Raw genomic sequence first — 115,343 nt, forward strand, 5'->3', positions numbered from 1 at the left:
CGGCCGTGCATGTCCAGCACGCGCATGCCGATCAGCACGGAGTTTTCCATCGCGCGGCGGAAAAACGCTTCCGCGTAGAGCGCCTGCTGCGCCTCGAAGCGCTGGCGCGTGTGCTTCCACAGACTCCACAGGCTCCACAGTACGAAGCAGGAGAGGCCGGCCACCAGCCACACCAGCGTGTTGTTCGTGAAGTTGGTGATCTGCGGGAACGCGTACACGCGCACCGAAATGCCCTGGCCCGGCGGGTCGAGCGGCAGGTCGTAGAACATGTCGCGCGGCAGGCGCGGGCGGGTCGACGTGGTGGTCAACTCGCGGTTGTTCGCGTCGATGATCGAGATCTTGTATTTGGCCGACAGCTCGGGCGGGATGTCGCGCTTCAGAATGCCTTCCACCGAGAACACCGCGGCGATGGTGCCGAGGAAATCGCGGTCGCGGAAGATCGGCGTTTGCAGCGTGATGAAGCCGTTGCCGAGGTCGTCGTAGATGAGCGGCGAGTACACCTGGCGGCGCGTGTTGCGCGCCTCGGCGAAGCCGGCCTTGACAGCTTCGTCCATCTGCGCGTCGTTCGGACGCGCGAGCCGCTGGCCGAGCACCGGCGGCGCGGCGTTGGGCCAGCGCGGCTGCTGCTGGCCCGTGTACCAGTTCATGTAGAGGATCTCAGGATGCCCCTGCATGATGTCCGTGGTGCTCACCTGGAACGAATGCTCGTCGGCATGGCCGGCGGCGAGGTCGCGCGCGAGTGCCTGGATCTGCTCTTGCGCGCCCGTCATCGACAGGCGGATCTGCTGCTGCGCCCACGCGACGTTGCGGTACAGCGTGTCTTCCTGCTGTTGCTGCTCGCGCCGGTTCAGACTCCACAGAATCAGGCTCATGACGACCAGGAACACCAGGATCGACAGGAGCGGCGTCAGCAAATAGGAATTGGACCACCAGGGTCCGTGGTGCCAGCGCGAGGACGGCGACGAATCCGCCGGCGAACCCGCGGTGCGCGCCGAGCGAGAGAAGAGCCGTTCGGTCAACATGCGTGGCATTGTAGCTCAGCACGTCCCCGACAAATGGCGCAAAAAAGCACGGAAAGTGCAGTTAATCGGCGCAAACTAGCCGGCGGATCAGTCGATCGGCAGTCAAACCAGGTTGCGTCGCAGCAATTTTCCGCATTATGAGAATTGATCTCGTAATTTGAAAATTTGGTTGCGCTGACGTCGGGACCCTTATTACAATCGGCCGGAGCTGCCGCGGCCATTCCTGCGTCCGCGTCGTCTGTTCAAAGTGCGTTCCCCATACCCAGGAGACGAGCATGTCCGCTGTACCCGACGAAGTCATGAAATATGTCGCCGCCGATAAAGACGACGATCCCCAGGAAACCGGCGAATGGCTGGAAGCGCTGGATGGCGTGATTTCTGCAGTAGGCCCTGACCGTGCCCACTACCTGATCGAAAAACAGATCGAATTCGCACGCGTGCACGGCGAACATCTGCCGTTCTCCGCTAACACCCCTTACATCAACACGATTCCGGTCGCGCGCCAGGCCAAGAACCCCGGCGACCAGGACATCGAACACCGTATCCGCTCGTACACCCGCTGGAACGCGATGGCGATGGTGCTGCGCGCCGGCAAGGAAACCAACGTCGGCGGCCACATCGCGTCGTTCGCATCGGCCGCCACGCTGTACGACGTGGGCTATAACCACTTCTGGCACGCACCGTCGGCCGAGCACGGCGGTGACCTCGTGTTCGTGCAGGGCCACTCGTCGCCGGGTGTCTACTCGCGCGCGTTCCTGCTCGGTCGCCTGACCGACAAGCAGCTCGACAACTTCCGCCAGGAAGTCGGCGGCGAGGGCATCTCGTCGTATCCGCATCCTTGGCTGATGCCGGACTTCTGGCAATTCCCGACCGTGTCGATGGGCCTGGGCCCGATCATGGCGATCTACCAGGCGCGCTTCATGAAGTACCTGCAGGCGCGCGGCATCGCGAAGACCGACGGCCGCAAGGTCTGGGCCTTCCTCGGCGACGGCGAAACGGACGAGCCGGAATCGCTCGGCGCGATCGGCATGGCCGGCCGCGAGCGTCTGGACAACCTCGTGTTCGTGATCAACTGCAACCTGCAGCGTCTCGACGGTCCGGTGCGTGGCAACGGCAAGATCATCCAGGAACTCGAAAGCGAATTCCGCGGCGCCGGCTGGAACGTCATCAAGGTCATCTGGGGCAGCCGCTGGGATGCGCTGTTCGCGCGCGACAAGTCGGGCGCGCTGATGCGCCGCATGATGGAAGTCGTCGACGGCGAGTACCAGACGTACAAGTCGGAGTCGGGCGCGTTCGTGCGCGAACACTTCTTCAACACGCCGGAGCTGAAGGCGCTGGTCGCCGACTGGTCCGACGACGACATCTGGAATCTGAACCGCGGCGGCCATGATCCGCACAAGATCTACGCGGCGTTCACGGAAGCGACGAATTCGAAGGGCCAGCCGACCGTCATCCTCGCGAAGACGATCAAGGGCTACGGCATGGGCGAAGCCGGCCAGGCGATGAACATCACCCACCAGCAGAAGAAGATGCAGGTGGAGCAGCTGAAGAAGTTCCGCGACCAGTTCCGTCTGCCGATCACGGACGAGCAGATCGTCGACGTGCCGTACCTGACGTTCGAGGAAGGCTCGAAGGAACTCGAATACATGCGCCAGAAGCGCATGGACCTCGGCGGCTATCTGCCGGCGCGTCGTCAGAAGGCCGAGTCGCTGCCGGTGCCGGAACTGTCGGCATTCGAGCCGCTGTTGAAGGGCACGGGCGAAGGCCGCGAGATCTCCACGACGATGGCGTTCGTGCGGATCCTGAACATCCTGCTGAAGGACAAGACGCTCGGCAAGCGCGTCGTGCCGATCGTGCCGGATGAATCGCGTACGTTCGGCATGGAAGGTCTGTTCCGTCAGATCGGTATCTGGAATCAGGACGGCCAGAAGTACGTGCCGGAAGATTCCGACCAGCTGATGTTCTACCGTGAGTCGGAGACCGGTCAGATCCTGCAGGAGGGCATCAACGAAGCCGGCGGCATGGCCGACTGGATCGCGGCCGCGACGTCGTACTCGACGCACGGCGAGATCATGATCCCGTTCTACATCTTCTACTCGATGTTCGGCTTCCAGCGCATCGGCGACCTCGCATGGGCCGCTGGCGACATGCGCTCGCGCGGCTTCCTGCTGGGCGGCACGGCGGGCCGCACGACGCTGAACGGCGAAGGCCTGCAACACGAAGACGGCCACTCGCTGATGTGGGCGGCTTCGGTGCCGAACTGCATCAGCTACGACCCGACGTTCGGCTACGAACTCGCGGTCATCGTGCAGGACGGTCTGCGCCGCATGGTCGCCGACCAGGAAGACGTCTACTACTACGTCACCGTGATGAACGAGAACTACGAGCACCCGGCGATCCCGCAGGGCGAGACCGTGGCGGCCGACATCATCAAGGGCATGTACTCGTTCAGCAAGACCGCAGCCGATAAAAAGGCGCCGCACGTGCAACTGATGGGCGCGGGCACGATCTTCAACGAAGTGATCGCCGCGGCCGACCTGCTGAAAAACGACTGGGGCGTCAACGCCGACCTGTGGAGCGTGCCGAGCTTCACCGAGCTCGCGCGCGAAGGTCACGAAGTGCAGCGCTGGAACCTGTTGCACCCGACCGAAGAGAAGAAGCTGTCGCACGTCGAGAAGCTGTTGAAGGATGCGCCGGGTCCGGTCATCGCATCGACCGACTACGTGCGCGCGCTGAGCGAGCAGATCCGCGCGTTCGTGCCGCAGAAGTTCGTCGTGCTGGGCACTGACGGCTACGGCCGTTCGGACACGCGCGAGAAGCTGCGTCACTTCTTCGAAGTCGATCGCTACTGGGTCACGGTCGCCGCGCTGAACGCGCTGGCGGACGAAGGCACGATCGAACGCAAGGTGGTCGCCGAGGCGCTCAAGAAGTACAACCTTGATCCCGCCAAACCCAACCCGATGACCGTCTAAGGCATCACCCGTGTGCCACGATGCACGCGCTTGCTCCTCATCGCGAGGGGCCGGCGGCGTGCGCGGCCCAGGAGACACTAACAATGAGTCAAGCGATCGAAGTCAAGGTGCCGGACATCGGCGATTACAAGGACGTCCCTGTGATCGAGGTGCTGGTGAAGGCGGGTGACACCGTCGAAAAAGAGCAATCGCTCGTTACGCTGGAATCCGACAAGGCGACGATGGACGTGCCGAGCTCGGCCGACGGCGTCGTCAAGGAAGTGAAGGTCAAGGTCGGCGATGCGGTGTCCGAAGGCACGCTGATCATCGTGCTCGAAGGCGCCAACCCCGCTGCCGCGGCGCCCGCGCCGGCTGCCGCACCGGCTCCTGCTCCTGCGCCGGCGGCCGCTCCCGCTGCGGCGCCCGCACCCGCGGCGGCAGGCGGTGGCGTGCAGGAAATCAAGGTGCCGGATATCGGCGACTACAAAGACGTTCCCGTGATCGAGATCGCGGTGAAGGTAGGCGATCGTGTCGAGAAGGAACAGTCGCTCGTCACGCTCGAATCCGACAAGGCGACGATGGATGTGCCCAGCTCGGCCGCCGGCGTCGTCAAGGAAGTGAAGGTGAAGGTTGGCGATACCGTGTCGGAAGGCTCGGTCATCGTCGTGATCGAAGCGGAAGGCGGCGCTGCCCCGGCACCCGCGCCGGCACCGGCCGCGAAGGCGCCGACTGAAAAGCCGTTCGACGCGCCGGCCACGCCGACCCCGGCACCGGCCGCGCCGTCCGCGCTCGCGCAGGCGCCGCTGATCCCGGCTGGAGAAGGCGGCTCGCGTCATCCGAGCCATGCGTCGCCGTCGGTGCGCAAGTTCGCGCGCGAACTCGGGGTGGACGTCGGCCAGGTGAAGGGCACCGGTCCGAAGGGCCGCATTACGCAGGCCGACGTGACCGCGTTCGTGAAGGGCGTGATGACGGGCCAGCGCGCGGCGCCGGCTGGTGCGGCCGCGCCGGCCGCCGGCGGTGGCGAGCTGAATCTGCTGCCGTGGCCGAAGGTCGACTTCACGAAGTTCGGTCCGATCGATCCGAAGCCGTTGTCGCGTATCAAGAAGATCTCGGGCGCGAACCTGCATCGCAACTGGGTCATGATTCCGCACGTCACGAACAACGACGAAGCGGACATCACCGAGCTCGAAGCGCTGCGCGTCAAGCTGAACAAGGAACACGAGAAGGCGGGCGTCAAGTTCACGATGCTCGCGTTCGTGATCAAGGCCTGCGTGGCGGCCCTGAAGAAATTCCCGACCTTCAACGCGAGCCTCGACGGCGACAACCTGGTGTTCAAGCAGTACTACCACATCGGTTTTGCCGCTGACACGCCGAACGGCCTCATGGTGCCGGTGATTCGCGACGCGGACAAGAAGGGCCTCGTCGACATCGCGAAGGAAATGGCCGACCTGTCGAAGGCCGCGCGCGAGGGCAAGCTGAAGCCGGACCAGATGCAGGGCGGCTGCTTCTCGATCTCGTCGCTGGGCGGTATCGGCGGCACGCACTTCACGCCGATCATCAATGCGCCTGAAGTCGCGATTCTCGGCCTGTCGCGCAGCGCGATGAAGCCGGTGTGGGACGGCAAGCAGTTCGAGCCGCGCCTGACCATGCCGCTGTCGCTGTCGTACGACCATCGCGTGATCGACGGAGCGGAAGCCGCGCGCTTCAACGCATACCTCGGTTCGATTCTTGCCGATTTCCGGCGTGTGATTCTTTGACCGGCTGGTGAGGTCCGCCGGCGCGGGCGCGGATGGTTTCGACCGATCTGCGTCGCGCCGTCCGCGCGTTCGCGTGCGCTGTGCGCGTCGAAGGCGCCGCTCATCATCGATCAATAAGAGAAGGGGACACCATGAGTCTCGTCGAAGTAAAAGTGCCGGACATCGGTGACTTCAAGGACGTCGACGTCATCGAAGTCAACATCAAGCCGGGCGACACCATCGAAAAAGAGCAGTCGCTGCTGACGCTCGAATCCGACAAGGCGTCGATGGAAGTGCCGAGCGATACCGCCGGCACCGTCAAGGAAGTGCGTATCAAGCCGGGCGACAAGGTCTCGCAGGGCACGGTCATCGCGCTCGTCGAGGCAACGGCGGGCGGCGCGGCTGCGGCCGCGCCGGCGCCGAAAGCGCCCGAGAAGGCGGCTCCCGTGCCGGCGCCTGCCGCTGCGGCGCCGAAGGCCGCCGCACCGGCTGCGCAAGCCGGCAGCTATTCGGGCAGCGCCGACATCGAGTGCGACATGCTCGTGCTCGGTTCGGGCCCCGGCGGTTATTCGGCCGCGTTCCGCTCCGCCGACCTCGGCATGAAGACCGTGCTGGTCGAGCGTTATCCGACGCTCGGCGGCGTGTGTCTGAACGTCGGCTGCATCCCGTCGAAGGCGCTGCTGCACACCGCGCTCGTCATCGACGAAGCGGCTGATCTTGCCGCCCACGGCATCACGTTCGGCAAGCCGCAGATCGATCTCGACAAGCTGCGCGATTTCAAGTCCGGCGTGGTCAAGAAGCTGACCGGCGGTCTCGCCGGCATGGCGAAGGCGCGCAAGGTCGAAGTGGTGGTCGGTACGGGTGCGTTCGTCGATCCGAACCACATGGAAGTGCAGACCGAGGGCGGCAAGAAGGTCGTCAGGTTCGACCAGGCGATCATCGCAGCGGGCTCGGAAGCGGTGAAGCTGCCGTTCATTCCGGAAGATCCGCGGGTGGTCGATTCGACCGGCGCGCTCGAACTGCGCCAGATTCCGCAGCGCATGCTCGTGATCGGCGGCGGCATCATCGGTCTCGAAATGGCAACCGTGTACTCGACGCTCGGCGCGAACATCGACGTGGTCGAAATGCTCGACGTCCTGATGGCCGGCGCGGACCGCGATCTGGTCAAGGTCTGGGAGAAGTACAACAGCAAGCGTTTCGCGAACGTGATGCTGAAGACCAAGACGATCGCCGCCGAAGCGAAGGACGACGGCATCTACGTGTCGTTCGAGGGCGAGCAGGCGCCGGCCGAGCCGCAACGCTACGACCTCGTGCTGGTGGCCGTCGGCCGCTCGCCGAACGGCAAGCGGATCGGCGCGGAAAAGGCCGGCGTCGCGGCGACGGATCGCGGCTTCATCGAAGTCGACAGGCAACAGCGCACGAATGTGCCGCACATCTTCGCGATCGGCGACATCGTCGGTCAGCCGATGCTTGCGCACAAGGCCGTGCACGAAGGCCACGTGGCGGCGGAAGCCGCGCATGGCGAGAAGGCGTACTTCGACGCGCTGCAGATTCCGTCGGTGGCCTACACCGATCCGGAAGTGGCTTGGGCCGGCAAGACGGAAGACCAGCTGAAAGCCGAAGGCGTCAAGTTCGGCAAGGCGGTGTTTCCGTGGGCCGCATCGGGTCGCGCGATCGCCAACGGTCGCGACGAGGGCTTCACGAAGCTGCTGTTCGATGAGGAAACGCATCGCGTGATCGGCGGCGGTATCGTCGGTCTGAACGCGGGCGACCTGATCAGCGAAGTCTGTCTCGCGATCGAGATGGGCGCGGACGCAACGGATATCGGCAAGACGATCCATCCGCATCCGACGCTCGGCGAATCGATCGGCATGGCGGCGGAGTTGTATGAAGGCGTCTGTACCGATCTGCCGCCCGTCAAGAAGAAGTAACGCGGTGCGCCGCGCCTGCGTGACGACATGCGGGCGCGGCAAAGCCGGTCGAGCCGTACGGCAAAGAAAAACGGCGCGCTCCATGGCGGAGCGCGCCATTTCTGTTTTCGTGGCGGCCAGTGGCGGGCAAAAAAATCCCGGCTTGGCGGCCGGGCAAACGATACGCCATTGCAACGTATCGGAGCGTTCGGCTCATCAAACCGTATAAGCGGCAACGGCACGACGCTGTTGCTTGCGATAACGCCGGCGCAGCGCATAGGCTGGGCCGGCGTGAAAGACGACGCGAGGCATAAAGCCTGGCGTGTTGACGCGTGAAGCTTAGACGGCCTTCTTGGCGGCGGCGCGCGATGCTTGCGCAGCGGCTTGCGAAGCTGCCTTCGAAGCGGCCGTTGCAGCTGCGTTGAAGTTGCTTTCGGCGATTTCGACAGCCTGGCGGGTTGCCTTGTGGACCGTTTCGTACGTGGTGTTGGCGGCGGTGATAGCCGACTTCATCACGGCGACAGCGGTTTCCGAACCGGCCGGTGCGTTCTTGGCGACGTTTTCGACGAGCGCCTGAACCTTGCGGTTTTGCTCTTCGAATTGCGCTTCCGCGACGCGCGTGAATTCACCCTGCGTTGCCGAAACGATTTCGTACACATGGCGGCCATACGACAGCGCCTTTTCAGCTACCGGCTGGGCGAGGCTTGCTTGCAGTGCCAGCAGTTCCTGCGCATCCTTCACGGACAGCGCGCGTTGGGCATTTTCCTGGCTTTCGGCGAGCGTCGACTTCACAACTTGCAGATTCAGCTCGACCAGCTTTTCGACACCTTCAAATGCTTTGGTCGTCAGGCCGAACAGGGTTTCGAAGTTGGCTTTCTGGGCTGCGGCGAATTGCTCAGGGGTCAGCAGAGTCATGGTTTACGCTCCTGGATTGCGGCCGGTCTGTGCGGACCGCATTGGGTGGGTGGCGAGACGCAGATTCATCGTCTCCCCGGACCGCGATGTTTTGTGCATCGCAGCAATGGTTCCCATTTTAGGATGCCCACAAGGAATGTCAAGCGCTTTTTGTGCATCGCACAATGTCAAGAAAATGGCGACAAAACAATAGGTTATACAGTAGGCATGTCATTAACATGACGCGGAACGATTGCTCGTTGCACCGTGCTGGTGCGACATAAACCAACCGTTTAGCAGGCCGTCGGGAGATTATTTTTTCGTGTGGCAGCAATTCGCCCCTGAAAAACCGATCATCATCAATTCGATGTAAACCATAAGATGACAAGGAACGTTAAAGAACGATGGCAGTCGAACGCGCGTTAGCGACTTTCGTCGGACACTTAAAAAAGTCCGTCGCACGCTCGCAACGCCTTCATGGCGCGGCGCAGTAGTTTCCGCCTGTGCTCTGACAGTATTTCCCCGAATCAAGGTTGTCTCAAAATTGCCGTTATCCTGCAATGATCTGCTCGATTGGGCCGGGCGGCGATGGCGAGGCTTGCTGGCGCGACGATCGTTTTTTTTCGATCGAGGCGCGGCACTTATTCGTGTTTTCGCGATCGGAGCTGACAAGCCGGTTTAAGGAGCGCGTATAAGTGCTTCAAATTGCTAATTTTTCGTTGCTTTACTACACTTGCGGAAACCTCTCGCCGCTCCCTATCGAACACCCATGAAAACCGACATGTTTTCGTCGCTAAAAGTGCTCCACGGCGCGGCGCGCAGCACCGCTCTATCGGTGGCCGTCTCGCTGGCCGTCGCAGCGGCGTTCGCTACGCCTGTCAGCACTTTTGCAGCTACGTCTGCTGCATCCGCAAACACTTCCAAACACGCTAAAACTGCCAGGAAGCCTGCGCAGGCGGCCGCCACCGGAAAGGTGCCGAGCCATGCGGCGAAAGCCGGCAAGGGTGAGGCCGTCAAAGCCGCTGCGGCGGATGAAGATGCCCCGCACGCCGGCGTCAAACGCAAGCGCGTCACGTTCACGGCGAACGGCCGACACCGTTCGGTGATGCGACGCGTCGCGTACGAGCCGCGCCAGCCGAGCGTCGGCCAGGCGTTTGGTCTGCACGAGACGCCGGACGCGCTGATGCTGCGCTCGAGCGTCGCCTATGTGATCGACCAGAACAGCGGCGAGACGCTGTTCGACAAGAACTCGCGCGCGGTGGTACCGATCGCATCGATCAGCAAGCTGATGACCGCGATGGTGGTGCTCGATTCGAAAGAGCCGATGACCGATCAGATCGAAGTCACCGACGAAGACCGCGACTACGAGAAGAACACCGGTTCGCGTCTGTCGGTGGGCTCGGTGCTGTCGCGCGAGGACATGCTGCACATCGCGCTGATGGCGTCGGAAAACCGCGCGGCGGCGGCGCTGTCGCGCTACTACCCGGGCGGCCGTCCGGCGTTCCTCGCGGCGATGAACGCGAAGGCCAGGCAGCTCGGCATGAACGACACGCACTTCGAGAACCCGACCGGTCTGACGAGCATGAACGTGTCGAGCGCGCGCGATCTCGTGAAGATGGTCAACGCGGCGTATCAGTACCCGTTGATCCGCAAGTTCTCGACCGATCACAGCTATGAGGTGTACACCGGCAAGCGCACGCTCGCGTACAACAGCACGAACGCGCTGGTGCGCAACCCGACGTGGGACATCGGTCTGCAGAAGACCGGCTTCATCAACGAAGCGGGCGAGTGTCTCGTGATGCAGGCGACCATCCACGGCCGGCCGATGATCCTGGTGCTGCTCGATTCGTCGGGCAAGTACTCGCGTTTCGCGGACGCGACGCGTCTGCGTACGTGGCTCGACAACGGCGGCGACCAGCCGCGTATCACGAGCGCCGATGCCGGCGGTCCGGGTACCTGAAGCCGCAACGCATACTCAGCCGGTGGTAGTCAGTCCGGCTGCAGCTGACGGGCAAAGAAAAAGCCTCGCGGATGCGAGGCTTTTTTCATGGCGCCGGCGGGAGGGCAAAGGGTGCACGGCGGTTGGGCGGCCGCCCCCTTTACTAATGCTGGCCGTGCGAGCCATGTGAGCCGTGCCCGCCGTGCGCATGGTCCTGCTGCGGCTGCGGGCGGTAGCCGAGCGATTCCGAAATCATCAACGCGGTCTGGCTCAACTGCCCGAGCCATGAATCCTGCAAACGATCGGCCGGCGCCGACAGCGACAGCCCCGCGACCAGCTTGCCGGTATCGTCGTAGATGCCGGCGGCGATGCAGCGCACGCCCAACTCCAGTTCCTCGTTGTCGCGCGCGCAGGCCTGCTGGCGCACATGCGACAGCTCGCGCTCGAGTTTCGCGAGATCGGTGATGCTGTTCTGCGTGTGGCCCGACAGACCGGTGCGTGTTGCGTAGGCACGCACGCGGGTGGCTTCGTCGGCCGCGAGGAACAGCTTGCCGACCGAGGTCAGATGAAGCGGAGCGCGCCCGCCGATCGCCCGCACCACCTGCATGCCCGAGCGCTCCGAATACGCGCGTTCGATATAGACGATTTCGTCGCCCTGACGCACCGACAGGTTCACGGTCTGCCCGGTTTCGCGGTGCAGCTCGCGCATCGGCGTGAGCGCCGCGTCGCGCACCGACAGGCGCGCCTTGACGAGATTGCCCAGTTCGAGCAGGCGCATGCCAAGACGGTAGGTGCCGGGGTCCGAACGGTCGACCAGCCGGCACATCACCATATCGTTCAGGATGCGGTGCGCGGTGGATGGATGCAGCTCCGTGCGGATGGCCAGTTCTTTCAGGCTGACCGGGTCGCTATGCGCCGCCAGTGCGTCGAGCAGGCGCATCATGCGTTCGATCACCTGGATCGAAGTTTTGGGATCCGGGTTCGTATCGCTCATATGAGAATCGGTGGATGCGTCAAACAGCGAAAACTGATTGTATCTCGTATTGTGAAAAAAGCGAACGCTTCGAGGCGCGCTTCCAACCCGGCGCGGCGTGCTTCCTATGCCTTCCGGCCGTTGGTATTGCACCGGCAAACGGCGGATAATCAGGGACGTTTCCCCGCAAGGAGGGCTCATGCGAGTCGGATTGTTCGTCACTTGCCTCATTGACCTGATGCGTCCCGAGATCGGTTTCTCCGTCATCAAGCTGATCGAAGGCGCCGGTTTCGAGGTCGTGGTGCCGCCCGCGCAAACCTGTTGCGGGCAACCTGCGTATAACTCGGGAGACCGCCGCCTCGCGCGCGACCTTGCCGAGAAAACGCTGCGCGAGTTCGAACAGTTCGACTATGTGGTGGTGCCGTCGGGCTCGTGCGGCGGCATGATCCGCGCGCACTACGGCGACCTGTTCCGCGACGATCCCGAACTGATGAACCGTTTCGGCCGCCTGCGCGGCAAGGTGTTCGAGCTGACGGATTTCCTCGTCAACGTCGCGAAGGTGCAGTTGCAACCGGGCGAGTTCACGGGACAGGTGACTTATCACGACTCGTGTTCGGGCTTGCGCGAACTGGGCGTCAAGGAACAGCCGCGCGAACTGCTCGCGCAGGTCGGCGTCGCGGTCACCGAGATGAAAGGCTGCGAGCATTGCTGCGGCTTCGGCGGCACTTTCGCGGTCAAATACGGCGATATCTCGACCGCGATCGTCGACGAAAAGTGCGCGAACATCGCCGCGAGCGGCGCCGGTGCGGTGGTGCTCGGCGACCTCGGCTGCATGTTGAATATCGAAGGGCGGCTGCGCCGCAACGGCGACTCGACGACGCGCGTGCTGCATATCGCACAGGTGCTGGCCGGCGACGTGTAATCCCCGCGCGGCGAACACCGCCATTGTTCGCGTCACGTTTATCTTGTCTGTCACGCATTGCGTCGGGCGCGAATGCGCCGCGCGTTTCAATCCGATCTCATCAGGGCCGCCATGCAAGTCCAATCGATGCAGTTCAAGGCTCGCGCCGGCCAGAAACTCGCCGACCAGCGCCTGCAGCAGAACCTGACCAAGCTGTCCACGAAGTTCGTGTCGGCGCGCGCGAGCGCGATGACCGCGATCGATTTCCCCGCGACGCGGGCCGCGCTCAAGGAGCGCCGTGATCGCGCGCTCGAGAATCTCGACGTGTGGCTCGAAACCTTCGAGCGCGAGGCGACCCGGCGCGGCGTGACTGTGCTGTTCGCGGAGACCACGCAGGAGGCCGCGCGGCTCGTCGGCGACATTGCGCGCAAGCACGACGTGAAGAAGGTGATCAAGACCAAGTCGATGGTCACCGAGGAAATGCGTCTGAACGAAGTGCTCGGGCAGATAGGCGTGCAGTCGATCGAAACCGACCTTGGCGAATACATCCTGCAGATCAACGACAACGAGCCGCCAAGCCACATCATCGCGCCGGTCGTTCACAAGGATAAGGACGAGATCGCCGATCTGTTCGCGAAGACGCACGGCCGGCCGCGGCTCACCGAGATTCCCGACATGACGCGTGAGGCGCGCGAGATGCTGCGGCCGCATTTTCTGAGCGCGGACATGGGCGTGACGGGCGGCAATTTCATCATCGCGGAAACGGGCTCGGTCGCGGTCGTGACCAACGAGGGCAACGAAGGTATGTGCACGGTGTTGCCGCGCGTGCATGTCGCTGTCACCGGCATCGAGAAGGTGCTGCCGACGCTCGAGGATCTCGCGACGGCTATGCGCCTGCTGCCGCGTTCGGCAACCGGCCAGGCCACCTCGAACTATTTTTCGATGCTGACCGGGCCGCGTGGCGCGGGCGATCAGGATGGGCCCGAGCATATGTACGTGGTGCTCGTCGACGGTGGCCGCACAGGGCTGATCGGCGGCGACTTCCAGGAGATGCTTCGCTGCATCCGCTGCGGCGCGTGCATGAACCATTGCCCGGTGTATCAGAAGGTCGGCGGGCACGCATATGGCTGGGTCTATCCGGGGCCGATGGGGTCGGTGCTGACGCCGAGCTATGTCGGCATCGACAAGGCGCTCGACCTGCCGCAAGCGGCGACGTTATGCGGCGAATGCAATAGCGTGTGCCCGGTCGGTATCCCGCTGTCCGATCTGTTGCGCAAGCTGCGCGAAAAGCAGATGGAGCGACACCTGCGGCCGTGGAAGGAGCGCGCCGGGTTGGCGCTGTGGGGCTGGCTCGCGCTGCATCCCGATGCCTATGCGCTGTTTACCAAACTCGCCGTGCGCGTGCTGGAGCGCATGGGTGGGCGCAATCGGTCGATCGCCAAACTGCCGCTCGGCGGCGCGGGCTGGACCGATACGCGCGACATGCCGGCGCCGGTGGGTCGTACGTTCCGCGAGTTGTATGCCGCGCAGCGCAGCCATATTGGCTGAGCGGGCGGCATTGGGATTGGTTTGACGGCTGCGCGCTCGCGCAGCCGTCGAAACGGGCGAAGAAGCCGCCGGGATACTTCAGCGCCGCTCCGTCTTCAATGTTCGGTCATCTGCCCCGGCTGACGCGCGGGCGCATTTCTCCCCAAATCGTTGCCTCGTCCGCCGCCGTTGCCGGCTTGCGGCTGGCGCGGCGGCGGGCCGCCCGCGCCGGGGTGCGGGCCGCCATTGGCGCCACCAGGGCCGTGCGGACCGCCCGCTGCGCCCTGCGGCGGCGGGCCGCCGTGCGGTTGTCCAGGACCGCCGCCATTGTTGCCATGACCGTTGCCGTGATCGCCGTGGTGCCAGTCGTTGTCGTTCGGATGACCGCGATCCGGATAGCCACGATAGCCGGAGCCCGACGCCGGGCCGTAGTAGCGTCCCGGACCGTAATCGCCATAGCCGAGGTACACATTGGTTTGCGGCACGACCGCGGCACCCGGCGCGTATGCGGAATCGTCATAACCGTTGTAGCCGCTATAGGCGCCGTAGCCGTTGCCGTATATCGGCGTGCCGTTCGGATAGACCGCGCAGCCGCCGAGCAGCGCGGCGGCCATCAGGCCGACGGAAGGTGCAATGCGTTTCATTTTGTGGGACCGTTGCCAGTGCAAAGAAATGTAAGGGTAAGAATAAGACCGTCATTGTCGCCGTCCGTCGCGGCGGCTTTGTATGCGTTTGTAAGCTTTACTTTTGTGTGCCAGCGATGCGCCACTCGTTCCCGAAAGAGGTCTCACTTGACTGTTTCGTATCAAGCAACGATCTATCCCGCGCGGGCGGGTTTTTCCCGATTGTGAATTCCTATAGCATTTCGTTAGGGCATAGTGCGTCATAAGCTCATGCGCCCCTAATTGAAAAACACATCATGAAAAAGACAATATCGGTGTACTGGCCCCTAGCCATCGTTGTACCTCTCGCGGTGCTCGCCTTTCTGCACGTCAACGGCCAAACCGCTTCGCGCGCTTCGCAGATGCCGCTCGACGCCAATCATCTGACCGCCGAACTCGCACGCGCGGTGTCGTACGGCATGATCGACACGGCGTCGGCATTGCCGGCCAAGCCGATGCGTGCAGCCACGGCGACGCCGGCCGCCGAGGCATCGTAAGCCGGCGCGGCGGACCGCGACGCTCCGAAGCCGCGGATCTTGCTGGCTGCGCCCCGCTCGGCGCGAATCTGTCGAGATTTGTATAATCGCGGCGCAGTCCGCTGACTGTCTGACGACCTCACGCGCGGCGCCTCGGGCGTCGAAAATCCCTGATGAAAACTGTGTCCATCTGTTTCGTTTGCCTCGGGAATATCTGCCGTTCACCGACGGCGGAGGGCGTGATGCGTCATCTGGTCGACGAGGCGAAGCTTGCGGACTGCATCCTGATCGATTCGGCCGGCACCGGCAATTGGCACATCGGCGCGGCGCCCGACGAACGCGCGCAACACGCGGCCCGCCAGCGCGGCTATGCGCTCGACGCGCTGCGCGGCCGCCAGATCACGGTCGCGGACTTCGAGCGGTTCGATCTGCTGATTGCCATGGACGACCGAAACGTCGCCGCGTTGCGTCAACTGTGCCCGCGCGCACAGCGCGACAAGATCCGTCTGCTGATGGAGTTCGTGCCTGAGTCGGATGGCCGCTGGAGCGGCGCGCGAGAGGTTGTCGATCCGTATTTCGGCGGCGCGGAAGGCTTCGAGTTGGTGCTCGATCAGTGCGAAGCAGCCTGCCGCGGGCTGATCGCCGCGCTGCGCCCGCAGTTGCTCGCGTAGGCATCGGGCGAAGAACGCAGACGCACTACACGGTTGGGGGCGCGGCGTCGACGTATGGCGATCAATTAAGCGAATGACACAAAATTTACCGCCCATACTTGACTAAAACGCTCATGTATTTATACTTGACCAAACTTGTCGAGAATTGCGGTTCCCACATCATATGAGACTCACCACGAAAGGCCGTTTCGCCGTCACGGCGATGATCGACCTGGCGCTGCGCCAGGAGCAGGGCCCGGTGACGCTTGCGGGTATCAGCCAGCGCCAACACATCTCCCTGTCGTATCTCGAGCAGCTGTTTGGCAAGCTGCGCCGTCATGAAATCGTCGAATCCGTGCGCGGACCGGGCGGTGGCTACAATCTCGCGCGCCGTGCCGAAGAGGTGACGGTAGCCGACATCATCATCGCGGTCGACGAACCGCTCGACGCCACCCAGTGCGGCGGTAAGGGCACATGCGAAGGCACCAAGCAGCACGACGGCCACTGCATGACGCATGAGCTGTGGTCGACGCTGAACCAGAAAATGGTCGAATATCTCGATTCGGTTTCGCTGAAGGATCTGGTGGATCAGCAGCGTTCGCGCGAAGGCACGCCGGCCGTGCTGCGCGACAGGCGCAACGACGCGCCGGCGGTCGAACCCGTGCGCGTGGCGCCCAAGGGTCCAAATTCTGTTTTCAACATGGCCGGTTCGTGAAGCGCGGCACGCAATAGAAAAACCCTCGCCGCAGCCCCATATCGAACCCAGAAGCCAGAGCACATGACGTCCCCGGAGCAATTGATGAATAACGACTCTCTCCATCTGCCCATCTACATGGACTACAGCGCCACGACGCCGATCGATCCGCGTGTGGTGGACAAGATGATCCCGTATCTGCGCGAGCAGTTCGGCAATCCCGCGTCGCGTAGTCACGCTTATGGCTGGACCGCCGAGCGCGCAGTCGAGGAAGCGCGCGAGCAGGTGGCCGCGCTCGTGAACGCCGATCCACGCGAAATCATCTGGACCTCGGGTGCGACGGAGTCGGACAACCTCGCTCTGAAAGGTGCCGCGCACTTCTACAAGAGCAAGGGCAAGCACATCATCACGGTGAAGACCGAGCACAAGGCGGTGCTGGACACCACCCGCGAGCTCGAGCGCGAAGGCTTCGAAGTCACCTATCTGGATGTCAAGGACGACGGTCTGATCGACCTCGACGCGTTCAAGGCGGCGCTGCGCCCGGACACGATTCTGGTGTCGGTGATGTCGGTCAACAACGAGATCGGCGTCATCCAGGACATCGAGGCGATTGGCGAGATCACGCGCGAGAAGGGCATCATTTTCCACGTCGACGCGGCGCAGGCCACCGGCAAGATCCAGATTGATCTGCAGAAGCTGAAGGTCGACCTGATGTCGTTCTCGGCGCACAAGACCTACGGCCCGAAGGGCATCGGCGCGCTTTACGTGCGTCGCAAGCCGCGTATCCGTATCGAGGCGCAGATGCACGGCGGCGGTCACGAGCGCGGCATGCGTTCGGGCACGCTCGCCACGCACCAGATCGTCGGCATGGGTGAAGCGTTCCGTATCGCGCGTGAAGAGATGGCGACCGAAAACGAGCGCATCCGCATGCTGCGTGACCGGCTGCTGAAAGGCCTGTCGCAAATCGAGGAAGTGTATGTGAACGGCGACATGGAAAAGCGTGTGCCGCACAACCTGAACATCAGCTTCAATTTCGTCGAAGGCGAATCGCTGATCATGGCGGTGAAGGATGTCGCGGTGTCGTCGGGCTCGGCGTGCACATCGGCGTCGCTGGAGCCGTCGTACGTGCTGCGCGCGCTTGGCCGCAACGACGAACTCGCGCACAGCTCGATCCGCTTCACGGTGGGACGCTTCACGACCGAGCAGGAAATCGACTACGTGATCAACCTGCTGAAGTCGAAGATTTCCAAGCTGCGCGATCTGTCGCCGCTGTGGGAAATGCACAAGGACGGGATCGATCTGTCGACCATCCAGTGGGCCGCGCACTGACGCGCCGGCTGGACGAAGCGGACGTCGAACGTTCATCGCATTGCAGGTTGAAACGAATCAAGGAGTGTAATCATGGCTTATAGCGACAAGGTCCTCGACCACTACGAAAACCCGCGCAACGTCGGTTCCTTCGCGAAGGACGACGACACGGTCGGTACCGGCATGGTCGGCGCGCCGGCCTGCGGCGACGTGATGAAGCTGCAGATCCGCGTCGGCGCGGACGGCATCATCGAAGACGCGAAGTTCAAGACCTACGGCTGCGGCTCGGCCATCGCATCGAGCTCGCTCGTCACCGAATGGGTGAAGGGCAAGACGCTCGACCAGGCGATGTCGATCAAGAACACGCAGATCGCCGAAGAACTGGCACTGCCGCCGGTGAAGATCCATTGCTCGATCCTCGCGGAAGACGCGATCAAGGCAGCGGTCGCCGACTACAAGCAGCGCCACGGCGAAGCAGCGCTTGCCGAAGACGGCAAGGCCGCCTGAGCAACTGGGTAAGAACGGAGTAACCGGTGAGCGCAGCGCGGACACGCGCGCCGCGCGCTCTGGCAACTGAGAAACGTTATGGCAATTACGTTGACCGAAAAGGCAGCACAGCACGTCCAGAAGTATCTGACCCGCCGCGGTAAGGGCATCGGGTTGCGCGTCGGCGTGCGCACCACCGGTTGCTCGGGCCTCGCCTACAAGCTCGAGTACGTGGACGAAGTCGCGCCTGAAGATCAGGTGTTCGAGACGGGCGGCGTGAAGGTCGTCGTCGACCCGAAGAGTCTCGCGTATATCGACGGCACCGAGCTCGACTTCGCGCGCGAAGGGCTGAACGAAGGCTTCAGGTTCAACAACCCGAACGTGAAAGACGAATGCGGCTGCGGCGAGTCGTTCCGCGTCTAGATTCGTTACCTTCCGCGTGCGGCGGATAAAAGGCGGCGCGGGCCGCCTTTTTAGTTTGATCCGCGCTCCACTGAACCGGTCACGCCTGACAAGGCCCGACTTCTCCATACCAGTTTTCATCAACGGACTTTAATCCGATGGCCTCGCTGAACGACAGCCACTTCGATCTGTTTGGTCTGCCGGCGCAATTCGCGCTCGACGCGAGCACGCTCGATCACGCGTACCGCACCGTGCAGGCGCAGGTGCATCCGGATCGCTTCGCGGCGGCCGGCGATGCGCAAAAGCGTATCGCGATGCAGTGGGCGACGCGCGCGAACGAGGCCTATCAGACGCTGCGCGATCCGCTCAAGCGCGCGACCTATCTGCTGTCGTTGCGCGGCATCAACGTCGGCGCGGAGAACAACACGGCGATGGAGCCCGCGTTCCTGATGCAGCAGATGGAGTGGCGCGAGAACATCGAGGACGCGGCCGCGGCGAAGAACGTCGACGCGCTCGACGCGCTGCTCATCGAGTTGCGCGACGAGGAGCGTCGGCGCTTCGACAAGCTCGGCACATCGCTCGATCACGGCGCGAATCAGGCGGCGGGCGAGGCGGTGCGGCAGCTGATGTTCATCGAGCGCGTCGCGTCGGAAATCGATGCCCAGATCGAGCGGCTCGAAGGCTAGCGCGCTTTCGCGCGACGCGCGCAAAAGCGCGGCGCGGGCAAGCAACAGTAGGCAGCGACGTACTAAGCGACAAACAAAAAACCAGAGCGGCCGCGAGCCGCGGCATCACCCCAGCAACGCGAACATTCAGGACGGGGCACAACGTCCCCGAGAAGATCCAGATGGCCTTACTGCAAATCTCCGAACCCGGCATGGCGCCGGCGCCTCACCAGCGGCGTCTGGCGGTCGGTATCGATCTCGGCACCACCAACTCCCTCGTCGCCGCTGTGCGCAGCGGCGTGCCCGATGTGCTGCCCGACGAAGACGGGCACGTGCTGCTGCCGTCGGTGGTGCGTTACCTGGAGCAGGGCGGCCGTCGCATCGGCCGCCGGGCGAAGGCCGAAGCCGCGACCGACCCGCGCAATACGATCGTGTCGGTCAAGCGCTTCATGGGCCGCGGCAAGGCCGAGGTGGAGGGCGCCGAAAACGCGCCGTACGACTTCGTCGATGCGCCCGGCATGGTGCAGATCCGCACTGTCGACGGCGTGAAGAGCCCGGTCGAGGTGTCGGCTGAAATTCTCGCGACGCTGCGCCAGCGCGCCGAAGACACGCTCGGCGACGAGCTCGTCGGCGCGGTAATCACGGTGCCCGCTTACTTCGACGAAGCGCAGCGCCAGGCGACCAAGGACGCCGCGCGCCTCGCGGGGCTGAACGTGCTGCGTTTGCTCAACGAACCGACCGCTGCGGCGATCGCCTACGGTCTCGACAACGGAGCCGAAGGTTTGTACGCGGTCTACGACCTCGGCGGCGGCACCTTCGACCTGTCGATCCTGAAACTCACCAAGGGCGTTTTCGAAGTGCTCGCGGCGGGCGGCGATTCCGCGCTCGGCGGCGACGACTTCGACCATGCGCTATATCGCTATGTGCTCGAACAGGCCGGCATCGAGTCAAAGACGCTCGCGCCGCACGACGTGCGCCTGCTGCTCGATAGCGTGCGCGAGGCCAAGGAGGCGCTGTCGAGCGCGTCGCAAACCACCCTCGAGCTCACGCTTGCCAACGGCACCGCGCTCGATCTGACGATCGACGAAGCCACTTTCGAGACCATCACGGCCGCGCTGGTGCAACGCACGCTGGGCCCGACGAAAAAGGCGCTGCGCGACGCGAAGGTCACCACGAAGGAAATCAAAGGCGTCGTGCTGGTCGGCGGCGCGACGCGCATGCCGGTGATCCGCCGCGCGGTCGAGGCGTTCTTCGGCCAGCCGCCGCTCGTCAATCTCGATCCGGATCAGGTCGTCGCACTCGGCGCCGCGATCCAGGCCGATCTGCTCGCCGGCAACCGCGGGGCGGAAGGCGACGAATGGCTACTGCTCGACGTGATTCCGCTGTCGCTCGGCGTCGAGACGATGGGTGGCCTCACCGAAAAGATCATTCCGCGCAACTCGACGATTCCAGTCGCGCGTGCGCAGGATTTCACGACCTTCAAGGACGGCCAGACCGCGATGGCGATTCACGTCGTCCAAGGCGAGCGCGAGCTCGTCAGCGATTGCCGTTCGCTCGCGCGCTTCGAGCTGCGCGGCATTCCGCCGATGGCCGCCGGCGCCGCGCGCATTCGCGTGACCTATCAGGTCGACGCCGACGGCCTGCTGTCGGTGTTTGCGCGCGAGCTGGCGTCGGGCGTGGAGGCATCGGTCGTCGTGAAGCCTTCGTATGGCCTCGCCGACGACGACATCGCGCGCATGCTCGAAGACAGCTTTTCGACCGCTGAAATCGACATGCGGGCGCGCGCTCTGCGTGAGGCGCAGGTCGAAGCGCAGCGTCTCGTCGAAGCGACCGACGCGGCGCTCGCCGCCGACGCCGAGTTGCTCGACGACAGCGAACGCGCAGAACTCGACGCGTTGCTCGCCGCGCTGCGCAACGTCGCGCCAGGCGAAGACGTCGGCGCGATCGAAGCCGCGACGAAGGCGCTCGCCGAAGGCACCGACGAATTCGCCGCGCGCCGCATGAACAAGGGAATTCGCCGCGCGCTGTCGGGCCGCAAGCTCGACGAGATCTGAACGGGTGAGCGTAGCGGCAGCAACGTGCACGCGACGCGCGCTCAGGCCACGCACGAACTGCGCCCCCCACGAACCACCGATCGCGCCCGCGCGGACTTAAAAAGTCCGCGCGGCGCCAGTAAAATGGCACGGAGCCTGCACGCGGCATTGCTGGCAGCCGCCGTGCCTCAGACCCAAACGGAAACTGTATGCCTCAAATCGTTGTGCTGCCTCACGTCGAACTGTGCCCGGAAGGCGCGGTGATCGACGCCGTTCCCGGCAAGAGCATCTGCGACAACCTGCTCGATAACGGTATCGAAATCGAGCATGCGTGCGAGAAGTCGTGCGCGTGCACGACCTGCCACGTAATCGTGCGTGAGGGTTTCGCCGCCTTGACGCCATCCGAGGAAGACGAGGACGATCTGTTGGACAAGGCATGGGGGTTGGAACCGGCTTCGCGCCTGTCGTGTCAGGCGGTCATGCCGGACGAGCAGGATCTGGTCGTCGAAATTCCGCGTTACTCGATCAATCACGCGAAGGAAAATCACTAACAGGAGGGTGCCGCCATGAAGTGGACCGATACGCAAGACATCGCGATGGCTCTGACGGACAAGCATCAGGACGTCGATCCACAGCAGGTGCGTTTCACCGACCTGCACCGCTGGGTGACCGAGCTCGAAGGCTTCGACGACGATCCGAACCGTTCGAGCGAAAAGATTCTCGAAGCGATTCAGGCGGCATGGATCGAAGACGCGGATTATTGAACGCGTGTTCGAACGGGTGCATTGAACTCCAAAGAAAAGGCGATTCCGATGGAATCGCCTTTTTTCATGGCGCGTCGACGAACGTTGGGCGCCGAGCTCAGCTCAGTCGGCGACGAGGCCGCCGTTCTGAACGCGCACGCGCTCGCCGTCGCGCAACGGCGGCGCCTCGCTATAGGTGAAGTAGCGCGTCTTGCCGTCTTCCATGTGCACGCGCACCGAATAAGACGTCGTGCTGCGCAGATGTTTTTCGACCGAGTTGCCGGCGAACCCGCCGCCTAGCGCGCCGAGCAGCGTCATCGCGGTACGCCCGCCGCCGGCGCCGAATTGATTACCGACGACCCCCCCGGCCACCGCACCGCCGACCGCGCCAATGCCGGTGCCATGTCCTTCATGCCGAACCGCCGAGATCGCGACGACGGTGCCGCAAGTCCAGCAATAAGCGGCATGCGGCGCCGGCTGCTGCGCATACTGCGGCGCGGCCTGTGCCTGCTGTTGCTGCGCGTATTGCTGCTGGGTCGGAGCGGCGGCAGGGGCGGCCGGCACCGCTTGCTGAGCCTGATCCTGCCGCTGTTGCGCAGATGGCTTGACCGGCGCGGCCGAATCGACGACGCCCGGCGCTTGCGTGCTGACCTGCGCGGCCTGCGTCCGATCGTTCTGTGCGCCGTTGCCCGACGCCTTCGGGAACACGCCGGTGATCGCCGCGGTAGCGACGAGACTCGCGACGAGCACCGCGCCGGCGGCCACCGCGATCAATGGATGAAGACGACGTGGCTGCGTGGGTTGATGAGTAGGGGTGTCCATGTAGGGCCTCCGTTTCTGACAGAGCCGACTTCTTGTGAGACTGAGTGTCGGGCAATTCGATCCGGGCGGCGTTTCTATTTGTAACCGCTCAGGTGGCGCCCTCGGGCGTGGGTAGGCGCCCTTCACGCGGTGCGCTTTGGTGTCAACAAACTTCTAAGACCATCGAGGCCGCGGCGACTTGCGCGCGAACGAGCAGCTTTTACCGCTGGTTACAAACGTTGAGAAGCAGAAAACGGTCCCGCAAAGCGAAAACGCGCGCATAAGAAAACGTCCGGCATCAACCGGGCGCTCGTCAAACCATCGCATTGCGCGCGAAGCACAACGAGCGCTCGCGCCCAGCGTCGCTCAGTCTTCGCGACGCAGATGCGGGAACAGAATCACGTCGCGGATGCTCGGGCTATCGGTCAGCATCATGACCAGACGATCGATGCCGATACCGCAGCCGCCCGCCGGCGGCATGCCGTACTCGAGCGCGCGGATGTAGTCGGCGTCGTAGAACATCGCTTCCTCGTCGCCGGCGTCTTTCTGGTCGACCTGCTTCCTGAAGCGCGCGGCCTGATCTTCCGGATCGTTCAGCTCCGAGAAGCCGTTGGCGATTTCGCGGCCGGTGATGAACAGCTCGAAACGCTCGGTGATGCCTGCCACCTTGTCCGACGCACGCGCGAGCGGCGACACCTCGATCGGGTAGTCGATGATGTAAGTCGGCTCCCACAGTTGCGACTCGGCGGTCTCTTCGAACAGCGCCAGTTGCAGCGAGCCGACGCCCGCATTGAGGAACTGCGGCTGCGACGCATCGACGCCGAACTTCTTCAGCTCGGCGCGCAGGAACGTGCCGTCGGCGAGCTGCTCGTTCGTGTATTGCGGCGCGTATTTCTGGATCGCCTGCGTGATCGTGAGCCGATGGAACGGCTTCGACAGATCGAGCTCGCGGCCCTGATAAGTGATGGTGGCCGTGCCGAGCGCATCGATCGCCGCCTGGCGAATCAGCTGCTCGGTGAAGTCCATCAGCCACTTGTAATCGGTGTAGGCCGCGTAGAACTCGATCATCGTGAATTCCGGGTTGTGGCGCACGGATACGCCCTCGTTGCGGAAATTACGATTGATCTCGAACACGCGCTCGAAGCCGCCCACCACCAGCCGCTTCAGGTACAGCTCCGGCGCGATGCGCAGGAACATCTGCATGTCGAGCGCATTGTGGTGCGTCGAGAACGGCTTGGCCGCCGCGCCGCCCGGAATCGGGTGCAGCATCGGTGTTTCGACTTCCATGAAGTTCGCGTCGGCCATGTACTTGCGGATCGACGAAATCGCCTTCGTGCGCGCGACGAACGTGCGGCGCGTTTCCGGCGTGACGATCAGATCGACATAGCGCTGGCGGTACTTCATTTCCTGGTCGGCGAGACCGTGGAACTTGTCCGGCAGCGGACGCAGCGACTTCGACAGCAGACGCAGCTCGGTGCAGCGCACCGACAACTCGCCCTTGTTGGTGCGGAACAGCACGCCGCGCGCGGCGACGATGTCGCCCATGTCCCACTTCTTGAACCCGTCGTAGGTCTCCTGACCGACGTCGGCCGGTGTGATGAAGAACTGGATCTGACCCGAGCCGTCGCGCACGGTCGCGAAACTTGCCTTGCCCATCACGCGTTTCAGCATCATGCGGCCAGCGATCGCGACTTCGAGCGGATTCGCTTCGAGTGCTTCCTTGTCGGTGTGCTCGTACTGCGCCTGCAGATCTTCAGCGTGGTGCGTGGGACGGAAATCGTTCGGATAGGCGACGCCTCGCTCACGCAGTTCGCGCAGCTTTTCGCGGCGCTCGGCGATGATCTTGTTGTCGTCCGCTTCGGGCACGACAGTCGGCTGGATCGGTTCAGTCATGATGATTTGGTATTCGGTGGCCCGCCGCGGAGTGCTCCGCTGGCGGGAAGCCAGTCAGTGTAAAAACCTCAGGCGGTACTGGAAAAACGGCGAACAAATAGCGTGGAAGCAACGCAAAAGCAACGCAAAAGCAGCAACGAAGAAGGCGCGGTCCCGATCGGTGAACGGGGCCGCGCCGTGCGCGCCTAGACGCCCTGTTTCAGGCTCGCGCTGATGAACGGATCGAGGTCACCGTCGAGCACGCTCTTCGTATTGCTGATTTCGACGTTGGTGCGCAGATCCTTGATGCGGCTGTTGTCGAGCACGTACGAACGGATCTGATGGCCCCAACCCACATCGGTCTTGCCGGCTTCCAGCTTGTCCTGCTCGACCTGACGCTTGCGGATTTCCGCTTCGTACAGGCGCGATTTCAGCATCGCCATGGCTTCGGCGCGGTTGCGGTGCTGCGAGCGGTCGTTCTGGCACTGCACGACGATGCCCGACGGCATGTGCGTGATACGCACCGCGGAGTCGGTCTTGTTGATGTGCTGACCGCCCGCGCCCGAAGCACGGTACGTGTCGATGCGCAGGTCGGCCGGGTTGATGTCGACTTCGATCGAGTCGTCGATTTCCGGGTACACGAACACCGACGAGAACGACGTGTGACGACCGCCCGACGAGTCGAACGGCGACTTGCGCACGAGCCGGTGCACGCCGGTTTCGGTACGCAGGAAGCCGTACGCGTATTCGCCTTCGATCTTGATCGTCGCGTTCTTGATGCCGGCGACGTCGCCTTCGGTCTGCTCGAGCACTTCGGTCTTGAAGCCCTTGCGCTCGCAATAACGCAGATACTGGCGCAGCAGCATCGACGCCCAGTCGCACGCCTCGGTGCCGCCGGCGCCGGCCTGGATGTCGAGAAAGGCGTTGTTGGGATCGGCCGGGTTCGCGAACATCCGGCGGAATTCCATGTCGGCGACGCGTGCCTCGATGGCCTGGGCGTCACCCTCGCAGGCGAGCAGCGTGTCGTCGTCGGCTTCTTCGCGTGCCATCTCGAACAGGTCCTGCGCGTCGCGCACGTCGTTCGTGATCGACGTGAGCTTGCCGACCGTGTCGTCGAGCAGCTTCTTTTCCTTACCGAGTGCCCGGGCGTGCTTCGAGTCGTTCCAGACGTCCGGGTCTTCGAGTTCCCGGTTGACTTCGATTAGACGCAGTGCTTTGTCGTCGTAGTCAAAGATACCCCCGTAGGTCGTCCGCGCGCTTGCGCAGGTCGGCCAGAGAGGCTTCGATCGCGTTGAGACGTTCCGCTTCCATGTCGATCTTCTATTCTGCGTAAAAAGCAGAAATTATAGCCGATCGCCACGCCGCGCCGGAGCCTCGCGGGCGATCCAGCGCGTGTTCGCGATTGATTTTGCGGAAGATTTCAGCTCACCGCGTGCTCGACGATCAGTTGCACGCGCGACACGCCGTTCCATGTATCGCTCGCGAGCCGGTAGGCGACGGTGGTGCGCGCGGGCAGCGTGTCGGTGTGATTGAACCAGATCGCGTTGAAGCGCTGGCGGCCGCGCAGCAGTTGCAGCTTCAGGTGCTTGTCCTTCACCAACGCCTGCGAGGCGACCGCGAATTCGCCGGAGAACACCGGCGCCGGAAAACCCTGGCCCCAGACGGCCGCGTCGAGCATTTCGACGAATTGCGGCGTGAAGTACGCGTCTTCGAGCTCGCCGTCGGTTTCGATCGTGCGCGCGAGCGCCTGCGCGGACAGCCATTCGCGGCCGACCGCCTCGAACGCGGCGGTGAAGCGCGGCACGTCGGCGGCGGCGATCGTCAGGCCCGCGGCCATCGCGTGGCCGCCGAATTTGACGATCAGGTCCGGCTCGCGCTTCGAGATCAGATCGAGCGCGTCGCGCAGGTGGAAGCCCGCGATCGAGCGGCCCGAGCCCTTGACGAGCATGCCGGTATCGTCGGCCGGCGCGAACGTGAACGACGGGCGGTGGAACTTCTCTTTCAGCCGTCCCGCGACGATGCCGATCACGCCCTGATGCCAGCCCGGATTGAACAACGTGATCGTGGTCGCGCCGTCGGGATCGACCGTCGACAGGTCGTCCAGCGCCTGCTGCTGCATGCCCGCCTCGATTTCACGGCGCTCGCGGTTCATCGTGTCGAGCTGCTGCGCGAGTTCCCATGCGCGGCCGACGTCGTCGGTGGTCAGGCATTCGATGCCGAGCGACATGTCCGACAGCCGTCCCGCCGCGTTCAGGCGCGGTCCCAGCGCGAAGCCGAGGTCGAAGCCGGACGCGTTGCGCGCATCGCGCGCGGCGGCCCGAAACAGCGCGGCGATGCCCGGCTGCATGCGGCCGCGGCGGATGCGCTGCAGACCTTGCGCGACCAGCACGCGGTTGTTGCCGTCGAGTTTGACGACATCGGCGACGGTGCCGAGTGCGACCAGATCGAGCAGGCCGTCGAGGCGCGGCTCGGGCAGCGCGTCGCCGAATGCCCCACGGCGGCGCAGCTCGGCGCGTAGCGCGAGCAGCACGTAGAACATCACGCCGACGCCGGCGAGGCACTTGCTCGGGAACGTGCAGCCCGGCTGGTTCGGATTGACGATTGCGCGCGCGGCGGGCAGTTCGTCGCCGGGCAGGTGGTGGTCGGTGACGAGCACGTCGATGCCAAGGGCGTTGGCCGCCGCGACGCCGTCGACGCTCGCGATGCCGTTGTCGACGGTGATCAGCAGATCGGGCTTGCCGGCCGCGCCACGCGCCGCCAGCTCGACGATGTCCGGCGTGAGCCCGTAGCCGTGCTCCATGCGGTTCGGCACCAGGTAGTCGATGCGCGCGCCGAACATGCGCAGCCCGCGCACCGCGACCGCGCAGGCGGTCGCGCCGTCGCAGTCGTAGTCGGCGACGACCAGCATGCGGCGCTGCTGCTGGAGCGCGTCGGCGAGCAGCGCGGCGGCCGCGTCGCAGCCCTTCAGTTCGGCTGGCGGCACGAGCCGCGCGAGGCCGGTTTCGACGTCCTCGGGCAGGCATACGCCGCGCGATGCGTACAGGCGCGCGAGCACCGGATGCAGGCCGCAGCGGGTCAGCACTTCGGCGTCGACGGGGGAGCAGGGGCGCGTAACGATTCGGGTCATGCGGAAGGGCCGTGGATCATTCGATGAAAAGCGAGGCCAGCACGCGCCGCCGCCAGAATTTGCGCAGATCGCCGCGCGTGACCGTCAGCGTCACCGAGCCGGTGTCGCCGCACAGCGTGAGGCCGAGCTCGGCGAGTTCGCCCGACTGGAGAGCCGCGAGCGCGGGCGCGAACCAGTCGGTCTGCAGCGCGGCGAATGCCTGGTTCCAGCGCGCCCAGTCCTGTTCGATGTAGGGCGCGGAGAAGGGGTCGAGTTCGACGAGCGTTGCGCCGCTGCCGTTGGTGGTGCCGCGCAGCGCCGCGGCCAGTTCGCGATACGACGCCGGCGGCGCGCCTGTCGCGACCCCCGCGCTGAGCGCGAGACCGCGCGTTGCGGCGGTATCGGACAGCACCTGCGCGAACGGACTGCGCACGCTCCGCGCGGCGCCTTGCGCGTGAAACCAGATCGAGTTGACGGCCGGCAGCCCGCGCGCCTCCCGCGCTTCGTTGACCGGATGCTCGAACCACGCCATCTGCACTTCGTTCTGCAGCTTCATCCACGCGCGAGAGCGTTCGCCGGAATGCGCTTCGTGCGGCAACCAGATCTCGATGTTGCGGCCGCTCGCGCGCAACGGCGACGCGCCCGCGAGCGAGCCGAAAGCGTCGCTCGACAGATACCAGCGGATTGGCTTGGGCGCCTCGATGCGCACGCCGAGTTCCTCGATCAGCGGACGCGCAAGCGCGAGCAGCGTGCTCGCTTCGTCGTCCGACAGATTGAGCGACGCCGGGTCGATCAGCACCAGGTGGTCGTGCGCGATGTGCACGTGTACCGGCTGCACGCAGGCCCACGTCGCGTTGCCGGGTTCGCCGCCGTCGGCGCGCAGCATGTAGGGCGCGAGCGGGGCTTCGTCGGCGGCGGCCGAGGCGCCGTCGGGCAGCGCGCCGAATTGTCGCGCGACCCAGCGCTCGTGCGGCAGCGTGCGCTGAAAATCCTCGCCGATCACGCGTTCGATCAGCGTCGCGCGCGCGATCAGCCTGTCGAGAGCGGGGCACTGGATGTCGTGAAGCGCGGTGGAGGCGTCGGCCGCGGCAGGCAGCGCGAAGGGCAGCAGAAGATGGAGGCGGTCGGCAGGCATGATGTTGCGCATTGTAGGGCAAACGGTGCGAGTATTTCGACGAAGCGCGGCCGGTTCGTCGATGGCGCGGCCGAGGCACGTCCTTTGCGCGAGCCGCCGGCATTGTGTGGCAAACTTCGCGCTTGATCGCTGGACCCGGCAGGGTGGCGCACCGCGGCGCCGCGCCTCTATGCGCCGGCAGAGCCGCACAGCGGCCGGGCGCGCGAGGAACGATCCGCGCCGCCGCGAGCCCAACGATCACGACGTTCGGGCCGCACGGCGGACGTCGAGGTCCGCCGATCCCGACATACAGTCGAAGAACGCACAAAAGGATTCGCTTGAAATTTCCCTACGAATGGCAGATTGGCTGGCGCTATACACGCGCCGGCAAACGCACGACCGGTAACGGCTTCATTTCGTTCATCGCGCTGGTGTCGATGTCGGGCATCGCGCTTGGCGTCGCGGCGCTGATCGTCGTGTTGTCGGTGATGAACGGCTTTCAGAAAGAGGTACGCGACCGCATGCTGTCGGTGCTCGCGCACGTCGAGATCTTTTCGCCGACCGGTTCGATGCCCGACTGGCAACTGACCGCGAAGGAGGCGCGCCAGAACAAGGAGGTGATCGGCGCGGCGCCCTACGTCGAGGCCCAGGCGCTGCTGACGCGCCAGGACGCGGTGAGCGGCGTCGCGTTGCGTGGCATCGAGCCGACGCTCGAGCCTGAAGTGTCCGACATCGGCAAGGAAATGAAAGGCGGCAAGCTGGCCGACCTCGTGCCCGGCGGCTTCGGCATCGTGCTCGGCGCCGATCTGGCGGCCAATCTCGGCGTGCAGCTGAACGACAAGATCACGCTCGTCGCGCCCGAAGGCACGATCACGCCGGCCGGCATGCTGCCGCGCCTGAAGCAGTTCACGGTGGTCGGCATTTTCGAGTCGGGCCATTACGAATACGACAGCACGCTCGCGCTGATCAACATCAAGGACGCACAGGCGCTGTTCCGGCTGCCCGCACCAACCGGCGTGCGGCTGCGCCTCACCGACATGCAGCGCGCGCCGGAAGTCGCGCATCAGCTCGCGCGCACGCTGTCGGGCGATCTGTACATTCGCGACTGGACCCAGCAGAACAAGACCTGGTTCTCGGCGGTGCAGATCGAGAAGCGCATGATGTTCATCATCCTGACGCTGATCATTGCGGTGGCCGCGTTCAATCTGGTGTCGTCGCTGGTGATGACGGTGACCAACAAGCAGGCCGACATCGCGATCCTGCGCACGCTCGGCGCGCAGCCCGGCTCGATCATGAAGATCTTCGTCGTGCAGGGCGTGACGATCGGCTTCATCGGCACGGCGACCGGCGTCGTGCTCGGCTGTCTGATCGCGTGGAGCATTCCGTGGCTCGTGCCGATGATCGAGCATCTGCTCGGCGTGCAATTCCTGCCGCCGTCGGTGTACTTCATCAGCGAGCTGCCGTCCGAGCTGGTTCCGGCGGACGTCGCGCGCATCGGCATCATCGCGTTCGTGCTGTCGGCGCTCGCGACGCTCTATCCGAGCTGGCGCGGCGCGAAGGTCCGTCCGGCGGAGGCGCTGCGCTATGAATGACCGCCTCGTCCATCCCTCAACCGATTCATCCATGACCGCTCAGGACTCCGCGTCGCATCCGTTCGTGCTCGAAGCCACCGGCATTTCCAAAGCGTTCGTGCAGGGCGGGCTGAACGTGCAGGTGCTCAACAATGCGCAACTCGCCGTGCGGCGCGGCGAGAAGCTCGCGATCGTCGGCGCGTCGGGCTCCGGCAAGAGCACGCTGCTGCACGTGCTCGGCGGTCTCGACGATCCGAGCGCGGGCCACGTGTCGGTGCTCGGCAAGCCGTTCACGAAACTCTCCGAGCGCGAGCGCAACGTCCTGCGCAATCGCGCGCTCGGTTTCGTGTATCAGTTTCACCATCTGCTGCCGGAGTTTTCCGCCCTCGATAACGTCGCGATGCCGCTGCGGATTCGTCGCGAGACGACCGAAGTCGCGCGCCGCGAGGCCATGGCGGTGCTGGAGCGCGTCGGCATGGGGCATCGCGCGAAGCATCGGCCGGGCGAGCTGTCGGGCGGCGAGCGTCAGCGTGTCGCGATCGCGCGTGCGCTCGTCACGAAGCCCGCCTGCGTGCTCGCCGACGAGCCGACCGGTAACCTTGACGGCGGCACCGCCGACACGGTCTTCAATCTGATGCTCGAACTGTCGCGCACGCTCGAGACGAGCTTCGTGATCGTCACGCACGACCCGGAGCTGGCGGGCCGCTGTGATCGCATCATGCGGTTGCGCGACGGCGTGCTGCACGAAGAGCCGCCGGTGCCGGTCTGAGTGCGGGCCGGCACGGTCCGTCCTCTTGCCAGCGAGATAACCCATGTGGATCGATACGCACTGCCATCTCGACGCTTCGGAGTTCGACGCCGACCGTGATGCGGTTGCGGCGTCCGCGCGCCATGCGGGGGTGTCGCGCATCGTGATTCCGGCGATCGGGCGGCAGAACTTCGCGGCGGTGCGCGAGCTCGCGCATCGCGTCGACGGCGGCGCGTACGCGCTCGGCATTCATCCGCTCCTCACGCCGCACGCCGTCGATGCCGACCTCGACCTGTTGCGCATGGAGATCGAGGCGAGTCTCGACGATCCGCGCTTCGTCGGCATCGGCGAGATCGGGCTCGACTATTTCGTCGACGGCCTCGACGATGCGCGCCAGCAGTTTTTCTACAACGGCCAGTTGCAGCTCGCGCGCGAATTCGATTTGCCGGTCATCTGCCATGTGCGCAAATCGCAGGATCAGGTGATCAAAGGGCTGCGCCGGCATCAGATTCATCGTGGCATCGCGCACGCGTTCAATGGCAGTTTCCAGCAGGCGCAGGCGTACATCGATCAGGGCATGCATCTTGGGTTCGGCGGCAACCTCACGTTCGAGCGCGCCCGGCAGATCCGGCGACTCGCGGAACAACTGCCGTTCGATGCGCTGGTCGTCGAGACCGACGCGCCCGATATCGCGCCGTCGTGGATGTACAGGCAGCGCAATTCACCCGAGCAGATTCCGGCGATCGGCGCGAGCCTCGCGCGACTGCGCGGTGTCACTTCCGACGCAGCCGCCCTTGGCACAACGGCTAACGCGCTCGCCGCGCTGCCGCGACTCGCGCTTTCCTCTGCATAATCGATTCCGTTGATCGAAAGGGTTCGCGTCGGGCGATCCCCACGCCCGGCGGGCTCGCTGCTGCCCGTTCGCTGGCGCAGTGACGAGGCCCGGCGCCAGCGGGTACGGAGGGCGGATGAGGGCGGTCTGGTGTGGATTTGCGTTGGGGGTGGTCTGGCTGCAGCGACAGGCGGTGTTGCCGGATACAGGCGCATGGTGCGCGTTGATACTGCTCGGCTGCACGGCGGCCGGCGTTGCGGTGTGGGGTTTGCGTGGCGGCGGAGCGGCTGCGGCGGCGGGTGTTACAGGTGCGGCAGGTGCGGCAGGTGCGGCAGGTGCGGCAGGTGCGGCAGATGCGGCCGGTGCGGCGCTCCAGCGCGAATACGAGCGGGGCTTCTCGCACCAGCTCGCTAGCCGCGTATGGCGCGACGCTCGCATGCGGCGGGTGGCCGGTTGGAGCGCGGTGTGGTGCGCGGCGATCTGCGTCGGCTTCGGCTACGCGGCCGTGCGCGCGCAAACGCGGCTCGCGGTGAGCCTGCCGCACGAGTGGGAAGGGCGCGATATCGAGGTGGTCGGCACGATCAAGGGATTGCCGACGCGTGACGACAAAGGCGCGCGCTTCCTGTTCGACGTCGATACGAACGGTGCGCGGCTCGCCGCTTTCCCGCGCGTGATCCAGCTAGCCTGGATCGCGCGCAACGCCGCGGCGCCGCGGCTCGAACCGGGCGAACGCTGGCGTCTGACCGTGCGCCTGAAGCGCCCGCACGGCAACGCGAATTTCGGCGTGCGCGATGCAGAGGCGAGTCTGCTCGCGCGCAACGTCCGCGCGACCGGCTACGTGAGCGTGCCGGACCATGCGCGGCGCCTGACCGGTCACGCGCGCGGGCTCGCCGTGCTGGTCGACCGCTGGCGCGCCGGATTGCGTGCGCGTATCGACACGGTGCTTGCCGATGCGCCGCATCGCGGCATCGTCGTCGCGCTCGCGATCGGCGCGCAGGACGAAGTGAGCCCCGCCGACTGGCAATTGATGCGCGGCACCGGCACGAGTCATCTGGTGGCGATTTCGGGCTTGCATCTCGGCTTGGTCGCGGGGCTGACCGGCTGGCTCGCGGTGGCAATCTGGCGACGTTCGGGGTGGCTCGGCCGCAACTGGCCGCTGCGCTTGCCCGCGCAGCTCGTCGGCGTGACGGCGGGTGCGATGTTCGCCGCACTGCATGCCGCGCTCGCGGGCTTCAACGTGCCAGCGCAACGCGCGCTGTGGATGGCCGCGCTCGTCGCGCTGGCGTTCGTCGGCGGCCGGCAGCTAGCGCGCTCCACGGTGCTCGCGTGGGCGCTCGGGCTCGTGCTGCTGGTCGATCCTTGGGCGGTCGTGTCGGCCGGATTCTGGCTGTCGTTTTGCGCAGTCGGCGCGATCCTGTTGGCGATGTCGGGGCGGCCGCGCGTGCGGGTTCCACTGGCGTCCCGTCATCATGAAGACGAGGAGGGCAGCGCGGCGCGTCCCGTATCGATCCGGCGTCTGCGCGCGCTCGCCGAACGGTTGCGCAGCGCCGCTCACGCGCAGGTCGCGGTGACGGTCGCGCTGGCGCCGCTGACCGCCTACTGGTTCGCGCAAATTCCGCTCGCCGGTCCGCTCGCGAACGCGTTCGCGATTCCCTGGGTGAGCCTGCTCGTCACGCCGACGGTGCTCGCGGGCGTCGCATTGCCCGCGCCGCTCGACGCGTTCGCGTGGCGCGCCGCGCACACGCTGCTCGATGGTCTCGCGGCCGGCCTGCAACTGGCGTCGGGACCGCGCTGGACGCTGTGGTGGCTGCCGCAGCCGAATGCGTGGGCGCTGGCCGCGGCGGCGCTCGGTGTGCTGTGGTGTCTCGCGCCGCGCGGCTGGCCCCTGCGCTGGGCGGCGCCGCTGTCGTGGCTGCCGCTGCTGATGCCCAGCGCAAGCGGCGCACTCGCCGAGCCATCAGGCGCGTTCCGTCTGACTGCGCTCGATGTCGGGCAGGGCTCGTCGGTGCTCGTGCAGACCGCGCATCACGCCTTGCTGTTCGATGCGGGTCCCGGTCCGGAATCGAGCCACGCTGGCGAGCGCGTGGTGGTGCCGTTCCTGCGGGCGCAAGGCGTGACGACGCTCGATACGCTGATGATCAGTCACGCCGATTCGGATCATGCGGGCGGCGCCTCTGCCGTTTTCGAGGCGATCGAGGTGCGTCAGCTGGTGGCTGCTCTGGCGCCGGACAATCCGCTGTGGCCGAAGGCAAACCAGCGTGGCACGCAGACGCTGCCGTGCGTGGCGGGGCAGCGCTGGCAGTGGGATGGTGTTGAGTTCGCCGTCCTGTGGCCTGACGTCGGGGCACTCACGGGCAAGGCGAACGAGCATTGCTGCGTGTTGAGGGTCAGCACGTTGCCGCCCACCAACGCAAGCCAGGCGGCGGCGTTCGTCGGTGCGAACGCGCCGCGTTTCACGGCCCTGCTGACCGCCGACATCGAAGCGCCGGCCGAACGCGCGCTGCTCGCGCGCGATCCCGCTATGCTGCGCGCGCAAGTGTTGATGGTGCCGCATCATGGCAGCAAAACGTCGTCGACCGAGCCGTTCCTCGACTCTATCAATCCGTCCATCGCGTTATTTCAGGTAGGCTACGAGAATCGCTTCCATCATCCGAATGCGGGCGTGTTCGCGCGCTACGCGGCGCGTCATATCGAACTCGGGCGCAGCGATCGCGATGGCGCCGTGAGGGTCGACGTCGATCCGGGCGCGCGCGGTGAGGAGGGCGCCGCGCTCACGCTCGAGCGCTATCGGGACACGCAGCGCCGCTACTGGATGGAGCCCTGAGCGCGTCGCGGCCCGATGAGCGCAACAGCGCAGACAACAGGCGCAAGCAGCGGTATAAGCAGCGGCACGGGCAAAGCACCCGCCCACGCGTAAAAAACACAACGGAGATCGCCGCAGTTGAAAAACATCATCCATTTCTCGCATGCGAACGGCTTTCCGGCCTCGACTTACCGGACGATCTTCGCCGAGCTCTCCGACGACTACGACGTGCGCTCGATCGAGCGGATCGGCCATGATCCGCGCTTTCCGGTCACGCAGGACTGGCCCCATCTGGTCGAGCAACTGCTTGACGACATCGCCCGCAAGTACGAGCAGCCGGTGTGGCTCGTCGGGCATTCGCTCGGTGGTTATCTGTCGCTGATGGCGGCGCTGAAAAAGCCGCAGTGGGTGAGGGGCGTCGTGATGCTCGACTCGCCGGTGATCGCCGGCTGGCGCAGCAGCATGCTGCGCGTGTCGCAATGGACCGGGCTCGACGAGCGGCTGTCGCCCGCCGCCGCGACGCGCAAGCGGCGCACGCAATGGACGAGCCGTGACGAAGCATGGCGGCACTTCCATTCGAAGCCCGCGTTCGCGCGCTGGGACGAGCGCATGCTGTCCGACTACATCGACTTCGGCATTCCGCAGAGTTCGCCCGACGGCACCCGGGTGCTCGCGTTCGATCGTCGCATCGAATACCAGATCTACCGGACGCTGCCGCATACGCTCGGCGCGCGGCTCGCGCGCGGCGCGCCGGTGCCGGTCGGGTTCATCGCCGGGACACGCTCGAAGGAAATCCGCCAGGCCGGGCTCGACGCGACGCGACGCGCGACCGGCGGCCATGTCGAGTGGATCGAGGGCAGCCATCTGTATCCGATGGAAAAGCCGATCGAAACCGCGCGCGCGGTGCAACGCATGCTGCGTGAGCTGGAGCGAACCGCCTGACGTGCTGCGCGCACGAAGCGGGCCCCAAACCGCTGCGCCGGCTGCCACGCGAGGCGGCCTCGGCACGCGTGGGTCGGCCGTTTTTTGCTGGGTCGGGACCATCCTTTACGGTATAATCCGTTTTTCCCGCGAGCATCCAGCGATGACCAAATATGTTTTCGTCACCGGCGGCGTAGTATCTTCCCTCGGCAAGGGTATTGCCGCCGCTTCCCTCGCCGCGATCCTCGAATCGCGCGGTCTTAAAGTCACCCTCCTCAAACTCGATCCCTACATCAACGTCGACCCCGGCACGATGAGCCCGTTTCAGCACGGCGAAGTGTTCGTGACGGAAGACGGAGCGGAAACCGACCTCGACCTCGGCCACTACGAGCGCTTCATCAGCACGAAGATGCGCAAGGCCAACAACTTCACCACGGGCCAGATTTACGAGTCGGTAATCCGCAAGGAACGCCGCGGCGATTATCTCGGCAAGACCGTGCAGGTCATCCCGCACATCACGAACGAAATCCAGGCATTCGTCGAGCGCGGCGCAGCGTCTGCGACGTGCGGCGAGCCGGATGTCGCGATCGTCGAAGTGGGTGGCACGGTGGGTGACATCGAATCGCTGCCGTTCCTCGAAGCCGCGCGCCAGATGAGCCTGCGCCTCGGCCGCAACAGCGCGTGCTTCGTGCACCTGACGCTGGTGCCCTGGGTCGCCACGGCCGGCGAACTCAAAACCAAGCCCACCCAGCACAGCGTGCAGAAGCTGCGCGAAATCGGTATCTTGCCGCACGTGCTGCTGTGCCGTGCCGACCGCCGCATTCCGGACGACGAGCGCGCGAAGATCTCGCTGTTCTCGAACGTGCCCGAAGACGCGGTGATTTCCGTGTGGGACGCGGACAGCATCTACAAGATTCCGCAGATGCTGCACGACCAGGGTCTCGACGCGATCATCTGCGAAGAGCTCAAGCTCACGCCGAAGGCGGCGGACCTGTCCATGTGGTCGGACCTCGTCGAGAAGCTGCAGAACCCGAAGCACGAAGTGACGATCGGCATGGTCGGCAAGTACGTCGATCTGACCGAGTCGTACAAGTCGCTGATCGAAGCGCTGCGTCATGCGTCGATGCATACGTCGACGCGCGTGAACATCGAGTACATCGACTCCGAAGAGATCGAAACGCAAGGCGTCGGGAGCCTCAAGCATCTCGACGCGGTGCTCGTGCCGGGCGGCTTCGGCCGTCGCGGCACCGAAGGCAAGATCGCCGCGATCCGTTATGCGCGCGAAGCGAACGTGCCGTATCTCGGCATCTGCCTCGGCATGCAGCTCGCCGTGATCGAATTCGCCCGCGACGTCGTCGGCCTGAAGGACGCGAACAGCACCGAATTCGATCAGGAAACGAAGAACCGCGTGGTCGCGCTGATCACCGAGTGGTACGACCGCGAAGGCCGCGTCGAGAAGCGTACCGAAGAGTCGGATCTCGGCGGCACGATGCGCCTCGGCTCGCAACGCTGCCCGATCAAGCCCGGCACGCTCGCCGAAGAGATCTACGGCACCGACGTGAACGAACGCCATCGTCACCGTTATGAGGTGAATAACCGTTTCGTGCCCCAGCTCGAAGGCGGTGGCCTCATCATTAGCGCCCGTACCCCGAGCGAGGATTTGCCGGAAATGATGGAGCTGCCGCGCAGCATGCACCCGTGGTTCGTCGGCGTCCAGTTCCACCCTGAATTCACGTCTACGCCGCGTGACGGTCATCCGCTGTTCAAGTCGTTCGTCGAAGCGGCGCTCGCGCATCAGCAGTCGAGGGTCGAGGAGAAAGCATGAAACTGGGCGATTTCGACGTCGGGCTCGACAAGCCGTTTTTCCTGATCGCCGGTACCTGTGTCGTCGAATCCGAACAGATGACGATCGACACGGCCGGCCGCCTGAAGGAAATCTGCGCGAAGCTGAACATTCCGTTCATCTACAAATCGTCGTACGACAAGGCCAATCGCAGCAGCGGCAAGTCGTTTCGCGGTCTGGGCATGGACGAAGGTCTGCGCATCCTGTCGGAAGTGAAGCGCCAGCTCGGTCTGCCGGTGCTGACCGACGTGCACGCCGAACACGAGATCGAGCAGGTGGCGTCGGTCGTCGACGTGCTGCAAACGCCCGCGTTCCTGTGCCGTCAGACCGACTTCATCCACGCGTGCGCGCGCTCGGGCAAGCCGGTCAACATCAAGAAGGGCCAATTTCTCGCGCCGCACGACATGAAGAACGTGATCGACAAGGCGCGCGACGCCGCGCGTGAAGCGGGTCTGTCCGAAGACCGCTTCATGGCGTGCGAGCGCGGTGTGTCGTTCGGCTATAACAACCTCGTGTCGGACATGCGTTCGCTCGCGATCATGCGCGAGACCAACGCGCCGGTCGTGTTCGACGCGACGCATTCGGTGCAGTTGCCGGGCGGTCAGGGCACGAGCTCGGGCGGCCAGCGCGAATTCGTGCCGGTGCTCGCGCGCGCCGCGGTCGCGGTCGGCGTCGCCGGTCTGTTCATGGAAACGCACCCGAATCCGGCGCAAGCGAAGTCGGACGGGCCGAACGCGGTGCCGCTCAATCGCATGGCCGACCTGCTCGAGACGCTCGTCACGCTCGACCGGGCCGTCAAGCGCGGGCCGTTCCTCGAAAGCGATTTCAACTGATTCAGGTATGCGCCGCGTGTCACGATTGCCCTCGATAATCGACCCGCGGCGCTTTCGCATAATGTTCGTCGAACGTATCGGCGCGCGAGCTGTCTGTCGGGGAGACCGGCAGGTGCGCAATGCAAGGCCACAGTAAAGAATTCAACGTCATCCTTTGAGGAAACCATGAGTGCTATCGTAGACATCATCGGTCGAGAGATTCTCGATTCGCGAGGCAACCCCACCGTCGAATGCGACGTGCTGCTCGAGTCGGGCACGATGGGGCGCGCGGCCGTGCCGTCGGGCGCGTCGACCGGCTCGCGCGAAGCGATCGAACTGCGCGACGGCGAAGCCGGCCGCTACGGCGGCAAGGGTGTACTGAAGGCCGTCGAGCACATCAACACGGAAATCTCCGAAGCGATCATGGGTCTCGACGCTTCCGAGCAGGCGTTCCTCGACAAGACGCTGCTCGAGCTCGACGGCACCGACAACAAGTCGCGCCTCGGCGCGAACGCGATGCTGGCCGTGTCGATGGCCGTCGCGAAGGCCGCGGCTGAGGAGGCCGGTCTGCCGCTGTACCGCTACTTCGGCGGCTCGGGCGCCATGCAACTGCCGGTGCCGATGATGAACATCGTCAACGGCGGCGCGCATGCGAACAACAGCCTGGACATCCAGGAATTCATGATCGTGCCGGTCAGCCAGCCGAGCTTCCGCGAAGCACTGCGCTGCGGCGCCGAAGTGTTCCACGCGCTGAAGAAGATCCTGTCGGACCGCGGCATGAGCACGGCAGTCGGCGACGAAGGCGGCTTCGCACCGAACTTCGGCAGCAACGAGGAATGCCTGTCCACTATTTTGCAAGCCATCGAGAAAGCAGGCTACCGCGCCGGTGAAGACGTGCTGCTCGCGCTCGACTGCGCGGCCAGCGAGTTCTACCACGACGGCAAGTACCAGCTCGCGGGCGAAGGCCTGCAGCTGTCGTCGACGGAATTCGCGGACTACCTCGCGAACCTCGCCGACAAGTTCCCGATCGTGTCGATCGAAGACGGCATGCACGAGGGCGACTGGGAAGGCTGGAAGACGCTGACCGACAAGCTCGGCAACAAGGTCCAGCTGGTCGGCGACGACCTGTTCGTGACGAACACGCGCATCCTGAAGGAAGGCATCGAGAAGGGCATCGCGAACTCGATCCTGATCAAGATCAACCAGATCGGCACGCTGACGGAAACCTTCGCGGCGATCGAAATGGCCAAGCGCGCGGGCTACACGGCGGTGATTTCGCACCGTTCGGGCGAAACTGAAGACTCGACGATCGCGGACATCGCCGTCGGTCTGAACGCCGGCCAGATCAAGACAGGTTCGCTGTCGCGTTCCGACCGCATCTCGAAGTACAACCAGCTGCTGCGTATCGAGGAAGATCTCGGCGATATCGCGAGCTACCCGGGCAAGTCGGCCTTCTACAATCTGCGCTAAGCGGTCTTCGCCAGATTGTTCACGCCGATCGATGAGCCGGTTATCCTTCGTTTCTGATTGACCTCGCCGCCCTGCGTATAGCGCAGGGCGGCGCGTATTTATTGTGCTTACTTCATGCGGCTTGTCACTGCTGTCCTGATCGTTCTGCTGGCGTTGATCCAGTACCCGCTCTGGTGGGGGCACGGCGGCTGGCTGCGCGTGCATGAGTTGCAGGGACAACTCGCGCAGCAACTGCAGAAGAATGCCGACGCGAAGCTGCGCAACGAGCGCATCCAGGGCGAAGTGCAGGACCTGCAGAATGGCACGGCCGCGGTCGAAGAGCGGGCGCGCTACGAAATGGGCATGGTCAAGGACGGCGAAGTGTTCGTGCAGTTCGTGTCGCCGAACCAGCCGTTGCCGTTGGCGAATACGCCGTCGGCGAACACCTCGACGCGCGGTGAGGTGTCGGCCGCGCCGCTGCATGTGGTGCCGAATCCGGAGTCGCGCGCGAAGCCGGATCGCAAGCATGGCGGGAAGGCAGCGGCTGCGAAGGAGAAGAAGCCGGTGCACTGAGGTTCGATATTTCGCATCGGCCTCGCAGGAAGGCGCAAAAAAAGCGCGGTTCATCCTGAACCGCGCTTTTTTGTTTTTATGCTGCCGTGTTCGCCCTACCAGCCCCAATACGGCCCGAACCCGACGCCGATCCCGGTTCCCCAGCCACGTCCCCAGCCGCCGCTCGAGAAGCCCGCGGAAAACCTCACGGGCGGCGAACGCGAGTAGTAGCGCGACCAGGCTTGCGCGGCGGCGTCCGCGGCCATCGTCTGATTCTGTTCGAACATGACCTGTTGCTCGATCGCGTCATAGCGCGCGCGTTCCTCCGGTGTCAGCGTCTGCGTATGACTGATGGCTTCGGCCTGATCGGGCGGCAGACGGCTCAGAATCGGCGCTGGGCCACGCGGATCGATCGAGCAGCCGGCCAGCACCGCGCTGCCCGTGAGGACGGCAAGGATCAACGAAAGCGTGTGCTTCATGGTCGAATCTCCATCGGTCCGAGGCTCGAGCAAGCGTCTTCCAACGCGCAGCGCCGCATCCTTCCAAAGTATCAACGCCGCGCTCAAAAGCAACGCGCCGCCCGAGCCGTGACGAGGCATGGGGCGGCGCGGTCAGGACTTCGTTGAAGAGCGCGATCAGTTCACGGGCACGTACTCCGCTTCGGCGAAAGCGCGGTCTAGTGCCGCTGCGCGGCCGCCGGCGTCACACCCTGTGAGAGTCCGCCGGCCACGAAAAGTTGCGCGACGTCGACCGGGTCGAACTCGTAGCGCTGATTACAAAACTCGCAGTGAATCTCGACGTGGCCGCGTTCCTCGATCACGCTGTCGACTTCATCGCGGCCAAGCATCTTCAGCATCGCGCCGACTTTTTCGCGCGAGCACGTGCATTCGAAGCGCGCGGTAACCGGCTCGAAATGCTGGACGTTTTCCTGCCAGAACAGGCGTCGGAACACCGTCTCAGGTTCTTCCTTCAGCAGCTCGTCGTGCGACAGCGTGCCGCCGAGCGTGCACACGCGTTCCCACGTATCCGCGTCGAGCTCGCCCGGATGCGGGACGATGCCGCCGTCGCCCGGCAGTTTCTGCAGCAGCATGCCGACCGCGCGCTCGGTGTTCGCCGCGAGCCACATGCGCGTGTCGAGCTGCTCGGAGTGATGCATATAGTGCTCGAGCACCTCGGCGATCGACTTCAGCGCTCCGTCCACGCCCGACAGCGGCACGATACTCTGGTACGGCTGCTGGCCGGGCTGCTTGGCGGTCGGGTCGAGCGTGATCACGCAGCGGCCGTAGCCGCTCGCGTTCACCAGATCGATGAGCGAGGTCGTGTCGTCGATCGTATGGGCGGCTTCGCCGGACAGCTTCGCGGTGGCGCGCATCGTCAGGTTCGAGCTGCACTGCACGACCAGCATCTTGACCGGGCCATCGCCGAAAATCTGCATGACGAGCGTGCCGTCGAACTTCAGGTTCGCCGACAGCAGCGCGCACGCGGCCATCATTTCGCCCAGAATCGTTCGCACGGGCGCCGGATAATCGCGGCGCGTCAGCACGTCCTGCCAGGTATTGCGCAGGGAAACGATCTCGCCGCGCACCGGCGCCGCGCTGAACATGAATTTTTGCAACTGGTCGCTCACAACTTTTCCTCACTGGAATGACGCGGCATGACGCCGCGCCTTTGCGCACCGCGCGCCGGCCGTCTAGCCGATGCGTACGAGCTGCGCCTTGAAATACTCGCGGCGCCCGGCATAGCTTGCCGCGCCGCGCTGTATGTTGGCGATATCCGCTTGCGTCAGTTCGCGCACCGCCTTCGCGGGCGCGCCGAGGATCAGCGTATTGTCGGGAAACACCTTGCCCTCGGTGACGATGGCGCCCGCTCCGACCAGACAGTTGCGGCCGATCACCGCGCCATTCAAGACCACCGCCTGAATTCCGATCAACGCGCCTTCCTTGATCGTGCAGCCGTGCAGCATCGCCTGATGGCCGATCGTCACGTTCGACTCGACCGTCAGCGGATAGCCGGGGTCGGTGTGCAGCACCGCGCTTTCCTGCACGTTGCTGCCGGCGCCGATCGTGATCGGCTCGTTGTCGCCGCGCAGTGTCGCGCCGAACCACACGCTCGCGTTCTCCTCGAGCGTTACGTTGCCGATGATGTTCGCCGAATCCGCGACGAACACGCTTTCATGAATGATCGGGGCGGCTTCGCCCAGCTTGTAAATCGTCACAATGTCTCCTTGTTGGTCAGAGCCGGGCCTTCGGTGACTCCGATCCTGTGCACGATGATGGTCTGATCGGTTGCCACGCATGGGCGGGGCGGCGCGCAGCCGGCGCGGTGCGAGGTTGGCGGTCTTGCGTCGCCAACTGACGGGCGTGCCCGAAAGCGCGCCGGTTGGTCGAATCGGGTATTGTAAACGGTTGTGTGCATGAGCCGCTTGGCCGCTCGCGCGCGGCTCAGCCGCCGTCTGTCCGCCGTCTTTACCGCCTCCAACGCCGATCCGTTTGTCATGACGTCCGCTGCTTCGCCCGTTTCTGTCGCTTCTCGCGCATCGAATTCTCTCGACGAGCCGCCGTGCGCGCGCCGCGCCGCGCTCGCCGCGTTGCGCGAGCGGGATCCGGCCGCGAAGGCCGCGGCGGCCACCGAGTTGTACGCTGCGGTACTCGACGGTCGCGCTCTCTGTGACTCCGGCCTCGATCTCGCCGAGCCCGCTGGCCTGCCGGGCCGCCCCGAACGGCCCGAACTGGTCGAACCGCGCCAACTCGGTCGACGCAGCATGCAGTCGCCGCAGGGCCGCGCGGTGCTGCTCCACGCGCTCGCGCACATCGAGTTCAATGCGATCAATCTGGCGCTCGACGCCGTCTGGCGTTTCCCCGGCATGCCCGCCGGGTTCTATACCGACTGGCTCAAAGTTACCGCCGAAGAGGCGTATCACTACTCGCTGCTCGCCGCGCGTCTCGCCGAATATGGCCACGCGTACGGCGACTTCCCGGCGCACGGCGGCCTATGGGACATGTGCGAGCGCACCCGTGGCGACGTGCTCGCGCGCATGGCGCTCGTGCCGCGTACGCTCGAAGCGCGCGGCCTCGACGCGTCGCCGCCGATCCGCGCGCGTCTGCAGCAGGCCGGCGATCACGCGTCGGCGGCGATTCTCGACGTGATCCTGCGCGATGAAATCGGCCACGTGCTGATCGGCAACCGCTGGTTCCGTCACCTGTGCGACGCGGACGGCCTCGATCCGCACCACACCTATCTGCGTCTCGCCGACCAGTATCACGCGCCGAAACTGCGTGGCCCGTTCAATTTCGAAGCGCGCCGCGACGCTGGTTTCGACGATGCCGAACTCGCCGCGCTCGCGAGTCAGGATGCGCAGCAAGCCATGCAGGCAACGGACGACCGAGCATCGCGTCAATAAACCGTTACCACTTCTTGCGCCGCTGTTCCTATAATCGAACGACCATTCTTTTTTACGGGTGCGCCGTTCATGAATACATCCCGTTCTGAGTTCGTTGCCGCGCGCGGCGTCCGGCTGCACGTGCGGCGCTGGGGCCATCCCGATGCGCGGACACTGTTCATGCTGCACGGCTGGATGGACGTCGGCGCGTCGTTCCAGTTCGTCGTCGATGCGCTCGGTGGCGACTGGCAGGTGATCGCGCCCGACATGCGCGGCTTCGGTCTGTCCGACTGGCCGGTCGCCGAGCGCGGCGGCGGCAGCTACTGGGTGCAGGACTATCTCGGCGATCTCGACGCGCTGATCGACCACTACGCGCCCGACGGCCAGGTGAACCTCGTCGGTCACAGCATGGGCGCGAACGTCGTGTGCCTGTATGCGGGCGTGCGGCCGCAGCGGGTACGGCGCGTGGTCGATCTGGAAGGCTTCGGGCTCGCGCCATCGCATTCGGCGCAGGCGCCGAAGCGCCTGCTCAACTGGCTCGACGAATTGCGCGATCCACCGCAGCTCAGGCGCTACGCGTCGCTCGACGAGGTCGCCGCGCGCCTGATCAAAACCAATCCGCGCCTCGTTCCGCGGCGTGCGCAATTTCTCGCGCAGCACTGGTCGAAGCCGGATGGCGAAGGGCGCTTCATGCTGCTCGCGGATCCAGCGCACAAGGTCCGCGGCCCGACGCTGTATCGCCTCGACGAGGTGATGGCGGTGTGGCGTAAGGTCAGCGCGAAGGTGCTGCACGTCGAGGCCGCCGGCTCGTCGACGCTCGCGCAGATCGCCGGCGACATTCCGCTCGACGAATTCAAGGCGCGTTTCCAGGCGTTTCCCGATTGGCGCGAGAAGATCGTCGACGGCGCGGGGCACATGGTGCATCACGACCAGCCGGAGCAGATCGCCGCGTTGATCGAGGGGTTCTGCGCCTGACACCGCGCCTGAAGCTACGTTTGAAACGGCGCTCGTGGGTCGCCCGGAGGTCGCGGGATCGGCGCTGACTGGTCTTGACCTCGCGGCACGCCGGCAACCGGCACTGGCGTCGCGAGATACCCCTGCGGCCCCTTACTGCATTGCAGTAAAATGACCGCAGAACCCTTCCAGGACCACGATGAACGCCGATCTTCACTGCCACTCCACCGTTTCCGACGGCCAGTTCGCGCCGGCCGACGTCGCGCGCCGCGCGCACGCTAACGGCGTGACGCTGTGGGCGCTCACCGATCACGACGAAGTGGGCGGCCAGCACGAGGCGCGCACCGCGGCCGAGGCTCTCGGCATGGATTACCTGAGCGGCGTCGAGATTTCGGTCACGTGGGCGGGGCGCACCGTGCACATCGTCGGACTCGGCATCGATCCGGGCAGCCAGATCCTGATCGACGGTCTCGCCCGCACGCGCGACGGCCGCGCCGCGCGCGCCGAAGCAATCGGCGAGCAACTGGCCACGCTCGGCATTCCAGACGCGTACGAGGGCGCGCTGCATTACGTGTCGAATCCTGACATGATGTCGCGCACGCATTTCGCGCGCTTCCTGGTCGAGCACGGCCACTGCGCAAACACCCAGGAAGTGTTCGACCGCTATCTCGGCGACGGCAAGCCGGCTTACGTCGCGCACCGCTGGGCCAGGCTCGCCGACGCACTCGGCTGGATCCAGGCCGCGGGCGGCGTCGCGATCGTCGCGCATCCCGGTCGTTACGCATATTCGCAACTCGAATTCGACGCGTTCTTTGGCGAATTCATCGACCTCGGCGGCGAGGCGATCGAGGTCGTGACCGGCAGCCACACGCCCGACCAGTACCGCGAATATGCGGTCGTCGCGCGTCGCTATGGCTTCGAGGCCTCGCGCGGTTCCGACTTCCATGCGCCTGGCGAAGGCCGCATCGAACTCGGTGCACTGCCGCCGCTACCCGCCGATCTGAAGCCCGTTTGGGAACGCTGGCTGTGACCGCGCGCCGTGCCGGAGCGGCACGGCGCACGCGCGGGCCGGCTGGATGCGGCACGCGCTCTGCTCGCCGCAGCCCATCCGCCGCAGTTCGTCTGCCGCCATCGTGAGTCTCCATGTCCCAATACTTTCGGCTTCACCCCGACAATCCGCAACCGCGTCTCGTCAAGCAGGCCGTGCAAATCATCAACGGCGGCGGCGTGGTCGCCTTGCCGACCGATTCGACCTACGCGCTCGCCTGCCGTCTGGACGACAAGGATGCGGTCGAACGCCTGCGGCGCATCCGCGGACTCGACGAAAAGCAACTACTGTCGCTGCTCGTGCGTGATCTGTCGGAGCTCGCCAATTTTGCTATGGTGGACAACTGGCAGTACAGGCTGCTTAAGTCGGTGACCCCGGGTCCGTACGTGTTCGTGCTGCAGGCCACCAAGGAAGTGCCGCGGCGCGTGTCGCATCCGTCGCGCAAGACGATCGGCCTGCGCGTGCCGGATCACGCGATCACGCTCGCGATTCTCGAGGAGCTTGGCCAGCCGCTGCTCGGCTCGACACTGATCATGCCCGGCGAAACCGAGCCGCTGAACGACCCCGAGGAAATCCGCGCGCGGCTCGAAAAGCAGCTCGATCTGGTGATCGACGGCGGCGCGTGCGTGTGCGAGCCGTCCACCGTAATCGATCTGACCGGCTCGGAGCCGGTGCTGGTCCGGGCAGGGCGCGGCTCGCTCGCGCCGTTCGGTCTCGAGGAAACGGCGTGAGCGTCGTGAGCGAAAGCGGACAGACACGCGCGAGCGCATTGTTACAATAGCGAGCTATGGATTCTTCCCTGATACAGACGATTGCGGTGTACGCGCTGCCGGTGATCTTCGCGATTACGCTGCACGAGGCTGCGCACGGCTACGTCGCGCGCTGGCTCGGCGACAACACCGCGTACGTGCTCGGCCGCGTGTCGCTGAACCCGATGCGGCACATCGATCCGCTCGGCACGATCGCCATTCCGCTGCTGCTGTACTTCGCGACGAGCGGCGCGTTCGTGTTCGGCTATGCGAAGCCGGTGCCGGTCGCGTTCGGCAATCTGCGCAACCCGCGCTGGGGCAGCCTATGGGTCGCGGCGGCCGGGCCCATGTGCAATTTCATCCAGGCGCTGTTCTGGGGCGTGTTCGGCGTTGCGCTCGCGGGGCTCAATGTCAACGAACCGTTTTTCACGCGCATGGCGGGCGCGGGCGTCGGCGTCAATCTCGTGCTCGGCGTGCTGAACCTGTTTCCGCTGCCGCCGCTCGATGGCGGCCGCGTGGTGATGGCCCTGTTGCCGCCGAAGCAATCGATCGCGTTGTCGCGGCTCGAGCCGTACGGCTTTTTCATCGTGATGGCGCTGGTGATGACGGGTACGCTCACGCGTTTCTGGTTGAGGCCACTCGTGACGCTCGGGTATAGCGCGATCACCGCAATTCTGACTCCACTTGTTTCGCTTTTCTAAATAACCATGTTCCCAGACCGTATCTTCTCCGGCATGCGGCCCACCGGGTCGTTGCACCTCGGCCACTATCACGGCGTGCTGAAAAACTGGGTGCGGCTGCAGTCCGAATACCCGTGCTTCTTCTGCGTGGTCGACTGGCACGCACTGACGACGCACTACGAAACGCCCGAAGTGATCGAAAAGAACGTGTGGGACGTGCTGATCGACTGGCTCGCTTCCGGCATCGATCCGGCGCAGGCGACGCTGTTCATCCAGAGCAAGGTGCCCGAGCATGCCGAACTGGCGCTGCTGCTCGGCATGAGCACGCCGCTCGGCTGGCTCGAACGCGTGCCGACCTACAAGGAGCAGATGGAAAAGCTGAAGGACAAGGACCTGTCCACCTACGGCTTCCTCGGCTATCCGGTGCTGATGGCGGCGGACATTCTGCTTTATCGCGGCTCGCTCGTGCCGGTCGGTGAAGACCAGGTGCCGCACGTCGAGATGACGCGCGAAATCGCCCGTCGTTTCAACTACCTGTACGGCCGTGAGCCGGGCTTCGAGGAGAAGGCGAACGAAGCCGCGAAGAAGCTCGGCGGCAAGCGCTCGAAGCTGTATCACGAGTTGCGCAACGCGTATCAGCAGGAAGGCGACGACGAAGCGCTCGAACGCGCGCGGGCGATGCTGCAGGAATCGCAAAGCCTGTCGATGAGCGATCGCGAGCGCCTGTTCGGCTATCTCGAAGGTTCGCGCAAGATCATCCTCGTCGAGCCGCAGGCGATGCTGACCGAGGCGTCGCGCATGCCGGGTCTCGACGGCCAGAAGATGTCGAAGTCGTACGGCAACACGATCGGCCTGCGCGAAGACGCGGAAACCATCACGAAGAAGGTCCGCACGATGCCGACCGACCCCGCGCGCGTGCGCCGCACCGATCCGGGCGATCCCGACAAGTGCCCGGTGTGGCAGTTGCATCAGGTCTATACCGACGAAGCGACCCACGAGTGGGTGCAGAAGGGCTGCCGCTCGGCAGGCATCGGTTGCCTCGATTGCAAGCAGCCGGTCGTCGAAGGGATTCTGCGCGAGCAGCAGCCGATGCTCGAGCGCGCGCAGAAGTACATGGACGACCCGTCGCTGTTGCGCGCGATCGTCGCCGATGGCTGCGACAAGGCACGCCGGTTCGCGACCGAAACGATGCGCGACGTCCGTGAGGCGATGGGGCTGTCGTACAACTGATGCGCACCCGACGCACCGCGGTGCTGCGATGAGCACGCCCGTTACCAGTGGCTTGCATGGCCTCGGTGAACCGTCGCGCTGGGTGCGTCACTGGGCGCACCTGATCGCGCCGGGCGGCGCGGTGCTCGACGTCGCGTCGGGGGCCGGGCGGCATGCGCGCTTTTTTGCGTCGCTCGGCCATCCGGTCACCGCGATCGATCGCGACGCGGCTGCTCTCGACCTGCTGCGCGACGCGCCGCTCGTCACACCTCTCGTGGCCGATCTCGAAGGCGCGACGTGGCCACTACCGGCCGATGCGGCGTTCGCCGCCGTCGTGGTCACCAACTACCTGCACCGGCCGCTTTTTCCGCAGTTGCTGCGCGCGCTCGCGCCCGGCGGCGTACTGGTTTACGAGACCTTCGCGCAAGGAAACGAAAGCGTCGGCAAACCCTCCAATCCGGCGTTTTTGCTCGCGCCTGGCGAGCTGCTCGACACCGTGCGGGGCCACCTGCGGGTGATCGCATTTCAGGACGGATTTCTCGCCGAGCCGCGTCCGGCCTACGTTCAGCGCATCTGCGCGGTTCGGGAAACGGCCCGGGCGCATGATCCCGCACGGGCAACAGCGCCACCTTGTTACGAGTTGGCTGGCTAATCCGCTACAATCGCGGTTTACCTGATCATATTCATGGCGTTTCATGACTAACGGCAACCACAGCGGTCACCAGGACGGCGTTCAGATCCGCGGCAGCATTCCTGCCATCATCACTCCGATGCTCGAAGACGGCAGCCTCGATCTGCCGGCGTTTCGCAAACTGATCGACTGGCACGTCGAGGAAGGCACGAATGCGCTCGTCGTGGTCGGCACGAGCGGCGAGTCGGCCACGCTGTCGGTCGAAGAACACGTGCTGATGGTCAAGACCGCAGTCGAGCACACCGCTGGACGCATTCCTGTCATCGCGGGCGCGGGTGCCAATGCCACCGCTGAGGCGATCGAACTCACGCAACACGCGAAGGACGTCGGCGCGGATGCCACGCTGCAGGTCGTGCCGTACTACAACAAGCCGACCCAGGAAGGCATTTACCGCCATTTCGCGAAGATCGCCGAAACCGTCGATCTGCCGGTGATTCTGTACAACGTGCCGGGCCGCACCGTCGCCGACATGAGCAACGAGACCATCCTGCGCTGCGCGCAGGTGCCGGGCATCGTCGGCGTGAAGGAGGCCACGGGCAACATCGACCGCGCCGCGCATCTGATCAAGTCGGCGCCGGCGCATTTCGGCATCTACAGCGGCGACGACCCCACCGCGATCGCGCTGATGCTGCTCGGCGGTCACGGCAATATTTCGGTCACCGCGAACGTCGCGCCGCGCGCAATGAGCGAACTGTGCAAGGCCGCGCTCGCTGCGGACGTGAAGACCGCGCGCGACATTCATCTGAAACTCCTGTCACTGCACAAGTACCTGTTTGCCGAAGCGAATCCGATTCCGGCGAAGTGGGCGCTGCAGCAACTGGGGCGTGTGCAGGGCGGCATCCGCCTGCCGCTCACGCCGCTCGATGCGCAATACCACGAAGTGGTGCGCGGCGCGCTGCGCGAAGCGGGCCTGCTCGGCTGAACGGGCCGACCGTCCCGCCGCCCACGCAAGACCGCCACCGGCATTTCATTAACCGACGTCGCTTCAGCCCACGTTCCCGGCAGATCGAACGAGGCATCGCGTTCCAGCATCACGAAGGACCTCATGAAACGTTCCGCACTTTCCCTCCACGCAACCCGCATGGCGGCGCTGGCGCTTGCCCTGTCGACGCTCGCCGGCTGTGACACGCTGAACGACTGGTTCGCTTCCGACCGCGTCAACTACAAGGCGACCTCGAGCGCGCCGCCGCTCGCCGTGCCGAGCGATCTGAGCACGTCGCCGAACGACCAGCGCTATGTGGCACCGCCGGCCAATCTGGCGCTTGGTGGCACGCCGACGCGCGCTGTCACGGCGGCCGGCAACGCAACCGAAGGTCAGCCGAACGCGCAGGATCCGCTCGGCATGCATATCGAGCGCGACGGCGACCGTCGCTGGCTGGTGGTAGACGGCCGTTCCCCGGAACAGCTCTGGCCGCAGCTGCAGGAGTTCTGGCAGGAAAACGGCTTCGTGCTGAAGACCGATGCGCCGGCCACCGGCATCATGACGACCGACTGGGCGGAAAACCGCGCGAACATTCCGGACGACTGGTTCCGCCGCACGGTCGGCAAGGTCATCGACTTCGCCTATTCGTCGGGCACCCGCGACAGTTTCCGCACGCTGGTATCGCGCGGTCCGGACAGCGCGACCGATATCTCGATCACGCACAGCGCGATGGAAGAGGTGATGACCGGGCAGGACAAGACGTCTTCGCGCTGGGAAGAGCGTCCGCGTGATCCGGCGCTCGAGGCGCTGTTTCTCGCCAAGCTGATGCAGAAGTTCGGCCTGACTGAAGCACAATCGAAGCAGCTGCTGACCGACGCGCGCACCGCCGCCGCGCCGACCACGATCGAGCAGAGTGCGGGTGCGTCGACGCTCGATCTGCAGGAGTCGTTCGACCGTGCCTGGCTGCGTGTGGGCCTCGCGCTCGATCGCACCAACTTTACGGTCGACAACCGCGATCGCGAGAAGGGCATCTACTACGTGCGCTACGCGGATTCGATGCAGGAACTGAAGAAGGAAGGCCTGTTCGGCAAACTGTTCTACAGCGGCAATTCGACGCGCAAGCCGGGCCAGGAATTCCTCGTCAACGTGCGCGCGAAGGGCGACGCGGTGACGCAGGTCGCGGTCGTCGACGCGAATGGGCAGATCGACACGTCGTCGGACGCGCAGCGCATCGTGTCGCTGCTGCACGCGCAACTGAACTAAGGCGGGTCGTGCGCTTCGCAAGTCTCGGCAGCGGCAGTGAAGGCAATGCGCTGCTGGTGGAGGCGCGCAGCGGTGCGGTCACCACGCGTGTGCTGCTCGATTGCGGTTTTTCCGCGCGCGAAGTCGAGCGGCGTCTGACGCGGCTCGGCGCGAGTGCCGAGCACCTCGACGCGATCCTGATTACGCATGAACATAGCGATCACATCGGCAGCGCATTGACGCTGGCGCGCAAGTGGTCGATTCCGCTGTACATGAGCTGGGGCACCGCGCGCGCGGTGGGCGCCGACGAAGCCGATGTTGACCTGCAGGTGCTGTGGGGCGACGAGGCGGTATCGATCGGAGAGCTCAGCGTTCTCCCTTATACCGTTCCGCACGACGCCCGCGAACCGCTCCAATACGTGTTCTCGAACGGCGCGAGCCGGCTTGGCGTGCTCACCGACGTGGGCACGTCCACGCCGCATATCAGCGCGGTGCTGAGTGGCTGCGACGCGCTCGTGCTCGAATGCAATCATGACGTGCAGATGCTCGCGGGCAGTCGTTACCCGCCGTCGCTGAAGGCGCGTATCGGCGGCAATCACGGGCATCTGAACAATCACGCGGCGGCTGAAATCCTGGCGTCGCTCGACCGCTCGCGCTTGCGGCATCTGGTCGCGGCGCATCTGAGCCAGCAGAACAATCTGCCGGAACTTGCGCAGGCGGCGCTGGCGGGCGTGCTTGACGCGGCTCCCACGGAGGTGGTGGTTGCGTCGCAGAGCGAAGGTTTCGCGTGGTTGACGGTGTGACTGTGGCGCCCGGTTGGCGTCCGGTCGCGCTGCACGCCATGCGCCGGGTGGTCAGGTAATGAAAAAGCCCATAACGAGCAATCGTTATGGGCTTCTAATTTGAGCGTCGAGTGCGGCGTGGGGCACGCCGCACGACCGGGCAAACTTAATTGCGGTTGCCGCCAAAAATGCCGAGCAGCGCAAGCAGATTGACGAACACGTTGTACAGATCCAGGTAGATCGCCAGCGTCGCCGTGATGTAATTCGTCTCGCCGCCGTTCACGACGCGCTGCACGTCGAACATGATGTAGACGGAAAAGATCACGATTGCCATGACTGAAACCGTCAGCATCAGCGCCGGCAGTTGCAGGAACACGTTCGCGACCGAAGCCAGCAGGATCACGATCACGCCCATGAAGAGCCACTTGCCGAGGCCCGAGAAGTCACGTTTGCTGACCGTGGCGATGGTCGCCATGGCCGCGAAGATCACACCGGTGCCACCAAAAGCGAGCATGATCAGCGACGGGCCGTTCGAGAAGCCGAGCACGAACGCGAGAATGCGCGACAGCATCAGCCCCATGAAGAACGTGAAGCCGAGCAGTACGAAGACGCCGACGGCGCTGTCCTTGGTGCGCTGGATCGCGAACATGAAGCCGAAGGCGATCGCGAAGAATGCCAGCATGCTCATGGCGGGGCTGGTGGCGGCAAACAGTGAGAAGCCGGTGGCAAGACCCACCCACGCGCCGAGCACGGTCGGAATCATGGACAGCGCGAGCAGCCAGTAGGTATTCCGCAGCACGCGGTTGCGTGTTTCGACCGTGCTGACCGCGCCGTTGCGGCCAAACATATACGGATGTTCGTTCATGATCTCTCCTTACCTCGGAAGCGTGTTTCGTGATGGTGATACGGCAATTTGCGAAGCGCCGGCGGGCGCACCGTTCATCCGTAAGATTAGCGCGGCAGCACGGAGTTTCAATACCTCCAGTCGCCCACATCGCCTACGCTACCAGTATTTCGCGCCCTTTGCTTTGATCCTTTCAGTGCTGTAAGGGTTCAATCGCAATGATGCACGGGAACATGCTACAATAGCGGATTCACTTGAATCTGTAACTTCTTAATTTTTTGGAGCTTTTATGGCGATCGAGCGCACCCTGTCGATTATCAAACCGGACGCAGTGGCCAAGAACGTGATCGGCCAGATCTATACCCGTTTTGAAAACGCTGGTCTGAAGATCGTGGCATCGCGCATGGTTCATCTGTCGCGTGCTGACGCCGAGAAGTTCTACGCCGTGCACGCAGCACGTCCGTTCTTCAAGGACCTCGTCGAATTCATGATCTCGGGTCCGGTGGTCGTGCAGGCGCTGGAAGGCGAAAACGCGATCCTGAAACACCGTGATCTGATGGGTGCGACTGACCCGAAGAAGGCAGAAAAGGGCACGATCCGTGCCGACTTCGCGGACAGCATCGACGCCAACGCGGTGCACGGCTCGGACGCACCGGAAACGGCCGCGATTGAAATCGCATTCTTCTTCCCCCAAGTCAACGTCTACTCGCGTTGAGCGCCTCGCGCTGAGGTCAGGCACTGGCCTCGGTCGTAAGCCGTGTCCGCCTGGCGCGTTTCGTGCAGCCGAATTGTTTTATCGCATGAATCGCGCGCGTTGCACGGCAAAGTAGTAAGGTAAAAGCAGCAGGAATGGGCGCGAACGGGCACGGCATTCATGCAGCTTGTTGCATGAACGTAGTCTCGCAATGAAATGGCAGGATTCGATATGACGAGCAGTCCCTCCGTCAACCTTCTCGACCTCGACGCCCAAGGGCTCGTCGCCTATTGCGACAGCCTGGGCGAGAAACCGTTTCGCGCCAAGCAATTGCAGCGCTGGATTCATCAATACAACGCTGCCGACTTCGACGGCATGACCGATCTCGCGAAGTCCTTGCGCGAAAAGCTCAAAGGGCGCGCCGCGATCACGATGCCGGGCGTCGTCAGCGACCACGTTTCGTCGGACGGCACACGCAAGTGGCTGATCGACGTCGGAAACGGCAACGCCGTTGAAACCGTCTACATCCCCGAAGAAACGCGCGGCACGCTGTGTGTGTCGTCACAGGCTGGGTGTGCGGTCAACTGCCGGTTCTGCTCGACCGGCAAGCAGGGGTTCTCCCGCAATCTCACCACCGGCGAAATCATCGGCCAGTTGCGCATGGCTGAGTTTGCGCTGCGCGAATCGCGTGGTGATGCCGGCGGCCGCGCGATGGGCGGCGACGGCAAGGGCGAGCGCGTCGTCACGAACGTCGTGATGATGGGGATGGGCGAGCCGCTGCTCAATTACGACGCAGTCGCGCCGGCCATGCGCCTGATGCTCGACGACAATGCGTACGGCCTGTCGCGCCGGCGCGTCACGTTGTCCACTTCGGGCGTCGTACCGATGATGGACCGGCTCGGCGCGGATCTGCCCGTGGCGCTCGCGGTGTCGCTGCATGCCTCGAACGACGCGCTGCGCGACGTGCTGGTGCCGCTCAACAAAAAGTACCCGCTGCGCGAGCTGATGGCGGCGTGCGAGCGCTATCTGAAAGTCGCGCCGCGAGATTTCATTACGTTCGAATACTGCATGCTCGATGGCGTGAACGACAGCGAGGCGCACGCGCGCGAGTTGCTCGCCGTCACGCGTAACGTGCCGTGCAAGTTCAATCTGATTCCGTTCAATCCGTTCCCCGAATCGGGCCTTATCCGTTCGAAGCCGGAACAGATCAAGCGGTTTGCGCAGGTGTTGATGGACGCTGGCGTGGTCACCACTGTGCGCAAGACCCGCGGCGACGATATCGATGCTGCCTGCGGTCAGCTGGCCGGCGCGGTGAAAGACCGCACGCGTCTTGCTGAGCGCACCGGGAAGGCGGCGAAGGTGATCGAGGTTCGCGCCGTGTAACGCCGTGTAATCGCGAGGGCGGCAGGGCGTCGGCGTTCGGCGGAAAGTACCGCGAGCGCAAAAATGCTCGCATGCCACCGGCGATTAAAAGAAAGTTTGCAGAATCGATCGGGAGCGGTACACAAAGCCGCACATTTTGTTATAAACGGTCTGCGATTTGGACGTGACGCTCGAGCCCGTCCGGTCGCACGATTAAAAGAATCGACGCGAAAGGATTTGGGATGAGTGAGCCGCAGCACCCGCAGCCGCACGAGACAGACACGAGCGATGGCCATCCGGCACCCGTTGCAAGGGCGGTGGTCCAGCCTGTCGTGCAGCCGGCCCTTGATTCGTTGGCAGCGGTTGGCGCGCGCTTGACCCAGTTGCGCGAGGCGAAAGGCTGGGCTATCGAGGACGTGTCGGCGCGGCTGAAGGTGTCGGTCGTCAAGCTGAGCGCGCTCGAGGCGGGCGACGTCAGCCATCTGCCGGACACGACGTTCGCACTCGGCGTCGTGCGCAGCTACGCGAAAATGCTGGGCGCCGATCCGGCGCCTTTTACGGCGGCGCTGCGTCGCGAGAAGGGCGTGCCGGCGCCGAATCTGTCGATGCCGGCGTCATCTGGCAAGGATCTGCCGCGCGGCAAGGTTTCGCTGTCGCTCGGTGACGGCGGGCATAAGAGCCGTTCGTGGCTGTGGGGCATTGCGGCGATCGTCGTCGCGGTCATCGCACTCGGGATGTGGCGCACTAACGGCGGTGATTCGTCCGCGTGGCTTGCGCGCCTGAAGGCAAGCGCGAATAGTTCGACTATCAGCGACACGGCGGCTTCGGGCGCGGTCGCTCAGGGTCCGGCGACGGCGGCGCAAGGGGCATCGGCGCCGGACGCGGCGGCCACGGCTGACAACGCGGCGAGCGCGGACAATGCGGTGTCTGCGTCGGCAACGCCGATGCCGGCTCCGCTTGCCACTGGCACCGCGCCGGGCTCGGCCCCGGCAGCGAATACGGCGGCAACGCCGGCACCGGCGGCCGCGGCACCGAAGGCCGGCTCGCAGGCTCAGGCACAGGCCGCGATGGAGAGCGCAAATGCACCGGCGGTCGTGGCGAACGCGTCGGCACCGGCGGTCACGCCAGCGCTCGGCGAGGCGGTCGTCGCGCTGCGCGTGACGCAGGACAGCTGGTTCAGCGTGCGTGACAAGAACGGCAAGGAACTGTTCTCCGGCCTCGTGCATGCCGGCGATCCGAAGCAAGTGACGGGTGTCGGTCCGTTCAAGGTCACGGTCGGCAACAAGGCGGGTCTCGAGTCGGTGACGCTCGACGGCCAGCCGGTCGATCCGTCGAAATATGCGACAGCCAAGGGCAACGTGGCGCGCTTTGCGCTGCCTTGACAGATACGGTATGCGCCGCGGTCAACCGGTCCGCGGCGCTTTTTCAATTCAGGCGCTGCGTTTTTGCATAGCGCGTGCGGCGTAAATGGGTTTTTCGATGCAAACCGACGCTCAATCCCAATCCTGTAGCAAGATCGTTTCAGACGAGCCGGTGTTCGGCGGCCCCGCGATGCGGCGCAAGTCGCATGCGGTCAACGTCCGCTGGGGCGGCGAGCTCGTGACCATCGGCGGCGATGCGCCGGTGCGCGTGCAGTCGATGACCAACACCGACACCGCCGACGTGATCGGTACCGCTATCCAGATCAAGGAACTGGCGCAAGCCGGGTCCGAACTGGTGCGTATCACCGTGAATACGCCGGAAGCGGCGGCGGCCGTGCCGGCGATCCGCGAGCAACTCGACCGCATGGGCGTGATGGTGCCGCTCGTCGGCGACTTCCATTACAACGGCCACCTGCTGCTGCGCGACTATCCGGGCTGCGCGGAATCGCTGTCGAAGTACCGGATCAATCCGGGCAACGTCGGGCACGGCGCGAAGCGCGACACGCAGTTCGCGCAGATGATCGAGACGGCGGTCAAATACGACAAGCCGGTGCGCATCGGCGTGAACTGGGGCAGCCTCGACCAGGACCTGCTCGCGAAGATGATGGACGAAAACGGCTCGCGCGCCACTCCGTGGGAAGCGCAAAGCGTGATGTACGAAGCGCTGATCCAGTCGGCGATCGGCTCGGCGGAACGTGCGGTCGAACTCGGCCTCGGGCGCGACCAGATCATCCTGTCGTGCAAGGTCAGCGGCGTGCAGGATCTGATTGCCGTGTACCGCGAACTCGCGCGCCGTTGCGATTTCGCGCTGCATCTTGGCCTGACCGAAGCGGGCATGGGTTCGAAGGGCATCGTCGCGTCAACCGCGGCGCTGTCGGTTCTGCTGCAGCAGGGCATCGGCGATACGATCCGTATTTCGCTGACGCCGGAACCGGGCGCGTCGCGCACAGGCGAAGTGATCGTCGGTCAGGAAATTCTGCAGACCATGGGCCTCCGGTCGTTCACGCCGATGGTGATCGCGTGCCCCGGCTGCGGCCGCACCACGAGCACGCTGTTCCAGGAACTCGCGTCGCAGATCCAGACCTACCTGCGTCAGCAGATGCCGGTGTGGCGCGACCAGTATCCCGGCGTCGAGCAGATGCACGTCGCGGTGATGGGCTGCATCGTCAATGGTCCGGGCGAATCGAAGCAGGCGAATATCGGCATCAGCCTGCCGGGCTCGGGCGAGAATCCGGCCGCGCCGGTGTTCATCGACGGCGAAAAGGTGAAGACGCTGCGCGGCGAGAACATCGCGCAAGAATTCCAGCAAATCGTGAGCGACTACGTCGAGCGGCGCTATGGCCGCGCCGACGCGCTCAACTAAATACCGGCTATCGAAACACAGATGACTGAACAGAAGAAAAGGCTCGAGAAGCTGTCTGGCGTGAAGGGCATGAACGACATCCTTCCGCAGGAAGCCGGGCTCTGGGAATTTTTCGAAACCACCGTCAAGTCGATGCTGCGTTCGTACGGATACCAGAATATCCGCACGCCGATCGTCGAGCATACGCAGCTGTTCACACGCGGTATCGGCGAAGTGACCGACATCGTCGAAAAAGAGATGTACAGCTTCACCGACGCATTGAACGGCGAAAACCTGACGATGCGCCCGGAAAACACGGCGGCCGTGGTGCGCGCGTCGATCGAACACAACATGCTGTACGATGGCCCGAAGCGTCTGTGGTATATCGGTCCGATGTTCCGTCACGAGCGTCCGCAGCGCGGCCGTTATCGCCAGTTCCACCAGGTCGGTGTCGAGGCGCTCGGTTTCGCGGGTCCGGATGCGGACGCGGAAATCATCATGATGTGCCAGCGTCTGTGGGACGACCTCGGCCTGACTGGCATCAAGCTCGAAATCAACTCGCTGGGCCTCGCTGAAGAGCGCGCCGCGCATCGTGTCGAACTGATCGCGTATCTCGAAAAGCACATGGACGTGCTCGACGAAGACGCGAAGCGCCGTCTCTATACGAACCCGCTGCGCGTGCTCGATACGAAGAATCCTGCGCTGCAGGAAGTTGCGCGGAACGCGCCGAAGCTGATCGATTTTCTTGGGGAAGAATCGCGCGCGCACTTCGAAGCTCTGCAGCGTCTGCTGAAGGCGAACAACCTTCCGTTCACGATCAATCCGCGTCTCGTGCGCGGTCTCGATTACTACAATCTGACCGTGTTCGAGTGGGTGACCGACAAACTCGGCGCGCAAGGCACGGTCGCGGCGGGCGGCCGCTACGATCCGCTGATCGAACAGCTCGGCGGCAAGCCGACGGCTGCGTGCGGCTGGGCGATGGGCGTCGAGCGGATTCTCGAGCTGCTTAAGGAAGAACAGCTCGTGCCGGAAGACGAAGGTTGCGACGTGTACGTGGTCCATCAGGGCGACACCGCGCGCGAGCAGGCGTTCATCATCGCCGAGCGTCTGCGCGATACCGGTCTCGACGTGATCCTGCACTGCAGCGCGGACGGTCAGTCGGCAAGTTTCAAGTCGCAGATGAAGCGCGCCGACGCGAGCGGCGCCGCGTTCGCGGTCGTGCTCGGCGAAGATGAGATCGCCAACGGCACGGTCGGCGTGAAACCGCTGCGCGATACGCAAGCCCACGGCGGTAAGAACGAGCAACAGAACGTGCCCGCCGAAGACTTGACCGAATATCTAATCAATGCGATGGTTGCATCCGCCGAAGACGGCGACGACTGATCGCGATGTCGTTGGGCCGGCTGGCTCGACACGCACACGTAGCAAGAATGAGGAAATCGCCGGGCAATGAGTTACCACGACGAACAAGAATCGATCGAAAGTCTGAAGGCATGGTGGACGCAGTGGGGCAATGCGACCACGTGGATCGTGCTGGTGGTGTTGCTGGCAGGCGCGAGCTGGAACGGCTGGAATTTCTGGCAGCGTCGTCAGGCCGCGGAAGCCGCGGTGCTGTATGACCAGGTTCAGCAAGCCGCGGCATCGGGCGATAAGGCGCAGATTGCGCGCGTCGCCGCCGACATGGAAGACAAGTTCGGCCGTACTGCCTACGCGCAGATGACCGCGCTCGGCGCCGCCAAGGCGCTGTACGTCGCTGGCGACGAAGCCGGCGCGAAAGCGCAGCTGCAATGGACGATCGATCACGCGAAGGACGACGAGTTCAAGCAGATCGCGAAGCTGCGCATGGCATCGCTGCTGCTCGACGACAAGGCATACGACCAGGGCCTCGCGCTCCTGGCCGAGCCACAATCCGATGCCTTCAAGGGCGTCGTGGCGGACCGCCGCGGCGACCTGCTCGCCGCCCAGGGCAAGCGCGACGACGCGCGCGCGGCCTACAAGCTCGCGCTCGACTCGCTGTCGAACAGCGACAGTTCGGCGCGCCAGCTGATCCAGTTCAAGCTGGATGCGCTTGGCGGCTGAGCGTCCCGCGCGGCGCGCCGCGAGCCACGACCGCAAGGCGGTCTCCTTTAATCCAATTTCCTGAATGCTTCGTCCACCGATGAATCTGCTGAAACGTTACGCCGTGCCCGTTATCTGTGCGATGACCGTTCTCACGCTGGCGGCTTGCTCATCCACGAAAGACGAGCGCCGTGTGCCGACGCCGCTCACCGAGTTCAAACCCGTGCTCGACGTGCAGCAGTCCTGGTCGGCGAGCGTCGGCAAGGCGGGCCGCTACCTGTTCTCGCCGGTTGCGGTCGGCAATGCCGTGTATGCTGCCGGCACGAATGGCACGGTCGCCAAGATCGACGCGCAAACGGGCAAGGACGTTTGGCGCGTCAAGTTGCACGATGATCTGTCGGCGGGCGTCGGCAGCGATGGCACGCTCACCGCGGTCGGTGGCTTGAAGGGCGACGTGTACGTGCTAGGCGCGGACGGCAAGCAGCTGTGGACCGCGAAGGCGCCGGGCGAGATCATTACGCCGCCGCTCGTCGGCAACGGCCTCGTGATCGTGCGCACGATCGACGGCCAGATCGTAGCGTTCAACGCGCAAACCGGCGAGCAGAAGTGGAACTTCCGCAACCGCGCGGTGCCGCTGAACCTGCGCGTGTCGTCGGGCATGACGTTCGCAGGTGACGCGGCCGTGCTGGCCGGCTTCCCGGGCGGCTCGTTCGCCGCGATCAACTTGCAGACGGGCGACGCCTACTGGCAGACGCCGGTGTCGTATCCGAAGGGCGTGACCGAGGTCGAGCGTATCAACGACGTGACCGGCCCGCCCACGCTGGTGGGTTCGGAGACCTGCGCCGTGACGTTCCAGGGCCAGATTGGCTGTTTCGACGCCAACTCGGGCCGCGCGCTGTGGGGCAAGCCGTTCTCGAGCACGACCGGCCTCGCGCAGGATGAGCGCAGCGTGGTCGCCGCCGACGACTGGTCGGTCGTGTCCGCATTTGACGTGAACAACGGCTCGGTGCTGTGGAAGAACGACACGCTGAAGAACCGCGACCTGAGCGTGCCGACGCTGCTCGGCCGCGCGGCCGTGTTCGGCGACTACAAGGGCTTCGTGCATTTCCTGTCGACCGTCGACGGCACGCTCGTCGCACGAGTGAAGACCGACGGCAGCGCGATTACCGCGGCGCCGGTGCTGGCTGGCGACACGCTGGTCGTACAGACGCGCGACGGCGGCCTGTTCGGCTATCGTCCGCGCTGATCGCGATAGATGATGTCAGGCGCGCAGGCCGGCTTTGCCGGCCGCGCGCTTTTTAATTGAAGTCTGCGCCGGCTTTGGCGTGCGGCTCCTGCGTCGGGTTGCCACGCTGCCCGTCGCGTGATCGGGCAGGCTCAATAGAAAAAATCGCCGGACGGGCTGGTCCGGCAAGTCGGATCGAGGCTGTGGCCGCCGGCACGCAAGGCGGCGCGTGCGCTTCGTCGACGGCCTTGCAAATTAAAGACGCCCTCGAACACGAGCGCGTCAGCCGTCGAGCAGCCCGGTCTGAAGCAGGCGCCCCCGGCGGCGTCTGTGCAGTCCACGCCCGTCCGCCTGGATGCGCATATCGATCGCGCATCCGGAGCAGGCTGAATTCGTGATAATTTCGTCAGAACGCCACCCCGTGGCGCCCGCCTGGCGTCGCTACGCGCGCGATCGGTTGCGATCCCGCGTTTCACCGTGAACAACATCAGATGAAACCCGTTATTGCCCTCGTTGGGCGCCCCAATGTGGGGAAATCCACGCTGTTCAACCGCCTTACGCGTTCGCGTGATGCGCTGGTTGCCGACCTGCCCGGTCTCACGCGCGATCGCCATTACGGTGAAGGACGCGCCGGCGAGCGGCCGTATCTGGTCGTCGACACCGGCGGCTTCGAGCCGGTCGCGAAAGACGGCATCCTGCACGAGATGGCGCGCCAGACCCGCCAGGCGGTCGAGGAGTCGGACGTCGTCGTGTTCATCGTCGATGGGCGCAACGGTCTCGCGCCGCAGGACAAGTCGATCGCCGACTATCTGCGCAAGGTTGGCCGGCCGATCTTCCTCGTCGTGAACAAGGCCGAGGGCATGAAGTACGCCAACGTCGCGGCCGACTTCTACGAACTCGGTCTCGGCGATCCGCGCGCGATTTCGGCCGCGCACGGCGACGGCGTCACCGACATGATCAACGAGGCGCTCGAAGTCGCGTATGCCGGTCAGCCGGAAGAGAGCGAGGAAGACAAGGAAGCGCGCGGCGTGAAGATCGCCATCGTCGGCCGGCCGAACGTTGGTAAGTCGACGCTGATCAATGCGCTGGTCGGCGAAGAGCGCGTGATCGCGTTCGACATGCCCGGCACTACGCGCGACTCGATCTACGTCGATTTCGAGCGCAACGGCAAGCCGTATACGCTGATCGACACGGCCGGCCTGCGCCGCCGCGGCAAGGTGTTCGAGGCGATCGAAAAGTTCTCGGTCGTGAAGACGCTGCAGTCGATCTCCGATGCGAACGTCGTGATCCTGCTGCTCGACGCGCGTCAGGACATCTCGGATCAGGATGCGCACATCGCTGGCTTCGTCGTCGAGCAGGGCCGCGCGCTGGTGGTTGGCGTGAACAAATGGGACGGTCTCGATCCGCATGTGCGCGAGCGCACCAAAGCCGACCTCGAACGCAAACTAAAATTTCTGGACTTCGCCAAATTCCATTTCATTTCCGCCGCGGAAAAAACCGGAATCGGGCCGCTGATGCGTTCGGTCGACGACGCGTACACGGCCGCGATGTCGAAGCTACCGACGCCGAAGCTGACGCGCGCGCTGATCGAGGCGGTCGAATTCCAGCAGCCGCGCCGTCGCGGTCCAGTGCGTCCGAAGCTGCGTTACGCACACCAGGGCGGACAGAATCCGCCGATTATCGTGATTCACGGCAATGCGCTCGACGCGATCACCGACACGTATAAGCGGTACCTCGAAAATCGCTTCCGGGAAACTTTCAAGCTGACGGGGACTCCATTGCGAATAGAGTTCAGATCGTCGACGAACCCTTACGCGGACAAAGGCTGAAGCAAGCTGAAGCTGGTCTTAAAGCTGGGCTGAAACCCGCGTGTATGCTGGGTTTGGCCGGGGGTCCCGGGCCCGCGCGTCGAAATGAAAATCAGCTATAGTGTAGCGGTTGGCGGCGGATCTCTTTTTCTTCGCCGTCAATTCAGTCAACCTGCAAAAAAATACGGAGTTTGCTATGAGCAACAAAGGGCAATTGTTACAAGACCCGTTTTTGAACGCACTGCGTAAAGAGCATGTGCCGGTGTCGATCTACCTGGTCAACGGCATCAAGCTTCAAGGGAACATCGAATCGTTCGACCAGTACGTCGTGTTGCTCCGGAATACGGTCACCCAGATGGTCTACAAGCACGCCATTTCGACGGTCGTGCCTGCCCGTCCGGTGAATTTCCACCCGGATTCCGAACAGTCCTAACCCTCGCCGCGGCCGGCACACTGTCGCCCGTTGGCGATCACTCCCGGCCGCGTCATTTTGATACCCTCCAATTTGATCAATGCAGCGCTCGTTGGCATCGACTTCGGCAAGATCGATTTCGAAGCCAGTCTCGAAGAACTCAGCCTGCTCGCGCACAGCGCGGGCGCGAACCCCCTGGTCACCCTCACCGGACGCCGTTCCAGTCCCGACGCGAAGATGTTCGTCGGCAGCGGCAAGGCCGAAGAATTGCGCCTTGCGTGCGAAGCAAACGACATCGAACTCGTGATCTTCAACCATGCTCTGGCGCCTGCGCAGCAGCGCAATCTGGAGCGGGCGCTTAATCGGCGCGTGGTCGATCGCACCAGTCTGATCCTCGACATTTTCGCGCAGCGCGCGCGCAGCCACGAAGGCAAGCTGCAGGTCGAACTCGCGCAGCTGCAATATCTGTCGACCCGGCTGATTCGCGCGTGGACCCACCTCGAACGTCAGAAGGGCGGTATCGGATTGCGCGGTCCAGGCGAGACGCAGCTCGAAACCGACCGCCGGCTGATCGGCGAGCGCATCAAGGCGCTCAAGATCCGCCTCGACAAGCTGCGCCGCCAGCATGGCACGCAACGCCGGGCGCGGCATCGCAACCAGACGATGTCGGTGTCGCTCGTCGGCTACACGAACGCCGGCAAATCGACGCTCTTCAACGCGCTGACCAAGGCGCAGGCGTATGCCGCCGACCAGTTGTTCGCCACGCTCGATACCACCTCGCGGCGCGTGTATCTGGGCGACGAAGCGGGGCAGGTGGTGGTGTCCGATACCGTCGGTTTCATCCGCGAGCTGCCGCACCAGCTCGTCGCCGCGTTCCGCGCGACGCTCGAGGAAACCATTCACGCGGACCTGCTGCTGCATGTCGTCGATGCATCGAGCGCGGTGCGGCTCGACCAGATCGATCAGGTCAACGAGGTGTTGCACGCGATCGGCGCGGACACGATCCGTCAGGTGCTCGTGTTCAACAAGATCGACGCGGTGCCAGAGCTGGCAGCCCGTGGCGACGCGGTCGAGCGGGACGAGTATGGTAATATTTCGCGCGTCTTTTTGAGCGCGCGCACCGGGCAGGGGCTGGATGCATTGCGCGCTGCCATCGCCGAAATCGCTACAGCCGAACCGCTTGCCGACATGCCGCTCGATGCGTCGCAAGATGACCGCGCGGCGCAACTGCGCGACGACCGCAAGGTTCCAGAACTCGGGCACTGACCCGTTCCAATTGCACTGACCCGCTGTCTACTCTGGTGAACGAACACAGGTGAACGATTACAACGAGCGGAGTATCTGGCTGCGTATGCGCGCCTTGCTTTCACTGAACGATCCGCGTTGGGGCCGGGGCGACGGCAACGGCGACCGGCAACGGCCGAACGATCCGAAGCGACCGGCACGCGACGGTGAAGGTCCGCCCGACCTCGACGAAATGTGGCGCGAATTCAATCGCCGTCTGTCCCGGATTTTCGGGCGCAGGGGCGGCGGTGTCGGCGGTGGCCGTCCTGACAACGGCCGTGGCGCGCGCATCGGCGTCGGCATCGTGATCGGCGTGCTGATCGCGATCTATCTCGGCAGCGGTGTGTTCGTCGTGCAGGATGGCCAGGCGGCCGTCGTGCTGCAGTTCGGCAAGTATCGCTATACCGCGGAGCCGGGCGTGCACTGGCGTCTGCCGTTTCCGTTCGAGTCCCACGAGTTCGTCAATGTCGGGCAGATCCGCCAGGTCGAGATCGGCCGTAGCAATGTGGTGCGTCTCGCGAACGTGAAGGACGCATCAATGCTCACGCACGACGGCGACATCGTCGACGTGCGCTTCGCCGTGCAGTACCAGGTGCGCAAGCCCAACGACTTTCTGTTTCGCAGCGTCGATCCCGATCAGAGCGTGATGCATGCCGCGCAGGCGGCGGTGCGCGGCATCGTCGGCGCGCAGAGCACTAGCGATATCCTCGATCAGGATCACGAAACTTTGCGCCAGCAGCTGATCGCGGCGATCCAGCAATCGCTCGATCAGGACCAGTCCGGTCTGGCAGTCACGGGCGTGACGATCCAGAGCGTGCAGGTGCCCGAGCAGGTGCAACCCGCGTTCGCCGACGCTGCGAAGGTACACGACGAAAACGAACGCGCGAAACGCGATGCGCAGGCTTATGCGGCCGATCTTCTGCCGCGCGCGCAGGCCGACGTCGATCGTCAGGTCCAGGAAGCCAAAACCTATAGCCAGACCACGGTCGCGCAGGCGCAGGCCGAGGCCGAGCGCTTCAACCAGGTCTACGCCCAATACGCGAAGGCGCCGGCCGTCGTGCGCTTCCGCCTGTACATGGAAACCATGCAGCAGATTTACGCGAACGCGACCAAGGTGTTCGTCGACGCGAAGAACGGCAACAACGTGCTGTATCTGCCGCTCGACAGGCTCGTCGAGCAGAATCGCGAACGCCAGGCCGCGGCGGCGGGCGCCGCCGCTTCGGGTCCTGCTGTCGCGGGCGCGCCGCAAGCGGCGAGTGCGGCCGCGCCGTCGGCCGCGTCGGCCGCTGAGACCGGTGCCGCGGCAGGCTCCGCCGCCGATGGCGCATCCGCACCCGCCGCTTCCGCGCCTGCGCCAGCGAGCCGGCCGAGCGCCGCGTCGCTGCGCTCGCGCGAAGCGTTCCGCAATCGCATGCGCGAAGACGACGTTCAATAAGGAGCGCACAAGAATATGAACCGAATCATTGCGCTCGTCGTCGCGCTCGTCATCGTGCTGTTCGCGGCATCGTCGATGGTGTTCGTCGTCGATCAACGGCATATGGCTGTGTTGTCCGGGCGCGGCGACGCGACGCCCACGCTGCTCGGCCCGGGGCTGCACGTGAAGCTGCCGCCGCCGCTGCAAACGGTCGCGTTCGTCGACAATCGCATCCAGTCGCTCGACGCACCCGACGAAGATCATTACGTCACGTCCGACAAAACCGATCTGCTGGTCAACCCGGTGATCAAGTTCCGCGTGACCGATCCGCTGAAGCTGATCGCCGAAACGAAGGGTGATCCGCAGAGTCTGCCCGACCGGCTCGCGCTGCTGTCGCGCGGCGCGCTCGGCGACGCGTTCGGCAAGTTCACGCTGTCCGACGCGCTCGCCAAACAACCGGCGATCGCCGAACAGGCCCGCGGTGCGATGGACAAGGGCGCGGCATCGCTCGGCGTATCGGTCGTGGATGTGCAACTCACGCGCGTCGATTTCCCGGCAGCGGTGGCCGACTCGGTATTCAAGCGCATGATCGCCGCGCGCAAGCAGGTCGCGGTGGACGAGCGAGCGAAGGGCGCCGCCGAAGCGAACCAGATCCGCGCGGACGCGCTCGCGAAGCAGCAGGCGGTGCTCGCCGACGGCCTCGCGCAGGCGCAGGGCATTCGCGGCGAAGGCGATGCAAAGGCCGCGGAGATCGCTGCCGAAGCGTTCGGCAAGGATCCGCAGTTCTACCAGTTTTATCAAAGCATGCAGGCGTACCGGAAGACCTTCAAGCCGGGCGACCTGATCGTGGTCGACTCCAGTAGCGAGTTCTTCCGCTTCATGCGTAGCCCGACCGGCGGCGTCGCCCCGGACGCTTCCGCGCCTGCTGCGCGCAAACGCTGATTACCGAAGGCCGCGGCATCCGCATCGCGGCCGCTTCACTCGCATGGACATAGCTGGTTCGTTATTGCTCGCGATCGCGCTGATGCTGATTATCGAGGGGATGTTTCCGTTCGTTTTTCCAACCGCCTGGCGCGACACGTTCCGTAAAATAGCGGAACGACCGCCGCATCAGATTCGTGTCGGAGGGCTCATCGTGATGTTGCTCGGGCTGGTTCTACTGTTCATCGCGACCTGAAGCCGGCTTGCTTGTCTGACGAACGCCGCGTGTTGCGGCGTGTTTTGCCGGCCCGAGCAAAACGCGTACTGACCGGCCACGCCGCCGCGCGTCGCGCGCGTGCCGCAAAGCGCCGCCCGGGCGTCTGTGTCAGCCGCCAGAATCAAGCCGCTCTACGTCATTCACACTCATCATCGGCGCTGCAAGACGCCGTGTTCAACGCCGTAGGACTGTATCGATGTCGACCTGGTTGCTTCCTGAGAATATCGCCGACGTGCTGCCGTCGGAGGCCCGCAAGATCGAAGAATTGCGGCGTCATTTGCTGGACCGTTTCCGCTCGTACGGCTACGAGATGGTGATGCCGCCGCTGCTCGAATACATCGAGTCGCTGCTGACGGGCGGTGGGCACGATCTAAATCTGCGCACCTTCAAGCTCGTCGATCAGCTGTCGGGCCGCACGCTCGGTCTGCGCGCCGACATCACGCCGCAGGTCGCGCGCATCGACGCGCATCTGCTGAACCGCCAAGGCGTCACGCGTCTTTGCTATGCGGGCAACGTCGCGCATACGCGCCCGCGCGGCCTGCATGCGACGCGTGAGCAGATCCAGATCGGGGCGGAAATCTACGGCCACGCGGGGCTCGAAGCGGACCTCGAAATCCAGCAGCTGATGCTCGACGCGCTGCGTCTCGCCGGCCTCGCGAAGGTGCGTCTGGACCTGTGTCACGCGGGCGTGCTGGCCGCGCTGATCGAAGCCGAGCCGGCCGCCGAGGAACTGGGCCCGGCGCTCTACGACGCGCTGGCCGGCAAGGACGTGCCGCGTCTGGTCGAGATGACCGCGCAATTCTCGCCGGTGATTCGCGATGCGCTGCGCGCGCTGACGACGCTGTACGGCGACGCGTCGGTGCTCGAAGAGGCCCGCGCGCGTCTGCCGAATTCACCGGCGATCGCCCGCGCGCTCGACGACCTCGCGTTCCTCGCGAGCCAGGTCGACGGCGCCGAAGTGATGATCGACCTCGCCGATCTGCGCGGCTACGCGTACCACAGCGGCGTGATGTTCTCCGCTTACGTGGACGGCGTGCCGAACGCGGTCGCGCGCGGCGGCCGTTACGACCACGTCGGTCAGGCCTATGGCCGCGCTCGCGCGGCAACCGGCTTTTCGCTGGATCTGCGCGAAGTCGCGCGGATCTCGCCGGTCGAAGCGCGCAGCAGCGCGATCCTTGCGCCGTGGCGGCACGACGAAGCGTTGCGCGTGGCGGTCGCGGCATTGCGCGATGGCGGTGAAGTGGTAATCCAGGCGCTGCCTGGCCACAAGCACGATCTCGATGAATTCGCGTTCGACCGGGTGCTGGTCGAGCGCAATGGCGCATGGGTGGTTGAACCGCGCGCTTGAGCCGCGCGTTCCGATCTACGCTGCCGGGGACCCGTCCCCCGACGCTCGCCCGAGGGCGGCGCGACCACCGCCCGAATCGCGCGCGGTCGAGCGACTCTGCGCGGCCGCGCATCCCTCCCAATACTCAACATAACGTGCATACCGTTGAGCGGAAACGGAAAAATTCCGGAAGCTTCCGCGAACCTAGGTAAAATACGTTTTTAACCAGCTTACGAAACAACATGTCTGCCAGCGCAGTGAATGTGAACCCCGGGCGCAACGTCGTCGTCGTGGGTACCCAATGGGGTGATGAGGGCAAGGGCAAGATCGTCGACTGGCTGACGGACCACGCTCAGGGCGTCGTTCGCTTCCAGGGCGGTCACAATGCCGGTCACACGCTTATCATCGGCGGCAAGAAAACCATCTTGCGTCTGATTCCGTCGGGCATCATGCATCCCGGCGTCGCGTGCTACATCGGCAATGGCGTCGTGTTGTCGCCGGAAGCGCTGTTCAAGGAAATCGGCGAACTCGAAGCCGCCGGCATCGACGTCCAGAAGCGCCTGTTCATTTCCGAAGCCACCACGCTGATCCTGCCGTACCACGTCGCGATCGACCAGGGCCGCGAAGCGCGCCGCGGCGCGAGCAAGATCGGCACGACCGGCCGCGGCATCGGCCCGGCCTACGAAGACAAGGTCGCGCGCCGCGGCCTGCGCGTGCAGGACCTGTTCGACGCACCAGCCTTCGCCGAGCGTCTGCGCGAAAACCTCGACTATCACAACTTCGTGCTCACACAGTACCTCGGCGCTGCCGCGGTCGACTTCCAGCAAACGCTCGACACGATGCTGAGCTACGCCGACCGACTGAAGCCGATGGTCACCGACGTGTCGCGCCGTCTCTACGACGTCAACGCGAACGGCGGCAATCTGCTGTTCGAAGGCGCGCAGGGCACGCTGCTCGACATCGACCATGGCACCTATCCGTTCGTCACCTCGAGCAACTGCGTCGCGGGTGCCGCGACGGCGGGCGCGGGCGTCGGTCCGCAGAAGCTCAACTACATCGTCGGCATCACGAAGGCGTACTGCACGCGTGTCGGTTCGGGCCCGTTCCCGAGCGAACTGTACGATGCGGACAATGCCTCGCGCCAGGACCCGATCGGCCTCGAACTCGCCACCGTCGGCAAGGAATTCGGCTCGGTCACCGGCCGTCCGCGCCGCACCGGCTGGCTCGACGTCTCCGCGCTGCGTCGCTCGATCCAGATCAACGGCGTGACGGGCCTGTGCATGACCAAGCTCGACGTGCTCGACGGTCTCGACGAAGTGAAGCTGTGCGTCGGCTACACGATCGACGGCCACAACGTCGATCTGCTGCCGCGCGGCGCGACGGAAGTCGCGCGCTGCGTACCGGTCTACGAAACCTTTGCGGGATGGAAGGAAAGCACGGTCGGCATCAAGGAGTGGGACAAGCTGCCCGCCAACGCGCGTGCGTACCTGACGCGCGTGCAGGAAGTCGCGGGCATTCCGATCGACATGGTCTCCACCGGTCCGGACCGCGACGAAACGATTCTGCTGCGTCATCCGTTCAAGGTCTAAGCGATGCAAGGTGTACCCATGATCGCGATGAAAGATCCGCGCAACGACGACAAGAACCTGTGGGTCGGCTGGGACGAATATCACCGGCTGATCGAGATGCTCGCACTTGCCGTGCACGAATCGGGCTGGAAGTTCGACAAGATCCTGTGCCTCGCGCGCGGCGGTCTGCGCGTCGGCGACCAGCTGTCGCGCATCTACGATCTGCCGTTGGCGATTCTGGCAACGAGCTCTTATCGCGAGGCAGCGGGCACGCAGCAGGGCGAACTCGACATCGCGCAATACATCACGATGACGCGCGGCGAACTGCACGGTAACGTGCTGCTCGTCGACGACCTCGTCGATTCGGGCGTCACGCTCGCGCGCGTGCAGCAGCATCTGAAGGAACGCTATCCGGCCATCACCGCGGTGCGCTCGGCCGTGCTGTGGTACAAGGGCTGCTCGAAGGTGAAGCCCGATTACCACGTGCAGTATCTGCCGACCAACCCGTGGATTCATCAGCCGTTCGAGGAGTGGGACACGGTGCGTCCGCACAACCTCGGCGCGTGGATCAAGCGCGGCATCGCCCAGGCCGATGAGGCGTCGGGCAATTGACGCGAAGCCGCGCGCCTCACGCTTTGTCGCATCGGATCTCGTGCGGCATCGCGGTGTCACAAAACGGAGCCCAGTCGGGCTCCGTTTTTTTATGCGTCACGCGCGGCGCCAGGACGTCCGCACCGCGACAGGCGCGTCCATATCGCAGTGCTACACTGCGCGGACATCCACGTGGCGTATCCACAACAAGCCGGGCGGTACCGGATGGGCAGTTTAAAATAGCGGTCGTTTTTTCCGCCCCGGAACGGATTTCCTCGCGTCCATGACAGATAACAATCACGTACACAAACAGCCACTGCCTTCCCTTGCGATTGCCGCGATCGGAGTGGTGTTCGGCGACATCGGTACGAGCCCGTTGTACGCGCTGAAGGAAGCCTTCAGTCCGTCGCACGGCATCCCGTTGACCGATCAGTCGATCCTTGGCGTTATTTCGCTGCTGTTCTGGGCAATCGTGATCGTGGTCGGCGTCAAGTACGTGCTGTTCGTGATGCGCGCCGACAACAACGGCGAGGGCGGCGTCCTCGCGCTGATGGCGCTGGCGATGCGCTCGGTCGATCAGAAATCGAAAATGGCCGGCCTTCTGATGATGCTCGGCATCTTCGGCGCCTGCATGTTTTACGGCGACGCGGTGATCACGCCGGCAATCTCGGTGATCTCGGCGGTCGAAGGTCTCCAGATCGCCGCGCCGCATCTGTCGCATCTGGTGATTCCGCTGACCGTCGTGATCCTGATCGTGCTGTTCTGGATCCAGCGGCACGGCACGGCCACGGTCGGCCGTCTGTTCGGGCCGATCATGACGCTTTGGTTCCTCGTGCTCGCCGTGCTCGGCCTGTGGCACATCATGCAGTCGCCGAATGTGATCCAGGCGCTCAATCCCTACTACGCGTACACGTTCATGGCCGCGCACGTGCTGCAGGCCTACGTGGTGCTCGGCTCGGTCGTGCTGGTGCTGACCGGCGCGGAGGCGCTGTACGCGGACATGGGCCACTTCGGCGCGCAGCCGATCCGCATGGCGTGGTACGTGCTCGTGATGCCTTCGCTCGTGCTGAACTACTTCGGCCAGGGCGCGCTGCTGATGCACGACCCAAAGGCGATCGAAAATCCGTTCTTCCTGCTCGCGCCGGACTGGGCGTTGTTGCCGCTCGTCGTGCTGTCGACGGTCGCGACGGTGATCGCGTCGCAGGCGGTGATTTCGGGCGCGTACTCGCTGACGAGCCAGGCGATCCAGCTCGGCTACGTGCCGCGCATGAAGGTCCTGCACACGTCCGAACTCGCGATCGGGCAGATCTATGTGCCGGTCGTGAACTGGATGCTGCTGTTCATCATCCTGTGCATCGTGATCGCGTTCAAGAGCTCGGACAATCTGGCGGCCGCGTACGGTATCGCGGTGACGGCAACGATGGTGATCACGACGATCCTTGCCTGCGTCGTGATGGTGAAGGTGTGGAACTGGAACAAACTGCTGGTTGGGCTCATCATCGGCGTGTTCATGGTGGTCGACCTGGGCTTCTTCGGCGCGAACCTGCTGAAGGTCGAAGAGGGCGGCTGGTTGCCGCTGTGTATCGGCGGCCTGCTGTTCTTCCTGCTGATGACGTGGTTCAAGGGCAGGATGATCGTGAAGGAACGCACGGCCGCCGACGGTATTCCGCTGATGCCGTTCCTGCAAGGCCTGCTCGCGCATCCGCCGCATCGCGTGTCGGGCACCGCGATCTATCTGACCGGCAGCGATTCGCTGGTGCCGGTGAGCCTGCTGCACAATCTGAAACACAACAAGGTGCTGCACGAGCGCACGATCTTTCTGACTTTCGTCACGCGCGACATTCCGTACGTGAAGGACGCCGATCGCGTGACCGTGAAGGACATGAACGGTGGCCTGTGGCTGGTGAAGGCAGCCTACGGCTTTAACGAAACGCCCGACGTGAAGGCGGTGCTGCTCGACGTCGGCCGCACGCACGACATGAGCTTCGAATTGATGGATACGTCATTCTTCCTCGCGCGCGAAACGGTGGTGCCGACGCAATTGCCGGGCATGTCGGTATGGCGCGAGCGTGTGTTCGCGTGGATGCATCAGAACGCCGCGAAGCCGACCGACTTCTTCAGCATCCCGGCTAACCGGGTCGTGGAACTGGGAACGAAGATCGAGATTTGACGGCTCGCGCGTGACGTGCGGGAGCGCAAACAAAAAGCCCACGCAATGCGTGGGCTTTTTGTTCATGCGCGCGTGCAAGCGGTTGAGCGCGCGACGCAGTCATGTCACGGACCGGAGCGCGTGCGACGACGTGCTCCGGTCCGTGACGCTCACTTCTGCTTGAGCTTCGCAAACGCAGCCGCCATCGCGCCGCCCGGCTCCGGTTCGCGCGAGCGTTGCGGCGCACCGCGTCCCGTTCCGCCGCGATTGAAGCTGCCGCCCGAGCCACCGCGATCCTGCTGCGCACCGCCGCCGCTGCGCGCGGCCGCTGCACCGGGTTCGTCGTCGAGACGCATCGTCAGTGCGATACGCTGGCGCTTCACGTCGACTTCGAGCACCTTGACCTTGACGATCTGACCGGCTTTCACGACCTCATGCGGGTCCTTCACGAACTTCGTCGACATCGCCGACACGTGCACGAGGCCATCCTGATGCACACCGACGTCGATGAACGCGCCGAACGCCGCGACGTTCGTCACGACGCCTTCGAGCACCATGCCCGGGATCAGATCGCTGACCTTCTCGACACCTTCGCGGAACGTCGCGGTCTTGAACTCGGGACGCGGATCGCGGCCCGGCTTCTCGAGTTCGACCAGGATGTCGCGCACGGTTGGAAGACCGAAACGCTCGTCGACGAATTCGGTGGGTGACAGTCCGCGCAACGCGTCGCGATTGCCGAGCACTTCGCCGACCTGCTTACTGATCTTCGCGAGGATGCGCTGGACGACCGGATACGCTTCCGGGTGCACCGACGAACGGTCGAGCGGATTCTCGCCGTTATTGATGCGCAGGAAGCCGGCAGCCTGCTCGAAGGTCTTGTCGCCGAGACGCGGCACCTTGCGTAGATGCTCGCGCGACGGGAACGGCCCGTTCGCATCGCGATAGTCGACGATGTTGCGCGCGAGCGTTGCGTTTAAACCCGACACCCGCGCGAGCAGCGCGACCGACGCGGTGTTCGCATCGACGCCGACCGCATTCACGCAGTCTTCGACGACCGCGTCGAGCGAGCGCGCGAGTTCGCGCTGGTTCACGTCGTGCTGATACTGGCCGACGCCGATCGCCTTCGGCTCGATCTTCACGAGCTCGGCGAGCGGGTCCTGCAGACGTCGCGCAATCGACACGGCGCCGCGCAGCGACACGTCCATGGCGGGGAATTCCTTCGCGGCAAGCTCGGACGCCGAGTACACCGACGCGCCGGCTTCGGACACGACGATCTTCTGCAGCTTCAGCTCCGGATGACGCGCGATCAGCTCGCTCGCGAGCTTGTCCGTCTCACGCGACGCGGTGCCGTTGCCGATGCTGATCAGCTCGGCCTGCGTTTGCGCGGCGATTCGCGCGAGCTTCGCGAGCGAGCCGTCCCAGTCGCGGCGCGGCTCGTGCGGGTAGATCGTGTCGGTCGCGAGCACCTTGCCGGTGCGGTCGACCACCGCCACCTTCACGCCGGTGCGCAAGCCCGGATCCAGGCCGATCACGGCCTTCGGACCAGCCGGCGCCGCGAGCAGCAGGTCCTTCAGATTGCGCGCGAACACGCGGATCGCTTCGTGTTCGGCTTCGTCGCGCAGATTGGTCAGCAGTTCGTTTTCGAGGTGCGGCTGCACCTTCACGCGCCAGCACCAGCGGCACACGTCGGAGAGCCACTTGTCGGCGGGGCGGTTCTGATTGGCGATGCCGAAGTGCCGCGCGATCAGCGCTTCGCCCGGGTGCGGCACCTGCGCGTCGAGCTCTTCGCCGAGGCCGAGCTTGATCATCAGCACGCCGGCATTGCGGCCGCGGAACAGTGCGAGCGCGCGATGCGACGGCACCGTGCGGATCGTTTCGGCGTAGTCGTAGTAGTCGCGGAATTTCTCCTCTTCCGCGGTTTCCTTGCCTTCCACGACCTTCGACGACACCACGCCCTGGTTGAACAGATAGTCGCGCAGCTTGCCGAGCAGTTCGGCGGTCTCGCCGAATTGTTCGGAGAGGATGTCGCGCGCGCCGTCGAGCGCGGCCTTCACATCGGCGACGCCTTTGTCCGCGTCCACGTACGCCGCGGCTTCGGCTTGCGGATCGAGCAGCGGATTGCCGAGCAGCGCGTCGGCGAGCGGCTGCAAGCCGGCTTCGCGCGCGATCTGCGCGCGCGTGCGGCGCTTCGGTTTGTATGGCAGATAGAGGTCTTCGAGCACCTGTTTGCTGTCGGCGCCTTCGATCGCGCCGCGCAGCTCGTCGGTGAGCTTGCCCTGTTCGTCGATGCTCGCGATGATCGCCGCGCGCCGGTCTTCCAGCTCGCGCAAATAGACTAGGCGTTCCTCGAGATTGCGCAGTTGCGTGTCGTCGAGATTGTCGGTCACTTCCTTGCGATAACGGGCAATGAACGGAACGGTCGCGCCTTCGTCGAGAAGTTCCACCGCGGCCGCGACCTGGCGCGGCTGGACGGACAGTTCGGTGGCGATGCGCTGGACGATCTTGAGTGCTACGGTTTCCGTCATAAGGTCTTGGTGTTCCTGCGGACTCAGTGATGGGCCGCGCGCGGGCGGCAAATCGGGACAGGCCGGGCATGTGCCGCGACCAAGTCTAGAGCGGGGCATTTTGCCATAAATGCCAAAGGGCTCAACCGTGGGGTGTTAGAATTTCGGGCATGTTCCGTTGACCCTCTACGACGTTGCCAATCTCCTTGTCCCTCAACCGCCTGGTCTCTTCGCTGGCGTCAGGTTCACTGCCGGGTTCACTGCCGGGTTCGTCTCAATTGCCGCTGGTTTCTTTGCGCTCGTTCGGTCGGTCGGCTTTAACGGCTGCCGCGTCGTGCGTGATCGCCGCAGCGCTCGTCGTGCCGGTGTCGGCCGCGGCGCAAAGCGCGACGCCCGCGCAAGGTACGGCGCCCGTCGCGGGCTCGGGCCCGCAAGCCGCCGCAACCGCCGACGGCCCTCAAAGCGCAAGTGACGTAGCCGTGCTGGACAAGTCGTTCGACGAGCGGCAACAGGTGCTCAATCAGCGCACCGACGACAACAACTATCAATTCGCTGTCGCGCAACATAACTGCTACAGCCGCTTCTTCGTCAATCACTGTCTGAACCGCGCGCGCGACGCGATGCGCAGCGTGCAGGCGGACATCCGCAAGGAACAGCTCGCGCTCGACGCCGAGCAGCGTGCGCAGCGCGCCCGTGAACGCGACGAACGCACCGCGTTGCGGCGCGCGCAAAACGAGGCGGAAGCGCCGCAACGTGCCGCCGAAGACGCGCGCAACGAGCAGGCGTATCAGGAAAAGCAGCGTCAGCACGCGCTCGATCAGGCGCAGCACGACGCCGAGGCGCCGCAGCGCGAAGCCAATGCGCAGGCCTACGCGGAGAAGCAACGTCAGCACGCGCTCGATCAGGCGCAGCGCAACGCCGCGGCACCGCAGCACGAAGCCAACGCGCAGGCCTACGAGGAGAAGCAGCGCCAGCACGCGCTCGATCAGGCGCAGCGTGGTGTCACGCCTGCGCAGGCGGCGGCCAATCAGAAGGCCTACGACCAGAAGCAGAGCGACTACCAGCGCAAGCTCGAGGAAGCGCGTCGGCAGGGTGCGGAAAAGGCCGCGGAGCGCCAGCAGAAACAGGAGACTTTCGAGCGGAAGCAGGCCGAGGCCGCGCAGCACAAGCTCGATGTCGAAGCACGTCAAAAGCAGGCCGCCGAGAAGGCCGAGCAGAAGCGTCAGGACGAGCTGAAGCAGCAACAGCTCGAAGAGCAGCAAAAGCAGCAACAAGAGAAACAGTAAGCGTGCTGTAGTGGCTGTATCGTAGAGTAAGCCGTGGCGGTCGTGGCCAGGGCCGCCGTAGTCGCCGTAATGCGTTTTGAGGCGGACAGCAACCTCAGGCATCGGACCGCGCGCACGCGGTTCGTGCCGCCGACCAGAGGAGGCGAGCATGCGCGATCGTCATCACGTCATCGACGCAAACACACTTCGCGACCGCATTCTGCAACTGGAATCGGAGCATAGTGGACTCGACCGGTTGATCGACCGGATGTCGGATGAACCCGGCATCGACGACTTCGAGTTACAGCGCCTGAAAAAGCGCAAACTTAAAGTCAAGGACACCATCATCTTGCTGCAATTGCAGCTCGAACCGGACGCGCGCGCCTGAGTTCGCGGCCTGGCAGGCGCCGGGCGCGCAGCGCGCGAGCCGGACTTAGCAGGAACGCTTGCCTTGAATTCATCGCATGACACTTCATCCCGGGCCGCGCCGGACAACGCATCTGCTTCGGGTACGCCTGCGCCGCGCGCGGCAGCACCGGCGCCAGGTGTGTCGCTGAATCGGCGCCGCGCGAGCGAGCTCGACGACATCTTCGCCGACAACGGTCTGCTCGCACGGCAGATCGACGGTTATCGGCCGCGTGCGTCGCAGATCGAGATGGCGCGCGCGGTTGCCGCGGCGATGGAGGCGTCGGGCCGCGCGATGCCCGAGCCCGCGATGTTCGAGACGCAGAAGCGCCCGGCGCGGCGCCTGCAGCAGACCGGCGCTGAAGCCGTCTCTGAGTCGACCGGGAGCAACGCACAAGCCGATGGCGTCGACGGTGGTGAGAATACGCTGATCGTAGAGGCGGGTACCGGCACCGGCAAGACCTATGCGTACCTCGTGCCGGCCATGCTGTGGGGCGGCAAGGTGATCGTCTCGACCGGCACCAAGCATCTGCAGGATCAGCTGTTCCAGCGCGACATTCCGACCGTGCGCGACGCGCTCGCGGTGCCGGTGTCGGTCGCGATGCTGAAGGGCCGCGCGAACTACCTGTGCCATTACTACCTGCAACGCACCGCGGACAACGGCCGTCTGCCGTCGCGCCAGGAGACCTCGTATCTGCAGGACATCGTGCGCTTCGCGAAGATCACGCGCACCGGCGACAAGGCCGAACTCGCGAGCGTGCCGGAAACGGCGCAGGTGTGGTCGATGGTCACGTCGACGCGCGACAACTGTCTCGGCCAGGAGTGTCCCCACTACAAGGACTGCTTCGTGATGCAGGCGCGCCGCGAAGCGCAGCAGGCCGATATCGTGGTGGTCAACCACCATCTGTTTTTCGCCGACATCATGCTGCGCGATACCGGCATGGCGGAGCTGCTGCCGACTGCGAATACGGTCATCTTCGACGAAGCGCACCAGCTGCCCGAAACCGCGACGCTGTTTTTCGGCGAGACGCTATCGACCGCGCAGTTTCTCGAACTCGCACGCGATTCGGTCGCCGAGGGCCTCGGTCACGCACGCGATGCGGTCGATTGGGTCAAGCTCGGCGCGACGCTCGAGCGCGCCGCGCGCGACGTGCGGCTCGCGTTCAAGGAAGACTCGGTGCGTCTGTCGATCGGCCAGCTGCCCGACGATCACCCGCTGTTCGCCGCGCTCGAGACGCTCGAGGCCGAGCTCGACGCGTTGGCCTCGGCATTGGCGGGCCAGGCCGAGCGAGCCGAATCGCTCGGCGCGTGTTTGCGTCGCGCGCGCGAGTTGCAGGACGTGCTGAGCGGCTGGACCACGCCACCCACGAGTGCAGAACGCGACGCGGTTGCGACCCGCGAGGGTGACGCCGGCGCGGAGCGCGCCGATCCGAATGAAAAGGTGCGCTGGATCGAGGTGTTCTCGCATACGGTGCAGCTGCACGAAACGCCGTTGTCGGTCGCGCCGATTTTCGCGAAGCAGCGCGCCGGCGTACCGCGCGCGTGGATCTTCACATCGGCGACGCTGTCGGTGCGCGGCGACTTCACGCACTATGCGGCACAGATGGGCTTGAACTCGAAGCGCTCGATGACATTGCCGAGCCCATTCGACTATCCATCGCAAGGGCTTCTGTACGTACCGCGCAATCTGCCACAGCCGTCATCGCCGATGTTCACCGACGCCGTGTTCGATGCCGCATTGCCCGCGATCGAAGCCTCGGGCGGCGGCGTCTTCATGCTGTGCACGACGCTGCGCGCGGTGGATCGTATCTCGGCGAAGCTGCGCGACGCGATCGAGTCGCGCGGCTGGGACTATCCGCTGCTCGTGCAGGGCGATGCGAGCCGCACCGAACTGCTCGACCGCTTTCGCGCCTACGGCAATGCGATCCTGGTCGGCAGTCAGAGCTTCTGGGAAGGGGTGGACGTGCGCGGCGACGCGCTGTCGCTGGTCGTGATCGACAAGCTGCCGTTTGCGCCGCCGGACGATCCCGTGCTGGCCGCGCGGCTCGACGCACTGACGAAGAAGGGCTTGAGCCCGTTCGCCGTGCATCAGCTGCCGCAGGCCGTCATCACGCTGAAGCAGGGCGCCGGCCGGCTGATTCGCGCGGAGACCGATCGTGGCGTGCTGATGATCTGCGATACACGTCTCGTCGATAAACCTTATGGCCGCCGCATCTGGCAGAGTCTGCCGCCGTTCAAGCGCACCCGCGAGATCGACGTGGTGCGTGAGTTCTTTGAGGAGAGCGCTGGGCCAGCGGCGCCGGTTCGATAGGGGATGTGTTCCACACATGCGACGAGCTCCGCAGCGGAAAGCGGCCCTGAATGACAAAACGCCACGGATGTGAATCCGTGGCGTTTTTCTTTGCCCGTTTGCGGCCCGCGCCGTTTCCGGCCAACCTCCAAACGTTTCGTGCGCAGGCGCTGTAGCGGGAGCGCCGCTACAGCGCCGAACCGTTGCGGCTTACTGGCTTGCGCCTGCTGCCGGCGATGCTGCTTCAGCCGGCGATGCTGCCTCGGCCGGCGATGCTGCTTCGGCCGGCGATGCTGCCTCGGCCGGCGATGCTGCAACTGCCGGCGATGCTGCTTCAGCAGGCGATGCTGCCGCCGGTGCGGACGCAGCTTCCGACGGTGCAGCAGCCTGATCGTTGCTCTTGTTGCATGCAGCGAGTGCCACAACTGCCAACAGGGATGCTACGAGGAGGGATTTCTTCATGATCACGTCCTTTTATGGTTTAAAGGTAAGCAACAGCGCAAAATAAAACCGGTAATGTGCTCCAACACCGACCTGGGCCGCTGGTGGAGATGCTCTTTTGACGAGCTGGAATCTTCCCTACGGCTTGGGCGGAAATTATATGCACTTTCGTACTGACAGTCGATAAATGCGGGTCAATACGTTGTCTTTCTCATACAAAATTTCACCGTACGGTAATAACAGGCGGGCAGAGTTACGCAATCTCGCCTACCTGTATCCAGCCCGCACAATACCACTCGTGTAGCAGTGCTGTCACCGATGAATCGTGTGATAGTGTTACAAAGCGTATCGCACTCATGCACCGCAGATTTGCGAGTTCAAACAGCCATTTTTTCGCGCCGGTCCACGATATTTCTTCTCCATTTACGAAGAAAAAACGTCGTTCATACAACAGGTTACTCTTGCGATCGAGCCGTAGACCGGATCTCGACGCCGCGCCGATGAAACGGGCTTCGTTGAGCGGCCGTTGCGGCGGATCGAAGACGACACTCGGCTTGGGTTCGCTGAGGTACGTGCCAAGGAACGACGCAATGTCCTGTTCATTCCATCGCACTTTAGCAAGCATCGCGCCCACCCGTTCGACGAGCGCCGCGGGCAACTCGGCCGGCTGTTCGACCGCGGCCTGCCGTGGGTCGCGATAAAGGGCGCCCGCCTTGCCCGTGGCCTCTCCGCGCTCGGCCAGGTGGTAGAGGAACTGCGCGGTCAGCTCGCTTTCGGAGGGCGCGCGAAAACCGATCGAGCAGGTCATGCATTCGCCCTCGGCGATGCCGTCGTGCGCGATGTGCGGCGGCAGGTACAGCATGTCGCCGGGCTCGAGTACCCACTCCTGTTCGTGCTCGAAGTGCTGTAAAACCTTCAATGGCAAGCCGGGCTGCAGCGTCAGATCTTTCTGCGCGCTAATGCGCCAGCGGCGCTTGCCTTTTACTTGCAAAAGAAACACATCGTAGGAATCGAAGTGCGGGCCGACGCCGCCACTATCGGTCGCATACGAAATCATCAGGTCGTCGAGACGCGCGTCCGGCACGAAACGGAAACGGTCGAGCAACGCGCGCGCGCGGTCGTCGTGCAGATCCACGCCCTGCACGAGCAGTGTCCATGCGCGCTGTTTGACGGACGGCAGTTCGTCGGGCGCGAACGGGCCGTGCTCCAGCTGCCATTTGTTGCGGAAGTGCGTGATCAGGCGCGCTTCGACGTCGTCCCGATCGGCCAGCTCGAACAGCTCGTCGCGCGACAGCGGCGCTTCGATGTCCGGAATCGCCTGACGGATCAGCAGCGGCTTTTTCTGCCAGTAGCGGCGCATGAATTGCGACGGGCTCAGATGGCCGAGAAGTGCGGTCGGAACGTCGGGCGAGGGCGGAAGAGTGGGCCGCGTGGCCGGCTTTGCAGCAGACGGCGAATTGCTTGCCGAACCTGCATCGGCCGGGAGGTGGGTGGGCCGCCTGGGCATCGTATAATGTGAGTTGTATTCTGGAGAGTCGAATGAAAATCGCAAAGAACACCGTCGTGTCGGTCGCCTACAAGCTGTCGGATGCGCAGGGCAATCTGATCGAGGAAAGCGAAGAGCCGATGGTCTATCTTCACGGCGGCTATGATGGCACGTTCCCCAAGATCGAGGAAGAGCTCGACGGCCACGAGGCCGGCTTCGAGACCCAGATCCAGCTCGAGCCGCAAGACGCGTTCGGCGAATACGATCCCGAGCTTGTGAAGATCGAGCCGCGCGATCGCTTCCCGGAACCGCTCGAAGTCGGCATGCAGTTCGAAGGCACCCCCGAAGATGGCGACGAGGAAATCGATGCGCTGGTGTACGTGGTGACCGACGTCGCGGAAGACAAGGTCGTGCTCGACGGCAATCATCCGCTCGCCGGCATGGCGCTGCGTTTCGCGTTGACCGTCAAAGACGTGCGTCCGGCAACTGAAGACGAAATCCAGCACGAGCACGCGCATGGCGCGGACGGCCTCGAAGTTCTCGACGACGATGAAGACGAGGACGAAGAAGACAGCTCAAAACCGACCCTGCACTGAGCTTGCGGGCATGCGCGGTGTCGTCGCGGGGGCAGACGGCACCGATGCGGGCAACGCAGGCGAGGCTGGCAGTATCGACCCCGGCGGCATCGAGATAGCGGGCCCATAGTCGCCGCCGCCCTGGTCGGACGGGATGCGCGGCTGCTGCTCCTGCGACTCTCCAGGCGTCTGCAATACGGGCGGCAATTCCGACGCCGGCCCGAAACCTTCCACATTCGGCATCTCCGGCGCAACCGGCATCGACGCGCCGGATTCGTCGCGCGGCGATGCGGGCGGCAAGACCGGCGGCGTGGTGGGCAGCGGCATCTGCTTCGGCACGTCGCGCACGCTGACTCTGAACGGTGGCTTGCTGCCGAAATCCGCTTCTATCTGAATCCATTGGTTGAGACGATCATGCGGTGCGAGCGCAATGCGCGTGAGGTTCGTCACGACCGTCCCCTTGTCGTTGCGTAGCGGCTGATCGATGACGAAACCGCCGGCCGGCCGGTCCTCGTCTGCATGAATGACGACCACGGGTCCGGGGAAAATCTGCGCGAGCTTGACCAGACTGCGCTTGAATTCCAGAAAGCCGTCGCGGCGCGAGCTATGTGCGAAGTGCAGCCAGGCGAACCGTTCGGGTCGCTCGTAGCGCTCCGGGTCGAAGTCGCCTTGAATGAACACGACGATCGCGCGCGCGTCGCGGCGCTTCGCGTATTCGGCCGCGTGCTCGAGCCAGAATGCGTTGGCGATCACGCGATCTTCGAACTCGCCGTTGCGGCCGCCCGCGCTCAGGTAGTGGTTGTTCGGACCCGGCGCGTTCAGGCCGATGAAGACGATGTCGCCGGCGTTGGTGTTCGCTTTGTCGTTCGTTTTTTCGTTGACCACCCAGCGCACGTTTTCACGGAACGGGCGGAAGCGCGACACCTCGCTCTCGCGCGTCAACGCGATCGGGTTCTGCCCCATCGACGTTGGATCGGCGAACAGCGTTTGCCGCAACTGGTCGAGCCGCTCGACCGGATCGAAGCCGCCGGCTTCCGCCGTGCCGCAATCGACCCAGTCATGCTGGCCGGGGATAAAGAAGAGGGCAGTGCGCGAGCTGTCGAGCAGCGCGTGGCGGCGCTCGAACAGCGCGTCGCGGCAAACTTCCTTTGGCCCCTTCAGATTGCCGTCGTAGACGATGAAGCGCACGTCGCGCTCGCGGCCGATCGCCTCGAGCAGCCGTTGCGTGGCGGCTTCGTCGGCGGGGCTGTGCATCGTGCCGGAAATCACCGCGAACGCGAAGCGCGAGGCCTCAGCGTGCGCCGGCGCGGTCCATGCGCACACTGCCACGAGCACGACGATGCCGCCTGCCGGTGCGAGCACGTGGCGCAGCGCCGCGCGAAGCCCGCGCGGGCGCGGCGGATGTCCCGGCGTGTCAGTGGTCCGCATCCGGCGCGACGGCCAGTTCATGCAGTTCGTACAGCAGATCGAGCGCTTCGCGCGGCCGCAGATCGTTCGGATCGATGCCGCGCAGACGCTCGACGAGTGTCTGCATCGCGGGCGACGCGGGCGTTGCGTCGCTCGCCGTCTCGTGGTCGTCGTCCGTGTCTTCGGCGAGCATGGCAGGCTGCGTCGCGAACAGATCGAGTTGCGGCGCGGGCTGCGCGGCCGATTGCTGCTCCAGATGCGCGAGATGCTTGCGTGCCGCGCGGATCACCGCGTTCGGCACGCCGGCGAGTTGCGCGACCTGCAGACCGTAGCTCTGATTGGCGGGCCCTTCGTTGACCGCGTGCAGGAACACGATGCCGTGCCCGTGCTCGACTGCCGACAGATGCACGTTGGCCGCGTGCGGAAACTCCGCGGGTAGTTGCGTCAGCTCGAAATAGTGCGTCGCGAACAGCGTGTAGCAGCCGTTGTGGGCGAGCAGGTGGCGCGCGATCGCCCACGCGAGCGCGAGGCCGTCGAACGTCGACGTGCCGCGGCCGATCTCGTCCATCAGCACGAGGCTTTGCGGTGTCGCGTCGTTGAGGATCGCGGCGGCTTCGGTCATCTCCACCATGAAGGTCGAGCGGCCGCCGGCGAGGTCGTCGGCCGCGCCGATGCGCGTGAAGATGCGGTCGATCGGTCCGAAGGCCGCGCGCCGCGCTGGTACATAGCTGCCCACGTAAGCGAGCAGCGCGATCAGCGCGGTCTGGCGCATGAAAGTCGACTTACCGCCCATGTTGGGACCGGTGATCAACAGCAGCTTGCGCTCGGTCGCGAGTGAGCAATCGTTGGCGATGAACTGCTCGACTTGCGCCTCGACCACCGGATGACGACCCTGCTCGATGTCGATACCCGCGTTCGCCGAGAACGTCGGCGCAACCCAGTCGAGCGCGCGAGCGCGTTCGCCGAGCGCGGCCAGCAGATCGAGTTCGGCGAGCGCGAGCGCAACGCGCTGACAGTCGGGAATGAACGGCAGCAACGATTGCAGCAACGCGTCGTACAGTGCGCGTTCGCGCGCGAGCGCGCGTTCCTGCGCGGACAGCGCTTTGTCCTCGAAGGTCTTCAGCTCGGGCGTGATATAGCGCTCGGCATTCTTCAGCGTTTGCCGACGGCGATAGTCGTCCGGCACCTTGTCGGTCTGGCCGCGCGTGACTTCGATATAGAAGCCGTGCACCTTGTTGTACTCGACGCGCAGATTGCTGATGCCGGTGCGCGCGCGTTCGCGTGTTTCGAGATCGATCAGGAACTGTCCGCAGTTCTCCGAAATATCGCGCAGTTCGTCGAGCTCGGCGTCATAACCACGCGCGATGACGCCGCCGTCGCGCACCATCGCGGCCGGCTCTTGCGCGACCGCGAGCTTCAGCAAATCGGCGCACGCGTGCGGCGGTTCGAGCGCCGCGTCGATGCGCGCGAGCGAATCCGCGTTCGAGGCCATCGCTGCGAGCTGCGCGCGCAATGCAGGTAGCGCGATGAAGGTATCGCGCAGGCTCGACAGATCGCGCGGCCGCGCCGACAGCAGCGCGAGACGTCCGGTGATCCGTTCGATGTCCGAAATCTGCCGCAATGCGCTGCGCAATGTATCGAGATCGGCGCCCGGCGGCGCGTCGAGCAACGCGCCGATCGCCTGCTGACGTGCCTGCGCCACCGCCGAATCGCGCGGCGGATGATGCAGCCAGTGCCGCAGCAGGCGGCTGCCCATCGTCGTGCAGCAGGTGTCGAGCAGCGAGCACAGCGTCGGCGATTCGGTGCCGCGCAGTGTCTCCGTGAGTTCGAGGTTGCGGCGCGTGGCGGGATCGAGGCCGATGTATTCGGATTCGTATTCGACCTTCAGGCTGCGCACATGGCGCAGTTGCTGGCCCTGCGTGGACGCCGCATACAGCAGCAACGCGCCGGCCGCCCCGCACGCGCAACCGAGCGAATGCGCGCCGAAGCCGTCGAGGCTCGCGACTTCGAGCTGGTCGCACAGGCGCTTCGTGCCCGAGGTGATATCGAAGTGCCAGGCCGGTACACGCTTGAGCGCGCTGGCGTTGACAGGCGGTGTCCAGCTGGTCGAATCGGCGGTGGCGTCGGCGACCAGAATTTCCGCGGGACGGATGCGCTCCAGCGCGGCGGCGACCTGATCGGGCGCGACTTCGGCGAGGCGCAGCGCGCCGCTCGCGAGATTGAGCCATGCGAGACCGACGCTCGTGGCGACACCGCGGCGATTGTGCGCGACGCCCAGCGCGAGCAGATAGACGTCGCTCTTGTCGGACAGCAGCGCGGCGTCGGTCAGCGTGCCAGGCGTAACCACGCGCATGACCTTGCGCTCGACCGGGCCTTTCGAGGTGGCCGGGTCGCCGATCTGTTCGCAGATCGCGACCGATTCGCCGAGCTTCACGAGCTTGGCCAGATACTGTTCGACAGCGTGATGCGGCACGCCGGCCATCTTGATCGGATTGCCCGCCGACGCGCCGCGCTGCGTGAGCGTCAGGTCGAGCAGGCGCGCGGCTTTTTCCGCGTCGTCGAAAAAGAGTTCGTAGAAGTCGCCCATCCGGTAGAACACCAGCGTGCCCGGATGCTCCGCCTTGATGCGCAGGTACTGCTGCATCATCGGCGTGTGTTGTGCGACGTCGTTGGCCGCTGCGGTTTGAATACCCATCCTTCGTGTCTTCTTGCGGTAGATGCTCAGGGCGTGAGTTTAACCCGCCGGCGCGGCGAGCGGACCCTGGCCGAACGGACGATGCCCAACACAAGAGCTGAATGTCAGCATGACCGATTCGATCAAAGCGGGGGGTGCGCGCCGTCGCGGCGGGTTACGGCCGTCGAGCCGAGCCTCGCGCTGTCATTGCTGGAGCACCGTGATGCATTCATTCCTCGATCATCGCCCGCATGTCCACCCTGCGTTCGTTCGCCGCGCTGCGGCGTTTCGCGAGCCACATCAGCAGCGTGATGAAGGTGCCGAACACGACGATGATCCACTGCGCGGGCATCTTCGCCGTGAGCAGCAGCGCGTACACGCCGAGCATCAGCAGCACCGCGAGGTTCTGGTTGAAATTCTGCACGGCGATCGAGTGACCGGCCGACAGCAGCGTCGCGCCGCGATGCTGCAGGATCGCATTCATCGGCACGATGAAAAAGCCCGACAACGCACCGAGCACGATCATCAGCGGATAGGCCAGCAGAATGTAGTAGGGCGCGACGTGCGTGCCGAAGCGCAGGCCCGCGCCCGCCGGGAACAGGTCCTTGTTGTAAAAGGCCATCGCGATCGCCACCGCGCCCGTCAGCACGCCGACCGGCAACACCTTCAGCGAGTGGCGCAATGGAATCAGCGCGGCCGCGCCCGCCGCGCCGATCGCGATGCCGAAGCCGGTCACGCCTTGCATCACCGCCGCCTTCGACAACGACAGCCCGAGGTTCACGTTCGCCCATTTGAACACCAGCAGCTGCATCGTCACGGCGGCGCCCCACATCAGCGTGGTCACCCACAGCGCGATCTGCGCGAGCTTGTCGGCCCACAGCACCCGGAAGCAGTGATGGAAATCGCCGACCAGCTTATTCGGCTCGGTCAGCCGGTTCGGATAGCGCGCGCCAGTGTCCGGAATGAAGATGTTGATCGCGGCGGCGATCGCGTAGGTGAGCATGACCGCGCCCATCGCGAGATCGGCGGCCGAGCGGATCAGCGGCATATGCGCACGCGTGACGAAATGCTCGAAGACGGTGCTGATCAGCGCACCGCCGAGCATCGTGCCGGCGATCGTCGACAGCACCGTCGCCGATTCGAGCCACGCGTTCGCCTGCACGAGCTTTTCGGCGGGCAGCAGCTCGGTGAGGATGCCGTACTTGGCGGGCGAATACGCGGCTGCGCCGAAGCCGACCACGCCGTAGGCGATCATCGGATGAACGCCCAGAATCATCATCAGGCAGCCGCTCGCTTTCAGCGCGTTGGAGATGAACATCACGTGACGCTTCTGCATCGAATCGGCGAACGCGCCGACGAACGGCGCGAGCAGCACGTACGAGATCGTGAAAAAAATCTGCAGCAGCGGCGTAACCCACGCGGCCGAGCGCATCACGGAAAGCAGGGCGATGGCGGCGATCAACAGCGCATTGTCGGCCAGCGACGAAATGAACTGTGCCGCGATGATCGTATGGAAGCCTTTTTTCATGGGGCAGATTGGAGGCTGCGCCCGGGGCGAAAGTCGGGCAGGGTCAAAGCGGCATGGAGCAGGGAACGGTCCCGGCCGAGTACCGCCCCGAATGACTTCCCGCTTTTTAGCACGACGCTCCGGACACTGGAGCGCCGCCAACAGAAAAGCGGCCGAAGCCGCTTTTCTCTGCAACCGTTATGCGTTGCCGCGGACTGGCCGCGGCGGCGCACCTTACGCCGACTGCTGACGCGTGCGGCTGTAGCGCGACAGGATCGGAATCATCTGCGCGTAGACCTTCGGGTTGCCCGCGACGACTTCGCCGACGTGCAGGAACTCCGAATCACCGGTGTAGTTGCCGACCAGGCCGCCGGCTTCGGTGATCAGCAGGCTGCCCGCCGCGACGTCCCACGCGTTCAGGCCCTGCTCGAAGAAGCCGTCCATGTGGCCGGCCGCGACGTTGGCCAGATCGAGCGCGGCGGCGCCCGGACGGCGCAGGCCGGCGCAGGCTTCGGTCATCTCGGCGAACTGACGGCCGTACGATTCGAGGCTGTCCTGCGCGCGGAACGGAAAGCCGGTGCCGATCAGGCAGTCGGCCAGGCGGTCACGCTTGGCGACGCGGATGCGGCGATCGTTGAGAAACGCGCCACGGCCGCGCGATGCGGTGAACAGATCGTTGCGGGTCGGATCGTAGACGACGGCCTGCGTGACGACGCCCTTGTGCGCGAGCGCGATCGACACGCAGTAGTAAGGGAAGCCGTGGATGAAGTTGGTGGTGCCGTCGAGCGGATCGATGATCCACTGGTATTCGGAATCGTGGTCCGACTTGCCCGACTCTTCGGCGAGGATGGCGTGATCGGGATAAGCGGTCTTCAGCGTTTCGATGATCGCCGCTTCGGACGCTTTGTCGACCTCCGTGACGAAATCGTTGTGCTGCTTTTTGCTGACCTGAATCAGGTCGAGATCGAGCGATGCGCGGTTGATGATCTGAGCTGCGCGGCGCGCGGCCTTCACAGCGATATTGAGCATGGGATGCATAAACTGATCCTTGTGCCGGGGCAGCACGGCTGCCGGCCGGTAAATAAGCGCGAAACTGCGCTGACGGGCGCTGCAACGACGCAAAAACAGCACGGAACGGGCAGACCGGCTATCAAACCGGAGAGCATTCCGTCGACGGAGACGAATTGAATAAGAACGGTGCGACCGGTTCGACGCAAGCTTCAGCAAACGTCGGCGCCGGACGCGAAAAGCGGTATTTTACCTGAGTCCGGGCGCCCTCGCGCAGGTGCTCGCTCACGTGCGGCTGATGTACCGCACAGGCGCCCGCCGGTGCCGGTCCGATGCTGCGCCCTCGTCCGCGCGCGTGGCTCGCGCGCGCGCCTGATTCGGCATAAGTGCCCGTTGGCGCTACCATACGCGTCTTGAGTCCTAGCCAGCCGAGTTTCATCGTGGATCACACCCATCATTCCTCCGACCCCGCCGTGGCCGATTTGCGCGGCGGCTTCACGTCGACGCGTTTCGTGCTGGTCGAGCCCAGCCATCCGGGCAATGTCGGCGCCGCGGCGCGCGCGCTGAAAACCATGGGCTTTTCGCGGCTCGTGCTCGTGTCGCCGCGCGTGCCGAACGTGCAGAACGACCCCGAAGCGATCGCGATGGCGAGCGGCGCCGATGACGTACTCGCCTCCGTGCACGTGGTGCCGTCGCTCGCCGATGCACTGACTGGCGTGCACTGGTCGATTGCGCTGACCGCGCGGCTGCGCGAATACGGTCCGCCGCAATGGACGCCGCGTGCGGCTGCTGCCGCCGCGCACGCAGAGGCGATGCACGGCGAGATCGCGCTGGTGTTCGGCAACGAGCGCACGGGCTTGTCGAACGAGGATGTCGAGCGATGCAGCGCGATCGCGCATATTCCGGCCAATCCGGCCTATAGCTCGCTCAATCTCGCGCAGGCGGTGCAGGTGCTCGCCTACGAGCTACGCACCGCGTACCTCGGCGCCGACGAAGCGAGCGACGGCGCACCCACCGCGGGAGCACACGCGGCGCCGGCCGAATCCGCCGCTCCACGCGCGCAGATGGCGGCCAGCGACGAGATCGAGAGCATGTTCGCGCATCTGGAAAGCGCACTGGTCGCGCTCGAGTTTCTCGATCCGGCCAATCCGAAGAAGCTGATGTCACGGCTGCGGCGGCTCTTCGCGCGCTCGGGCCTCGAGCGCGAGGAGGTCAACATCGTGCGCGGCATCGCCAAGCACATCCTGCTCAAGACCAGGCGGACCGGCTGACGGTCCGTTGACCAGCCCGTGACGGCGCACCTGATGCGCCGCCTTCGTCTGACGACAACCTTGCAGGTGACGGGGACTTCCGGCAGGTTTCGCGCAATCGCCCTACAATCCACGAAACGTTAGAAGCAAAGCCGCCGCCGTGCTAAGCGGCAGCGATGCCGTTAGCTATGGCGCGAAACGCAGAGTCCCGCGCATGCGCAAACCGCGCGGATTCGCTCACGCAGACGGTTTTCCCCCAACAATACAGTCCCTGCCATGTTCACGAGACTTCGCGAAGATATCGCCACCATCCGCGAGCGCGATCCCGCCGCCCGCAGCGCATGGGAAGTGCTCACGTGTTATCCGGGGCTGCACGCGCTCGTGCTGCATCGGATCGCTCACGCGTGCTGGTGCGCGAAGCGCCGCTGGCTCGCGCGTTTCGTGTCCCAGATGGCGCGCTTCATGACCGGCATCGAGATTCATCCGGGCGCGAGCGTCGGGCGGCGCGTGTTCATCGATCACGGCATGGGCGTCGTGATCGGCGAGACCGCGCAGATCGGCGACGACTGCACGATCTACCAGGGTGTGACGCTCGGTGGCACGTCGCTCACGCGCGGCGCGAAGCGGCATCCGACGCTCGAGCGTGGTGTGATCGTCGGTGCGGGCGCGAAGGTGCTCGGCGGCTTCACCGTCGGCGCGGACGCGAAGATCGGATCGAACGCGGTCGTGACGAAGCCGGTGCCCGCGCGTGGCACGGCGCTCGGCAATCCGGCGCGGATCATCGTGCCGGCCGCGGCGGCTGCGAACGGTGCGAACCCGAATGCGAACAACGCCGCGCGTGACGCGAAGCGCGGCAGCGAAATCAGCGCGTTTTGCGCATACGGCATCACGCCCAACGCCGACGATCCGGTTTCGCTCGCGATTCACGGTCTGATCGACCATGCGGCTACTCAGGCGCGACGTATCGATGAAATCGTCGATGCGCTCGAGCGGCTCGGCACGAGCCTCGAAGGTCTGCAAGGCGCGGATGCGGCGTTGCTCGATTTGCGGCGGCTATCGGCGGCGATCGCGGGGAAGATGGAGGGGCTGGCGGGGGAGCGCTAGGTATCGGCGCCTCGCCAGCGCGAAGCGCACGCCGTACCCACGAGGTCAATCCAGCGGCAGCGCTCGAATCCCGTCGGCATCGATCTTCAGATAGCCGCCCCGGCGCTCGCCGTGATCGAGATCCCAGTCGGGCAGAACCCAGCGCGTGCCGCCCGGCTCGCGATGCCGCGCGGGCAGATGGGTATGCCCATGAATGATCGTCGCGGTCTTCGATTTCCTGAACAGCGCGGCGACACCTTGCGGGGTCACGTCATACTTGATCGGCATCGGCCGCGTGCGGCCATGCTCGCTCTTCGAGCGCATGTTCTCGGCGAGCTTGCGACGCCAACGAAACGGCCACGCGAGAAACAGAATCTGCGCGAGTCGATTGCGCGCGAAACACCTGAACAACTGATAGCCGCGATCCGCGGTGCACAGACCATCGCCATGGGCGAGCGCAATGCGCGTTCCGAACGCGGTAATCACGAACGGATCGGGCAGCCAGATCGCGCCGGCCGCTTTCATGAAGCGCTTGCCCAGCAGGAAGTCGCGGTTGCCGTGCATGATGTAAAGCGCGATGCCGCGCTCGGACAGCGTGTGCAGCAGCGCCGCAATATGGGCGACGAACGGCTCGCTCAGCATGTCGTCGCCGACCCAGTACTCGAACAGGTCGCCGAGGATGAACACCGAGTCGGCCGCTTCCGCGCTCACGCGGATGAAATGCTCGAACGCGGCGACCGTGCGCGGAATCGCCTCGCTCAGATGCAGATCGGAGAGGAAGAAAAAAGGGCGCGCGGCGTGCGGGCGTTGGCCCTCGCCTGGCACGCCCGCGGCGACGCTTCGCAGCGGCGTCTCTTGCAGCATTGAAGGTGCCTGATTTCAGTTCAAAGGAGTCGACGCCCGCATGAGGCGCGACTCACTCACGGTTTAGCCGACGACGACAGCTTTTTCGATCACGACATCATCGACCGGCACGTCCTGATGGAAGCCCTTCGAACCGGTCTTGACCTTCTTGATCTTCTCGACCACGTCCATGCCTTCGACGACCTTGCCGAACACCGCATAGCCCCAGCCTTGCGGCGTCGGCGACGAGTGGTTCAGGAAGTCGTTGTCGTTCACGTTGATGAAGAATTGCGCGGTCGCCGAATGAGGGTCGTTGGTACGCGCCATCGCGATCGAGCCGTTCTCGTTCTTCAGACCGTTGTTCGCCTCGTTGGTGATCGGCTCGGCCGTCGGCTTCTGCTTCATGCCGGGTTCGAAGCCGCCGCCCTGGATCATGAAGCCGTCGATCACGCGGTGAAACACCGTGTTGTCGTAGTGGCCGGCCTTCACGTAGTTCAGGAAGTTCTCGACCGACTTCGGCGCCTTTTCGGCATTCAGCTCGAGTTTGATGAGGCCGTGGTTCGTATGCAGTTCAACCATGATGGAATCCTTTGATGAACAGGTGGATAAAAGGCGCGGCGCGTCGTCATGTGCTGACGACCGGCCGCGCCGGGGCGTTGGTTGGGGCCGGGCTTCGGCCGCGCGGGTTCGCTTGCCCGTTCGTTTTTACTTGCTCACCACCGTCGCCGACTGGATCACGATCGGCTTCTGCGGCACATCGCTCATCGGGCCGCGCGTGGTGGTGGGCGCGGCTTCGATGCGTTTCACGACGTCCATGCCGCTCGTGACCTTGCCGAATACCGCGTAGCCGTTGCCGTCCGGATTCGGGTAGTCGAGATTGGCATTGTCCACCGTGTTGATGAAGAACTGCGCGGTGGCCGAATTCGGGTCGCTGGTGCGCGCCATCGCGATCGTGCCAGCGGTGTTCTTCAGACCGGTGCGGCTCTCGAGCGGAATCGGCGCGCGCGTCGGCTTCTCGACGAAGCTCTGCGTATAGCCGCCGCCCTGGATCATGAAGCCCGGAATCACGCGATGGAAGATCGTGCCGCTATATTGGCCGGCTTTCACGTAGTCGAGGAAATTGGCGACCGTCTTTGGCGCTTTCTCGGGATACAGCTCGACGCGGATGTCACCCTCCGACGTCTTCAGCAGCACGGAAGGATGAGCGGCCTGCGAACCGGACTGCGCAAAGGCGGGTGCGTTTGCGATCAGGGCGGCGCTGCCGAGCGCCAACATCAACCATTTCATGAAAGTCCTCGGGGTTGGAGAAAACTTGCGGCAGGCAACGAGCCCGGCGCTCAGCGCGACGGCGCCATGTACGGCGGCATGGCGAGCGAGCCATTCGGGCCGCCGAACTGGAAGCTCGGGCTGTCCGTGATGTTCGACGTGGGGTGCGCGGCGGGCACGGTCGTCTGCTCGGCGGCTGGCTGTGACGCCGCGGTAGCGGGTGTTGCCGGCGACACGACCTTCTGGATATCCGCGAGACGCTGCGCGGTCCTCGGGCTCGCCTTGCCGAGGCTCTCCGCGCGACGGTACGCGGCATCGGCGAGGCGCAGATAGAGGTCACCGAGGTTCTCGAACGCGAGGCCGTAGTTCGGATTGACCTGGGTGGCCATCTCGAGCGCCGCGCGCGCTTCGGTCAGACGGCCTTGTCTCGCGAAGAGTGTGGCGAGGTTGTTGTACGGCTCGGGCAACTCGGGATACAGCTGCGTGAGTTCGGTGAACGCCGTGATCGCTTCGTCGTCGCGATTCAAATGCACGAGCACGTTTGCGCGTTTGAACTTCGCTTGTGCGTCGTGCGGATTCGCGGCGACGCGCGCATCGAGTTGGGTCAGCGCGGCTTGCCAGTTTTTCTGCGCGATCAACGCGTCGATTTCCGGCGTATTGTCACGCACGGCGGGGCCTTGCGGCATCACCGCGGTCTTCTGCGCATAAGCGCTCGCGACCGGCACCGCGGCAAGTGCGGCAACGACGGTGACGCGCCACGCGAGGGCACGCGCCGCTTCGAAAGTAACGCCACCGACAACGTTGCCAAACGCAGTCGCGGCGAGGGTCGCAGCGCTGTGCGCGCGGCCGCTGGAGTGTTTCATAGGCTCAGGTCTGGATGTTATACTCCGAGCCATTCTAACAAAAGGTCTGCGCGTTCCGTCGAACCGCCGACTGTCTTTTCGCCACTCGTGGCCGTCTCCGCCCGGTTCGCAGCCTCGTCTGCAGCCTGATCGCCGCACGAGGTGCGCCGGTTTCAGCTGTATGCGATGCACCCGTTATCCTGTTCGTTTCGCGGGTCGCGGCGCGCATGAAGCACAATGCGGACTTCTTTCGGCCCACGCACCGCTCTCTATGGAATCTCTGCGCATTTACAACACGCTCGCGCGTGACAAACAGACTTTCGTGCCGCTGCGCGAAGGTGTCGTGCGGATGTACGTCTGCGGGATGACCGTGTACGACTATTGTCACGTCGGTCATGCGCGGGTGATGGTCGTGTTCGACATCGTGCAGCGCTGGTTGCGTGCGCTTGGCTACAACGTGACTTACGTGCGCAACATTACCGATATCGACGACAAGATCATCAAGCGCGCAGTCGAGAACGGTGAAACCATCAAATCGCTGACCGATCGCTTCATCGCCGCGCTGCATGAAGACGCGGACGCGCTCGGCATCGAGCGTCCGGACATCGAGCCGCGCGCGACCGACTTCATTCCGCAGATGCTCGGCATGATCGAGACGCTCGAGAAAAACGGCTACGCCTACCAGGCGAGCGACGGCGACGTCAACTACGCGGTACGCAAATTCGCAGGCTACGGCAAGCTGTCGGGCAAGTCGCTCGAAGACCTGCGCGCGGGCGAACGCGTCGCGGCCAACGACGCGAAACAGGACCCGCTCGACTTCGTGCTGTGGAAGCAGGCGAAGCCCGAGGAACCGGCCGACAGCGGCTGGGATTCGAAGTACGGGCGCGGTCGTCCCGGCTGGCACATCGAGTGCTCGGCGATGGGCTGCACGCTGCTGGGTGAACAGTTCGACATTCACGGTGGCGGCCAGGATCTGCAGTTTCCGCACCACGAAAACGAGATCGCGCAAAGTGAGGCCGCGACCGGACAAACATTCGTCAATTACTGGATGCACAACGGCTACGTACAGATCGACAATGAGAAGATGTCGAAGTCGTTGAACAATTTTTTTACGATTCGCGAAGTGCTCGCGCAGTACGATGCAGAGGTGGTGCGTTTCTTCATCGCGCGCGCGCATTACCGCTCGCCGTTGAACTACAGCGACGTACATATCGACGACGCGCGCAATGCACTCGCGCGTTTGTACACGGCGTTGAAAGACGTGACGCCCGATAGCGCCGTGCTCGACTGGAACGAAGCGCACGCGCAGCGTTTCCAGGCGGCAATGAACGACGACTTCAACACGCCGGTGGCCGTGTCGGTGCTGTTCGAGCTGGCCACCGAAGTGAACCGCACGCGCGACCCCGCGCTGGCCCGTCAATTGCGCGCGCTTGGCGCGGTGCTCGGGCTGCTCGGACGCGAACCGCGTGCATACCTGCAGCAGGCAGCGGGTGCTGCAGCCGAAGGCGCGCTCGAGCCCGTCGCGATCGAAGCGAAGATCGCCGCGCGCATCGCCGCCAAGCAGGCAAAGGACTATGCGGCAGCAGACCGGATCCGGGCCGAATTGCTCGATGCCGGCGTTGCCCTTGAAGACAAACCCGGCGGGTTGACCGAGTGGCGGCGCGTGTGAGCGCACCTCGTACTTCCCTCTGAACGACTCGCCAGGCAGGAGGCAGGATGGCAACGGCCACGAAGACGCCGGCTAAACGCGCGGCGTCTCAAACCAGTGCGGCAGCCGCAGCGTCGGCTGCCGCAGCTCAGTCGACTCGTGCGGGCGGCGGCGCGGTAGACAAAGTGCCCTCGAAAGCGGGCGGGGCGGCGGCGAAAGCCGACTCGGCCGCGGCAAAGAAGAGCGCGGCCAAACGCTCGCTCAATGGCGCGGGCACTGAAGCTGCGCACGCGCCTGCGAAACGCGCGAAAACGGCGTCGCGTGCGAAGGGCAACGGTGCGTTGCCGGCCAAACTCGCGGCCGAGCTCGCCGGCGACGTGGAGGAACTCGCGCGTGACAAGAACGCGGGCGAAGTCGTGCGCAAGACGCGCGTATCGGCCACCTCGGCGAGCACGGCCAGCGCGGGCGGCGAAGCGGCCGGTGTCGCATCGCTCGCGAACGAAGTCGCGGTGCCGGTGCAGATCGGCGGTCTCGCGCCTGAGGTCACGCGTCCCGCGTATTGGGACAAGGCGTGCGCGGATCTCGTCAAGCGCGATCGCATTTTGAAGAAGCTGATTCCGAAGTTCGGCCCCGTGCATTTGCTGAGTCGTGGCGATCCTTTCGTCACGCTTGCGCGCTCGGTGGTCGGCCAGCAGATCTCGGTCGCGTCGGCGCAGGCCGTGTGGGCGAGGGTCGAAGTCGCGTGTCCGAAGCTCGTGCCGCAGCAGTTCATCAAGCTCGGTCTCGAGAAGCTGACCGCGTGCGGTTTGTCGAAACGCAAGGCCGAGTACGTGCTCGATCTCGCGAGGCATTTCGTGTCGGGCGCGTTGCACGTCGGCAAGTGGACGTCGATGGACGACGAGGCGGTGATCGCCGAACTCACGCAGATTCGCGGCATCGGCCGCTGGACCGCGGAGATGTTCCTGATTTTCAACCTGTCGCGTCCCGACGTGCTACCGCTCGACGACCTCGGCCTGATCCGCGCGATCAGCGTCAACTATTTCAGCGGCGAACCCGTCACGCGCAGCGAAGCGCGCGAGGTTGCCGCGAACTGGGAGCCGTGGCGCACGGTGGCGACCTGGTACATGTGGCGTAGTCTCGATCCGTTACCGGTCGACTACTAAAGAAGAACAGGAAACGAAGCCGTTTCAGAGACTATCGCGTATATGATATCGATAGTTGAGAAATGGTTTTGACATCGGCGCACGCGGTTAGAATACGCGCTGCCCGGTAAGTCCAAGGATTACAACCAATGAAGACCACGTTTCTGGATTTCGAACAGCCGATCGCTGAACTCGAAGCGAAGATCGAAGAATTGCGCTTCGTGCAGGACGACTCGGCCGTCGATATTTCGGAAGAGATCGAGCGGCTGTCCAAGAAGAGCCAGCAGCTCACCAAAGATCTGTATGCGAACCTCACACCGTGGCAGGTTTCGCAAATCGCCCGTCATCCGCAGCGTCCGTACACGTTCGACTACGTGAGCGAGCTGTTTACCGATTTCCATGAACTGCATGGCGACCGCAGCTTCGCGGACGATCTGTCGATCGTCGGCGGTCTCGCGCGATTCAACGGCCAGGCGTGCATGGTGATCGGTCATCAGAAGGGCCGCGACACCAAGGAGCGCGCGCTGCGCAACTTCGGCATGCCGCGTCCGGAAGGCTATCGCAAGGCCGAGCGGCTGATGCGCCTCGCCGAGAAGTTCGGCCTGCCGATCTTCACGTTCATCGACACGCCGGGCGCGTACCCGGGCATCGGCGCGGAAGAGCGGGGCCAGTCCGAAGCGATCGGCCGCAATCTGTACGTGATGGCCGAGCTGAAGACGCCGCTGATCGCGACGATCATCGGCGAGGGCGGCTCGGGCGGCGCACTCGCTATCGCGGTGGGCGACAGCGTGCTGATGTTGCAGTTCTCGACCTACTCGGTGATCTCGCCGGAAGGCTGCGCATCGATCCTGTGGAAAAGCGCCGCCAAGGCACCGGAAGCAGCGGAGGCGCTCGGCCTGACCGCGCATCGTCTGAAGGCGCTCGGTCTGATCGACAAGATCGTCAACGAGCCGCTCGGCGGCGCGCATCGCGATCCGAAGGGCATGGCGGCGATGCTGCGCCGTGCGCTCGCCGATTCGCTGCGCCAGTTCCAGGGTATGAGCACCAACGACCTGCGCGAACGCCGTTTCGAACGGCTGATGGCGTACGGCAAATTCAAGGAAACGACGCCGGGCGCATAAGCCCGCGCGTTGGCCTGTCTCTTTCGTCCACCGGCGCTTTCCGCGCTAACGACGTGACCACCACCGCCGACTCATCCGCCGAGCGCCTCGTGATCGAGGCGCTCGGCGCCGCGCTGTCCGGGCTCGATTCGAACGCGCGCATTGCGGTCGCATTCAGCGGCGGCGTCGATTCGAGCGTGCTCCTCGATGCGGCGGTGCGCGTCGCGGGTGCGTCACGCTGTATCGCGCTGCACGTGCATCATGGTTTGAGTCCACATGCCGATACGTGGCTCGCGCACTGCGAGGCTTTCGCGCGCGAACGTGGCGTCGAATTCGACGCGCGACGCGTGGATGTTTCGCGCGCGCCGGGCCTGAGCATCGAGGGCGCGGCACGCGACGCGCGTTATCGCGCGCTCGAAGCGATGTGCGCAACGCACGGCATTGGCACGCTATGGCTCGCGCAGCATGCGGACGATCAGGCCGAGACCGTGCTGCTGCAACTGCTGCGCGGCGCGGGGCTCGCGGGTCTCGCGGCGATGGCGCCCGGCTCGCTGCCGACAGGTGCGTCGACGACACGTGTGCGGCCGCTTTTGCATCTGCTGCGCGCGCAGCTCGAACACTATGCGAGCGCGCGCAAGCTGCGCTGGATCGACGACGAATCGAACGCGGACACGCGTTATGCGCGCAACGCCTTGCGTCATCAGGTGATGCCGGTGCTCGCGGTGCACTTCCCGGGCTTTCGCGATGCGCTCGCGCGCACGGCCGCGCATTCGGCATCGGCGCAGCGATTGCTCGACACGCTCGCGCGCGCCGACATGGAAAGCGCGTCGCGCGATGAAGGACGCGCCCTCGCGCACGACGTGCTGCTCGCTCTCGACGACGATCGCGCGCTGAATCTGCTGCGCTACTGGATGCGTACGCTCGGCTTCGTCGCGGCATCGAGCGCGCGTGTCGCGGATGCACTGCGGCAGTTGCGCGAAGTGGCAGCGGGGCAGGACGGACATCGGCTCCGCATCGATCATGCGGGGCATGCGTTGCGCAGCTATCGCGGCCTCGTCTACTGGGAAGCCGGCGATAGCAGCGAACCCGCCGACGAAACCGCGCTCGTCGAGCGCGAGATCAGTGAACTCGCGTGGCAAGGGCAAGAGATCTGGCATTTGCCGCAATGGCGCGGCACGTTCGTGTTCGCGATGGTGGATGCAGCCGCTGCTTCCGACATAGCCGACGCAACGCACGCAGCGCCACGTAACGAAGCATGCGACATGGTTCCCGTCAGCGTCCTGCAACGAGCCTCTCTAAGCGTGCGGGCGCGCCGCGGCGGAGAACGCATGCGCGTCGGTGTGCCGAACACGCCGAGCCGCACGCTGAAGAACCTGTTTCAGGAGCGCGGCATTCCCGCATGGAAGCGCGACGTGCCATTGCTTTACGTTGGCGATGAACTGCTGTTCGTGCCGCTGATCGGCGTGAATCGCGGGACTGTGCGCGACGCATCTCCGGAGCGCGAAGCGTGCGTGAAAATCGTCTGGCGCGAGGATCTGCTGATCGCCTGAGCGCCGGTCGGACAGTCGCGCAAGCGGTGCGTGCAGATGTCGAAAGCGTGAAACAGGGCGCAAATCAACGATAAAACAGGCCATTGCAGGCCTGATTCGACGCATTTGAGCGCTCGTTGCGTCTTGTCTTTTTGCGCCTAATCAGGTACTTTAACTTGTTTGCCCGACCCGATTTCGCCGTCGCTTTTGTCGCTATCGGTCGTTAGTGCCGGCAGGCGTGCGTGATCCGTCGTCGCCGTTCAATTCCGATCAGCCATTTGCGATTTCATCCCGGGCAAATCCGCGCGTGCTGCACGCGTGCTGCATCTACGCCGCCACACACTTTGCCGCCGTTCACGAGACGTTGCGCCCCTGTGCTTTCTGTGCGGTCGTCTCCAGCGCGCCAGCGCGGTTTCTCTTCCAGTTCAGAACGACAATGGCACTCATCGTACATAAATACGGCGGCACCTCGATGGGCTCGGTCGAGCGCATCAAGAACGTCGCCAGGCGCGTCGCGAAATGGCACAAGGCCGGCCATCAGATGGTCGTCGTGCCGTCGGCAATGTCCGGCGAAACCAATCGCCTGCTTGGCCTCGCGAAAGAAATCACGACTCAACCGAGCCCGCGTGAACTCGACATGATCGCCGCCACCGGCGAGCAGGTCAGCTCGGGTCTGCTCGCGATCGCGCTGCAGGAAGCCGGCGTCGAAGCGGTCAGCTACGCAGGCTGGCAGGTGCCGGTCAAGACCGATAGCGCGTTTACGAAAGCGCGCATCAGCGACATCGACGGCGAGCGCGTCATGCAAGACCTCGCAGCCGGCAAGGTGGTCGTGATCACCGGCTTCCAGGGCATTGACCCGGACGGCCACATCACGACGCTCGGCCGCGGCGGCTCGGACACGTCGGCAGTCGCGGTCGCGGCCGCGCTGAAGGCCGACGAGTGCCTGATCTACACGGACGTCGACGGTGTGTACACCACGGACCCGCGCGTCGTTGAAGAAGCGCGCCGGCTCGACCGCGTGACGTTCGAAGAAATGCTGGAAATGGCCAGCCTGGGTTCGAAGGTGCTGCAGATCCGCTCGGTGGAATTCGCCGGCAAATATCAGGTGAAAACGCGCGTGCTGTCGAGCCTGACCGATCCGCTGATGCCACTCGACGAAGAAATGAAGTCGGGCACCCTGATTACTTTTGAAGAAGACGAGACCATGGAAAAAGCAGTCATCTCGGGTATCGCGTTCCAGCGCGACGAAGCTCGTATCGCCGTGATGGGCGTGCCCGACAAGCCGGGCATCGCGTATCAGATTCTCGGCCCGGTGGCGGACGCGAATATCGATGTCGACATGATCATCCAGAACCAGAGCGTCGAGGGCAAGACGGCATTCACGTTCACGGTCGGCCGCGGCGACTATGCGCGTGCAATGGAAATCCTCACCGGCACGGTGAAGGCGCACGTCCAGGCCGAGCAGGTGCTGGGCGACCCGAAGGTGTCGAAGGTGTCGGTGGTCGGCGTCGGGATGCGCTCGCACGTCGGCATCGCCAGCAAGATGTTCCGCACGCTGTCGGAAGAGGGCATCAACATTCAGATGATCTCGACCTCGGAGATCAAGATTTCGGTGTTGATCGACGAAAAGTACATGGAGCTCGCGGTACGCGCGCTGCATAAGGCCTTCGAACTCGATCAGGCATAAGTGGCGGGAAAAACGGGGCGCTCTAGAGCGTCCCGTTTGTTTTGGTGCGCCAGGCATGGCGCGTAGCGCCGTGACTGGCGCTGTCCGACCCGCTGTGGTGGCGAGCCGGATGACTTGGGGGTGAAAGTCCTCTGCACACCCGGCAAGGGGAAGTGCTAGCTGAACGGCAAGGGTGTCCGTCGTAAGGCGGAATCTGAAGGAAGCCGCAGGCAAAATGCTGGCCTGACGAACAGGAAGCGGATATCAGGCGGTGTGGCGGGGTGAGCAGTCCAAGATCTGTAAAGCCCAATACTTGCACGGAACGCCACGACGTAGATCCGACAGGCATAAGCAGGAAGGTCGCGCGCATTACCCTGGGAGCCCCGTCAGTCTGCCTTGTGCTACTGGCATCGCAAGGTGCCGGGATGGGCTGGCGGGAGTCAGCAGAGGCCATAGTAGCGGCTCGGAACCGGAGCAGTGAAGGGCCGAACCTGACGAGAGTGGATAGTCACGCGTGCTCTCTGAGCGTTTGGGCACAAGTCTCGGCACAGCCGGGAGCCTGCGATCAAACTTGACGGCCGGAAGCCTGAGAGAGGTTGGGGTGTCCATTGAACGACAGGCGACACGACGAACGAAACGAAGCTCGCTGGAGCAATCCAGTCGTCAGGAAACGCCGGATACGTGATCCGTACGTCCGGTGTTGTGGGAGGACGGCGGGGGCAACCCCGCCTCCTACCCGATTGGCGTTCATGTGAATGAATTGCGTGATGAGACGCCACGTTGGCACAAATAATGTTCGTCAGACATTGACCTTATCGGCCCGGCCCGCTATGATCTTGGCTTCGTCGCACTGACTCCCTGTGCGACAGAAAGTTTGGGAGACGTGGCCGAGAGGTCGAAGGCACTCCCCTGCTAAGGGAGCATCTGGGCCAAAACCTGGATCGAGGGTTCGAATCCCTCCGTCTCCGCCAGCAATGGTGGCGAAACCCCGCAGAGTCTAGGCTCTGCGGGGTTTTTGTTTTTGCGCGGCTTGATTTTGATCTCGCTCGCTACTTCAGCGATGTCAGCGGCATTCCCAGCCCTCCAGCGTGTGACCACGTCCTACGTGAATAGGCAGGTCTGCTGATCAATGCATGGCGCCGTTAGCCCGCCACGCTGGTCCGCAGAAAACCGCGCCAGATCCAGCGCGGCAGGCAAGGAGTCCGCATGACTGATCCCGTCGTGCCGCTGACCGAGACCGCCTCGCTTAGAACGCGTGCCGCAACCCCACCATGCCGACGAACTGAGACGGACCCGATGACGGCGTCGTGTTCTGCGAGTCGCCGACCACCGCGACCGCGTCGGCGATGGTCACACCGCTGCCCGACGAGATCAGTGACTTGCCGCCTGCATGCTGATAGGCCTCGAGCGCGTACAGCGTGGTGCGCGTCGACAGGTTGTAGGTCTGTTCGAGCGAGATCTGATGATAGTGCGCCGGATCGCTGATGCCGTTCGCCTTGCTTGCCTGGGTGAAGCTATAGCCGCCGCCGACCGTCACGCTCGGCGTGATCCGGTACGTCGCGATCGCACCGTACGTGTTGAACACGGCCTTGTCGAAGAACAGCGAGCCGTGGCCCGGCGCGTACTGCACATTCGAGTAGTTGAGGCCCACCATCAGATCGTGCCACGTATAGCGACCCGCCGCGGCGAACAGTTGCGCGCTGCGCGCGCTCGCGTAACCGTTGTTGACCGGCGAGTTGATCGCGAAGCTGCCGAGCGCCGCGCTCGTCGAAATGTCCTTCAGCTTCACGTAGCCGGCTGCGAGCGACACGGGCTGGAAGTCATAACGCAGCGCCGCGCTGAACAGGCTGCCGTTCGCGACGCTGCCGGGCACGCCGCCGAGACCATACTGCGCGCTTGCCTGCAGGCCCCCGATCGTCGGCGATAGGTAGGTTACCGAATTATTGAAGCGCAGCGTCGTGTCGAGGGCGTCGAGATCGCCGGGGTGCGCGCCGGTCGCGCCGGTCAGCACGCCGGTCGGTCCGAGCGCGCCGACCATCTGGAAGTAGGGTGTGTACTGGCGGCCGAGCGTCACCGTGCCGTAGCGGTCGTTCGCGAGGCCGACATAGGCCTGGCGATTGAACAGGTAGCCCGCGGTGCTTTGCGCGCCAGTCAGCGAATTGAAGCCGCTCTCGAGCCGGAAGATCGCCTTCGTGCCGCCGCCGAGATCTTCCGAGCCGAGGAAGCCGAACTTGCTCGCCTGCAGGTTGCCCTGGCTCATGTAGAAATTCGAATGCCCCTTCTGGTTGCTGGCATAGGCGAACGCATTGTCGACGACGCCATACAGCGTGACGCTGCTTTGCGCCGATGCGCTGATGGACAACGCGGTGCCCGCAAACGGCAGGCAGCAGAGGACGAACGCGCGGGTGCGCGCGCGCTGGTTTATTTTCATGGTTGGGATGTCTCCAGACTGATGGGTCGGCCTGATCCCTCAGGCCGGTGCGGTGTGTTGTTCAGTGCGGCACCGAAATCGTCAGGCAGCGCCAGCCGTGCGCGGTGTGATCGGTGACGAGCGTGCCGTTAGCGCAGACGACCGCGCGTGTTTCGCGCATCGGCACGAACACGCGCACTTGCGGCTGCACGCGCGGCATCCATTGCGAACGCTCGAGCGTCACCCGCAAAGTGTTTGCGTCGCCCGTCAGCGTGACGTTCCAGCGGCCTTGCTCGCCGTTGCGCCAGGCTTCGGTCTCGCCGTCGTCCTCGATCGAGCCGCCTTGCGCGGTGCCCGCGTCGGCAGACGGCACCGCGAGGAATGCGCGTTCGTCGGCAGGGCGGCCAAAATGCTGCTCGGCGATGTTGAGCGGAATCACGCTGCCTTCACGCAGCAGGAACACCGGCCGCTCGAACGGCGCGGGCAACGTGACGGTCTGGCCGCCGTCGAACGTTTCGCCGCTCCAGTACGACACCCAGCGCGAACCGGCCGGTAGATACACGGCGCGCGTGCTCCGGCCCGGATCGACCACTGGCGCGACCAGCATCGACGAGCCGAGCATCATGTCGTCGCCATCGACGAGGCAGCGCGGATCGTGCGGAAACTCCGCGAACAGCGGCCGCAGCACCGGCTCGTACGCGCTATGCGATTGCCACAGCAGCTCGTAGAGATAAGGGATCAGGCGATAGCGCAGCTTGATCAGGTCTGCCACGTGCCGCGTGACTTCGGGATGCATCCACGGCTCGTTGACGGTGCCGTCGTCGTTCCACGAGTGAATCGAAAAGCGCGGCAGGAAGATGCCGAACGCGACCCAGCGCGCGAACAGCTCCGGCTCCGGCGCCGGACCCGAGAAGCCGCCGATGTCGTGACCGCTATTCGACACGCCCGACATCGCGAGCCCGAGACCCATCTTCAGATTGAAGCGCAGCGTTTCCCACGACGTGTAGTTGTCGCCCGACCACGTCTGCACGTAGCGATGCATGCCGACGCCGCCCGAGCGCGACACGAGGAACGGGCGCCTGTCAGGCGCGTGCTCGCGCTGCGCGTCGTGCGACGCGCGCATCATCAGCTGCGTCTGCAGCACCTTCGCCTGGTATGCCGGATAGGGCTTGCCGAAGCCGCGCGCGATCGCCTGCGGCGACCAGATCTCGAACTCGTTGTTGTCGTTCCAGGTGGCCGCGATGCCGTATTTGAGCAGTGCGTCCTTCACGCGAGCTTTCCACCAGTCGATCGTCGCGGGATTCGTGAAGTCGAGGTACGCGCCGACTTCGTCCCAGAACTGCACCCATGCGGGATCGCCATCGGGCGCTTCGATCAACAGGCCGGCGTGGGCGACGTCGTCGAACGCTGGGTGGTCTTGCAGCAGACACGGCTTGATGTTCGCGCACAGACGCACGCCGTGATCGAGATAGCTCCGCACGAAGCCGTCGATGTCCGGAAACTTGTCGTGATTCCAGTTGAACACGTAGCGCTTCGGCCCGATCGACGTATAGCCCGACGACAGATGGAACGAATCGCACAGCACGTCGTGTTCGCGGCAACGCTCGATGAATTTGCCCATCTGCTGTTGCGCGTCCGGCGCGTCGGTATAGCTCATCGTCGAGCCCGAGTAGCCGAGGCCCCACTTCGGCATCCACGCGGGACGTCCGGTGAGCCACGTGAAGCGGCGCACCGCGTCGAGCGGCGAGCCGGGCGATGCGATGAAGTAGTAGTCGAGATCGCCATGCTCGGCGATGAAGTGCCGAGAGTGGCCGTGATAGTTGTCGAGCTCGCGGCCCATGTCGAAGCGGCAATCGGCGAGCGTGTCGTAGAACAGGCCGAAGCCCGTCGTCGTCTGCGGCTGCCACGTCACGTAGAACGGGATGTGCTTGTACAGCGGGTCCGTGGTGCGCGCGCTGTAGCCCATCGCGTCGATGTTGCGCATCTCGTAGCTTTGCCGCGCGCGATCGAGCGAGCCGGCACGCTCGCCGAGGCCCACGTACATTTCGTCGCGGCGCCGCTCGACGTAGTGATAGACGCGCGAGTCCCACCAGCCGAAGTTGTAGGCCTGGGTCTTGCGATCGCTCATCACGCGATGCCATGTGCCTTCGTGCAGGATGTCCCAGGCGCAGGCGCCGCCTTCGAGCGCCACGCTCACGCGCACGCGCGCCGTTTCGATCTCGATGTGACCGGCTGCTTCGTTCACCGTGAACGGCGGCGGCGTGAAGCCGCTCAGGTCGCGGCGCTCGCGGCCTTCGAGCGGCACGTCGTCGATCCCGGGCGCGATCGCCCATGTGCGCGGGCCGCGCGTTTCGCCGTCCGGCAGCACGAGCACGCGGATGATGTCCTCGGCGAGCACGAACAGCTCGATGCGGCAATTCGGCTGCGCGCTTAGCACGACCGGGTTGGCCGCCGGGTCGCCAGCGTGGGGGACGAGCGCGAAGCGCGGCGGATGTTTGAGATTGATCTGTGAACGCATGATGAGTCTTCCAGGAAGGTCAGGCAGCCGTGTTGACGCTCAGTTCGGCGCGGCGCGCGCGGCCGTGGCGCGGCACACCGCGCATCAGGATGATCAGCAGCGTCGCGCCGATGATGTCGAATGCGCCGAGCGCACCGAACAGCGGCGTGTAGCCGATCGAATCGGCAAGCGCGCCGACCGTCAGGGAGAAGCCGAGGCCGCCGATCCACGCGGCCATGCCCGCGAAGCCGGCGACGGTGCCGACTTCGCCCGGATCGAATACGTCGGCGGCGAGCGTGTTGACGAGCGCCGAGATCATCTGGTGCGCGAAGCCGCCGACGCAGAAGAGGGCGATGGCCTGGTAGGGCGACGCGACGAGACCGATCGATGCCGGCCCGATCATCATCAGCGCGCCGAGCACGACGCCCGAGATGCGCGACCAGATCAGCGGCACGCGAAAATGCTTCATCAGGAATGGCGACAGATAGCCGCCGAACAGACCGCCCAGGTCCGCGGCGAGAAACGGCAGCCACGCGAACATCGCGATCTGCTTCAGATCCATATGACGCTGCGTGGCGAGATACAGCGGAATCCAGAAGCTGAACGTCTGCCACGCGGGCTCGGCGAAAAAGCGCGCTTGCGCGATCGCCCAGAAGCGGCGCGTGCGCAGCACTTCACGCACGCTCGCGCGGCGCGCGGCGGGCGGTGCCTGGCCTTCGACGATCGCGGCGCGCTCGGCATCGCTCACGCGCTTGTGCTCGGCGGGCGAGCGGTACAGCACGAACCATGCGGCGGCCCACACGAAGCCGAGCGCGCCGGTCACCGCGAACGCGCTCTGCCAGCCGTAGCGCAGCGACAGGAAAACGACGAGCGGCGGCGCGAGCAGCGAGCCGAGCGAGGTGCCCGCATTGAAGTAGCCGACCGCGACGGATTTCTCGCGATCGGGGAAACCATTCGGCGACGACCTTCATGCCGGCCGGAATCGCGACCGCTTCGGACAGGCCCATGAAACCGCGCAGCGCCGCGAGCGAAAACCAGCTGCCCGCGAAACCGTGGAACACGCCGGTCAGCGACCACAGGCACGCGAACAGCGCGAAACCGAGGCGCAGGCCGATCAGATCGATGATCAGGCCGCAGACGGGCTGCATCACCGTATAGCCGACCTGGAACGCGCCGACCACGTACGAGTACTGCCGCGTGTTCATGTGCAGCAGTTTCATCAGCTCGGGCGCCATCACCCCGAGCGCGTTGCGCGACAGATAGTTGACGATCGTCCCAACGCACACGAGGGCGATGATCCACCAGCGCAATCCCTTGATCGTTTTCAAAATCAGTCTCCGTGGCGCATTGAGCGGTTGCTTCCGACGCAGTGCTCGAGTATGCGCGAATTCGAACATTTATTGGTTTTCAATGGCAGTCATCCTACCACTTGGAAACGACCTGGATATCGGGGGAAACCATAGGCGTTGCGACGTGTTTCCTTGATTTTTCTCGATAATTTAATATTTTTTTGCCTCGTCTCCGAGCGGTGATCGGATGACTGTGGTGAGAAATATAGAACAGATATGTTCTTTCGAACTTTAAAATGTTCGTTTTCGGGATGTCAGCCAGGCCGCGAGCCGGCGCCCGCGCGGAGGGTGCTTTTTCACCGCCGTCTGGCGTGTGTAACCAGACATTACGCCACCGCCGGCGAGGCGATTTTCAGCATCAGTTATTACAAAGTTGAAATACGCGTGTTGCTGCCTTTGCGTTATATTTCCGCCAACAAAACATGTTCCTACAAAGGTGATCAATGAAGTCCGCTCGTATTGTTCCGCTTGTGTTCGGCGTGTTGACGTTGGCTGCATCGGGTGCCGCGATGGCCGCGGGGCTCAACGTCGGGGTCAATATCGGCATTCCCGCGCCGGTCTACGTCGCACCGGCGCCGGTCTACGCACCGCCGCCGCCTCCGCCGCCGCCCGTCGTCTATCAGCCGGCTCCCGTGTACTACGGCGGTCCGCAAATCGTGATCGGCTGGCATGGCGACCGTTACTGGGACGGCCATCGCTACTGGGCGCGCGACGACTGGTATCGCCACCATCCGTCGGGCCGCGGCGACTATGCGCGCGGTCACTACGACCAACATCGCGGCTGGCACTGAGTCGCCACTGCGTCAGCGCTGAAGCGCGCCAACCGGCCGCAGCGATGACAGAACCGCCCTTGGAGGGCGGTTTTGTTTTTTGTGCTGAAACATCCGTCGCTGACGCATTTCGTCGCAGTCGCCCGCCAGATCGCGCAAGCTAATTGGGTAGAATCCCCCACATCGCCACTGCCCATTTACCAGCACGACTCCATGACAACTGGCTCGCGACCGGTTCAAACGCCTGAGGGACTTCGACACAGCGTGATCCACGGACCCTTGCGCGCCGCGCTCGCCGTCGCGTTGCTGTGCGCGAGTCTGCTCGTCGCGCCGCACGCGCATGCCGCGCATGCGATCGCGCAATACGGCGAGCCTAAATATCCGGCCGGCTTCAAGCACTTCGACTACGTCAATCCCGATGCGCCGAAAGGCGGCACGCTCGTGCTCGCGAACCCGAGCCGTCTAACGAGCTTCGACAAGTTCAATCCGTTCACTCTGCGTGGCAATGCGGCGCCCGGCCTCGAATTGATGTTCGAGAGCCTGACGATCGGCAGCAGCGACGAAGTCGCGTCCGCCTACGGGCTGCTCGCCGACGACATCGTCGTCGCGCCCGACGGCCTGTCGGTCACGTTTCACATCAATCCGCGCGCGCGCTTTTCGAACGGCGATCCTGTGACCGCCGACGACGTCAAGTTCTCTCTCGAGACGCTGAAGAGCCCGCAGGCCGCGCCGCAGTTCGCATCGCTTTTCAGCGAGATCAAGCGTGCGGTCGTCGTCGATCCGGCCACGGTGCGCTTCGAGTTTCGCGAGCGCGATCGCGAGTTGCCGCTGCTCGCGGGCAGCATGCCGGTGTTCTCGCGCAAGTGGGGGATGAAGCCCGACGGCAGCCGTGTTCCGTTCGACCAGCTCGCATTCGAAAAGCCAGTCGGCAGCGGGCCGTATCTGATCGACAGCTACGACAACGGCCGCACGATCACGTTCAAACGCGACCCGCACTATTGGGGCGCCGATCTGCCGGTGCGCGTCGGCATGAACAACTTCGATCGCATCGTCTACAAGCTGTATGCCGATAGCACCGCGCGGCTCGAGGCGTTCAAGGCTGGCGAGTACGACGCGCTGGTCGAATATATCGCGCGCAACTGGGTGCGGCGCGACGTCGGCAAGAAGTTCGACCGTGGCGAGTTGATCAAGCGCGAGTTTGCGCAGCACAACGGCACCGGCATGCAGGGCTTTTTCCTGAACACGCGCCGGCCGCTGTTCCAGGATGTGCGGGTGCGCAAGGCGCTCGATCTCGCGCTCGACTTTCAGTGGCTGAACCGCCAGCTGTTTTTCAACCAGTACACGCGCATCGACAGCTATTTCGCCAACACCGAATGGCAGGCGAAGGGGCTGCCTTCGCCTGGCGAGCTCGCGCTGCTGGAGCCGTTTCGCGCCCAACTCGACCCGGCGGTATTCGGGCCGCCGCCGAAGCAGCCCGATACCGATCCGCCCGGCTCGCTGCGCGCGAATCTGCTACAGGCGCGCGATCTGCTGCAGCAGGCCGGCTGGACCTATCGTGACGGCGCGCTGCGCAACGCGAAGGGCGAGCCGTTCCAGTTCGAGATACTCGACGACTCGGGTTCGGCCTCGTCGATGGAGCCGATCATCGCGACCTTCACGCGCAATCTGCAAAAGCTCGGCATTACCGCGAACTTCCGCACCACCGACTTCGCGGTCTATCAGAAGCGGCTCGACGCATTCGACTTCGACGTGACGACGATTCGCATGCCCGACGTGCAGGTGCCGGGCTCCGAGCAGATCACCCGCTTCGGCAGCAAGGCCGCCGATACCCCCGGCTCGGACAACGCGATCGGCCTGAAGTCGCCGGCCGTCGACGCGGTGTTGAACGCGCTCGTGCATGCGCAAACGCGCGAGCAGCTGACCGATGCCGCGCACGCGCTCGACCGTCTGCTGATGCATGGCTACTATGTGGTGCCGCACTGGTACAGCGGCACGCATCGCGTCGCGTTCAAGCGCGGGCTCGCGTGGCCGAAGACTTTGCCGCTGTACTATGGCGCGGAAGGCTGGATCACGACGATGTGGTGGTACGAGGATCCGCGGGCGCGCACGCCCACGGGCAGCGCCGACTGATCCGCAGATCCATCGCCCCCACCAACGCGTTCGCACTGGAACACCGCCTATGTGGAGCTACATCCTCAAACGCCTGCTGCTGATGATCCCGACGCTGCTCGGCGTGCTGACGCTGACCTTCGTCGTGATCCAGTTCGTGCCGGGCGGCCCCGTCGAGCAGATGCAGCACGAACTGCGCAAGGGCGCGGAGGGCGCCTCGCCGTTCGGGCTGCGCTCGCATAGCGGCGTCGATGCGCAACAGATCGCGCAACTGAAGCAGTTGTACGGCTTCGACAAACCGCCGCTCGAACGCTACGTGCTGATGCTCAAGCGCTTCGCGACCTTCGATCTCGGCCAGAGCTATTTCCGTCATCAGAGCGTGTTGTCGCTGATCGTGTCGAAGCTGCCGGTGTCGATCAGCATCGGCCTGTGGACGTTCTTTCTCACCTATCTGATATCGGTGCCGCTCGGCATCGCGAAGGCGGTGCGCAACGGCTCGCACTTCGATATCGCGACGAGCCTCGTCGTGCTGGTCGGCTACGCGATTCCGGGCTTCGTGCTCGGCGTGCTGCTGCTCGTGCTGTTCGGCGGCGGCACGTTCCTGCAGCTGTTTCCGCTGCGCAACCTCACTTCCGACAACTGGGACCAGTTGAGCCTCGTCGGCAAGATCCTCGACTATCTATGGCATATCGCGCTGCCGATCACGGCGTCGGTGGTGGGCAGCTTCGCGGTCGTCACGATGCTGACGAAGAACGCGTTTCTCGACGAAATCCGCAAGCAGTACGTGCTGACCGCGCGTGCCAAAGGTTTGTCCGAGCGGCGCGTGTTGTGGAAGCACGTGTTTCGCAATGCGCTGCTGCCGCTGATCGTCAATTTCCCGGGCGCGTTCATCGGCGCGTTCTTCACCGGCAGCCTGCTGATCGAAACGCTGTTCTCGCTCGACGGGCTCGGGTTGCTGTCGTATGAATCGGTGATGCGGCGGGACTATCCGGTCGTGCTCGGCACGTTGTATCTGTTCACGCTGATCGGCCTCGTCACGCGGCTGATCTCCGACCTTTGCTATGTGTGGGTCGATCCCCGCATCCAATTCGAACAACTGGAGCGCTGATGAATCGAGCCCGCCTTTCCGCCGACGCGGCGGCGCGCACCGAACCCGCGCGGGCACTGATGTCGCCGTCGCCGGCGCGTCGCGTGTGGCAGCGTTTTCGCCAGCAGCGTCTCGGCTACTGGAGCCTGATCATATTCGTCGTCGCGTTCGCGGCGAGCCTCGTGGGGCCGCTGTGGTCGAACGACAAGCCGGTCGTCGTGCGCTACAACGGCCATCTGTATTTCCCGCTCGTCAAGACCTACGCCGAGACCACCTTCGGTGGCGACTTCCCCACGCCGGCCGATTATCTCGATCCGTACATCCGTCACCGCTTCGATGCGCCGGGCAACTTCGCCCTGTATCCGCCGAATCATTACTACTACGACACGCTCAATTACTTTTCGAAGACGCCCAACCCGGCGCCACCGTCGCGCGAGAACTGGCTCGGCACCGACGACCGCGGCCGCGATGTGTTCGCGCGTCTGCTGTACGGCTTCGGCGTGTCGGTCGTGTTCGGCCTCGTGCTGACCGTGATCAGCACGATCGTCGGCATCGCCGCGGGGGCGGTGCAAGGTTACTTCGGAGGGCGAACGGACATCGTCGGGCAGCGTCTGATCGAGATCTGGAACGCGATGCCGCAGCTCTATCTGCTGATCATCTTTTCATCGATCTTCGAGCGCAGCTTCGCTCTTTTGATCGTGCTGCTGTCGCTGTTCAACTGGATCGGCCTGTCCGACTACGTGCGCGCCGAGTTCCTGCGCAATCGCCAGCAGGACTACGTGCGCGCCGCGCGCGCGATGGGCCTGTCGCATTGGCAGATCATGTGGCGTCACGTGTTGCCCAACAGTCTGACGCCGGTCATCACGTTCCTGCCGTTCAGCATGAGCAGCGCGATTCTCGCGCTGACGAGTCTCGACTTCCTCGGCCTTGGCGTGCCGCCGCCGACGCCGAGCCTGGGCGAACTGCTCGCTCAGGGCAAGGCGAATCTCGACGCGTGGTGGATCTCGGTGTCGACCTTCGGCGTGCTGGTGGCGATGCTGCTGCTATTGACCTTCATGGGCGACGCGCTGCGCAACGCGCTCGACACGCGTATCTCCGATGCGATACACGCCGGAGGTGGTCAATGAGCGCGCTGCCGCAAATCGATCCGCGATCGACGGACACGCCGCTGCTCGAACTCGACCATCTGCGTGTCGCGTTCGGCGACACGGTGGCCGTCGACGACGTCACGCTCGCGATCGCGCGCGGTGAACGCGTCGCGCTCGTCGGCGAGTCCGGCTCGGGCAAGAGCGTGACCGCGCTGTCGGTGCTGCGCCTGCTGAACGACGCGCAGGTGAGCGGGGCGATCCGCTTCGATGGCAAAGATCTGCTCGCGAAGAGCGAGCGTGCGATGCGCGGCCTGCGCGGCTCGGACATCGCGATGATCTTCCAGGAACCGATGACCGCGCTCAATCCGCTGTATACGATCGGCGACCAGATTGCGGAAACGATCGTCGTGCATGACGGCGTCAGCGCGGCCGAAGCGTGCAGGCGGGCGGTCGCGCTGCTCGCGCGCACCGGCATCACCGAGCCGGAGAGGCGCATCAACAGCTACCCGCATCAGCTCTCGGGCGGGCAGCGGCAGCGCGCGATGATCGCGATGGCGCTCGCCTGCCGGCCGCGCCTGTTGCTCGCCGACGAGCCGACCACCGCGCTCGACGTGACGATTCGCGCGCAAATCGTCGAGCTTCTGCTGGAACTGCAGCGCGACGAAGCACAAAAGCGCGGCATGGCCGTGCTGCTGATCACGCACGACCTGAACCTCGTGCGTCACTTCGCGCAGCGCGTCGCGGTGATGGAGCGAGGCGTGCTGGTCGAAACCGGCACGGTCGAGCAGGTGTTCGAGGCGCCGCGCCATCCGTACACGCTGCGGCTGCTCGCGAGCCGGCCGCAGCGCGAGGTCGTGCCGGTGCTGCCGATCTCGCCGGTGCTGCTCGAAGCGCGCGATGTGGCGGTCGACTTCAGAACGAAACTGACCGGCCTGCGTGGCTGGTTCGGCGCGGGGCGGTTTCGCGCGGTCGACGCGGCGAACGTGTCGGTGCGCCAGGGCGAGACGCTCGGGATCGTCGGTGAATCGGGATCGGGCAAGTCGACGCTCGCGATGGCACTGCTCGGTCTGCAGCGCACCGCGCATGGCGAGATCCAGTTTCAGGGCAGGGCGCTCGCGAGCTATCGCGGCGCCGAAAAGACCGCGCTGCGCTCGAATATGCAGGTCGTCTTTCAAGACCCTTTTAGTTCGCTTTCGCCGCGGCAGACGATCGAGCGGATCGTCGGTGAGGGGCTCGCGCTGCATCGGCCGCAGATGACTCCGCAGGCGCGGCGCGACAAGGTCGTCGCGGTGCTGCGCGAAGTCGGCATCGACCGGACCGCGCTGTATCGCTATCCGCATGAATTTTCGGGCGGGCAGCGGCAGCGCATCGCGATCGCGCGCGCGCTGGTACTGGAGCCGCGCGTGCTGATCCTCGACGAACCGACCAGCGCGCTGGACGTATCGATCCAGCAGCAGGTGCTCAAGCTGCTCACCGGTTTGCAGCACAAATACAACCTCGGCTTCGTATTCATCAGTCACGACCTGGAAGTGATCGGGGCGATGGCGCACCGAGTCGTGGTGATGCAAAACGGATCGATCGTCGAGACCGGCGAAGTCGAGAAAATTTTTACTGCACCCGCGCATCCTTACACGCGAAAGCTGCTGAAAGCGGCGCTTGATCGTTGATTTTTCACCCTTTCCCCAATTGAGTGCGTCCGTCGATTGATTTTTCCTATTCCTTTTGACAGGCAAATACTTACTGGCTAGTATCGAGCAAACTTTTTTTCTAGACCCCTGATTTTTTGGCAAAAACTACCGACCAATGCAGCACAGAAACTTCACCCAGGCTTGCACGCGCGTCGTCGCCGGGATGTTCATTGGCGTCTTGATGGCAGCAGCTCCCGGCGCGTTCGCCGACGAAGTAAGCGGTTTTAATCAGAATGCCTCATATCCGCCCACCAACGGCGCGGATCCTCTCTCCCTTCTCACTCCCCAAACCAAGGCCGCAGGCAGCGAAAGCGGCAGCGCCAAATCGTTCCTTTCGGGCATGGCCGGCAAAGCGGGCGACGTGGTGGTCGGCGCGTTGAACATGATCGGCGTTCGCTACCGTTGGGGCGGCAATACGCCTGATTCGGGGCTCGATTGCAGCGGTTTCGTGCGCTACGTGTTCCAGGACACGCTCGGTCTCGCGCTGCCGCGCCGTGCCGAGGAAATGAGCCGCCTGGGCGAGAAGGTGCGGGTAAGCGACCTGAAGCCGGGCGATCTGGTGTTCTTCAATACGATGCGCCGCACGTTCTCGCACGTCGGCATCTATATCGGCGACAACAAGTTCGTGCACTCGCCGTCCACCGGCAGCACGATCCGCGTCGACGACATGGATGACGGCTACTGGGAAAAGCGCTTTACGGGTGCGCGTCGGATCGAGACCTCGTATCAGGCCGACGATCTGCGCAAGCGTGTGACCGCGACGATCGGCGGGAATAACTGATTCAGCGCCAGGCCTGGCGATAAAAAAGCCTGCTTCATTCGAAGCAGGCTTTTTGCGTTTGATGCGCGCATTTTTGCCATGGCGACGCACAGCGACCGTGCGTCGCCGGGCTTTCAGGCTCCCATGCGCCGCGCGGCGAGCTTGCGCTGCAACTCCGGCATCATCTTCGCGACCGCTTCCTCGCCGGCGAGGATCGCGGCGTTGCGCTGTGAGAAATCGCTGCCGCTCATCGTCGCGAGATTCGGCCGGATCACCACGTCGGCGTACTTGTCGAGCTCGTAGGCCTTGATCGTCTGGCCCATGATCGTGAAGGTCTGCATCAATACGTCGAACGAGCTTGCCGTGACGCCGGTTTCCGGTCGCTGGGAGATATCGACGGCGATCACGAAATCCGCGCCCATCTTGCGCGCGAACGACGCCGGTACCGGACTCACGAGACCCCCATCCACGTACTCGTGACCGCCGATCTTCACCGGCTCGAAAATCGACGGTACGCTGCACGACGCGCGCACCGCGATGCCGGTGTTGCCACGCTGGAACAGGATCGGCTGGCCGGTTTGCAGATCGGTCGCGACCACGCCGAGCGGCCTAGCCATCTTCTCGATCGGGCGGTTGTTCAGCGTCGTGTTCAGGTAGTTCTGCAGCGCGACGCCCTGCAGGAAGCCGCGCGTACGAAACGGCATCGCCCAGTCGCTGATCGACGCTTCGTCCATCGACAGCGCGAGCTTGTTCAGCGCGAAGCCGTTCATGCCCGACGCGTACAGCGCACCGACGACGGAGCCGGCGCTCGTGCCGGCAATCAGGTCGATCTGGATATTGCGCGCCTCGAGAGCCTTGATGACGCCGATGTGCGCAAAGCCGCGCGCGGCGCCGCCGCCGAGAGC

General features: G+C 64.5%; 97 protein-coding genes, 1 tRNA gene and 1 pseudogene (2 of these 99 cut by a window edge). 71 read left to right on the top strand and 28 right to left on the bottom strand.

Features of this window, described 5'->3' with window-relative positions; all coding sequences use genetic code 11:
• Positions 1–1,022, bottom strand: partial view of an oxygen sensor histidine kinase FixL gene (fixL, locus tag OKW39_RS19780; RefSeq protein ID WP_167368661.1) — the beginning only. Its footprint begins 1,495 nt before the window's first position; the window shows 1,022 of its 2,517 coding nt (coding positions 1–1,022); it begins with the start codon at positions 1,020–1,022; its stop codon lies beyond the left edge, outside the window.
• A 275-nt stretch (positions 1,023–1,297) separates the two neighbouring features.
• Here fixL and aceE point away from each other — a divergent pair, with 275 nt between their 5' ends.
• From aceE to OKW39_RS19800, 4 genes are all read left to right on the top strand, one after another.
• Complete coding sequence (aceE, locus tag OKW39_RS19785; protein ID WP_090800813.1) at positions 1,298–3,994, top strand: pyruvate dehydrogenase (acetyl-transferring), homodimeric type; 2,697 nt, start codon at positions 1,298–1,300, stop codon at positions 3,992–3,994.
• 83 nt (positions 3,995–4,077) lie between these two features.
• Positions 4,078–5,730: a dihydrolipoyllysine-residue acetyltransferase gene (aceF, locus tag OKW39_RS19790; protein ID WP_429363643.1), complete on the top strand. Its 1,653-nt coding sequence runs from the start codon at positions 4,078–4,080 to the stop codon at positions 5,728–5,730.
• A gap of 131 nt (positions 5,731–5,861) precedes the next feature.
• On the top strand, positions 5,862–7,640 hold the full coding sequence (lpdA, locus tag OKW39_RS19795; RefSeq protein WP_429563336.1) for a dihydrolipoyl dehydrogenase: 1,779 nt from the start codon (positions 5,862–5,864) through the stop codon (positions 7,638–7,640).
• A 27-nt stretch (positions 7,641–7,667) separates the two neighbouring features.
• Positions 7,668–7,955 carry a hypothetical protein gene (locus tag OKW39_RS19800; protein ID WP_429363646.1) on the top strand — a complete coding sequence of 96 codons (288 nt, stop codon included), beginning with the start codon at positions 7,668–7,670 and terminating at the stop codon, positions 7,953–7,955.
• 3 nt (positions 7,956–7,958) lie between these two features.
• On the opposite strand, the gene OKW39_RS19805 is transcribed toward OKW39_RS19800, so the two are convergent.
• Entirely contained in the window at positions 7,959–8,534 is a 576-nt protein-coding gene (locus tag OKW39_RS19805) for a phasin family protein (protein ID WP_013089827.1), read from the bottom strand.
• Positions 8,535–9,282: 748 nt separating this feature from the next.
• Between OKW39_RS19805 and pbpG the strand changes: the two genes are divergently transcribed.
• Positions 9,283–10,473 (top strand): D-alanyl-D-alanine endopeptidase, encoded by a 1,191-nt coding sequence (gene pbpG, locus OKW39_RS19810; protein WP_429334825.1) that lies wholly within the window; start codon positions 9,283–9,285, stop codon positions 10,471–10,473.
• A 142-nt stretch (positions 10,474–10,615) separates the two neighbouring features.
• Here pbpG and OKW39_RS19815 read toward each other — a convergent pair whose 3' ends face one another.
• Positions 10,616–11,446: an IclR family transcriptional regulator gene (locus OKW39_RS19815; RefSeq protein WP_090800805.1), complete on the bottom strand. Its 831-nt coding sequence runs from the start codon at positions 11,444–11,446 to the stop codon at positions 10,616–10,618.
• Between the two features lie 178 nt (positions 11,447–11,624).
• On the opposite strand from OKW39_RS19815, the gene OKW39_RS19820 reads away from it, so the two are divergent.
• On the top strand, positions 11,625–12,347 hold the full coding sequence (locus OKW39_RS19820; RefSeq protein ID WP_429563337.1) for a (Fe-S)-binding protein: 723 nt from the start codon (positions 11,625–11,627) through the stop codon (positions 12,345–12,347).
• A 111-nt stretch (positions 12,348–12,458) separates the two neighbouring features.
• Positions 12,459–13,874 (top strand): lactate utilization protein B, encoded by a 1,416-nt coding sequence (locus OKW39_RS19825; RefSeq protein ID WP_429363650.1) that lies wholly within the window; start codon positions 12,459–12,461, stop codon positions 13,872–13,874.
• Positions 13,875–13,969: 95 nt separating this feature from the next.
• Here the strand turns inward: OKW39_RS19825 and OKW39_RS19830 are convergent, their stop codons facing one another.
• Positions 13,970–14,497: a hypothetical protein gene (locus OKW39_RS19830; protein WP_429334822.1), complete on the bottom strand. Its 528-nt coding sequence runs from the start codon at positions 14,495–14,497 to the stop codon at positions 13,970–13,972.
• Positions 14,498–14,772: 275 nt separating this feature from the next.
• On the opposite strand from OKW39_RS19830, the gene OKW39_RS19835 reads away from it, so the two are divergent.
• The 10 genes from OKW39_RS19835 (at position 14,773) to iscX (ending at position 21,993) form a co-directional block, all read left to right on the top strand.
• Positions 14,773–15,012 (top strand): hypothetical protein, encoded by a 240-nt coding sequence (locus tag OKW39_RS19835; RefSeq protein WP_090800800.1) that lies wholly within the window; start codon positions 14,773–14,775, stop codon positions 15,010–15,012.
• A 152-nt stretch (positions 15,013–15,164) separates the two neighbouring features.
• Positions 15,165–15,662 carry a low molecular weight protein-tyrosine-phosphatase gene (locus tag OKW39_RS19840; RefSeq protein WP_429334821.1) on the top strand — a complete coding sequence of 166 codons (498 nt, stop codon included), beginning with the start codon at positions 15,165–15,167 and terminating at the stop codon, positions 15,660–15,662.
• A 163-nt stretch (positions 15,663–15,825) separates the two neighbouring features.
• Positions 15,826–16,356 carry a Fe-S cluster assembly transcriptional regulator IscR gene (gene iscR / locus OKW39_RS19845; RefSeq protein WP_018417524.1) on the top strand — a complete coding sequence of 177 codons (531 nt, stop codon included), beginning with the start codon at positions 15,826–15,828 and terminating at the stop codon, positions 16,354–16,356.
• An 84-nt stretch (positions 16,357–16,440) separates the two neighbouring features.
• Positions 16,441–17,664, top strand: coding sequence for an IscS subfamily cysteine desulfurase (locus OKW39_RS19850; protein WP_184005994.1), 1,224 nt, complete (start codon positions 16,441–16,443; stop codon positions 17,662–17,664).
• A 72-nt stretch (positions 17,665–17,736) separates the two neighbouring features.
• Positions 17,737–18,150 carry a Fe-S cluster assembly scaffold IscU gene (gene iscU, locus OKW39_RS19855; RefSeq protein ID WP_090800797.1) on the top strand — a complete coding sequence of 138 codons (414 nt, stop codon included), beginning with the start codon at positions 17,737–17,739 and terminating at the stop codon, positions 18,148–18,150.
• 78 nt (positions 18,151–18,228) lie between these two features.
• Positions 18,229–18,552 (top strand): iron-sulfur cluster assembly protein IscA, encoded by a 324-nt coding sequence (gene iscA, locus OKW39_RS19860; RefSeq protein ID WP_090800794.1) that lies wholly within the window; start codon positions 18,229–18,231, stop codon positions 18,550–18,552.
• A 137-nt stretch (positions 18,553–18,689) separates the two neighbouring features.
• Entirely contained in the window at positions 18,690–19,217 is a 528-nt protein-coding gene (hscB, locus tag OKW39_RS19865; RefSeq protein ID WP_429563338.1) for a Fe-S protein assembly co-chaperone HscB, read from the top strand.
• Between the two features lie 161 nt (positions 19,218–19,378).
• Positions 19,379–21,250 carry a Fe-S protein assembly chaperone HscA gene (hscA, locus tag OKW39_RS19870; RefSeq protein WP_429563339.1) on the top strand — a complete coding sequence of 624 codons (1,872 nt, stop codon included), beginning with the start codon at positions 19,379–19,381 and terminating at the stop codon, positions 21,248–21,250.
• A 188-nt stretch (positions 21,251–21,438) separates the two neighbouring features.
• A complete protein-coding gene (gene fdx / locus OKW39_RS19875) occupies positions 21,439–21,780 on the top strand; it encodes an ISC system 2Fe-2S type ferredoxin (protein WP_090800789.1) in 342 nt (113 codons plus the stop codon).
• Between the two features lie 15 nt (positions 21,781–21,795).
• Positions 21,796–21,993: a Fe-S cluster assembly protein IscX gene (gene iscX, locus OKW39_RS19880; protein WP_027198111.1), complete on the top strand. Its 198-nt coding sequence runs from the start codon at positions 21,796–21,798 to the stop codon at positions 21,991–21,993.
• A gap of 102 nt (positions 21,994–22,095) precedes the next feature.
• Here the strand turns inward: iscX and OKW39_RS19885 are convergent, their stop codons facing one another.
• The 5 genes from OKW39_RS19885 to OKW39_RS19905 all read right to left on the bottom strand — a co-directional run bounded on the left by OKW39_RS19885 (position 22,096) and on the right by OKW39_RS19905 (position 28,898).
• Positions 22,096–22,794, bottom strand: coding sequence for a glycine zipper 2TM domain-containing protein (locus OKW39_RS19885; RefSeq protein WP_429563340.1), 699 nt, complete (start codon positions 22,792–22,794; stop codon positions 22,096–22,098).
• Between the two features lie 345 nt (positions 22,795–23,139).
• On the bottom strand, positions 23,140–24,666 hold the full coding sequence (gene lysS / locus OKW39_RS19890) for a lysine--tRNA ligase (protein WP_429334817.1): 1,527 nt from the start codon (positions 24,664–24,666) through the stop codon (positions 23,140–23,142).
• A 185-nt stretch (positions 24,667–24,851) separates the two neighbouring features.
• A protein-coding gene (gene prfB / locus OKW39_RS19895; protein WP_429563341.1) for a peptide chain release factor 2 occupies positions 24,852–25,956 on the bottom strand; the annotation gives its coding sequence in 2 pieces (ribosomal slippage) (positions 24,852–25,874 and positions 25,876–25,956; 1,104 coding nt in all).
• Between the two features lie 109 nt (positions 25,957–26,065).
• Complete coding sequence (gene recJ / locus OKW39_RS19900) at positions 26,066–27,772, bottom strand: single-stranded-DNA-specific exonuclease RecJ (RefSeq protein ID WP_429563342.1); 1,707 nt, start codon at positions 27,770–27,772, stop codon at positions 26,066–26,068.
• Positions 27,773–27,788: 16 nt separating this feature from the next.
• Positions 27,789–28,898: a regulator gene (locus OKW39_RS19905; RefSeq protein ID WP_429563343.1), complete on the bottom strand. Its 1,110-nt coding sequence runs from the start codon at positions 28,896–28,898 to the stop codon at positions 27,789–27,791.
• Between the two features lie 305 nt (positions 28,899–29,203).
• Between OKW39_RS19905 and OKW39_RS19910 the strand changes: the two genes are divergently transcribed.
• The 9 genes from OKW39_RS19910 (at position 29,204) to ftsB (ending at position 40,417) form a co-directional block, all read left to right on the top strand.
• The gene (locus OKW39_RS19910; protein ID WP_184048864.1) at positions 29,204–30,457 is read left to right on the top strand and encodes a lipoprotein-releasing ABC transporter permease subunit; all 1,254 of its coding nucleotides are present in this window, start codon (positions 29,204–29,206) and stop codon (positions 30,455–30,457) included.
• 31 nt (positions 30,458–30,488) lie between these two features.
• Complete coding sequence (gene lolD, locus OKW39_RS19915) at positions 30,489–31,205, top strand: lipoprotein-releasing ABC transporter ATP-binding protein LolD (RefSeq protein ID WP_409260126.1); 717 nt, start codon at positions 30,489–30,491, stop codon at positions 31,203–31,205.
• A gap of 43 nt (positions 31,206–31,248) precedes the next feature.
• The gene (locus OKW39_RS19920) at positions 31,249–32,037 is read left to right on the top strand and encodes a TatD family hydrolase (protein ID WP_184057318.1); all 789 of its coding nucleotides are present in this window, start codon (positions 31,249–31,251) and stop codon (positions 32,035–32,037) included.
• 115 nt (positions 32,038–32,152) lie between these two features.
• The gene (locus tag OKW39_RS19925; protein ID WP_429563344.1) at positions 32,153–34,840 is read left to right on the top strand and encodes a DNA internalization-related competence protein ComEC/Rec2; all 2,688 of its coding nucleotides are present in this window, start codon (positions 32,153–32,155) and stop codon (positions 34,838–34,840) included.
• 117 nt (positions 34,841–34,957) lie between these two features.
• Positions 34,958–35,761 (top strand): alpha/beta fold hydrolase, encoded by an 804-nt coding sequence (locus OKW39_RS19930; protein WP_429563345.1) that lies wholly within the window; start codon positions 34,958–34,960, stop codon positions 35,759–35,761.
• Between the two features lie 142 nt (positions 35,762–35,903).
• Complete coding sequence (locus OKW39_RS19935; protein ID WP_184057312.1) at positions 35,904–37,565, top strand: CTP synthase; 1,662 nt, start codon at positions 35,904–35,906, stop codon at positions 37,563–37,565.
• Positions 37,562–38,416: a 3-deoxy-8-phosphooctulonate synthase gene (gene kdsA / locus OKW39_RS19940; protein ID WP_090800765.1), complete on the top strand. Its 855-nt coding sequence runs from the start codon at positions 37,562–37,564 to the stop codon at positions 38,414–38,416. The genes OKW39_RS19935 and kdsA overlap by 4 nt, the downstream gene beginning before the upstream one ends.
• A gap of 165 nt (positions 38,417–38,581) precedes the next feature.
• Complete coding sequence (gene eno / locus OKW39_RS19945) at positions 38,582–39,865, top strand: phosphopyruvate hydratase (protein WP_018417543.1); 1,284 nt, start codon at positions 38,582–38,584, stop codon at positions 39,863–39,865.
• 114 nt (positions 39,866–39,979) lie between these two features.
• Positions 39,980–40,417 carry a cell division protein FtsB gene (gene ftsB / locus OKW39_RS19950; RefSeq protein WP_090800763.1) on the top strand — a complete coding sequence of 146 codons (438 nt, stop codon included), beginning with the start codon at positions 39,980–39,982 and terminating at the stop codon, positions 40,415–40,417.
• Positions 40,418–40,512: 95 nt separating this feature from the next.
• Here ftsB and OKW39_RS19955 read toward each other — a convergent pair whose 3' ends face one another.
• From OKW39_RS19955 to OKW39_RS19965, 3 genes are all read right to left on the bottom strand, one after another.
• Positions 40,513–40,875 (bottom strand): hypothetical protein, encoded by a 363-nt coding sequence (locus OKW39_RS19955; protein WP_090800761.1) that lies wholly within the window; start codon positions 40,873–40,875, stop codon positions 40,513–40,515.
• A gap of 197 nt (positions 40,876–41,072) precedes the next feature.
• Positions 41,073–42,023 carry an Hsp33 family molecular chaperone HslO gene (gene hslO, locus OKW39_RS19960; RefSeq protein WP_090800759.1) on the bottom strand — a complete coding sequence of 317 codons (951 nt, stop codon included), beginning with the start codon at positions 42,021–42,023 and terminating at the stop codon, positions 41,073–41,075.
• Positions 42,024–42,086: 63 nt separating this feature from the next.
• On the bottom strand, positions 42,087–42,611 hold the full coding sequence (locus OKW39_RS19965; RefSeq protein WP_090800758.1) for a gamma carbonic anhydrase family protein: 525 nt from the start codon (positions 42,609–42,611) through the stop codon (positions 42,087–42,089).
• Positions 42,612–42,890: 279 nt separating this feature from the next.
• On the opposite strand from OKW39_RS19965, the gene OKW39_RS19970 reads away from it, so the two are divergent.
• The 10 genes from OKW39_RS19970 (at position 42,891) to OKW39_RS20015 (ending at position 52,073) form a co-directional block, all read left to right on the top strand.
• The gene (locus tag OKW39_RS19970; protein WP_429563505.1) at positions 42,891–43,796 is read left to right on the top strand and encodes a ferritin-like domain-containing protein; all 906 of its coding nucleotides are present in this window, start codon (positions 42,891–42,893) and stop codon (positions 43,794–43,796) included.
• A gap of 69 nt (positions 43,797–43,865) precedes the next feature.
• Complete coding sequence (locus OKW39_RS19975) at positions 43,866–44,750, top strand: alpha/beta fold hydrolase (protein WP_429563346.1); 885 nt, start codon at positions 43,866–43,868, stop codon at positions 44,748–44,750.
• A gap of 178 nt (positions 44,751–44,928) precedes the next feature.
• Positions 44,929–45,759 carry a 3',5'-nucleoside bisphosphate phosphatase gene (locus tag OKW39_RS19980; RefSeq protein WP_429363666.1) on the top strand — a complete coding sequence of 277 codons (831 nt, stop codon included), beginning with the start codon at positions 44,929–44,931 and terminating at the stop codon, positions 45,757–45,759.
• A 113-nt stretch (positions 45,760–45,872) separates the two neighbouring features.
• Positions 45,873–46,508, top strand: coding sequence for an L-threonylcarbamoyladenylate synthase (locus OKW39_RS19985; protein WP_090800752.1), 636 nt, complete (start codon positions 45,873–45,875; stop codon positions 46,506–46,508).
• Positions 46,509–46,564: 56 nt separating this feature from the next.
• Complete coding sequence (locus OKW39_RS19990) at positions 46,565–47,227, top strand: site-2 protease family protein (protein WP_090800750.1); 663 nt, start codon at positions 46,565–46,567, stop codon at positions 47,225–47,227.
• A gap of 6 nt (positions 47,228–47,233) precedes the next feature.
• Entirely contained in the window at positions 47,234–48,436 is a 1,203-nt protein-coding gene (locus OKW39_RS19995; RefSeq protein ID WP_090800748.1) for a tryptophan--tRNA ligase, read from the top strand.
• 28 nt (positions 48,437–48,464) lie between these two features.
• Complete coding sequence (locus OKW39_RS20000) at positions 48,465–49,067, top strand: class I SAM-dependent methyltransferase (RefSeq protein ID WP_090800746.1); 603 nt, start codon at positions 48,465–48,467, stop codon at positions 49,065–49,067.
• A gap of 43 nt (positions 49,068–49,110) precedes the next feature.
• Entirely contained in the window at positions 49,111–50,028 is a 918-nt protein-coding gene (dapA, locus tag OKW39_RS20005; RefSeq protein WP_429363669.1) for a 4-hydroxy-tetrahydrodipicolinate synthase, read from the top strand.
• A 123-nt stretch (positions 50,029–50,151) separates the two neighbouring features.
• Entirely contained in the window at positions 50,152–51,291 is a 1,140-nt protein-coding gene (bamC, locus tag OKW39_RS20010) for an outer membrane protein assembly factor BamC (protein ID WP_090800743.1), read from the top strand.
• A gap of 8 nt (positions 51,292–51,299) precedes the next feature.
• Positions 51,300–52,073 carry an MBL fold metallo-hydrolase gene (locus OKW39_RS20015; RefSeq protein ID WP_090800741.1) on the top strand — a complete coding sequence of 258 codons (774 nt, stop codon included), beginning with the start codon at positions 51,300–51,302 and terminating at the stop codon, positions 52,071–52,073.
• Between the two features lie 145 nt (positions 52,074–52,218).
• On the opposite strand, the gene OKW39_RS20020 is transcribed toward OKW39_RS20015, so the two are convergent.
• Positions 52,219–52,917 carry a Bax inhibitor-1/YccA family protein gene (locus tag OKW39_RS20020; protein ID WP_090800739.1) on the bottom strand — a complete coding sequence of 233 codons (699 nt, stop codon included), beginning with the start codon at positions 52,915–52,917 and terminating at the stop codon, positions 52,219–52,221.
• A 268-nt stretch (positions 52,918–53,185) separates the two neighbouring features.
• On the opposite strand from OKW39_RS20020, the gene ndk reads away from it, so the two are divergent.
• The 17 genes from ndk (at position 53,186) to OKW39_RS20105 (ending at position 72,770) form a co-directional block, all read left to right on the top strand.
• Positions 53,186–53,611, top strand: coding sequence for a nucleoside-diphosphate kinase (gene ndk, locus OKW39_RS20025; RefSeq protein ID WP_090800738.1), 426 nt, complete (start codon positions 53,186–53,188; stop codon positions 53,609–53,611).
• 210 nt (positions 53,612–53,821) lie between these two features.
• The gene (gene rlmN / locus OKW39_RS20030; protein WP_429563347.1) at positions 53,822–54,973 is read left to right on the top strand and encodes a 23S rRNA (adenine(2503)-C(2))-methyltransferase RlmN; all 1,152 of its coding nucleotides are present in this window, start codon (positions 53,822–53,824) and stop codon (positions 54,971–54,973) included.
• 221 nt (positions 54,974–55,194) lie between these two features.
• Positions 55,195–56,334, top strand: a complete 1,140-nt coding sequence (locus tag OKW39_RS20035) for a helix-turn-helix domain-containing protein (RefSeq protein WP_429363673.1) — start codon at positions 55,195–55,197, stop codon at positions 56,332–56,334.
• A gap of 85 nt (positions 56,335–56,419) precedes the next feature.
• Positions 56,420–57,736 (top strand): flavodoxin-dependent (E)-4-hydroxy-3-methylbut-2-enyl-diphosphate synthase, encoded by a 1,317-nt coding sequence (gene ispG / locus OKW39_RS20040; protein WP_090800733.1) that lies wholly within the window; start codon positions 56,420–56,422, stop codon positions 57,734–57,736.
• Positions 57,737–57,757: 21 nt separating this feature from the next.
• Positions 57,758–59,098 (top strand): histidine--tRNA ligase, encoded by a 1,341-nt coding sequence (gene hisS / locus OKW39_RS20045; protein ID WP_429563348.1) that lies wholly within the window; start codon positions 57,758–57,760, stop codon positions 59,096–59,098.
• A 66-nt stretch (positions 59,099–59,164) separates the two neighbouring features.
• A complete protein-coding gene (locus tag OKW39_RS20050) occupies positions 59,165–59,794 on the top strand; it encodes a YfgM family protein (protein WP_429363675.1) in 630 nt (209 codons plus the stop codon).
• 79 nt (positions 59,795–59,873) lie between these two features.
• Positions 59,874–61,019: an outer membrane protein assembly factor BamB gene (bamB, locus tag OKW39_RS20055; RefSeq protein WP_184048933.1), complete on the top strand. Its 1,146-nt coding sequence runs from the start codon at positions 59,874–59,876 to the stop codon at positions 61,017–61,019.
• A 470-nt stretch (positions 61,020–61,489) separates the two neighbouring features.
• The gene (gene der, locus OKW39_RS20060; RefSeq protein ID WP_184022435.1) at positions 61,490–62,827 is read left to right on the top strand and encodes a ribosome biogenesis GTPase Der; all 1,338 of its coding nucleotides are present in this window, start codon (positions 61,490–61,492) and stop codon (positions 62,825–62,827) included.
• Positions 62,828–63,002: 175 nt separating this feature from the next.
• Positions 63,003–63,239 (top strand): RNA chaperone Hfq, encoded by a 237-nt coding sequence (gene hfq / locus OKW39_RS20065; protein WP_006051315.1) that lies wholly within the window; start codon positions 63,003–63,005, stop codon positions 63,237–63,239.
• A 57-nt stretch (positions 63,240–63,296) separates the two neighbouring features.
• Positions 63,297–64,484: a GTPase HflX gene (hflX, locus tag OKW39_RS20070; protein WP_429334807.1), complete on the top strand. Its 1,188-nt coding sequence runs from the start codon at positions 63,297–63,299 to the stop codon at positions 64,482–64,484.
• Between the two features lie 49 nt (positions 64,485–64,533).
• Positions 64,534–65,937: an FtsH protease activity modulator HflK gene (hflK, locus tag OKW39_RS20075; RefSeq protein ID WP_090800723.1), complete on the top strand. Its 1,404-nt coding sequence runs from the start codon at positions 64,534–64,536 to the stop codon at positions 65,935–65,937.
• Between the two features lie 15 nt (positions 65,938–65,952).
• Positions 65,953–66,858: a protease modulator HflC gene (hflC, locus tag OKW39_RS20080; protein WP_090800721.1), complete on the top strand. Its 906-nt coding sequence runs from the start codon at positions 65,953–65,955 to the stop codon at positions 66,856–66,858.
• A gap of 43 nt (positions 66,859–66,901) precedes the next feature.
• Positions 66,902–67,093, top strand: a complete 192-nt coding sequence (locus OKW39_RS20085) for a DUF2065 domain-containing protein (protein ID WP_090800720.1) — start codon at positions 66,902–66,904, stop codon at positions 67,091–67,093.
• Between the two features lie 217 nt (positions 67,094–67,310).
• Positions 67,311–68,462 carry an ATP phosphoribosyltransferase regulatory subunit gene (locus tag OKW39_RS20090; RefSeq protein WP_429563349.1) on the top strand — a complete coding sequence of 384 codons (1,152 nt, stop codon included), beginning with the start codon at positions 67,311–67,313 and terminating at the stop codon, positions 68,460–68,462.
• A 221-nt stretch (positions 68,463–68,683) separates the two neighbouring features.
• On the top strand, positions 68,684–70,030 hold the full coding sequence (locus OKW39_RS20095) for an adenylosuccinate synthase (protein WP_429334805.1): 1,347 nt from the start codon (positions 68,684–68,686) through the stop codon (positions 70,028–70,030).
• A gap of 18 nt (positions 70,031–70,048) precedes the next feature.
• A complete protein-coding gene (locus OKW39_RS20100; RefSeq protein ID WP_167368598.1) occupies positions 70,049–70,621 on the top strand; it encodes a phosphoribosyltransferase in 573 nt (190 codons plus the stop codon).
• A gap of 262 nt (positions 70,622–70,883) precedes the next feature.
• The gene (locus tag OKW39_RS20105) at positions 70,884–72,770 is read left to right on the top strand and encodes a potassium transporter Kup (protein ID WP_429363683.1); all 1,887 of its coding nucleotides are present in this window, start codon (positions 70,884–70,886) and stop codon (positions 72,768–72,770) included.
• 149 nt (positions 72,771–72,919) lie between these two features.
• On the opposite strand, the gene OKW39_RS20110 is transcribed toward OKW39_RS20105, so the two are convergent.
• Positions 72,920–75,274: a Tex family protein gene (locus tag OKW39_RS20110; RefSeq protein ID WP_429563350.1), complete on the bottom strand. Its 2,355-nt coding sequence runs from the start codon at positions 75,272–75,274 to the stop codon at positions 72,920–72,922.
• Between the two features lie 317 nt (positions 75,275–75,591).
• On the opposite strand from OKW39_RS20110, the gene OKW39_RS20115 reads away from it, so the two are divergent.
• The 3 genes from OKW39_RS20115 to OKW39_RS20125 all read left to right on the top strand — a co-directional run bounded on the left by OKW39_RS20115 (position 75,592) and on the right by OKW39_RS20125 (position 79,234).
• Positions 75,592–76,539 carry a hypothetical protein gene (locus OKW39_RS20115; RefSeq protein WP_429563351.1) on the top strand — a complete coding sequence of 316 codons (948 nt, stop codon included), beginning with the start codon at positions 75,592–75,594 and terminating at the stop codon, positions 76,537–76,539.
• A gap of 148 nt (positions 76,540–76,687) precedes the next feature.
• The gene (locus OKW39_RS20120) at positions 76,688–76,906 is read left to right on the top strand and encodes a DUF465 domain-containing protein (protein ID WP_013089766.1); all 219 of its coding nucleotides are present in this window, start codon (positions 76,688–76,690) and stop codon (positions 76,904–76,906) included.
• 63 nt (positions 76,907–76,969) lie between these two features.
• Entirely contained in the window at positions 76,970–79,234 is a 2,265-nt protein-coding gene (locus OKW39_RS20125; protein ID WP_090800711.1) for an ATP-dependent DNA helicase, read from the top strand.
• A 189-nt stretch (positions 79,235–79,423) separates the two neighbouring features.
• Here OKW39_RS20125 and OKW39_RS20130 read toward each other — a convergent pair whose 3' ends face one another.
• Together OKW39_RS20130 and OKW39_RS20135 are read right to left on the bottom strand one after the other, a co-directional pair.
• Positions 79,424–79,675, bottom strand: a complete 252-nt coding sequence (locus OKW39_RS20130; protein WP_167368596.1) for a hypothetical protein — start codon at positions 79,673–79,675, stop codon at positions 79,424–79,426.
• A gap of 232 nt (positions 79,676–79,907) precedes the next feature.
• A complete protein-coding gene (locus OKW39_RS20135; RefSeq protein WP_090800710.1) occupies positions 79,908–81,161 on the bottom strand; it encodes a cupin domain-containing protein in 1,254 nt (417 codons plus the stop codon).
• 32 nt (positions 81,162–81,193) lie between these two features.
• Between OKW39_RS20135 and OKW39_RS20140 the strand changes: the two genes are divergently transcribed.
• On the top strand, positions 81,194–81,736 hold the full coding sequence (locus OKW39_RS20140) for an FKBP-type peptidyl-prolyl cis-trans isomerase (RefSeq protein WP_090800708.1): 543 nt from the start codon (positions 81,194–81,196) through the stop codon (positions 81,734–81,736).
• Here OKW39_RS20140 and OKW39_RS20145 read toward each other — a convergent pair.
• The 4 genes from OKW39_RS20145 to OKW39_RS20160 all read right to left on the bottom strand — a co-directional run bounded on the left by OKW39_RS20145 (position 81,716) and on the right by OKW39_RS20160 (position 88,341).
• Positions 81,716–83,164, bottom strand: coding sequence for a hypothetical protein (locus OKW39_RS20145; protein WP_429563352.1), 1,449 nt, complete (start codon positions 83,162–83,164; stop codon positions 81,716–81,718). The genes OKW39_RS20140 and OKW39_RS20145 overlap by 21 nt on opposite strands.
• Entirely contained in the window at positions 83,130–85,817 is a 2,688-nt protein-coding gene (gene mutS / locus OKW39_RS20150; RefSeq protein WP_429334800.1) for a DNA mismatch repair protein MutS, read from the bottom strand. The genes OKW39_RS20145 and mutS overlap by 35 nt, the downstream gene beginning before the upstream one ends.
• Before the next feature lie 208 nt (positions 85,818–86,025).
• Entirely contained in the window at positions 86,026–87,324 is a 1,299-nt protein-coding gene (gene lplT / locus OKW39_RS20155; RefSeq protein ID WP_429334799.1) for a lysophospholipid transporter LplT, read from the bottom strand.
• Between the two features lie 213 nt (positions 87,325–87,537).
• Entirely contained in the window at positions 87,538–88,341 is an 804-nt protein-coding gene (locus tag OKW39_RS20160) for an inositol monophosphatase family protein (RefSeq protein WP_090805360.1), read from the bottom strand.
• A 410-nt stretch (positions 88,342–88,751) separates the two neighbouring features.
• Here OKW39_RS20160 and OKW39_RS20165 point away from each other — a divergent pair, with 410 nt between their 5' ends.
• The gene (locus OKW39_RS20165; protein ID WP_090800702.1) at positions 88,752–89,582 is read left to right on the top strand and encodes an RNA methyltransferase; all 831 of its coding nucleotides are present in this window, start codon (positions 88,752–88,754) and stop codon (positions 89,580–89,582) included.
• Between the two features lie 255 nt (positions 89,583–89,837).
• Positions 89,838–90,665, top strand: a complete 828-nt coding sequence (cysE, locus tag OKW39_RS20170) for a serine O-acetyltransferase (RefSeq protein ID WP_429563353.1) — start codon at positions 89,838–89,840, stop codon at positions 90,663–90,665.
• Positions 90,666–90,710: 45 nt separating this feature from the next.
• On the opposite strand, the gene OKW39_RS20175 is transcribed toward cysE, so the two are convergent.
• The 4 genes from OKW39_RS20175 to OKW39_RS20190 form a co-directional block, all read right to left on the bottom strand.
• Positions 90,711–91,508, bottom strand: coding sequence for a UDP-2,3-diacylglucosamine diphosphatase (locus OKW39_RS20175; RefSeq protein WP_090800699.1), 798 nt, complete (start codon positions 91,506–91,508; stop codon positions 90,711–90,713).
• 63 nt (positions 91,509–91,571) lie between these two features.
• Positions 91,572–92,066 carry a peptidylprolyl isomerase gene (locus tag OKW39_RS20180; RefSeq protein WP_090800697.1) on the bottom strand — a complete coding sequence of 165 codons (495 nt, stop codon included), beginning with the start codon at positions 92,064–92,066 and terminating at the stop codon, positions 91,572–91,574.
• 126 nt (positions 92,067–92,192) lie between these two features.
• Positions 92,193–92,774, bottom strand: coding sequence for a peptidylprolyl isomerase (locus OKW39_RS20185; RefSeq protein ID WP_429334795.1), 582 nt, complete (start codon positions 92,772–92,774; stop codon positions 92,193–92,195).
• Positions 92,775–92,824: 50 nt separating this feature from the next.
• Complete coding sequence (locus tag OKW39_RS20190) at positions 92,825–93,616, bottom strand: tetratricopeptide repeat protein (RefSeq protein WP_090800695.1); 792 nt, start codon at positions 93,614–93,616, stop codon at positions 92,825–92,827.
• A gap of 250 nt (positions 93,617–93,866) precedes the next feature.
• Between OKW39_RS20190 and cysS the strand changes: the two genes are divergently transcribed.
• From cysS to OKW39_RS20220, 6 genes are all read left to right on the top strand, one after another.
• Positions 93,867–95,264: a cysteine--tRNA ligase gene (cysS, locus tag OKW39_RS20195; protein WP_184057267.1), complete on the top strand. Its 1,398-nt coding sequence runs from the start codon at positions 93,867–93,869 to the stop codon at positions 95,262–95,264.
• Between the two features lie 47 nt (positions 95,265–95,311).
• A complete protein-coding gene (locus tag OKW39_RS20200; RefSeq protein WP_429563354.1) occupies positions 95,312–96,406 on the top strand; it encodes a DNA-3-methyladenine glycosylase family protein in 1,095 nt (364 codons plus the stop codon).
• Between the two features lie 128 nt (positions 96,407–96,534).
• On the top strand, positions 96,535–97,506 hold the full coding sequence (locus tag OKW39_RS20205; protein WP_013089750.1) for an acetyl-CoA carboxylase carboxyltransferase subunit alpha: 972 nt from the start codon (positions 96,535–96,537) through the stop codon (positions 97,504–97,506).
• A gap of 53 nt (positions 97,507–97,559) precedes the next feature.
• Positions 97,560–99,035 carry a tRNA lysidine(34) synthetase TilS gene (gene tilS, locus OKW39_RS20210; protein ID WP_429563355.1) on the top strand — a complete coding sequence of 492 codons (1,476 nt, stop codon included), beginning with the start codon at positions 97,560–97,562 and terminating at the stop codon, positions 99,033–99,035.
• A 415-nt stretch (positions 99,036–99,450) separates the two neighbouring features.
• Positions 99,451–100,701: an aspartate kinase gene (locus OKW39_RS20215; protein ID WP_090800687.1), complete on the top strand. Its 1,251-nt coding sequence runs from the start codon at positions 99,451–99,453 to the stop codon at positions 100,699–100,701.
• Positions 100,702–101,557: 856 nt separating this feature from the next.
• A tRNA-Ser gene (locus OKW39_RS20220) sits at positions 101,558–101,651 on the top strand.
• 275 nt (positions 101,652–101,926) lie between these two features.
• On the opposite strand, the gene OKW39_RS20225 is transcribed toward OKW39_RS20220, so the two are convergent.
• The 3 genes and pseudogenes from OKW39_RS20225 to OKW39_RS20235 form a co-directional block, all read right to left on the bottom strand.
• Positions 101,927–103,111 (bottom strand): porin, encoded by a 1,185-nt coding sequence (locus OKW39_RS20225; RefSeq protein WP_429563356.1) that lies wholly within the window; start codon positions 103,109–103,111, stop codon positions 101,927–101,929.
• Between the two features lie 61 nt (positions 103,112–103,172).
• Positions 103,173–105,608 carry a TIM-barrel domain-containing protein gene (locus tag OKW39_RS20230; protein ID WP_429563357.1) on the bottom strand — a complete coding sequence of 812 codons (2,436 nt, stop codon included), beginning with the start codon at positions 105,606–105,608 and terminating at the stop codon, positions 103,173–103,175.
• A 19-nt stretch (positions 105,609–105,627) separates the two neighbouring features.
• Positions 105,628–106,915: pseudogene (locus tag OKW39_RS20235) on the bottom strand (MFS transporter).
• 464 nt (positions 106,916–107,379) lie between these two features.
• Between OKW39_RS20235 and OKW39_RS20240 the strand changes: the two are divergent.
• The 6 genes from OKW39_RS20240 (at position 107,380) to OKW39_RS20265 (ending at position 114,459) form a co-directional block, all read left to right on the top strand.
• Positions 107,380–107,727, top strand: a complete 348-nt coding sequence (locus tag OKW39_RS20240; protein WP_429563358.1) for a hypothetical protein — start codon at positions 107,380–107,382, stop codon at positions 107,725–107,727.
• A 192-nt stretch (positions 107,728–107,919) separates the two neighbouring features.
• On the top strand, positions 107,920–109,836 hold the full coding sequence (locus OKW39_RS20245; protein WP_429563359.1) for an extracellular solute-binding protein: 1,917 nt from the start codon (positions 107,920–107,922) through the stop codon (positions 109,834–109,836).
• Between the two features lie 49 nt (positions 109,837–109,885).
• Entirely contained in the window at positions 109,886–110,923 is a 1,038-nt protein-coding gene (locus OKW39_RS20250; RefSeq protein WP_429563360.1) for a microcin C ABC transporter permease YejB, read from the top strand.
• Positions 110,923–112,029 (top strand): ABC transporter permease, encoded by a 1,107-nt coding sequence (locus OKW39_RS20255; RefSeq protein WP_429360759.1) that lies wholly within the window; start codon positions 110,923–110,925, stop codon positions 112,027–112,029. Before OKW39_RS20250 ends, OKW39_RS20255 begins: the two co-directional genes overlap by 1 nt.
• Positions 112,026–113,657, top strand: a complete 1,632-nt coding sequence (locus OKW39_RS20260) for an ABC transporter ATP-binding protein (RefSeq protein ID WP_429563361.1) — start codon at positions 112,026–112,028, stop codon at positions 113,655–113,657. Before OKW39_RS20255 ends, OKW39_RS20260 begins: the two co-directional genes overlap by 4 nt.
• 136 nt (positions 113,658–113,793) lie before the next feature.
• On the top strand, positions 113,794–114,459 hold the full coding sequence (locus OKW39_RS20265; RefSeq protein ID WP_429563362.1) for a C40 family peptidase: 666 nt from the start codon (positions 113,794–113,796) through the stop codon (positions 114,457–114,459).
• A gap of 113 nt (positions 114,460–114,572) precedes the next feature.
• On the opposite strand, the gene OKW39_RS20270 is transcribed toward OKW39_RS20265, so the two are convergent.
• Positions 114,573–115,343, bottom strand: the 3' portion of a protein-coding gene (locus tag OKW39_RS20270) for a patatin-like phospholipase family protein (protein WP_429360763.1). Its footprint extends 177 nt past the window's final position; the window shows 771 of its 948 coding nt (coding positions 178–948); the start codon falls outside the window, past its right edge — the gene reads right to left on this strand; the stop codon is at positions 114,573–114,575.

Source organism: Paraburkholderia sp. MM6662-R1 (genome assembly GCF_050436245.1).
GTDB lineage: Bacteria > Pseudomonadota > Gammaproteobacteria > Burkholderiales > Burkholderiaceae > Paraburkholderia > Paraburkholderia tuberum.

Coding starts and splice junctions, on each gene's coding strand:
- aceE (WP_090800813.1), top strand. CDS start 1,298: ATGTCCGCTGTACCCGACGAAGTCATGAAATATGTCGCCGCCGATAAA.
- aceF (WP_429363643.1), top strand. CDS start 4,078: ATGAGTCAAGCGATCGAAGTCAAGGTGCCGGACATCGGCGATTACAAG.
- lpdA (WP_429563336.1), top strand. CDS start 5,862: ATGAGTCTCGTCGAAGTAAAAGTGCCGGACATCGGTGACTTCAAGGAC.
- OKW39_RS19800 (WP_429363646.1), top strand. CDS start 7,668: ATGCGGGCGCGGCAAAGCCGGTCGAGCCGTACGGCAAAGAAAAACGGC.
- OKW39_RS19805 (WP_013089827.1), bottom strand. CDS start 8,534: ATGACTCTGCTGACCCCTGAGCAATTCGCCGCAGCCCAGAAAGCCAAC.
- pbpG (WP_429334825.1), top strand. CDS start 9,283: ATGAAAACCGACATGTTTTCGTCGCTAAAAGTGCTCCACGGCGCGGCG.
- OKW39_RS19815 (WP_090800805.1), bottom strand. CDS start 11,446: ATGAGCGATACGAACCCGGATCCCAAAACTTCGATCCAGGTGATCGAA.
- OKW39_RS19820 (WP_429563337.1), top strand. CDS start 11,625: ATGCGAGTCGGATTGTTCGTCACTTGCCTCATTGACCTGATGCGTCCC.
- OKW39_RS19825 (WP_429363650.1), top strand. CDS start 12,459: ATGCAAGTCCAATCGATGCAGTTCAAGGCTCGCGCCGGCCAGAAACTC.
- OKW39_RS19830 (WP_429334822.1), bottom strand. CDS start 14,497: ATGAAACGCATTGCACCTTCCGTCGGCCTGATGGCCGCCGCGCTGCTC.
- OKW39_RS19835 (WP_090800800.1), top strand. CDS start 14,773: ATGAAAAAGACAATATCGGTGTACTGGCCCCTAGCCATCGTTGTACCT.
- OKW39_RS19840 (WP_429334821.1), top strand. CDS start 15,165: ATGAAAACTGTGTCCATCTGTTTCGTTTGCCTCGGGAATATCTGCCGT.
- iscR (WP_018417524.1), top strand. CDS start 15,826: ATGAGACTCACCACGAAAGGCCGTTTCGCCGTCACGGCGATGATCGAC.
- OKW39_RS19850 (WP_184005994.1), top strand. CDS start 16,441: ATGAATAACGACTCTCTCCATCTGCCCATCTACATGGACTACAGCGCC.
- iscU (WP_090800797.1), top strand. CDS start 17,737: ATGGCTTATAGCGACAAGGTCCTCGACCACTACGAAAACCCGCGCAAC.
- iscA (WP_090800794.1), top strand. CDS start 18,229: ATGGCAATTACGTTGACCGAAAAGGCAGCACAGCACGTCCAGAAGTAT.
- hscB (WP_429563338.1), top strand. CDS start 18,690: ATGGCCTCGCTGAACGACAGCCACTTCGATCTGTTTGGTCTGCCGGCG.
- hscA (WP_429563339.1), top strand. CDS start 19,379: ATGGCCTTACTGCAAATCTCCGAACCCGGCATGGCGCCGGCGCCTCAC.
- fdx (WP_090800789.1), top strand. CDS start 21,439: ATGCCTCAAATCGTTGTGCTGCCTCACGTCGAACTGTGCCCGGAAGGC.
- iscX (WP_027198111.1), top strand. CDS start 21,796: ATGAAGTGGACCGATACGCAAGACATCGCGATGGCTCTGACGGACAAG.
- OKW39_RS19885 (WP_429563340.1), bottom strand. CDS start 22,794: ATGGACACCCCTACTCATCAACCCACGCAGCCACGTCGTCTTCATCCA.
- lysS (WP_429334817.1), bottom strand. CDS start 24,666: ATGACTGAACCGATCCAGCCGACTGTCGTGCCCGAAGCGGACGACAAC.
- recJ (WP_429563342.1), bottom strand. CDS start 27,772: ATGACCCGAATCGTTACGCGCCCCTGCTCCCCCGTCGACGCCGAAGTG.
- OKW39_RS19905 (WP_429563343.1), bottom strand. CDS start 28,898: ATGCGCAACATCATGCCTGCCGACCGCCTCCATCTTCTGCTGCCCTTC.
- lolD (WP_409260126.1), top strand. CDS start 30,489: ATGACCGCTCAGGACTCCGCGTCGCATCCGTTCGTGCTCGAAGCCACC.
- OKW39_RS19920 (WP_184057318.1), top strand. CDS start 31,249: ATGTGGATCGATACGCACTGCCATCTCGACGCTTCGGAGTTCGACGCC.
- OKW39_RS19925 (WP_429563344.1), top strand. CDS start 32,153: ATGAGGGCGGTCTGGTGTGGATTTGCGTTGGGGGTGGTCTGGCTGCAG.
- OKW39_RS19935 (WP_184057312.1), top strand. CDS start 35,904: ATGACCAAATATGTTTTCGTCACCGGCGGCGTAGTATCTTCCCTCGGC.
- kdsA (WP_090800765.1), top strand. CDS start 37,562: ATGAAACTGGGCGATTTCGACGTCGGGCTCGACAAGCCGTTTTTCCTG.
- eno (WP_018417543.1), top strand. CDS start 38,582: ATGAGTGCTATCGTAGACATCATCGGTCGAGAGATTCTCGATTCGCGA.
- ftsB (WP_090800763.1), top strand. CDS start 39,980: ATGCGGCTTGTCACTGCTGTCCTGATCGTTCTGCTGGCGTTGATCCAG.
- OKW39_RS19955 (WP_090800761.1), bottom strand. CDS start 40,875: ATGAAGCACACGCTTTCGTTGATCCTTGCCGTCCTCACGGGCAGCGCG.
- OKW39_RS19970 (WP_429563505.1), top strand. CDS start 42,891: ATGACGTCCGCTGCTTCGCCCGTTTCTGTCGCTTCTCGCGCATCGAAT.
- OKW39_RS19975 (WP_429563346.1), top strand. CDS start 43,866: ATGAATACATCCCGTTCTGAGTTCGTTGCCGCGCGCGGCGTCCGGCTG.
- OKW39_RS19980 (WP_429363666.1), top strand. CDS start 44,929: ATGAACGCCGATCTTCACTGCCACTCCACCGTTTCCGACGGCCAGTTC.
- OKW39_RS19985 (WP_090800752.1), top strand. CDS start 45,873: ATGTCCCAATACTTTCGGCTTCACCCCGACAATCCGCAACCGCGTCTC.
- OKW39_RS19990 (WP_090800750.1), top strand. CDS start 46,565: ATGGATTCTTCCCTGATACAGACGATTGCGGTGTACGCGCTGCCGGTG.
- OKW39_RS19995 (WP_090800748.1), top strand. CDS start 47,234: ATGTTCCCAGACCGTATCTTCTCCGGCATGCGGCCCACCGGGTCGTTG.
- OKW39_RS20000 (WP_090800746.1), top strand. CDS start 48,465: ATGAGCACGCCCGTTACCAGTGGCTTGCATGGCCTCGGTGAACCGTCG.
- dapA (WP_429363669.1), top strand. CDS start 49,111: ATGACTAACGGCAACCACAGCGGTCACCAGGACGGCGTTCAGATCCGC.
- bamC (WP_090800743.1), top strand. CDS start 50,152: ATGAAACGTTCCGCACTTTCCCTCCACGCAACCCGCATGGCGGCGCTG.
- OKW39_RS20020 (WP_090800739.1), bottom strand. CDS start 52,917: ATGAACGAACATCCGTATATGTTTGGCCGCAACGGCGCGGTCAGCACG.
- ndk (WP_090800738.1), top strand. CDS start 53,186: ATGGCGATCGAGCGCACCCTGTCGATTATCAAACCGGACGCAGTGGCC.
- rlmN (WP_429563347.1), top strand. CDS start 53,822: ATGACGAGCAGTCCCTCCGTCAACCTTCTCGACCTCGACGCCCAAGGG.
- OKW39_RS20035 (WP_429363673.1), top strand. CDS start 55,195: ATGAGTGAGCCGCAGCACCCGCAGCCGCACGAGACAGACACGAGCGAT.
- ispG (WP_090800733.1), top strand. CDS start 56,420: ATGGGTTTTTCGATGCAAACCGACGCTCAATCCCAATCCTGTAGCAAG.
- hisS (WP_429563348.1), top strand. CDS start 57,758: ATGACTGAACAGAAGAAAAGGCTCGAGAAGCTGTCTGGCGTGAAGGGC.
- OKW39_RS20050 (WP_429363675.1), top strand. CDS start 59,165: ATGAGTTACCACGACGAACAAGAATCGATCGAAAGTCTGAAGGCATGG.
- bamB (WP_184048933.1), top strand. CDS start 59,874: ATGAATCTGCTGAAACGTTACGCCGTGCCCGTTATCTGTGCGATGACC.
- der (WP_184022435.1), top strand. CDS start 61,490: ATGAAACCCGTTATTGCCCTCGTTGGGCGCCCCAATGTGGGGAAATCC.
- hfq (WP_006051315.1), top strand. CDS start 63,003: ATGAGCAACAAAGGGCAATTGTTACAAGACCCGTTTTTGAACGCACTG.
- hflC (WP_090800721.1), top strand. CDS start 65,953: ATGAACCGAATCATTGCGCTCGTCGTCGCGCTCGTCATCGTGCTGTTC.
- OKW39_RS20085 (WP_090800720.1), top strand. CDS start 66,902: ATGGACATAGCTGGTTCGTTATTGCTCGCGATCGCGCTGATGCTGATT.
- OKW39_RS20090 (WP_429563349.1), top strand. CDS start 67,311: ATGTCGACCTGGTTGCTTCCTGAGAATATCGCCGACGTGCTGCCGTCG.
- OKW39_RS20095 (WP_429334805.1), top strand. CDS start 68,684: ATGTCTGCCAGCGCAGTGAATGTGAACCCCGGGCGCAACGTCGTCGTC.
- OKW39_RS20100 (WP_167368598.1), top strand. CDS start 70,049: ATGATCGCGATGAAAGATCCGCGCAACGACGACAAGAACCTGTGGGTC.
- OKW39_RS20105 (WP_429363683.1), top strand. CDS start 70,884: ATGACAGATAACAATCACGTACACAAACAGCCACTGCCTTCCCTTGCG.
- OKW39_RS20110 (WP_429563350.1), bottom strand. CDS start 75,274: ATGACGGAAACCGTAGCACTCAAGATCGTCCAGCGCATCGCCACCGAA.
- OKW39_RS20120 (WP_013089766.1), top strand. CDS start 76,688: ATGCGCGATCGTCATCACGTCATCGACGCAAACACACTTCGCGACCGC.
- OKW39_RS20130 (WP_167368596.1), bottom strand. CDS start 79,675: ATGAAGAAATCCCTCCTCGTAGCATCCCTGTTGGCAGTTGTGGCACTC.
- OKW39_RS20135 (WP_090800710.1), bottom strand. CDS start 81,161: ATGCCCAGGCGGCCCACCCACCTCCCGGCCGATGCAGGTTCGGCAAGC.
- OKW39_RS20140 (WP_090800708.1), top strand. CDS start 81,194: ATGAAAATCGCAAAGAACACCGTCGTGTCGGTCGCCTACAAGCTGTCG.
- OKW39_RS20145 (WP_429563352.1), bottom strand. CDS start 83,164: ATGAACTGGCCGTCGCGCCGGATGCGGACCACTGACACGCCGGGACAT.
- mutS (WP_429334800.1), bottom strand. CDS start 85,817: ATGGGTATTCAAACCGCAGCGGCCAACGACGTCGCACAACACACGCCG.
- lplT (WP_429334799.1), bottom strand. CDS start 87,324: ATGAAAAAAGGCTTCCATACGATCATCGCGGCACAGTTCATTTCGTCG.
- OKW39_RS20160 (WP_090805360.1), bottom strand. CDS start 88,341: ATGCATCCCATGCTCAATATCGCTGTGAAGGCCGCGCGCCGCGCAGCT.
- cysE (WP_429563353.1), top strand. CDS start 89,838: ATGTTCACGAGACTTCGCGAAGATATCGCCACCATCCGCGAGCGCGAT.
- OKW39_RS20175 (WP_090800699.1), bottom strand. CDS start 91,508: ATGCTGCAAGAGACGCCGCTGCGAAGCGTCGCCGCGGGCGTGCCAGGC.
- OKW39_RS20180 (WP_090800697.1), bottom strand. CDS start 92,066: ATGGTTGAACTGCATACGAACCACGGCCTCATCAAACTCGAGCTGAAT.
- OKW39_RS20185 (WP_429334795.1), bottom strand. CDS start 92,774: ATGAAATGGTTGATGTTGGCGCTCGGCAGCGCCGCCCTGATCGCAAAC.
- OKW39_RS20190 (WP_090800695.1), bottom strand. CDS start 93,616: ATGAAACACTCCAGCGGCCGCGCGCACAGCGCTGCGACCCTCGCCGCG.
- cysS (WP_184057267.1), top strand. CDS start 93,867: ATGGAATCTCTGCGCATTTACAACACGCTCGCGCGTGACAAACAGACT.
- OKW39_RS20200 (WP_429563354.1), top strand. CDS start 95,312: ATGGCAACGGCCACGAAGACGCCGGCTAAACGCGCGGCGTCTCAAACC.
- OKW39_RS20205 (WP_013089750.1), top strand. CDS start 96,535: ATGAAGACCACGTTTCTGGATTTCGAACAGCCGATCGCTGAACTCGAA.
- OKW39_RS20215 (WP_090800687.1), top strand. CDS start 99,451: ATGGCACTCATCGTACATAAATACGGCGGCACCTCGATGGGCTCGGTC.
- OKW39_RS20225 (WP_429563356.1), bottom strand. CDS start 103,111: ATGAAAATAAACCAGCGCGCGCGCACCCGCGCGTTCGTCCTCTGCTGC.
- OKW39_RS20230 (WP_429563357.1), bottom strand. CDS start 105,608: ATGCGTTCACAGATCAATCTCAAACATCCGCCGCGCTTCGCGCTCGTC.
- OKW39_RS20240 (WP_429563358.1), top strand. CDS start 107,380: ATGAAGTCCGCTCGTATTGTTCCGCTTGTGTTCGGCGTGTTGACGTTG.
- OKW39_RS20245 (WP_429563359.1), top strand. CDS start 107,920: ATGACAACTGGCTCGCGACCGGTTCAAACGCCTGAGGGACTTCGACAC.
- OKW39_RS20250 (WP_429563360.1), top strand. CDS start 109,886: ATGTGGAGCTACATCCTCAAACGCCTGCTGCTGATGATCCCGACGCTG.
- OKW39_RS20255 (WP_429360759.1), top strand. CDS start 110,923: ATGAATCGAGCCCGCCTTTCCGCCGACGCGGCGGCGCGCACCGAACCC.
- OKW39_RS20260 (WP_429563361.1), top strand. CDS start 112,026: ATGAGCGCGCTGCCGCAAATCGATCCGCGATCGACGGACACGCCGCTG.
- OKW39_RS20265 (WP_429563362.1), top strand. CDS start 113,794: ATGCAGCACAGAAACTTCACCCAGGCTTGCACGCGCGTCGTCGCCGGG.